Below are 115,343 nucleotides of genomic sequence, written 5' to 3'. Positions count from 1 at the left end.
TGATGATCCGTATGTTTACAGAGGATTTTAAGTGAAGACGAAACCAGTACAAGTACTGGTTTCTTTTTTATTTCTTTTTCATCAGCATCAAATCGAGATAGAGCTGGCACCGCGTTCTGAAATCGCTTAAATCGATCGACGTCATCTCAGTAATCTGTTTGATGCGGTAATTCAATGTATTTTGGTGAATAAACAGCTGTTCTGCCGCTGGTTTTGTTTTGCAGTTGTTGAGGAGATAGATTTCCAAGGTTTTGAGCAGCTCAGTGCTGCTTTCTTCGTCTTTCGCTTTTAATAAAGCTAAATCTTTATTCTCGTATTCTAAAAATTCATTTTTCTGTTCGATGCTTTCTAAATAGCGGTAAATGCCGAGTTTGGCATATTCATATGGAATGTTTTCCTGATTGCCGGTGATTTCTGCGGCTTTGATGACTTCAAGTGCTTCTGTGTAGCTCTTGCCAAGTTTTAATAGGTGATTATATTCGTTTCCGATACCGATATAAATAGGGGTAGGTATTTTCTGAAAGTGAAAATGTGTTAACAGCTTGTTAATAAACTCAGAAGCTGCTGAGGAGACGGAGCTTTTTTGGGAAAAACTCGCTACGACGATGACAATATTTGATTCGATCGTTAAGACATGACTGACCTTATCCCGTAAATTCAGGTACGACCTGATATTTTCCTTTAAATCCTCTACCGCTTCCCCATCCCCATTTGCGGCGTGCAGGATAACAACTGAAAACATGGAAGGCAGCACGGTGTTGATCCTTTCAGCTTCCCGTCTGAGTTCCTTCTCAGAGGTAAATTGCTGATAGATCGCCCGTTTGATGAGATCCTCTGCTTTTTCTTCCTTTTCCTGTTTCAATTTATTCGTTTTATAAATGATTTTCCCGACATGGAAGGAGGTCTCGTACAAAAAGTCGAGCTCTTCATCCGTCAGATTTTGGTCCAGCTCCTGAATCCAGATGTAGCCCATGACTTCCCCTTTGTGCTTTGCACTCACGACCACCCTCTGGTTTAACCCAATGCTTTCAATTTTATTGACGCGAAAAGGCTCAGGCTCTGTTTTCAATTTTTCAATAATTCCGTCCTTCAGAAACCTCTCAAAAATCTGGACCGGACACTTTTTCGAAAAAATAGTCTGCTGGTTGGCAGAATCAAAATGGTTAATATAGTAAGAATTATAGGCTAACAAAAAGAAATCCGCGCTTTCCAGTATCACTGGCTTTTGCAGCTCATAGCTAATAAAATCAATCAGTTTATCAACATCTGAAAATGAAAAAACTCTCTCTAAAAGCTCTTCCATACCTTTTTCTCCTATACTTTTTTTACTTTAATCATATCCATACGGGGTCTTTTTGTATAGAAAAAAATACGTTTGTTTCCAAAAGAAAAAAATGGCCGCTTAAAAGGAGAAAAGAGGAAAAAGGGACAGCCCCTTCCTCCTCCTTTCGATCTTTATTGTGACATTGTATCTTGGTAGTCGTTGAACTGGTCTGTGACAGCTTGTGACGGAGCCTGCGACAATATGCTGACAAAAAACACAGATAATAGACTCGCAGCAAAACCAGGTATCATTTCATACAGAAAGTCCGAAAGACCGGCATTCGCCCAAATGATTACAGTCGCTGCTCCCACAATCATGCCGGCGAGTGCCCCCCATTTGGTCATTCGTTTCCAAAACAGACTGAGCAGTACAACCGGCCCGAATGATGCACCGAAGCCCGCCCACGCGTAGCTGACCAATCCAAGGATAGTGTTATTTTTCTCCCAAGCCAGAACCAACGCGACAATTGAAACAGCCAGAACAGCCAGACGGCCTAAAAACACCAGCTCTTTATCTGAAGCTGAGCGTCTGAACATCGACTTATACAAATCTTCTACCAGAGAGCTTGATGTCACAAGCAGCTGAGAAGAAATGGTACTCATAATCGCAGCCAAAATCGCTGAAATCAGAAAACCCGTGATAATCGGATGAAACAAGATATTCCCTAATTGAATAAAAATCGTCTCTGGGTCCTTCAGTGTCATGCCGCGCTGATGGTAATAAGCGATTCCGCCCAAACCGGTCAGCACTGCGCCTACTGCAGACAAAATCATCCAGCCCATCCCGATTCTGCGCGCTCTTTTGATCTCTTTGACAGACGTGATCGCCATAAAACGCACAATAATATGCGGCTGGCCAAAGTATCCCAGCCCCCAGGCAAACAAAGAAATAATGCCAAGGACGCTCGTTCCTTTGAAAATATTAAACATATCAGGATCTACAGAGCGGATTTCAGCAACTGTATCACCTGCTCCTCCCGTGTGGAAAAACGTAACGATCGGCACAAGAATGAGTGCGGCAAACATAATGATCCCCTGAACAAAATCTGTCCAGCTGACTGCCAAAAAGCCGCCAAACAGGGTATATGCCACAACAACACCCGTCACAATCCACAGGCCGGTGTGATAATCCATCCCCAAGATGCTGTTGAATAAGACGCCGCCGGACACCATTCCGGACGATACATAAAACGTGAAAAAGACTAAAATGACAATTCCTGAAAACAGTCTGAGAAGCTTTGTTTGATCTCCGAAGCGATTTTCCAGGAATCCGGGAATTGTAATGGAATTCCCCGCTTTTTCAGTATAGGTTCTCAGCCGCGGTGCGACGTAAAGCCAGTTCGCCCACGCTCCAAGGCAAAGTCCGATGACGATCCAAGCGCCGCTCAGACCAGTAGAAAACATGGCGCCCGGAAGCCCCATTAGCAGCCAGCCGCTCATATCGGCAGCGCCGGCACTGAGAGCAGTTACTGCCGGACCCAAAGAGCGTCCTCCCAGCATGTAATCCGTCAGATTCGACGTACGCTTGTAAGCAAAGTAGCCGATTAGCAGCATTCCCGCCATATAAATACAAATCGAAATAATCAGCTGTGTGTTTTCTATGGCACTTCCTCCTCTTTTTTATAGTATATGGATGAAATGGACACCCCCGCAGGGAGGATGCCCATTTAGTCCCGCTTAGAACATTTCACTGATTGTTTTTGCTTGCATATGCAGAGCCAAGTAATCCGGCCCGCCTGCTTTTGAATCCGTTCCCGACATTTTGAAGCCGCCAAACGGATGGTAGCCGACGATAGCACCTGTACAGTTGCGGTTGAAGTATAGGTTTCCGACATGGAATTCCTGTTTCGCACGCTCGATGTGCTTGCGGTTGTTTGTGATAACCGCGCCTGTCAAACCATATTCAGTATTGTTTGCCACTTCTAAAGCTTCATCAAAGTCTGACACTTTACAAAATGCAACGACAGGTCCGAAAATTTCTTCCTGCATGAGTCTTGCTTTCGGATCAAGGTCAGCGAAGATCGTCGGTTTGATGAAGTATCCTTTCGAATCATCACCAGTACCGCCGCTTACTAAACGCCCTTCCTGTTTTCCGATCTCAATATAGCTCATAATTTTATCATAAGAACCTTGGTCAATGACAGGTCCCATATAAACATCTGCACTGTCAGGTTTAGCTGTTACTTTTGATTCCGTAATTTCAATGACACGCTCTAATACTTGATCATACACTTTTTCATGAACTACTGCACGTGAACCTGCAGAGCATTTTTGTCCCGCAAAGCCGAATGCTGAAGTAAAGATTGATTGAGCCGCTAATTCAATGTCCGCATCCTCATCAACAACAACCGTATCTTTCCCGCCCATTTCAGCGATGACACGCTTTAAATGCTGCTGGCCCGGCTGAACCTTCGCCGCGCGTTCGAAAATTCTCGTACCAACTTCTCTTGATCCCGTAAATGTGATAAGGCTTGTTTTCGGATGGTCAACAAGATAGTCGCCTACTTCCGCTCCGCTTCCCGGAACAAAGTTGACTACGCCTTTTGGCAATCCGGACTCTTCAAGCACCTCAACAAATTTTGCTGCAATAACAGGTGTAGCACTCGCAGGTTTCAGAACCACTGTGTTTCCAGTAACGATCGGCGCCACTGTTGTGCCTGCCATGATCGCAAACAAGAAGTTCCAAGGCGGGATAACGACTGTCACTCCAGTCGGCGTATATACATATTGGTTTTTCTCGCCTTCACGGCTGTTGACCGGTTTTCCTTTTGCCAGTTCGATCATTTGTCGTGCATAATACTCCATGAAGTCAATCGCTTCAGCCGTATCGGCATCCGCCTCGTTCCAAGGCTTTCCTGCTTCTTTCACAAGCAAAGCTGAGAATTCATGTTTTCTTCTGCGGACTTTGGCAGCAGCGCGGAACAGGACAGCCGCTCTCTCTTCTGGAGACGTGTATCTCCACTCTTCAAATGCTTTTGCAGCCGCTTGAATCGCTTGCTCAGCGTGCTCTTGAGAAGCTTTTGACACTCGGCCGACGACTTCTTCTTTATCAGCCGGGTTGATTGAAACGATTTTCGCTTCCGTTTCCACTCTCTCGCCGTTAATGACAAGCGGATAGTCTTTTCCTAAATATTCGCTTACTGTCGCAAGCGCTTTTTTAAACGCTTCCACGTTGTTTTGATCTTGGAAATTTGTGAATGGCTCGTGTTTGTAAGGTGTTGTCATGATAATCTCTCCTTTTTTACTTCTTTGTCATTCCTTTGAAAGCAAATGCAATGTTTGACGGACGTTCTGCAAGGCGTCTCATAAAGTAGCCGTACCAATCCTCGCCGTATGGCAGGTAGACTCTCATGTTATAACCTTCTTTTACGAGGCTGAGCTGGGTTTGCGACCGCATGCCGTACAGCATCTGAAATTCAAACTTGTCATTGGCAATGCCATGTTCCTTGGCAAGCTGCTTTGTAAAGTCGATCATTTTGTCGTCATGTGTGGCAATCGCTGTATAGTGACCGTTTAAGAGCTGCTTTCGGATGATTTTTTTGTAATTTTCATCGACATCGCTTTTCTCCGGGAAAGCTACTTTTTCTGATTCTTTATAAGCTCCTTTTACAAGGCGAAGGAACGGGTTTAAAGAATCCAAATCGTCAATGTCTTTTTCCGTCCGGTACAGATAGGCTTGCAGCACTGTGCTCACATGCTCGTATTTCTTTCTGAAATCTTTGAAAATATCAAGCGTTTTCTGGCATCTGACTTCGTCCTCCATGTCAATGGTGACCATGATTTTATGTTTCTCGGCCGTCTGAAGGATTTTTGTCATATTTTCATACACCAAATCCATATCTATATCCAAACCTAAAGACGTCATTTTTAAAGAAACGTGTGAGTTCAGCTCCTGATCCGCGATGGTCGCAATGGTTTGAATGCACTCTTCCGTACGCTCCCGTGCGACCTCGGCGCTGTTCACAAACTCGCCTAAATGATCGACAGTAACTGACAAACCTTGGCTGTTAAGCTGTCGAATGGTCGGGATTGAACTGTTAAAGTCATTCCCGCCGATAATTTTACCCGCTGCTACCCGGCTTCCCCAGTTCCTCGCCATTTTATTGAGAAAGCCGCTTTTGGATAAAAATAAGAAAAAATCTCTTGTGATCACTTCCAACCTCAACACCCCGCAATCTAAGAAGTATTTGTATGAGTTTATTGTAAATGGACAAAACCGACGTTCACAATATTCTCAAAATACAAAGATTCTGATTATTTTTGTGGGTTTGCCACAATCAGATAGTTAGAAAGTCGGGGGGGATTCTGTCGAATAAAGGAGAAAAGGAAGCGACAAAAAACATCAGCTTCCTCCATCCTTCCACACTTCTTCAACCGTATTCAAAAGCAAACGGTTCAACTCAGGTGTCATATCTTTTTTCTCTGCCTTCAGTTCTTTTGCCGCTTCCATGATTCTTTCGATTTCCGTTTCAATGAATTGGTGAATAACATCGATTCTTGCTTCGAGGTCAAGCTCTTCCCCTCTTCTTTTCCGTTCAAGCAAGGTTTCCATTTCAGCCTTCAGCTCGGGTTCAGCAACAAGTTCATTCATCAAAACAGTAAAGTCCATTGGCGGTATGGTTCCGTGCTTTTCAATCCATTGGCAGGCCAAAATAGGCCGAAGAACGTAGAAGTACTTTTTAATTTTGACCTCTTGTCCTTGTAGATAATCCTTGACGTTCCTTCTCGCCATATTGATATAGTGATACACGCTTGCTTCAGGCTTAAATGCCTCCGTGCGCAGTTTTCTTAACTGCTCTGCGGTCGTAAATGCTTCATAATACACAATGTCTGAGGACAGCCATTCGAGGAGCGGAGGGTTTGACTTTTTGAAAAGCCGAAGCGTTTTTCTCAGCTCCCAGCCGCTGATATCCAGCAAATCGTGAATCGGTTCCTCAATGACATCACGCTCCTGCTCAATTGAAAAATACCACTCCTTTTTCGGCACATAAATAAAGCGGACGTCGTAATCACTATCCTGCGAGGGAAATCCCCATGCGCGGCTTCCTGACTCGACGGCATACACGATTTTGACTCCGTATGACTGCTCGATCCGTTTTAATTCATCAATGATTCTTTGTTTCATATCTATTCGTCTCCAGTCTGTTCTCATTCCGGCAGTTTGCAGAAAAAAACCGCCTGATGATATGCGGCGGCTTTTCACATTTATCAGCCTTTAAGATGCTGCTTAAAAAAAGCAAGTTTTTCCGTTTGAAAAGCAGGGATATACTCATGTCCGAAGTAGCGGTACACCTTCAGCTCTTTCTCTGTTTCCAAATGATTGTAGGCGGCAAACACGGTGGACGGCGGCGTGACCTTGTCAATCAGGCCGATTGACATCAGGACAGGCACCTTCACTCGGTCAGCGAGATTCATAATATCGAAATATGAAAGTGTCTTCATCGCCTGCACTTCTGTTTCCGGACTGCCATTTCTTCTGAAGAAGGAATTGATTTCAAGATACGGCTGTTCAAGCGCCACATCAATGGCCCGTTCGAAGTTGCTTAAATAAGGATAATCGGCAACCGCGGCTTTTGGAATGTCTGACAGCGCCGCTGCGGCAATGGTTAAACCTCCGCCTTGGCTTCCTCCTGTCACACCGATCCTTGTTTCGTCAACCTCGTCGAAGCTGCTGATGACCTCAAGCGCGCGGACGGCGTCCAAATAAACACCGCGGTAATAGTATGTATCTTTATCAAGAATTCCTTTCGTCATCCAGCCCAAAGCGTGACCGTGCGGTGAAATACTCGTATCCTCGCTGCTCTGCTGGCCGCGGACAAGCATGCCGAATGTGGCGTAGCCATGGAGTGCCCAGTTTACCATTTCATGAATCTCACCATCATAGCTTGCATTGTAGCCATGATATTTCACGATCGCCGGATGCGGGCCTTGCTTGTCAGGCACCGCGTACCATCCGGTAATGCGGGCGTTTCCGAAGCTTTTATATGTGAGACGGTACACTTTTACTCCGTCAGCAGGATAGTCAACCGGCTGTAGATCAGGTTCTGCTTGGACTTTTGCAAGTTCCTCCAAAGACAATTTCCAAAACTCAGAAAAATCTTTCGGTGCTGTTTTTTCAGGCTTATATGTTTGCAATTGGTCGAGCGGCAGATCGAATAGTTGCATTTCCGATTATTCCCCTTTGTTTTATAAGATTTAGTTTGTATTCCTATACTACCACGTTTCGTCTTTGTTTTCTAAATATTTTCATCTTTGTTTCCCAGACAGCCTTCATCAAACGTTTGTTTAAGACTTTCCCGGCTTAGTTCCATAAAGGCCTGGGCGGTCAGACTGACATAGCGGTTCTTTAAAAAGACGAAGACGAGGGTTCGTGATGGCGCGGATTGAATCGATAAATAGATCACACCCGGATCTTTATCCCTTCTGATCATATTCGGTGCCATTGTCACACCTAATCCGTTAGCCACAAGAGATTGGGCGGTTTCAATATGGCTCGTCTTAAAGGCAGCATTCGGCTTAAAGCCGCTTTCCGCACAGAGATCGAGAACTGTCCTGCGAAAGCCGAAGCCTTCTTTTAACAGAATAAAGGGCACGTTCCTTACCATGTCAATCGGCACACACGGCTGGTGTCCCTCCTTACCTTCCAGCGCTTTCTCAATCAGCGCGACCATTTCCGGCGGCATCCACCTTTGTTTTTCCTTCGGCACCGCGAGAACAACCGGTTCCGTGAGCAAGGGTATAATGGAGAGCCGTTCATCCTCGATGGGCAAGGATAAAACAGAAAGGTCAACTTCTCCCTTTGCCGTCATCTCCTCTAATAAAACCGGATCTTTTTCAACAAGCTGAACCTCCACATGAGGATAGCGCGCCAAAAACTGCTTCAGCAGCGGAGGAAAGAGATATCTCCCTGTTACAGCAGGAATCCCGATGGATAATTTATGACCGATTCCCTGAGATCGCTCCTGCATTTCCCGAAGCAAATCATCTCTGGAACGAATGATGTCCTCGGCTTTTTCAATGAAACGCCTGCCGTGAGGTGTCAGTGTAACAGAGCCATGGGATCTGTGAAAAAGGATAAGCCCCAGCTCAGCCTCAAGCTTTTTGATTTGCTGGCTGAGAGACGGCTGTGCGATATGAAGATGTTCCGCCGCCTTTGTAAAGCTTTGGCGCCGGGCAATTTCCGCTGCATATTCCATCACTTTAATATCCATTTCAGCCTCCATAGGTTGAACCTATCATTTTCATCATTTTTATATCTTGGACGAATCATAACAAAAATTGCTAACATAATCCATATCATCATTTACGAAAAGAAGGAGCTGGTTCAAATGACAAATGAAACACCGTTTTCTAAAAACGCCGAGATGTATCGGGATGAAAAGGTATTTGCCGAGGGGGAAGATTTGGGGTTGATGATCAAAACAGCGGAATGCCGGGCAGAGCATCGAGTGCTGGATATAGGAGCGGGCGCCGGCCATACGGCGCTGGCATTTTCTCCTTATGTACAGGAGTGCATCGGTGTTGATGCAACGAAAGAGATGGTTGAGGTTGCGTACTCCTTCGCGCAAGAAAAAGGAGTTGAAAACGTACGCTTTCAGCAAGGAATGGCAGAGTCACTCCCCTTCCCCGACGATTCATTTGACATCATCACCTGCCGATACGCAGCCCACCATTTTTCTGATGTCCGCAAAGCTGTCAGCGAGATTGCACGCGTACTAAAACAGGACGGACGTTTTCTCTTAGTTGATCATTACGCGCCTGAAGATCCCGTTCTTGATGAGTTTGTCAATCATTTGAACCGGCTTCGAGACCCTTCCCATGTTCGAGAAAGCTCATTATCAGAATGGCAGTCGATGTTCAGCGCCAATCAACTGGCCTATCAAGACATCCAAAAGTGGAATTTGCCGATTCAATACGATAGCTGGATCAAACGAGGCGGAACTCCCGCTGACCGGGAAAAACAAATCATTACCCACTTGAATCACGCATCAGACGAAGCACGCGACACGTTCTGTATTACATTGAACCAAAACGGACAGCCCATCTCCTTTTGTTTAAAAGCGATTTTGATACAAGGGATAAAACGATAAAAAAGCCGTGCGCTGCGCACGGCTTTTTACATCGGCTGATAAAGATCCCAGCCAATTTTTAATGTCTCAACAATGTAATCGGCAACCTCTTCCGGGGAAAGGTTGTCTGTTGCCACTTTTGAATTGTGCTTGTCATAAATGACTTTTCTTTCGTTAAACAGCTGTTCCATTTCATCCATTGAACGGTTATGCAGTACGGGGCGGCTTTCGATCAATAAATCCGCGCGCTGCTTCCAGTTCTCCCATGACAGGTCCAGATGAAGCACGAGACAGTTTTCCAGACAGCAATTCCTGATTTCTTCTTGTTTAAAAGATCCCCCGCCCAGAGATACGATTTTGAATCGTTTATGATGGCAGATGTCTAAAATATATTCCTTCTCCGTTTTCCGGAAAAAGTCTTCTCCCTTTTTCTCAAACATCTCAGGAATTGACATATTGAAATCCTTTTCGATCTGTTGGTCAATATCAATAAAATCTCTATATAATTTTTTAGCGACCAATTGGCCGATTGTTGTTTTTCCTACACCCATGAATCCGATCAGGACGATATTTCTTTCTCTTACTGGGATGGCTCGTTTAGCGTTCATCTTCGGCGAAATCCTCCTAAGGAATGAAATTTTATCTTCATTATATGCTTATTTAACGAATATTTATATAGATACCGGCTTTACCGGTCAAGCTTATAGTGCGCTTTGTTGTTTAGCCATTTTTGCCTGAATGACATTCATTGTACAACATTTCTGCAGGTATTTTAATACTTCGACGCAAAAAAGCATTAAAACCTTCCGCCTTTATTGTTTTTCCAGCTGACTCTTCGATTGAAGGGTCTTTTTCTGTATGATGAATAGGAAGGGAGAAATGGCGATGATCATTTGGATAAACGGGGCATTCGGTTCCGGAAAAACACAAACAGCCTTCGAACTGCACAGAAGGCTAAACCCATCTTACGTGTATGATCCCGAGAAAATGGGTTTTGCGCTGCGCTCCATGGTGCCGCAGGAGATCGCAAAGGACGATTTTCAAAGCTATCCCTTATGGCGGGCGTTCAATTACAGTTTGCTAGCTTCTCTGACAGATACATACCGCGGCATCATTATTGTGCCTATGACGATTGTACATCCTGAATACTTCAATGAGATCATCGGCAGGCTCAGACAGGAAGGCAGGATCGTTCACCACTTTACACTAATGGCTTCAAAGGAAACCTTGTTAAAAAGGCTGCGCACCAGAGCAGAAGGAAAAAACTCATGGGCCGCCAAACAAATCGACCGCTGTGTTGAAGGATTATCATCACCCATTTTTGAGGACCACATTCAAACAGACAACCTGTCGATTCAGGATGTGGCAGAGAACATTGCCGCGAGAGCCGAACTCCCATTAGATCCTGATACGAGAGGCAGCCTCCGAAGGTTCACCGACAGATTAATGGTAAAGCTGAATCATATCCGCATCAAATAAAGCTCCTGTACACGACAAAAGCCCGCTCCGAGAGCGGGCTTTCTTCAACTTATTTCCACCAGTCATCAAACATAGACGCCGGAACCTGGCGTTTATGTTCAGTCATGCTGTAGCGTTTTTCCAGCGCTTCTGATACTTTCGCTGATACTTCTTTTCCTTCGAGATAATCGTCAATCTCGTCGTAGGAAATGCCAAGCTCTGTTTCATCCGACTGCTGCGGTTTTTCGTCGAGCAGATCGGCAGTCGGTTCTTTTAAGTATAAGCGTTCCGGTGCACCCAGCTCTTTCAGCAGGGTTCTTCCCTGGCGCTTCGTCAAGCCTGTCAGCGGCAGGAGGTCTGCTCCGCCGTCACCGTACTTCGTAAAGAAACCAGTCACTGCTTCAGCAGCATGGTCTGTTCCTAACACAAGCAGGCCTTCCTGGCCGCCGATCGCGTATTGCGCGATCATTCTTGTTCTTGCTTTTACGTTTCCTTTATTAAAGTCCGTCAGCTGATCGCCTGTTTCCTGCTGATACTGTTCAGAAAAAGCGCTGACTGTCGATTTAATATCAAACTTCCATGATTTATCCGGCTTAATAAACTTCAAAGCAAGCTGGGCATCGTCTTCATCCTGCTGTGTGCCATGCGGAAGACGGACAGCGATAAATTGAGCGTCTCCGCCCTCCTCGCGAATGCTCTCCACCGCAAGCTGAGCGAGTCTTCCCGCAAGTGTTGAATCCTGGCCGCCGCTGATTCCCAATACAAAGCCTTTAGCACCGGTTTTCTTTACATATTGTTTTAAAAAATTGACTCGGTCCTCAATTTCTTGCTTTGGATCAATTGAGGGCTTCACATGTAACTCACGCATAATCTTTTCCTGCATGCTCATCCCAATCATTCCTCCTGTACATTTTCCCTTGTTACTGATCATTTCCCCAAATCAATGAAAATGAATCATGACTGTTATGTATCCCTATTAAATATAGCACAGGTCTTCATTCACAGTGAACAAGAGAGATCAGCTGACTTCAACCCGTATGGATGTCACACTGTCGCCATTGCATTTCCCTTTTTCAATCGGGCAGGAAGAAAACGCGACAATTAAATCCATCTCCGCCCTGAGCCTTACATAATCTCCGGCATTCGAAAGCGGCGTTTCCACAGACAGATTCCCTTTCTCATCAAGGACAGTATTCATAAAAATCGCAAATGGGTAATGCATGTGGGGCTTCGGTACGCCAAACTGCTCAAGCGCACGGTTCATATTGTCATAGCACGTATCCTGAAACTCATCCTTTTGCTTCCCATATAAGAGCCTGTTCATATCAGGACGGCAGGCGGGCAACAGCAGATCATGCTTGCCGACCGTATCTTCAATCAGGGTTAACATCGGCTTATACAGGTTGGAGTAGAGATGGTCGTTGACCTTCACATGAATGGAGTGATTGGCGTCTATCGTCGCTCCCTGATCAAGGTGTTCATAAAAATCCTTGGCATGGTATGCGACAAAATCAGCCACCTGCTGCCCTTCTACATCAACCACCTTTAAAATCTGCCCCTTTTTCAGCTTCAGCCCAAGCCCTTTTTTCGGCTCCACAATATATTGCTGTGTCATTGGTTTGCTCCTTTTTTCATTAGTATGAGCGTCTGCTTCCTTCTCCATGTAAAAAGAGGCAAAAATCCGATGTATATAAGCTTTGGACAGATCACAATCTAACCTTAGATAAAAGGGGTTGAATAAATAATGAGCCAAACAAAAAAAGACCAGCCAAAAGGGAATCTGGCTTGGTGGCAGCTGTCACTGATCGGAGTCGGCTGCACGATTGGAACAGGCTTCTTTCTCGGTTCCAGCATCGCAATTGTAAAAAGCGGTTTTTCCGTTCTCCTTTCATTTCTGATCGCAGGGATCGGTACGTATTTTGTCTTTGAACAGCTCGCCAAGCTATCGGCGAAGCAGCCGGAAAAGGGCTCATTTTGTGCGTATGCCCGAAAAGCATTCGGCAAATGGGCAGGCTTCAGCAACGGTTGGGTGTACTGGACATCAGAAATGCTGATTACCGGAAGCCAGCTGACAGCCATTTCGCTCTTTACGAAGCATTGGTTTCCTCAAGTGCCGCTATGGGTGTTTGCCTCAATCTACGCAGTACTTGGGCTCCTTATTATTTTCACCGGCCTGTCCGTCTTTGAAAAAACAGAAAACGTGCTGGCAGTGATTAAAACAGCTGCTATTTTTATGTTTATTGTCATTGCCATCCTGGCTTTATGCGGTATCCTGTCCGGCGGAAATCATGGCATACATGTTCCAAATAAGACGAGTGAGTTTTTCCCATACGGCGCCATGGGGCTATGGACAGGTTTAATCTACGCGTTTTACGCTTTTGGCGGAATTGAGGTCATGGGGCTGATGGCGGTTCACTTAAAAAAACCTGAGGAAGCGTCTAAATCAGGGAAACTGATGCTGGCAACGCTGGCGATTATTTATATCATTTCAATCGGGCTTGCTCTGCTTTTGGTTCCGTTACACAAGTTTACAGAACAGGACAGCCCGTTCATTACGTCGTTAAAAGGATACAACCTTGAGATCATCCTTGATATATTTAACGGGATTTTCATTATCGCCGGGTTCTCGACCCTTGTCGCTTCGCTATTTGCCGTTACGACATTGCTTTGTACGATGGCTGATGACGGCGACGCGCCGAAATGCTTTACCTTAAAGGAAGGCAAAAAAATTTGCTGGCCGGCCTTGGGGCTGACGTTCGCGGGGCTCGTCTTATCCATCATTCTGTCTTTAGTGCTGCCTAAAAACATTTATGAGCACATGACGACAGCAGCCGGGCTTATGCTTTTATACACTTGGCTGTTTATCCTGTTCTCCAGCAAAAAGCTGACCGAACCCGAGGGCATGGGGAAAACGCAAATTTATTTAGCGATGATCCTGATTGCTGCGGCAGTGTCCGGTACATTGTTTGAAAAATCAAGCCGGCCCGGTTTTTTTGTGAGCATAGGCTTTCTCGCGATCATTGCCGTCGTGACCATGATCTACCAGAAAAAGCAGGGACATAAAGACCGCCCTGCCAGCTCTTGATTTATTTCATTTTGTTGAACATGCTCTTAAAATAAGAAAACGGGCATTTTGATACCTGTTTTTCATCGTCACGGAGGAAATACTGTTTCCATTCACGATTATCCATTCCTCCGTACCAGCCTAATTCCGGGTGAACCGGGGCTTGATCGTAGGCTTTTAACCGGGATCGGATCAGTCTGCTCATGTTACGGCCAAATGCAGTTGATCCATTTAGGTCATCAAACACCCACCTTGGCTGAAACGTGACCATAAAAAAAGGAAAGCTCCGGCTTCTTCTTGCCTCGTGCCCCGGTGTAGCGCACAGAATGAAATACGGCTCGCCGTCAAAACAAAACTCCCATTTATAATGCTCGGGATCGGCCGGAATGTCTTCCGGCCATTCTTTTTCGTCTTGATGACTCAGTCTATTTAAAAAGCGCCAAAACAGCTCTTCATACGCTTCAATCGAATAATGCTCCGCCAAATCTTCCGGTGTATCAAACAACACAACGAGGGATGCGTATTTTCCCGTGTCCCGCGATATCTTGCCGTACTCCGCAAGCAACGGAGCCAGTTCCTCCGCTGTACGGTTTTCCCGCGGATCTCCGGCAAAAGCAATCCGAAGCTGATCAGTCAGAAACGCCTGACGTCCGGGAATGCACGGAAACGTATCCGCGTCGTCCCCCAGAGTTTCTGCCAGCAGCTCAAAAGCGATTCTTTGCCATTCAGGAAGCTCTTCCTGAATACGTTCCAGAAAACTTTTGGTGTAAATCCCATTCACCATTGATCCACCTCCAGTATCATCTGGATACTATATTAAAACTGGAAGCGGCAGGTGACTGTCCTTCATGAATCAGCCCAATAACTGTTTGATGCCCTGATAACCAAAGTAAAAGCCAAACACAAGGAGGGATACACCGGCGATTCCGGTCAATCCTCTCAATAGCTTTTCATGAAGCAGGTTTCTGAACGTACTGGCTGTGATAGCCATGCAGAAATCCCAGATTAAAATGCCGATCATGATGCCGGAGCTATAGATTAGAAGCTGATTCATATTGTAGGCCTCTGCTGTTTTCGCAAGAATGCTTCCGTAAATTCCAAGCCAAAAAAGGATGCTCAATGGGTTTGACAATGAAATGAGAAAACCCGATGCGAATGTTTTCCTGTATGACGGTTTCCCCCGCGAGCTTCGCACATCCATCGGTTCTCTGACGTTTTTAAGCGTTTCAATTCCGGTATAGGTCAGGACAAAAAAGCCGAAGAGCCACAAAAACGTTTTCACAAATGGAGCGGTCAAAAACTGTGACAGCCCGAAATAGATAAAAAGCATGTACAGCCCATCCGCTGTCATGGCGCCTAAACCGAAAATCCATGCATGCCAAAAACCGTTTTTAATTCCTTTGTCTATTTGCGCCGCATTCACTGGCCCCACAGGCGCAGACAAGGACAGTCCCAGCACAATATAGCTCAAAAAAATGTTCACCGGCCCGTACTCCCTTCTCTTATGTAACTTGTACAATTTATTCGGGAACGGGCCAAGCTATGCACAAATTCACTTACTGTTTCAGACGTTCAAGCTCTTCCTCCATAATATCGGCGGCTTTGCCTACAAAACTGAAAATGAGTTCCAGCTCCTCTTCCGTATATTCGCGGCACAAATCCATCGTTGACTCAGACAGAGGACGGAACAAATCCTTTATATGTTTTTTCGAAGCAGTCAAAGGGACGATTACGACTCTCCTGCGATCGTTCGGGTCCTTTTCACGAGCCACATACCCCGCTTTTTCCAGCCGGTCAACAAGCGCCGTGACGGAACCCGTGCTGAGGCCGGTTTTTTTCCCCAGTTCTCCGGCCGTCATCGGCCCTGCTTCATTTAAAATGTCAGCTGATTTCAAATCGGTGGGAAACAGACCGAGAGCTTGAGCGGCTGCCTGATGAAACAGAACCGTTCTTGTGCCCAGTTTTCGAAAAAGCTGAACAGCAGTCTTTTCCAACTCACTTCTGGAATTTCTTGTTGACAACTGACAGTCCTCCCTATAAAATCGAGTTTATCTTGATAATCGAGATATTCAACAATCAAACTATTATCATGATATCAGAACTTACATAGAAAAGTAAGAGGAGGTAGAACAAATGGACACAACAACAGCAAAACAGGCTTCCACCAAATTTGTGGTCCTCGGTCTCCTGCTGGGCATCTTGATGTCTGCAATGGACAATACGATTGTTGCCACCGCGATGGGCAATATCGTAGCCGATCTTGGAAGCTTCGATAAATTTGCCTGGGTGACGGCATCCTATATGGTGGCGGTTATGGCTGGCATGCCGATTTACGGCAAGCTTTCCGATATGTACGGCCGAAAACGTTTTTTCCTGTTTGGACTTATTTTTTTCTTAATCGGTTCTGCTTTATGCGGGATTGCCCAGACGATGAATCAGCTGATCATCTTCCGGGCCATTCAAGGGATCGGAGGCGGCGCGCTCCTGCCGATTGCCTTTACCATTATCTTCGATTTGTTTCCGCCGGAAAAACGTGGAAAAATGTCCGGCATGTTCGGTGCTGTATTTGGATTATCCAGTGTTCTTGGTCCGCTCTTAGGCGCGATCATTACAGATTCGATCAGCTGGCACTGGGTGTTTTACATCAATGTGCCGATCGGCGCATTGTCATTGTTTTTCATTATTCGCTACTACAAAGAATCTCTGGAGCACAGAAAGCAGAAAATAGACTGGGGCGGCGCGATTACCTTAGTCGTATCCATTGTATGCCTGATGTTCGCCCTTGAGCTTGGCGGCAAAACATACGATTGGAATTCCATTCAGATCATCGGGCTGTTTATTGTATTCGCCGTTTTCTTCATTGCCTTTTTTATTGTGGAGAGAAAAGCAGAAGAGCCGATTATTTCTTTCTGGATGTTTAAGAACCGCTTGTTTGCCACAGCACAGATTCTCGCTTTCCTGTATGGCGGAACATTTATTATTTTAGCGGTATTTATTCCGATTTTCGTTCAGGCGGTCTACGGCAGCTCGGCGACAAGCGCGGGCTTCATTCTGACGCCGATGATGATTGGATCAGTCATCGGAAGCATGATCGGCGGGATCTTCCAAACGAAGGCAAGCTTCCGCAATTTGATGCTGATATCTGTTATAGCTTTCTTTATCGGCATGCTGCTTCTTTCCAATATGACGCCTGACACAGCACGGGTATGGCTGACAGTCTTTATGATGATTTCAGGCTTTGGTGTAGGCTTTAACTTCTCCCTGCTGCCGGCGGCATCGATGAATGATCTTGAACCTCGCTTTCGGGGAACGGCAAACTCTACAAATTCATTTTTGCGATCATTTGGCATGACCTTAGGCGTCACCATTTTCGGAACGGTGCAAACAAACGTATTCACGAACAAGCTGAGCGACGCCTTCAGCGGTATGAAAGGCTCAGCGGGATCAGATGCTGCGCAAAATATTGGCGACCCGCAGGAGATATTCCAAGCGGGAACACGTTCCCAGATTCCTGATGCGATCCTGAATCGCATTATTGACGCGATGTCATCAAGTATTACGTATGTGTTTTTGCTCGCTTTGATTCCAATTGTCCTCGCGGCGGTTACCATTTTATTTATGGGGAAAGCCAGAGTGAAAACAACAGCCGAAATGACAAAGAAAGCAAATTAACATAAAAAAGCAGTACATGCTGGGCATGTACTGCTTTTTTATATTACACTCCTAATCTTGCAAGAATAAACGTCCATATACAAATGATCAATAACAGAATCAGGCTGTACGCCACTGTCCTTTTAAACAGTTTAGATTCCTTGCCTGTTTGGCCGACCGCTGCGGCAGCGATGGCGATAGATTGAGGAGAAACAAGTTTCGCCATGACACCGCCCGCCGTATTTGCGGCTAACAGCAAATCTGAACCCGCACCGATCTGCGCTCCCGTGACAACCTGCAAATGGCCGAACAAAGCATTATTGCTGACAACAGAACCGGTGATGAACACGCCAATCCAGCCGAGAACAGGACTGACAAACGGGAACAGGTCTCCTGTTTTCGCCAATGCTAACCCAATTGAAGAGCTGAGCCCTGCGAAGTTGGCCAGATTGGCAAACCCCATCACGAAGCAGATCGTGATAATCGGCACCCACAGCTCTTTTCCCGTCTCCTTCAAGGAAGCAAAGGCATCCCGATAAGAGAAATTTTTGCTGAACAGCCCTGTCACGATGACCGCCGCTAAAATCGCTGTTCCAGTCGCTGACAGCAGATCAACTTTAAAGACTGCATCTAACGGCATGGCAGATGGCGCAATCGGCGGCATTTTCATAATTTGCTGATGCAGAAAAGGCATTTTGAACAGGAGCGTTGATTGATATAATAGCCCGCCTTCTTGGAAAAGCGCTTTGAAGGCAGGAAGGCTCCAAATGGTGATCGCCGCAGTTAAAATGTAGAAAGGAGACCACGCTTTCGCAATGTCAGCGGCACGGTATGCCTTTTTCTCACCAGCATCGCCGGCCCCTGCCTCGCGGTAAATCTCTTTCGGCTGCCATTTGCGGAGGAAGAGGGCAAGCCCGCCCATGCTGAATAAGGCCGCCAAAATGTTTGCTAATTCCGGCCCGAGCACCGCCATTGTCAGTGTCTGAACCGCTGTATACCCACCGCTCACAACCAGAAGAGCGGGCCATGTCTGTTTGATTCCTTTCATTCGGTCTAATAGGAATACAAGCAGGAATGGTATGAAAAATGAGATCATCGGCAGTGTCCACATTAATGTCCGAGACAGCTCAAGAGCAGACAAATCACCAATCTGCGCCCCTGTGATGACAGGAATCCCAATCGCCCCAAAGGCTCCGGAGGCGGCGTTTGCAATCAAGCAGAGCGCCGCCGCTTTTAACGGTTTAAAACCAAGTTCGACGAGCAGCGCCGCACTAATCGCAATCGGAACACCAAAACCGGCCGCGCCTTCTAAAAACGCGTTAAAACAAAAACCAATTAATAATAGCTGTAATCGTTGGTCAGGCGAAATGCCGGCAATGCTGGACCGAATAATGGTAAATTTCCCGGTTTTCACTGCGATTTTATACAGCCACACCGCCATCAGGACGATGTAGCCAATAGGCCACAGCCCGCTCCCGATTCCTAACAAAACAGAAGAAATCGCTTTTTCAACCGGCATATGAAATGCCAAAACGGAGACGAAGAAACTGACGGCTAGGGTAAGAAATGCCGCAAGAATGCCTTTCATTTTCAAAACAGTTAAAGCCAAAAGAAAAAAGAGAATCGGTGTGAGCGCCACAAGTGCGCTCACATACTCGTTTCCAAACGGATCATACAACTGCTCCCACATTGACAATCAGCCCTTTACTCTAAAGTTGCGGTTAGTTGACTTTTTGTTCTGCAAAATGAGGTTTTAAAATGTTTTTAAGGACGCCGGCGCTGTGAAGGAACTGTTCTTTTTCTTTCTCATTTAAGTTCAGCTCAGTGATACCTGCGATCCCTCCGCGGTTCACGACAGCCGGCACACCGATGTACACGTCCTCTGCACCGTATTGCCCGTCCAAATATGTGCTGACAGTTAATATGCTGTTTTCATTATGAAGAATGGCTTTTGTAATGCGAGCAAGACTCATCGCAACCCCATAATAAGTCGCGCCTTTTTTCTCAATGATATGGTAAGCTGCGTTTTTCACATCATCTACAATTTGGTCCAGCTCTTCTTGTTTGTACGCATCGTTTTTCTCAACGAGTTCACTGACCGGCACACCGCCGACATTCGCATGGCTCCAAACAGGAAGCTCTGTGTCGCCGTGCTCTCCGATAATATGTGCGTGCACGTTTTGAGGCGCTGCGCCAAAGTATTCGCTCAGCATGAAACGGAATCTCGCAGAATCTAGTGTTGTGCCGCTTCCGATCACCCGCTCTTTTGGCAGGCCGCTGAATTTCCATGTTGCGTAAGTCAGGATATCAACCGGATTTGTCGCGATTAAGAAAATGCCGTCAAATCCGCTCGCCATGACTTCACTAACGATGCCTTTGAAAATCTTCAAGTTCTTTTCTACTAATTCAAGGCGTGTCTCACCAGGTTTTTGGTTTGCTCCGGCGCAAATGCAGACAATATCAGCATCCTTGCAGTCTTCATATGTTCCGTAAGATGTTTTGACCGGTTGTGGCGCAAACGCCTTTCCGTGGTTTAAATCCATCACATCGCCCATTGCTTTTTCTTTATTTACATCAATGACCACAAGCTCATCTGTGATCCCTTGGTTAATTAACGCAAATGCATAACTGCTTCCAACAAAACCCGCTCCGATTAAAGCTACTTTATTTACATGTTTGTTCATCATTAATCATCCTTCCAGGGTATGTTTCTCTTTGATGTCTTTTTATTTGTGAAGTATTTCACATTTATATTGTGCAATACTTCACAAACTTTTGCAAGAGAAAAGTTTTGTCTGATTTATGAACAAAAAAGAAACCATCATAGATGGTTTCTTTCGGTAAGTCCCGTCTAGCATTGCCCTCAATGAGGAAGAGAACCGCTTAAGCCCGAGTCATTATATAAACCATTTTGCACGTAATCAAAGCCAGGCTGATTCTGGCCGGGCACTTGGGCGCTGCCATTATTAAAAATCACTTTGGCGTTGGTTGTATCCGTGTCCGCAGGCAGCGTCAGCGTGTAAATTCCATCTGCATTTTTAGTCATTGGTTTTCCAGGCCAAGATCCGGTCAATTCAATTGCCCGGCTCCCATCATGTTTATAGATATAAGCATTTACCTGGCTCCAATGATTCGGATTTTGATAGCCGATGGTTTTGGCCGAAGCTGGATCTCTTTTAACAAAACTGTATTCCTCGGTCCTCGTTACACCATCACTGTTCGTTCCTTTTAACATGATGGTGTATGTTTTGCCAAATGGATCTCCTTTTCCGATTGTGAATTGATCTCCATCCTTAAACGCCGTCTCTGGTCCATTATTGATTTGATAAACGGCTTTTGTTGTATTCGCATCTGCACGCAAGGTAATCGTCAGTTGATCATTGAAAGAATGTGTTACACCTGTTTTGTAATTCTCAAGGAAAACATGAGGCGCTTTTGCAATATCATCAGGATAAAGCACAGCCACAGACCTGGCATTGATCGTGCCTGTCAGTTTACCATCATTCACTTGAAATGAACCTGCCCCAGCTTTATTGTCATACCTGCCATCAGGCAATTTTGTTGGCGTATTGATAGAAACAGAGGATGAACCTGCATTTGCCAGCACAACGCCATGTGAGCCGCGCTGATTCATAAATATCTGGTTGTTTCCATTTGGGTTCGAGAGCTCCTCAGGCTGTCCAGCCATCACATTGTGAAATCTATTGACCGCAGTGATGGCCTGATCTTCAAATAAAGCACTCCCGCGATCGCCTATTTGGCTTTTCCCCGGGAATCTCACACCATTTCCGCCTCCCTCAGGTCTGGAAAAGAAAAGAGGCGTACTGCCTGAACGAGAAGCTATCACCGCCCAGCCTAAACGGATATCATCATCGCTCATCCATGTCGACTCTTCATCATCATTGGCATACGTATCATGCGACTCTACCCATGTCACTAGCTTGTCCGCAGACACATCAGATGCATAGTGGGAGATATTCGACACGCCCAGATTACGATTCTTTAAAGCGGACCTTATGGAATGCCCATAGTTAGACGCTGTCACATCCATATAATTCGCATATGCAGCATCTCTGGAGGCACTATCCTGCAGGATTTCTCCGTATTGGAACTCTGCAGATGTATTTGTGATAGTCGGCCAAAATTGACTGCCGTAACTCCCATCATCTGGAAGTTCTATATGTTTGGCGGCATCAAAGCGAAAACCGTCTGCCCCGTCATTCAATGCTCTTTCTAAGAACCGTTTCAGATAGGACTGTACTTGTGTATTTTGTGTATTCCAGTCATACAGCCCGAGCAATGAATTCTGCGTGACATCCCATCGATCCGACCAGTTTTTAATTTGTGTGTTTCCATGTGTCCAGTTTGGAATACTCTTAATCTCATTGGAAATCGCGGCATAGTCACTGGTGGTATGATTGATGACCGCGTCAACAATGACCTTTATGCCATATTCTTCAGCGGCTGCACACATTTCTTTAAATTCTTGTTCAGTACCTAAGTAACGGTTGCCAATTTGGTACGATGTCGGCTGATACAGCCAGTACCAGTTCGACATGCTTTTATCTCCTTGGTTCCCTTCCTTTACTTGGTTAATCGGAGATGTCTGAATGGCTGTATATCCTGCATCATGAATATCCTTCATATTATGTTTTAACGTATTGAACGACCAATTCCATGCATGAAGAATGGTTCCGCTTTTGATCGACGGTGCTGTAAGCTCATTCGATTTGTTCGCCGTTTCAGCACTCGCAGCCGCCGGTCCTGCCAGAACCAAATGAAACAGCAATAAAAATCCAGCGAATAACGGCAGTAAAGAGGTTTTGAATCGTTTTGCAAACATTCTTGACACTCCTTATTTGATTTTTTGAAGACTTACTTCGGAGTCAAAAATCCCTCTTACTTCATTCTTCCGCTTCCTCCTTTCAAACCGATGTGAAGACTAGAGAATTTTGTTAACGCTTACATTTAAAATTATCACAATCACTCTATCAAAACAACTTGGCAGAGTGAATACAAATCAATGTTCCTATAAAAAAAGCTGCCCGAAACTGTGAACGCTTCCCTCGCTTTCCAAACAAAAAAAGAAACCATCTATTTTTCAAGATGATTTCTTTTTTATTTCTTCTTTTACCGCTCTTCTGTAAGCCAGCTTCACAATCACATACCGAAGCAGAAACAGAACGCCGCCGCAGACGATAAAAAGAAGAATCATTTTCAGCCAAGCGAAGAATGTATGGGGAATCCCCCTGTCGTACATCGTAAGCACCACTACCGCAAAGGCGACCGCAATTGATTCTATTCGCTGCTGCTTCACCCGTTTTTGCAGTTCTTCTTTGGTGTCTATTCTCGGCATGAGCATTCCGGATGCCGCAGCCCTGATGCAGTAATATAAGATAATGATGAACAAAAACACAAGGCTTGCAGCCCATTCTTTAAACGGAAATTCAAACATAATGCCGCGGATGATCACATCAAGCAGCGCAAATGCTCCCGCTATCATCCCAATCTCCGACCAGATTTTTTGTTCTTTTTCTTTTACTCTCTTATTTTTCCCATTCACGCCTGAAAGTCTATTACGCAGATTATTCATGACCTTCCTCCCGCACTTTTACGAATGGCTTATGGCTTACATGTTACAATAACAGCCTGCGCTTCTGCAATGAATAACTCAAAAGCCCGCCGTACAAGCCGGCGGGCAGCAATCGTTAAAACGGCCCCCAATTGATCATGACGCCGATCACGATAAAGACAAGCCCGATCAAGAACCAAATCAGAGCAAGCGGCACCATAAACCGCAGCCACTTGACATACGGAATACCGCTGGCGGCAAGCACCGCCATGAGAACGCCGGATGTCGGGTTCACACAGTTGACGACCCCTTCTCCAAGCATAACTGCCTCCACCGCAACCTGTCTCGTGATTCCCATCAAATCAGCGAGCGGCGCCAGGATTGGAATAAATACAACGGCTTCGCCAGACCCTGAAGAGATGAGAAAATGAAGCAGCGCACTGGCGATATACATGCCGATTGCACCAGCAATCGGGCTGAATCCATCCAAAAGTGAAGCCAAAGCATTGACGACAGTATCGAGAAGCTTTCCATTTTCAAGGATAACCGAAATGCTTCGTGCCATCCCGACAATCAGCGCCCCGTATACAAGACTTTGGCAGCCCGTAATGAAGGTTTTGGCAATATCGTTCGCCGCAAGCCCGCCTATTAAACCGGCAAGGACAGAAATAAAAATAAATGTCGCAGCCATTTGGGAATCTGACCAGCCAAGCTTCAAAGCGCCGTATAAAAATCCGACAAGTGAGAGTCCCGCCACAGCCAAAATCAGCTTATGGCGAACGGTAAACGGCACTGACTGATCTTCTTCTTTACCGGCTTCGGCCATTCCTGCCGCAGGGAACCAATCTGTTCCTAACACACTGGCATCTTTTGATTTTTTTAATTTTCTCGTATACAAATAGATATAAATAATAGAAGACAGCAAAAAGCATATGTATATCACAACTCGCAGGCCGATTCCTGAGAAAAGAGGGAGCTCCGCGATTGATTGTGATAAACCGAGCGGTGACGGTGATAATATGGTGGAGTTAAATCCAGCGTAGCAGCCGATGTATATAACAGCGGCTCCCGCGACTGCGTCCCATTTTAAGGATCGTGCCACAATGAGGCCGATGGGGATAAAACCGATAACTGAATTCACGACAATCCCGGTTGTTCCGAGAATGGAGAACAATGCGCCGACAATACAAATAAATAATAATTGCTTTGTGCGGAATTTGCTGATGACATTGTAAATCAGGCCATTGATGGCACCCGTTTTTTCTAGAATAGCAATGGTGCCGCCTGTGAATAAAATCAGAAAGATGATGGGTGCTGATCCAACCATTCCATCCTGTAGAGAAGTAAAAAAGCTGATCAAGCTGACCGGAGACTGTTCAATTGAATGATAGCTTCCCGGAACAGCGGTCGTGACATCCCCCTTTGTCACGCGGTCAAATTCACCTGCCGGCACAATATATGAAGCGATTGCGCAAATGAAAGCAATCATAAATAAGAGGACATAGGCGTCAGGCATTTTAAATGTCATTCGTTTTTTCTTAGGCTGTGTTTCGGCTGCTGGCATACTCATATTTCGATCCATCCCCTCTGTTTGAAAATATTAATTATTCTGAATAGTAGCAATATGTGCTATATTATATACAGCCTATCTTCCTGTTTCAATATAAATAAAGTAAAGAAGGTAAAAATTCATTCTGATAGAAGGAGGTATTTCTTACCATGCAAAAGCTTTCAGAAGACATGAAACAAACCATTATGGACATCTTCGAGCATCTGCACGCGAACCCTGAAGTCAGCTGGAAGGAATATGAGACAACTTCATTTTTGAAACAAAAGCTTGAGGATTTAGGGTGCCGGACGCGCACGTTTTCAGACTGCACCGGGGTTGTCGGCGAAATCGGCTCAGGCTCACCTGTTGTAGCGGTACGCGCTGATATTGACGCGCTGTGGCAGGAGGTTAACGGCACATTTCGCGCCAACCATTCCTGCGGACACGATTCACATATGACAATGGCATTGGGCACATTAATGCTGCTCAAAAAACAACCTGAGCTTCCGAAGGGCACAATCCGTTTTATCTTTCAGCCGGCAGAAGAAAAAGGCGGCGGCGCCTTGAAAATGATAGAAGAAGGCGTGCTTGATGATATCGACTATTTGTATGGCGTTCACGTCCGTCCGATCCAGGAAACACAGAACGGCCGCTGCGCTCCGTCTATTCTGCACGGATCAAGCCAGCACATTGAGGGAACGATCATCGGGGAAGAGGCTCATGGCGCCCGTCCGCACCTCGGGAAAAACAGCATTGAAATTGCGGCATTTCTTGTACATAAGCTCGGACTCATTCATATTGACCCGCAAATCCCGCATACCGTCAAAATGACAAAACTTCAAGCCGGCGGTGAAAGCTCTAACATCATTCCAGGAAAAGCATCGTTCAGCCTTGATTTGCGCGCACAGACCAATGAAGCCATGGAGGCGTTAATCGCCGAAACAGAAAGAGCCTGTGAAGCGGCCGCCGCTGCATTCGGCGCAAAAATCGAGCTGCAAAAAGAACACAGCCTTCCTGCGGCAACACAAAACAAAGAAGCTGAAGCGATCATGGCAGAAGCCATTACAGATATCATCGGGGCTGAGCGGCTTGATGACCCGCTTGTCACTACCGGCGGAGAGGATTTCCATTTTTACGCCGTGAAGGTGCCGAATCTGAAAACAACGATGCTCGGACTAGGCTGCGGGCTCCAGCCGGGGCTCCATCATCCGCACATGACCTTTGACAGAAATGCGATGTTCAACGGCATTCACATTTTAGCGAATGCCGTGCTCAAAACATTTCAGAAGGCGGAATCACTTGCTGCCGCTAACGCTTCTTAACGCAAAAAAAGCAGCCTGGCTACAGGCTGCTTTCTTCATTACTTCTTCAAATCTTCAATTGAGTTGACATTTTTCATATATTGAGGAACAACAAGCCCCATCTTCACACCAGTCATACTGGTGCCAATATCATCATATTTGCCTTTATATTTAGCGGCGTATGCTTTATGGGTATTCGGCAGCCATGCGGAAAGGGATGCATCCGCACTTCCCGTTGCAATTGCAGTCCACATCGGCCCAGCCTCTACCTGAGTAAGTGTTACCTCATAGCCCAAGTCTTCTAAGACTTTGCCTATGACGTTTGTACTTGCAATCTCACTGTCCCACGCCACATAGGCAAGGTTGATTTTGTCTCCCTTCACCTTTTGAACGCCTTTTGTCCATTCGGCTATCTGATCCTTGTGTTTATTGACGTACTCAGCAGCAACTTTGGCAGGTTTCTCGCCTTCTTCCACCTTGATCATGATTTCGCCCATTTCGTCTTGCGTCCATTTAAACTGGCTCAGAAGCTTTGCGGCATTCGGCTGCTCTTTGCTGAAGCCTTTGCGTGTGATCGTATGGATTTCCTCTGCGCTGCCATAAGATTGTTTCGGATCATCGAGATATTTCAGCTTATATCTGGAGAACATCCAGTGCGGTGTCCATCCTGTAATGATAATCGGTTTCTTACGGTCGTATGACTTTTTAAGCGTAGCGGTCATCGCAGCACTTGACGCTGAAATCAATGTCCAGTCATTCAGGTCATAATCCTTCATCGCTTTGTCAGTCAGGGACATAATCCCTGAACCGGGGTCAATCCCGATGATGGTCTTATTCACTTGTTCTGCTGCGGATGCATTTTCATCGTTTTCTGAACCGCAAGCCGCAAGTGAGAGCGCCAGCATGGCGGAAACGCCGATGCCGATGATTTTTTTAAGCATCAGGCATTCCCCCTGCTTTTCTTCACTTTAATATTTTGAGTAATACGGTCCAGGGTAATGGCAACGATAACGATGGCGATACCGGCCTCTACTCCGACCCCAGTTTTCAGCTGTGTAACGGCACTGTATACTTCAGAACCAAGTCCCGGTGCACCGACCATTGCGGCAATAACAACCATTGATAATGCAAGCATGATGCTCTGGTTGATCCCGGCCAAAATCGTTTTTGTCGCAAGCGGAAGCTGAACTTTAAACAAACGCTGAGCTGTTGTAGAACCGAATGCCTCAGTCGCTTCAATCAAATCCGCCGGCACTTGTTTAATACCGAGAACAGTCATGCGGATTGTCGGCGGCATCGCGAAGATAACAGATGCAACAACACCCGGCACAACACCGATGTTAAAGAAGAAAATCGCCGGCAATAGATATACGAAAGCAGGCATTGTCTGCATTAAATCAAGAATTGGCGTTACAATACGGCGAACCGTTTCTTTCTGAGACGCCCAAATTCCGATCGGAACCCCGACCACAATCGAAATAATCACAGATGTCAAAACAAGCGCCAATGTTTGCAGCATTGGGTCCCAATATCCTAAATAATCGATCAGGAGGAATCCAATCAACGTAAATAACGCAATTCCCCTTGTACTGATCCACCACGCAAGTGCGGCGAAAATAATCGTTAACAAAATAGATGGAATATATCCAAGACCGGTGACAATTCCATTTACAAAAGCGGCCAATCCGTTAGCGATTCCGTCGAAGAATCCGCCAAACGTCATCGTAATCCAGTCAACAAAACGGTCAATAATATCTGCTAAAGGTATTCTAGGCAGTCTATCCATCTTATTTCACCTCCTGTGCAGAAGGATCTTGTGTTTGTTCGTTAGTGCCTTCAGCATTGATATACTCGTTATTGCCGGCAAGTGCGCCAATCAGCGCGCCTCTTACGACAATTCCTTTCATTCTTTGCTTCTCATCCACAACCGCAATTGGAATATTCGCATCGGACACAACGTCAAAAATCTCAGTCAGATACGTATTCTCTGGTACAGTCGTAAATTCTGTATTCAAGATGTCTTGAAGTGACAAATCAGACTCAGCCGCTTTTTTCGCATCAGACGCATAGATAACACCTAATAATTTCTTTTGTTTATCCACTGCATAAATTGAAGAAATTCCAAGGTTTTTCATCAGTGTCAATGCTACGCGAGGCCCTTTATCAATCCGCACTGTTTCAGCGCGTTTCATAATGTGGCCTGCTGTGAGGACTTTAGACAAATCAACATCTTCGACGAATTTCTCAACATATTCGTTAGATGGATTCATCAGGATTTCTTCAGGCGTGCCGATTTGAACGATGTTGCCGTCTTTCATTAGGACAATTCTGTCGCCGATCCGCAACGCTTCGTCCAAGTCATGCGTAATAAAGATAATTGTTTTTCCGACATTATCGTGAAGATCAAGAAGCTCATCCTGCATATCTTTACGAATCAGTGGATCAAGCGCACTGAACGCTTCGTCCATCAGAAGGATGTCCGGATCATTTGTCAACGCGCGGGCAAGGCCGACACGCTGCTGCATCCCGCCGGAAAGCTGGTCGGGATATTGGTGTTCAAATCCTTCCAGTCCAACGAGCTTAAGAGACTCAAGCGCTTTTTGCTGCCGCTCTTGTTTGTCTACACCTTGAAGCTCCAGTCCGTATTCTGTGTTTTCAAGTATCGTTCTGTGCGGAAACAGAGCGAACTTTTGGAAGACCATGCTGATTTTTTTCCGGCGGACTTCCCGGAGCTGGTCTTTTGACATATTTGTTATCATGTCACCATCAATGTAAATATTTCCGGCAGTCGGTTCAATAAGCCGGTTTAACATCCGTACTAAAGTTGATTTACCGCTCCCTGATAGACCCATGATGACAAATATCTCACCATCATATACTTCAAAATCTGCCTGATTAACCCCAACGGTTGATCCGGTTGCTTTCAGGATCTCTTTTTTTGTCTTTCCGTTGGCAAGCATTTGAACTGCCTTCTTTGTTTGTTTCCCAAAAATCTTAGAGACTTTCTCGACTTTTATCTTAATTGGTTTCTCATCTACACTCATATTTTCCCTCCATATTAAGCAATCTTTATTACCGTAACATTTATGTAACTTCCCACACAAACAGCATATTCTCTTTTATTCTGTACCATTTCTTTATAAACATCCATGTGACCACATGATCTTATTTATGCTTCTAAATGCTCTGTAATCCTCCTATATGATTGTATTTTACGGGTGATTTTTCTCCTACCTTTAGTTGAAAACGCTTTTATTGGAATTGAATTCCTCCTTCCTCTTATGACTTCCTGCTCCTTTACTGGAAAAATAAGTTGCTTTTTCAACACCCATTATGTATTATAGTTTCATGACTATGAAACAATCAGATGATCAAATCAGAGCTCAAATTTTTAAAGCACTGTCTGATGAATCAAGGCTTGCCATTATTCGTACGCTTTATGTCAGCGGAAAAGAACTCAGCTGCGGTGAAGTAGGTGAAAAGTGCAATATTGTCAAAACCACGGCATCTTATCATTTTAAAACGCTGCGTGAAGCGGGATTGACGGCAACCCGGAAAGATTCGCGGACAAAATACGTCAGTCTGCGTGAAGACACATTTCAAACATACCTGCCTGGCTTTTTGGAAACCCTCTAACAAAGGGTTTTCTCTATACATATCTGTTTCATAGTTTTAAAGTTATAAAACAATAGGAGTGATAAAATTTGAATCGCATTTGGCTTTTCTTCAGTGTCATGTTTGTCATTGGCACGGATACCTTTTTGCTTTCGCCGCTTCTCCCCCTTTTACAGGATCAGTTTCATGTCTCTACTGATTTGTCAGGCTGGATGGTCAGTGCTTATGCACTCGGTTATGCACTCTTCGCTTTCATTGCAGGCCCAATCTCAGACCGGCTGAACAGGAAAACAGTCATGCTGTGGGGACTTGCAGGCTTTATCGTATCCACATTTTTATGCGGCATCGCTCCCTCTTTTGCCGCCATGTGCCTGTTCCGTTTTGCCGCAGGCGTTAGCGCTGCGTTTGTGACGCCTCAAATTTGGGCGTCCATCCCAGTCATTGTCCAGCCTTCTCAGATCATAAAAGGCATGGGGATTGCGACAGCAGGTTTGGCCGCTTCACAAATGCTCGGACTTCCTATTGGAGGGTTTCTCGCTTCCTTTACATGGCATACGCCATTTTTCGTTTTGTCAGCGTGCTCGCTTATTCTTCTATTGATCCTGGCGGCGGTCATGCCTGGCATCCGGCCTTCTGAACCATTGGCGCGCCCATCAATTGTCAACCCCTATCGGGAGCTTTTTTCATTGCCGAAAACATCGGTCATTCTGCTTGCCTATTTTCTGTTTCAAACCGGAAACTTCGCATCGTTCAGCTTTCTGGGTACTTGGCTTTCCGCGGATTATCATTTAACCGTGTCACAAATTGGCGCAGCTATGCTTGTACTCGGACTGGGAAATATGCTCGGGAGCCTTATCGGCAGCCGGGTTTCAGAAAAGCTGGGCATGTTTAAAACACTGATCAGCGGGATGCTGCTAATGGGCGCTCTCTATTTCGCTCTTCCGTTCTTTCCAAACTTGTTTTTAGTAGAAGCCGGCTTTTTTCTCACGTTCTTTACAGCTGGCATCATCTTTCCGTTAATGATGGGTGTCTTTCAATCCATTGCACCAAATGCGCGAGGAACCATCGCTTCCCTTTCCAATGCCGCTATGTATGCCGGAACCACTGTCGGTACAAGTATTGCAGGTTTTTTATATCAAAGCACACAGCATTTCGGAGCTGTCACAGGATTTACTGCCATTCTGTTCATACTTTCTATGACGCTCTACCAGACAATCAGTAAAACCGGGAAACGCCAATCCACAGCCCGGGCGCAATTGTAAAAAAGCACCTCATTCAAGAGGTGCCTCAGATTGTTGACAAAATCTTTTCAGCGTGATTGAAAACCCTTGAAGTCTAGGAAGGACGAGCATAGGAGCGGACATTCACAGGATGTGATGACGACGGCGTTTAGGCAGGACGCCTGAGAATTTAGCCGTTGATCCACTTCGCATTGAGCACCGAAGCGCAGTCCTGACAACGAATGCGAGGGTTTGTCGACACGCTGAAAGCACCTCTTTTAAGAGGTGCTTTTCCTATTCTAGCTCAGTTTGTTTCGTTTCTTTCCCCATAATCAAAATACAAGCAACCGCGAGTAAGATTGCAATGCAAAAGATTGAAAAGATGACCGAAAACGAAATATGACGGGCTGCCAGAGTTCCGACGAGCAAAGGCCCGAAGATGCCGCCGATTCTTCCAAACGCTGCTGTCGTTCCTGAACCTGTTGCCCGAATCGCAGTCGGGTATTGCTCCGGGGTATAAGCATACAGCACGCCCCACGCACCGAGATTGAAAAACGATAACAGCATGCCAGCCGTAAGCAGAAGACTTAAGGAATCCGCTGTTCCGAAGAAATAGGCGCTTCCTGCTGTGCCAATCAAGTAAATGACAAGTATCCACTTCCGGCCCGCTTTTTCAATCAGCCATGCGGCAGAGAAATAGCCAGGTAGCTGAGCAAGCGTCATCAGCAGGACATATTCAAAGCTTTGAATCATGCTGAAGCCTTTCAGCAGCATGACACTCGGGAGCCATAGGAACATGCCGTAATAAGAAAACACCACACAGAACCAAACGAGCGACAGCATCACGGTCGGCCGTATATACTGTCTTGCCCAGACGCTTTTTACATTCTCCCACACCGACCTCTTTTTGGCAGAAAGCGATTCATATTTCGGCGAATCAGGCAGACTCGTCCGCAGGTACAGCGCATAAAAAGCAGTCAGCGCAGTTAACAGAAGTGCAGCCTGCCAGCCGAAGCTTGGTATCACAAAGTAAGAAATCAAGGCCGCTGCGAGCCAGCCCACGGCCCAAAAGCTTTCCAAAAGCACAATCACTCTGCCCCGCTTTTCAGGCACAACCGCTTCCGAAACGAGTGTTGAAGCGACTGGAAGCTCGCCGCCAAGTCCCATACCAATCACGAAACGAAGGATTAGAAATGCCGATAAACTTGTCACAAAAGCGGAAATGCCGCTTCCGATGGAAAAGCATAAAAGGGTGATGATAAACACTTTTTTGCGGCCGATTCGATCAGCAAGCAAACCAAACAAAAACGCACCCGCAGCCATGCCGATGGAATTGACGCTTCCGATCCATTTCATTTCTTCGGGCGACAGATTCCACTCTACATGGAGCGCGGCGATAATAAACGATAATATTCCGACATCCATTGCATCAAACAGCCACCCCAAACCGGCGACGCCCAGCAGTTTACGCTGGGATATAGGCTGTTGTTTTCCCATTGCCAACACCTCTGATATGCAAAATGATTACCGTTTAAGTTTACACCTGTCTTTACACATTGTCATTAACTAAATGATGTAATTGAAATACCCCGCTTATGTTCCACAAGCGGGGTTTTTATTATTGCTGCAATGCTGCTTTTTTAATATTATCCTGAAGCTGTGCAATTCGTCTCGCGCCGTCTTCGCGGAGGCGTTTGTTTTCTTCTTCGATTTGTTTTGTTTCCTGCATGCCGCTGACAATCGTGTTCCAAGACGATTCGATCGTTTCAATATCTATGCTCGGCCTGCCGGCCATTCTGGCAATTTCAACACTTTGGCTCGAGATGTTTTCAGCATTTCGTTTCAGCATCTCGTTTGTCCGGCGGTCAAGCTCGCTCATGGAATCAGCCACAAGCTTTTGCCGCTTTACCGTAACAGCCTGAATAATGCCGTTTTTGAAAATCGGAATGGTAATGATAAACGCGGAGTTGATTTTCCCGATCAGCTTTGCATTTCCTCGCTGCAGGAGACGGATTTGAGGTGCAGTTTGAAGCGCCACCATCCGTGCCATGTCCAGATCATACACCCGTTCCTCAAGCGCCTGAATGCCGTTGCGCAACGTATCGAGCTGCATTTGCGCCAGCTGGTTCCCGCTTGCCGCTTTTTCCTCATATGAAGGAAGGATCGACTGCATCTCTTCCAGTTTCATCTGCCCGGCAACGACATATTTTTCAAGCTCCATATAGTATTTGATATTGTTTTCATACATTTCATCGAGCGTGTAGTTCGTCTTCGTCATCTCATCTTTGTATTTAGAAATCTCAACGTGGATTTTTTCAATCTCTCCGCCAAGTGTCTGATACTTTTTAAAGATTTTTTCAATCATGCTGCCGCCGCGTTTGAAAATCTTCGCCATTAATCCCTTTGGCTCATCAAAATCATTTTTGTCGAAGCGGTCCATGATTTTCCCAAGCTGAGTCAGCATTGTGCCGGAGTCTGTCACGCTTGTTGTTTTCATCATCCCTAAGATGCGGTCAGAGAACTTGGATATTTCAACGGCCGGCTCCTTGCCGTACTCAAGCAGCTCCATTTGGTTTTTGACGTCAATTTGTTGAGCAAGCCGCTTCACTTCTGGTTCCTGACGGAGCTGAAGACGGATATCGTCAGCTTTTTGCTGGGAAATCTCTTCATTTTTATCGAGAACAAGCGGATTTTGATTTTCTGTTGTCATGCTTTTCTTCTCTCCTTATTTTTGGGTAATGGTTCTGAAGAGCCTTTTCACAAGCGAAGGCTCTTTGTAGTCCTGCTGAAACACCATGTCATCCAGCCAGTGGATATCATACTGATCCTCTTCAATAAACTGCTCAATATCTTGGTGTCCGGGCGGATTATAAATGATGATATCGATTCCGATTTCATTCAGGAACAGCAGGGCGGCAGCATCCGAACGCGTGAGTCCGCCGCTCATTTCCGTATGATATAAAACAAGTTTCGGAACGGTTTGCGCATAGTCGAACATTTGAATCAATTTCAGCAGATTAGCAGGCAGGTTTGTTGTTTGTTTAAACAAATAGATTTGAACATCCTTGACTTGTTCCTGATGCAAAGCCTTAAGCCGCGGGTGCCTGCACATTCTCGAAATCGTTTTGGCAATGGCAGTCTGAACGCCTGCCGGCAGCTGTTTGTACTGCCACACATTGCTTGCCATCAGCTTGTCCGGATCAATGTTCCCTTCTTGATCAAGTGCGTGGCTGTAGTGAAATTGATAGTTCGACTTTATTTCTTCTGTAAATGGAAAGCTTCTTACCATTTCTGTTTCCTGATAATCCGCTAGAGTATGAAGCCTGTTCCAATATTCCTTATTGTCTTTCGACACGCCCATAATTTTGGCGAATACATTCGGAATCTCAATGGAATTTTTATCTGCTTTGAAATTCGGCCGAATAAAGGCGCGTTCTTTCGTGATTAAAAACAATTCATCATAGGTCGTTTTCAGCGTAACGGACACCGGTGTGTGATCTCTGAACTGCCACGGCTTATACAGCATGGATTCCTCGTGATTCAGCACATGTTCAATTTCCTTTGTTGAGCGGTAAGCCACTGTTGATTTCCGGTCTGGTTTTTCTTTCGGAAACGGCTGAAGCTCCGAAACATCCGGGAGCTTTTCCGTAAAACTGAGATCCTGCTTCGGGTCGACAAGCGCCAGCTGATCGGTTCCCGCCGGATGGAACAGTAGTACATCACAGCCGACTAGCATCAGATAATATAAGAAATAGAGCTGGCTTTTCGTCGCATCTCCATACCAAACAACCTTCGGCATCTCCCGCTCTATATCGGTTTTTTCCAGCCAAGGGTTCAGATGGTTTAAGGAAAACTTCGAGACATCAAGCAGCACTCTGCGAAAATCAGGATGATTCAGCCCCTTTTCATGACTGTCCGCAAAGGTATGTAAAAGCGTCATCAACGCTTTTCTTAAATGGCGGTGCATCAAGGGATTTGAGTGCTTCGCAATCAGCTTTTCCCCGTCCAGAAAGGCAACAAAGCGGCTGACTGACAGCCCTTTTTCTTTCTGATTGATGGAATGAATATGCTGAAGCTTTTGAAATGTTTCCGGTTCGATTGTTTTATCAAGCGTTTCACTCAAAATCGTTATGCGGTCGTTTACAGACAGCTCATACAGCTCGTTATAGTAGTCCGTCTCATCAATAGGCGTGCCCAATATCTGACCGGCAAGACGAGAAAAAGAAAGGCCTTGTGCAGTTTCATAGTGATCCCGCTCCGGCAATGGCTGAAACAGCAGGCTTTTCCAATCGCCATCAGCCGGAAGTGCTTTATGAATGGTTAGTTCTTCTTGTCTCATCATATCCTCCTTTCCGGTTTGTCATTGAAACGATATTTCGGTAACAAAAAAGGAAGGACATTGAACCTCCCTCCTTGTTTTGTTTTATTCTTCTTTTGAAGCGGCTGTTTGTTCGCGCACCTGCTTTTGTTTATTGATGTAGTGAATGATCAATGTTACCGCAAATGCAGCGATAATGATAATGAAGAATACAGAGTGCGGCATTTCGTAATGGAAAGCGCTCCCCGCCATTTTCAGCGCGATAATGCCGATTAAGACGAATGCTGTGTTTTCCAGCTCAGGAATTTTATCAATCAGCACAAGGAACACTTTTGCCACTGTACGCATCATTAAAATACCAAGCATACCGCCAATCAGAAGCACCCATACTTTTTCAGATACTGCAAACGCGGCCAGGATGCTGTCCACAGAGAAGGCAAGATCCATTAATTCTACTGAAATGACAGTCGCCCAGAAGATCCCGAACGTGCGGACCATCCAAGAGTTTTTCTTCATGCCGTCCGCTTCCTCTTCTTTTTCGCCTATCCAGAAGTGCTTAATGACGAGCCAAGCCAGGTAAAGCGCGCCAAGCACCTTGATCCACCAGAATTTAATGAGAAGCATACCGAGCCCGATGAAAATAAACCTGAAAATATAAGCTCCAAACAAACCATACGTTAACGCTTTTTTCCGCTGTTTTTCCGGCAGGTGTTTAACCATGACCGCAAGAACAAGCGCGTTATCGGCCGATAAAAGGCCTTCCAGAACAACAAGGGAACCGATCAAACCCCAGGAAACAGGATCAGTCAGAACTTCCCCCCACATTTTCCAATCGAAAAATGAAGCATACGTAGACAAAATATGATGTAAAAAGTCCAAGTTTTTTCCTCCTATAATTTGAAACGGTGACTTCTCTATTTGTCACTCGCTTACACTTGCAAACCGTAATTCCGGCACAATGCAGCCAGCCCGCCGGAAAATCCGCTGCCGATTGCATTGAATTTCCACTCGCCGCCGTGTCTGTAAAGCTCACAAACGACAACAGCTGTTTCAATGGAGAAGTCTTCTCCCAAATCGAAGCGAAGAAGCTCATTCTGCGTTTCTTCATCCACAACGCGGACAAATGCATTGGAAACTTGTCCAAAGTTTTGGCTGCGTGCTTCAGCGTCGTGAATGGTCACTGTGATGCCGATTTTCTCAATGTGAGAAGGGATTTTTGAGAAATCAACGATAATCTGCTCATCATCTCCGTCGCCCTCACCCGTGCGGTTGTCACCCGTATGGATGACACCGCCGCTCGGATGTTCAAGGTTATTATAGAAGACGAAATCGAGATCATTTACGCAGTTATCATGCGCATCAACTAAAAAGGCCGAAGCATCCAGGTCAAAATCGTGTCCGCCGGAGTACTTGTTTGTATCCCAGCCTAAGCCGATCACCGCTTTAGTCAGTCCCGGATTTGTTTTTGTTAAATCAATGCGCTGTCCTTTTGATAATTGAATGGCCATACTGCCTCTCTCCTTTCTGCTCTTCGTATTTGTCTTAACCGACTTGCAAACCGTAGTCTGTTGCAATGCGGGCAAGGCCGCCTTGGTAGCCTGAGCCGATTGCTGAGAATTTCCACTCGCCGTTATGTCTGTAAAGCTCCCCTGCAATGATTGCCGTTTCAATAGAGAAATCTTCTGCAAGATCGTAACGGATGAGCTCTTCATTTGTTTCTTCATTTACGATGCGGACAAACGCGTTTGATACTTGTCCAAAGTTTTGGCTGCGCGCTTCTGCATCGTGAATGGTAATAACAAATGAGATTTTATCAATGTTTGCCGGTACAGCGCTGAGATTTACTTTTACATTCTCATCGTCGCCTTCGCCAGCACCAGTCAGGTTGTCGCCTGAATGAACGACTGAACCGTTGCCGCCTTCAAGCTGGTTGTAGAAAATAAAGTCGTTTGGTGACGCGCATTTGCCCGCGGCGTCTAACAGAAACACACTTGAGTCAAGATCAAAGTCGTGCCCGCCGTCATACTTGTTCGTATCCCAGCCTAAACCGACAACAACCTTTGAAAGACCCGGATTTGTTTTTGTTAAATCTACTTTTTGTCCTTTTGCCAATGAAATTGTCATGTTTCATCCACTCCTTTTCTTTTATACGTATCGACTGATAATATCTTCTAATCTCGTATCGTTTGTGCCTTCACCGACCGCCGCAAACTTCCACTCACTGCCGCTGCGGTAGATTTCTGCTGTAATCAGGCTTGTTCTGCCGGCGTAATTGTCTCTCAAATTGTACTTGAGCATTTCCTCGTGATTAGATTGATCAACTACGCGGATAAACGCATTTTGAATCATGCCGAAATCTTGTTTTCTTCTGACACAATCGTAAATGTTTACTACAAATACAAGCTTATCAATGTTTGCAGGCACTTTATCTAAATCTATCATAATTTGCTCGTCATCGCCCGCACCGTCACCCGTCAGGTTGTCGCCTGTATGCTGTACACCGCCGCAGCGGCTTTTCAGGTTGCCGAAATAAATCAGGTTTTTCTTATCGGTGAATTTTCCGTTTTCCAGCATCAGCACTGAAGCGTCACAGTCGATATTCGGACCGCCTCCGCCAAGCAGTTTGCTGAAGAATCCTCCGCCTGAGGACACTGGGTCCCAGCCGAGACCGACCATCAATTTTGACAGACCGGCTTTTCCTTTTGTTAAATCAATTCGTTGACCTTTTTCTAAAGAAATTGCCACACGATTCACTCCTACTCATCGAAATGTGAAGATAGTCACATTTATTTTTACGCTCACAAGGAAAATAAGCCGTAAATTACTAATATATACGTTTGTTATTATATCAAAGTTTCGTAAAAGTTAAGAATAATTGACGAAAAACCTCGAAAAAAAACTTCCATATTTGATATATGATTTGCAAATGCTATAAAGTGCGCTTCTTAAACAAACCATTTGACGCGGGCAAGTCATTTTGCCTATTCTTGTGTCACCATCTAAAAACAGACAGAAAGGAAGCGGCCTTTTGATTCATTTAAGCATACTTGATCAGGCACCTGTTTCTAAAGGAGAAAGCCCTGTGACAACTCTCCAGCATTCGGTTGAGCTTGCCCAATTAAGCGAACAGTGGGGCTATAAGCGTTATTGGTTTGCCGAGCATCACAGCACGAAAGGACTGGCAAGCACAGCGCCTGAAATCATGATCGCCCGCATCGCAGCACAGACAAACACCATTCGTGTCGGATCAGGCGGCGTGCTTCTGCCCCAATACAGCCCATTTAAAGTGGCTGAAACCTTTCGCCAGCTTGAGGCCCTGTATCCAAACCGGATTGACCTCGGCGTCGGCCGTTCACCCGGCGGCACGACAAAAACCAGGCTTGCATTAACGGACGGGGTGAAAAAAAGCTTAACCGAATTTAACAGACAGCTGCAGGATGTCTCTTATTTTCTAACAGATTCCCTTCCTCCCGACCATCCGTATGCCGGAATCAAAGCGGCGCCCCTTATTGACACGGCACCCGAGCTATGGGTGCTCGGTCTTGGTGAAAACAGCGCAAGACGCGCGGCGCACCAGGGGATTGGATATGTATTTGGGCATTTCATTAATCCCGAGCGAGGAGAAAATGCATTCCGCATCTACCGGGAAAGCTTTCGGCCCTCAGCCCATTTTTCGAATCCATCCGCACTGTTTACGATTTTTGTCATTTGCGCAAAAACAGATGAAGAGGCAGAAGAACTCGCATTAAGCCAGGATTTGTGGCTTCTTCGCGTCGGAAAAGGCTTGGACAGCCGCGTGCCAAGCATCGGGGAAGCGAAAGCCCATCCCTACACAGCGTCCGATAAAAAACTCATAGAAGAAAACAGAAAGCGGATGGTGATCGGTTCTCCAAGCACTGTCAAACAACAGCTGTTAGACCTCACAGGCCGCTATGAAACAAATGAAATCATGATTCTGTGCAATGTGTTTGATTTTGAGGCGAAAAAAGAATCTTATGAGCGCCTTGCCGGATTGTTTCTATAAAAAAAGCAGTTTTCCCTAGGGAAAACTGCTTTTCATGTTATCGGCTTCTTTTTTTGCGCTGAGCTTCTTTTTTGATAAACGTCCAAACTCCCTGAACTGCAAATCCGATTAATAGCAAAACGATCAATAGCAGGGTAATAGACGGACCTGGCGGCGTCCCGAGCTGATAGGATGATGTCAGTCCCGTAAATACGCTGAATAATGAAATGAGTATGGCTGTAATGAAAACCATGTTAAAGCCTTTTGCAATTCTGATGGCGAAGGCTGCCGGCAATACGAGCAGGGCCGATACAAGAAGGACCCCGATGATCGGAATAATGACTGAAATCGCAAGGCCTGTGACAATACTGAATGACAACGAGAGAACGTTTGTATTGATTCCCGATGTTTTGGCTGTTGCTTCATCAAACGTCAGCAGGTAGAGCGGCCTTCTCAGTACAATAAAATAAAGCAGGATCAGCAGTGTGATAATACTGATAATATAGACCTGCTGCTGGTTTACTGTCACAAGCGATCCAAATAGGTATTGATCGATGCTCATATTGGCTGTGCCTTTGGAAAGGCTGATTAAAAACATCGCGAAGGACAAACCAGCTGCCATTAAGATGGCAATGGACACTTCTGAATAAGTCCGATACGCCCGCCGCATGTATTCAATTCCGATCGCGCCGATGGTCACGACGACTATGCTTGCTGCGGTTATATTGGTGCTGAGAAAAAAGCCGATGGCAACACCTGACAATGAGATATGTGAAAGTGTGTCAGCCATTAAGGCCTGTCTTCTGAGAACGAGATACACTCCTAGTATCGGAGCCATGACGGCGATCATGCCGCCTGCTAGAAAAGCTCGTCGCATGAATTCCAAGTCAAACATTTCCATCCGCCTTTTTCTCCTCTCTCTAATCGAATCACTTTATCTAAAAATTGCTGTACTTCGTTTTGTTCGTGAGTAACCATCACAACTGTGCGGTTGTGATTTTTCACGAGATGATGCATAAATTCGTAAAATCCTTTTCTGCTGTCGTAATCAACAGCTGTCGTCGGTTCGTCCAGCATCAGCAGATCCGGGTTGCTGGCGAGCATTCTGGCGATACAGATTTTCTGTTTCTGTCCGCCTGATAAATCACCGATTTTACGATGGCGGAGGTCCCACATTTCCACCATTTTCAATGCTTTTTCTACTTCAAGATGATCTTCTTCATTTAAACGTTTAAACCATTTCCCTTTTGTATAGCGGCCTGACTGAACAAGCTCCAGCACCGTGCTCGGAAATCCGGCATTAAATGAAGAAATTTGCTGCGGGACGTACCCTATGGTCAGGCGTTTCCCTTCTGTATTCCTTTTACTGATCGTCACTGTGCCTTCCCACGGTTTCAGCATGCCGAGCATTACCTTTATGAGCGTCGATTTAGAGGCGCCGTTTGGTCCAGTGATGCCGACGAACTCACCGCTTTCAATATCAAGTGATACTTTATCTAAAACAGGCGTATGGGAATAGCCGAAAACGATATCTTTCAATGAGACGAGATTCATGTTAATCTTCCTTTCTCACAAAGAAATAGTGTGCACCCCTCCGGCGCACACTATCTTATGATTTAACCAATAGTGAATCTTTCAGGGCATCGAGGTTTTGTTTCATAATGTCGATATACCCTAAACCTTTATCCTGTTCTTCTTTGCTCAAGCCTTCCAGTGTATTCAGCACTTCTGTCTTCGCGCCGATTTCACTGGCGAGCGTATCTGCGACCTTTGAGGATGCAATTTCTTCAAAGTAAATAACTTTTACATTATGTTCTTTGGCATATGTTTTCAGCTTTGCCAAGCTGGCTGCGCTCGGTTCTTGGTCAGGTGAAAGCCCTGCAATCGGAACCTGCTTCAAGCCGTATTCTTTTGCCAGATAGCCAAAAGCTGTATGCTGCGTGATAAATTCTTTTTTCTCCGCTTTTTTTGCGGTTGTACGATATAGTTTATCAAGATCCTGCAGTTTTGCAATATATTCTTTACTATTTTTCTCATAGTATTCTTTGTTATCCGGGTCCTGCTTCACGATTTGCGCCGTAATATTTTTAACTTCCTTCTGTGCCAGAACAGGGCTAAGCCATACGTGAGGGTCCATTGCATGACTGTGCTCATGCTCCCCATGATCATGCTCTTCGTGTTCTTCTTCAGAGCCTTCCATTAAATCAATGCCTTTGCTTGCATTAACGAAAACGGCATGGCCTTGGCCCATGCTTTTTTCAGCTGACGGAACCCATGTCTCCATGTATTCACTATTATAAACGAACAAATCAGCATCCTGAATGTTGGCAATGTCTTTCGGCGTCGGTTCCCAATCATGCGGTTCAACGGAAGATGGGATTAACAGATCCACATCGCCTTTGTCTTTTACAATTTGTTTTGTGAATTCATACATCGGGTAGAACGTTGTGACAACGTGCAGTTTATCACCCTTTGAATCCGCCGACCCTTTTGTTGATGAGTTGCCGCATGCTGCAACTAATAAAAAGCACGCTGCAATCACAAACAAACCGCTCCATTTTTTAGACATATCGTATATCCCCTCTTTTTCAGTAACTTTAAATCAAAATGGTAACGATTTTGTAATCCTATATCATAATAAACCGAAGTCATTACGTTTTGCAAGAATAAATTTCATTTTCATTTATTCTTCCCGCCTGCAGAGCGGATATATGTACTAAAAAAACCCGGCTAAGAATGCCGGGCTACTTCAATCATTAGTTTGTTTTGTCCAGAAGATAGACCCTGCTCTCATAAGGCCGGAACACCATTTCGTCAGCAAGATCATTGTTGTTATAATTGCTGAGAAGCAGAGAGGCCTGAGCTTTGCCGCAGTTCTTAGGCCACTGAAAAACAGCTTGCTCTTTTGAAAAATTATTGACCGACAAAAGCTGCTGTTTACTGTTTTCTCTCATGTATACAAACAGCTGCGGATCGTCCGGAAGCAAAAGATCAAAGCTTCCTTTCATGAGGTCAGCGTACTGCTTTCTCAGGCTGATCAGCTTTTTGTAATAGATTAAGACCGAATCAGGGTCTCTCTGCGCTTCCTCCACATTGATTGCGGTGAAGTTCGGATTGACCTTCAGCCAAGGCGTGCCGTCAGTAAATCCGGCATTTTTGCCGCTGTTCCACTGCATCGGGGTCCGAGCGTGATCCCGGCTTTTGGCTAAGATCGATTTCATCACATCATTTGGATCATAGCCTTTTTCAAACACCCGTTTATGATACATATTGATCGTTTGGATATCTTTGTAGTCTTCAATCCGGGTGAACGGCGCGTTTGTCATCCCGATTTCTTCTCCCTGATAAATATACGGCGTGCCCTTCATAAAATAAAGTACGGCTGCCAGCATTTTCGCTGATGCTTTGCGGTATTCCCCATCGTCTCCGAATCTGGACACAATCCGGGGCTGGTCGTGGTTGCACCAAAACAATGTATTCCAGCCTTGATGTTCAAGCTTCTTTTGCCATTTTGTCAAAACCGATTTTAAATCAGAAAGCTCAAGGGGCTTCAAATCCCAATGTTCTTTTCCGGGCTGCTGATCAAGCTCCATATGCTGAAAGTGAAAAATCATATTCAGCTCATGCTTATCTGTTCCCGTATATTTCAGGCCTTCTTCCGGTGTGACACTGCCGACCTCTCCGACAGACATGACATCATATTGGGAAAACACTTCATCTGTCATTTCTTTTAAATAGTCATGGATTCGTTCGCCATTTGGCTGAAAGGGCTTCGGCTCTGCCTGCTGATTGATATAGTCCTCATACGAAGGAAGATATTCTTTCTTAGAAATGAGATGGAGCTGATCAATTCGCAAACCGTCGACCCCTTTATCGAGCCAAAATTTCATCATGTCATACACCGCCCGGCGAACTTCGGGATTTTCCCAGTTTAAATCAGCTTGTTTGACGGCATTCATATGGAGATAGTATTCTCCGGTGTGCTCTTCGTATTGCCAGACCGGGCATCCATAGTTTGAGAGCCAGTCCGTCGGCGGGCCGTTCTTTGTGCCGGGACGCCAATAATAATAGCTACGGTATTTGCTGTTTTTGTCCAGCTCCGCTTCTTTAAACCACGGATGCTCGACCGAGGTGTGATTTAACACAAAGTCCATCACCAGCTTTAATCCCCGCTGATGCACCTGGTCCAGCAGCTCGTGAAAATCGTCCATTGTTCCGTAAGAATCCATAATCGCCTTATGGTTTGTCACATCATACCCGTAATCAACATTCGGAGAAGGATAGATCGGGCAAATCCAAATCACATCTGCCCCCAGTTCCTTTATGTAGTCAAGACGGGAAATAATCCCCCGCAAATCCCCAATTCCGTCTCCATTGCTGTCCTGAAAGCTTCGCGGGTAAATTTGGTACACCACTGCATCCTTCCACCAGTCCGTTTTCATCCCGCAATCCCCCTGTTTTGTATTCTATTCAAGCTGAGATGGATAAAGTGTCATTCCGCCGTCGACGAAAAGTGTTGTGCCGGTCACATAGCTTGCTTCCTCAGATACGAGCCAAGCTGCTGCTGCCGCCACTTCTTCAGGCTTTCCGAAGGCTTTCATCGGGATTTTTTTCAATTGTTTTTGCCTGCTCTCTTCCTGTTTCGTATCAACATTTGATTCTGTGGCAATGGTGCCGGGCGCTATCGCATTGACGCGGATTCCCTTATCCGCATAATTGAGCGCCAGCGTTTCCGTCATCATCTTGATGCCGCCTTTGGATGTGGAATACTGAACGTTGACAGGGCGCGGAATCTGCTGATGAACACTTGAGATATTCAGCACATTGCCCTTGATATTGTTTTTCATCATGTGGTTAAGTGCTGCTTTCGCTCCCAGAAAGGTTCCGGTAACATTGACATCAATCACTCTCTGCCAATCTTCAAGACTCATCTCATGCGGCATCGCCTCAACGCCGTTAAAACCGGAGTTGTTTACCATCACATCGAGCGTGCCGAAATGCTCTAAAGCTGTGTCCAAGAGCGCCTGAATCCCCTCTTCTTTTGACACGTCCGCCTCAACTGCGACGGCTTTCCCTCCGTTCTGCTTAATGATTTCCAGGGTTTCATCGGCTCCAGACGGGTCGCTGTGGTAGTTTACAACAACATTCATTTTCTCCTGTCCGAACCGTTCCGCAATGGCTTTCCCGATTCCTTTTGAAGACCCTGTCACAATCGCTGTTTTTCCGGTTAAATCTTTGTACATACTTGATATCCTCCTCTGTTTCTCACTATGCAGTGGAAAATACCCTGTTTTTCCGAGTTGAAAACAGCACAAAAAAAGCAGAGAACCTGTAGTTCTCTGCCATTTCCTATTGAAAACGCTGCTCGGCAAGCTTCTTTTTAATATTCATCAGCCTGCGGTAAAAGAAAGCGGCTGACTCGTAATGTTCCAGCTGATTGAAACGTTCCGCTGTATCATGCAGCAGATCTTCGGCGTCAGCAAGAAGCTGCCTGGATTCCAGCAGGTCAAAGCATTCTGTAAGCACGTTCAGGTCGCCGCTTCCAAGATACAGCTCATGAATGAGGCGGAATTTCGTCAAGTACATGTCATCCTCCCATTCAGCCGCGCTCTTTATCCCGCGGTCATACGCCTCTACTGCCTTGTCGTATTTTCCCTCTTTACAGTAGATATGGGTCAGTGAAAATACAGCTTGAACAGCTTGCTGAAAGTTGTGCTCCTCAAAAATGGCGGCGGCTGTTTTGAAATAGCCCTCCGCTTCTTTGTAATCACCCAGACTGTACTTACAGTGTCCGACATTATAATAGGCAGCGGCGATCATGTACGCTTCTTCAAGCTGCCTGGCATGTTCTAAAGCGCTGCACAAGTGGGTCAGTGCTTTTTCATGATGATACACATCGGTCAAATTTCCGGCGATGATAAATTCACACTGAACCCGGCGGCGACCGTACAGTTCATATTTCGTATAAATATCAAGCGCCTGGCTCGCATAATTCATGGAAAAATATGTTTGTTTGATGTGATAATACACTTCTGCGACTTTAAAAAGAAACTCAGCTTTTTCGATCTCATCCTCGACATACTCGAGCTTTTCCTCGGCATGTTTATAATGGTCGATCGCTAATATGAAATTTTTCTGCTTGAATTCGTACATTCCTCTGAAATAATAAAAGTAGTATTCCAGTAAGCCCGTGAGTTTTTGCTGATTGCTTTCAATTTCGTTCAGCATATCAGAGAACGGAGGCTTGGTGTCGCTGTCTTTCACCGGCATCAGCTTATCAAGCATGATTCGATGCCGGAATTCCATCAAAGAAAAATATAAAAGCAAGTCCTGGTTCTCTTCCATATCTTCTAAATCGTATTCAATCTCCTGCTTTAACGCTTCTGCTTGATCTGCTTCAAATGCGCGAATGAGCTTGTACCATTCATTCAGCTTTACTGCTACTTCTTCTGATGGAATCTTTGCTCTCATCGGTCTGCCTCCTTCCTCCTGCTACTATTTATGTTATATTTTATCATAGCTGTTCGCTTTTAGAGAGAGTCAATCACTTAAAAGCGTTAACATTCAGCACATCTTGAGAAAGTGAGACCGATATGAAGTTACCCGCAAAAACATTTGTTATCTTATGTATTCTATTTCTTCTAGATCTTTGTTTTAGTTATATTCGGCATGAATGGCATTCTCAAAACGCCTTGCAGGACATGCCTGTCCCCTCGGATCTTCATCCGATTGTGAAGCAGAATGCCGATGCACTCAAAGCCGCTGCAGCGAATAAGGGCATTGACGTCGTCATTACTGAAGGATTCAGGTCCTTTAAGGAACAAGATGAATTATATAAACAGGGACGTACAAAAAAAGGGAATATTGTCACCTATGCAAGAGGAGGGGAATCGTATCATAACTATGGTTTAGCGATTGATTTCGCCCTTCAAAAAAAGGATGGCAGCATCATATGGGATATGGAATATGACGGCAATCAAAACGGAAAATCAGATTGGCTGGAGGTTGTCGAGATCGCTAAGACACTCGGTTTCGAATGGGGCGGGGATTGGAAACGATTCAAGGACTACCCCCACTTGGAGATGATTCCTAACTAGACACCCCTCACAGCCTTTTCTTTTTCCTTATGTGCGCATCAATATAGGAAGGGTAAACCGGCTTATAGACAAGTTTGCAGTGCTGGTCACTGCCTGCTGTAAAATCAGGCTGCCATTCCAGTTTCACATCAAAAGCGGCTAAAAATGCTTCTTTCGCTTCTTCAGCGGAAACATCCGGCCTGTGATTTATCGCTTCCAATTGTTCAGGTTCAATATCAGGCGCCATAAAAGCGTCAATCAACCCAGTTTCCGGATTGACAATGATGCGGGCAGCGCCGAACCGCAGCGGCACTCCTTTATACCAGACAGAAAAATGGTTGCGGACTCTCCCTCTTTCATCAATTCGGACGGGATTCACCCTGAAAAACTCAGCCGCTCTCGGATAGAGGGCATACAAAAATTGAAGCGCTATCTCTTGGCATTCTTCCGTGGAGCATTGGAGGTTGTTCCGCCAGTCCATAAAAGAAAGCGCTGCTTTTAATTTTCCGGTTCTTTTATCCGTCTTCATTTTGATTGTATTTTTATTTCTCGTTTCAAAATAGCTTCCTATGCTTAAATCCTTACGCTCCGGCGCAGCGCCCCTGCGCCACGTGCTTCCAATTTGTTCTCCAAAGTCTCTTTCACTGACTTTCTGCATATCAGAGGTAAAACCCAGCAAGGCAAATATATCAACTTCTTCCTTGTTCTGAAGCGGCGGCAGTGGCGCCGTGTTTTCTATTCTTTCATCTGCGATATGCTGGTCGGGCACAATTTCGTCTACATCTGCGGGATAGCTGTATCCCGGTAGAATCGGTTCATATACAAGCCTTGGTTCCTGTTCGCCATCAATGACATCGTACATCAGCTCAAAAGACATTGTGTTTAAGTAATGGGATACAACCTTCTCTTTTGCTACAAATTCCGTCGGAACTTCGGCTTTATGCCCTTCCCCGTAATATAGAAAGTGGACAATCTGACCGCTTCGTGTCATATCAATTAAAAAGCCTGAATTGGGAATCGGAAGCCCCAGCTCCATTTTGGTATAGACAAACCGGATGTGCTGCCCCCTTTCTTCCTTGCCTTGAAAATGAAAATTCATAAATGTGCCGGGATGATTGGCAGCGGCAAACTGAAGAGCCGTCAGCTTCAGCTCGGCATCTGGAAGTTTTTTGTCTGTCTCGGAGTGGACAGTTGTTGAAAAGGTGAGCAAGGCGCCGTCATTTCTAAGTTCAACTGTAATGTGCTTTTCCGGATCTTTAGGGTCCTTCCAGATAAAATATGCCTGCCCGTACTTCTTTTGCTTTTGGTCGTAATCTTCTATCTCAAGCTCATAATGCGTCGGTACATTTCCGATCTCCTGCGCCTTCTTTTTCAGCTGTTTATTAACCAATGAAGTCATCCCTTTCAAAGAGTCTACGACAAAGAGAATCCTGTTTATTATATAAAAAGACCTTTCTTCTTTTAAAGTGAAGAAAGGTCCTTTTCTATTATTGTCATTGTTTTTCGAGATTCTTTCTGTTACTTTCATCACGTACTCTCTTCTATACCTGAGGCAATTGCGTGACTTTTGGCTGTTTTACCATGAGCTGAAGACAGACTCTCCTGTATGTGCATCGATAAAACGCGGATACACCGGCTTATAGACGAGCCGGTAGCTGTGTTCTTCATCATCTCCGTACTCTCTTTCCCAGCCAAGCTCAACTTTAAAATGCTGCCAAAAGATAGCCTTGGCTTGTTCAACTGAAATGGCCGGCACAGGATCAATGGTTGCCAGCTCATTTGGGTCAATATCTGGTCCCATATAAACGGTGATATACCCTGTCTGGCGGCTGACACAAATTCTGATCTGCCCAAATCGGATCGGAACCCCGTGACAATGCGCCTCAAATGTAAAACCAGCGACTGCGTTTTCTTCTTCATCATTTTCATCGTATCTGATCCTAAAATATTGATCGGCATTCGGAAATAAAGCAAATAGAAAGCGAAGCGCGATTTTTTCACACTCTGCCAAGGTTACTGTCAGCGGCCCTTTTTTCTCCATAAATGACATGACGCCTTCGAGTTTTCCGGTTTCTTTGTTATAGATGGTTTTCAGCACTTGATGAGTCCGTCCCTTAAACCAGCTGTCCATGCTTTTATCCGCCGGCTGATACACAGGGTCATCCGGATTCCGCCAAACGATTCCGATTCTCCCATCTCCCAAATCCGCTTCCCGCTCTTTGACAAACCCATTTTCAATACCAATCATGCTGTCAGGATCGGCCTTTTCGCGGATGCCCTCGAATAAAGGGAGAGGAAAGCTCTCCGGCTCCCTGTAATCATCGTCATCATCAACTCCTCCTTGTTCTTCTTGAACCAAATCCGCAGGTACGGTAATCGCCCTACATTCAGGCTCATACACCAAATGCGGCTGATCATCTCCGTTTTTGTAAACAGAACGATGGAGAACCTCAAACAAAAGGTCGAACTCCACGTCCTTCTTGATAAAGGCAAGTGCCTCTTCAACATCCGCGACCCTCTTTGGCTTGATGATGCTGCCCGCTTCGCCGTAATAGCGGAAGTAAACGATCTCACCTGATAAGGAAACATCAGCCATAAATCCGCTCATGGGGAGAGGAAGCCCAGCCTCCATTTGAACATATGAAAATCTCACTTTATCGCCGTATGCACGGTCATTTTCTTCACGAACAAAGGCAGAGAGTGCCCCCGGATGATGAGTCTCGACAAATTGGCGCATGATATCCTCTAGTTTCTCCTCAGACAGCCTTTCTCCGCTTTCAGGCTCAATATCACGGGAAAGGGATTCCAGCTCTCCGTCCGGTCCAAGCTCCACGATAATGCCGGTATTCTCATCCTGAGGATCTGCCCAACAAAAATGAGCTCTTTTATCATCACCGCCATAATCTTCAATTTCCAGTTTTAAGTGTGTCGGCACCCGGCCGATTTCCAGTGCTTTTTGTTTCAGTTCCTCTTTCTTCACAAAGGCAGCCCCTTTCATCCTTCTTAAGTTACCTCGACTAATCAAAAAGTAATAGTCTAAAATACACAGTTTTCTGAGTTTACCAGTTTTACCAGAACATTTTTCACCAAAAATAGGATGATGAACCTATTCAATATAAAAGCTAATAATCTTAAAATTAATTCCGTTGTAACTTTTTATAGGTCCATTCATGACAAAGGAGGGCGGAGTTTCCAGAAAATCCGGTGAAAACCGTGAGAAAAGAACTGATTTTTTTGGTTATATGATGCTAATCCATTCAAAAAGATCCATTTCTCAAAGACAAAAGACTCCCCTTTCCTAAACCATTTGAGGAGGAAAAATGAATGTTTCAGAAAAAAACGTACGCTGTTTTCCTAATTCTTCTGCTGATGATGTTTACAGCTGCTTGTTCCGGCAGCAAAACAAGCGCGGAGAAGAAAGAATCAGAAACAGAAAAAAGCTCAGATATAGCTCAAGTCAAAATCAAGGATGTCTCTTATACGCTTCCGTCTAAATATGATAAGTCCACTTCAGATGACCAGCTTGTGTTAAAAGTCAATGTCGCGGTGAAAAACACAGGAAAAGACCCGCTGAATGTAGACAGTATGGATTTCACATTGTATCAAGGTGATACCAAAATGTCTGACACAGACCCTGAAGACTATAGCGAAAAGCTTCAAGGCAGCACGATTAACGCTGACAAATCCGTTGAAGGAAATCTTTTCTTCGTTGTAGATAAAGGCAAGCAATACGAGCTCAACTATACGCCGGAATCTTACGGTGATAAAAAGCCAAAATCAGTTACTTTTAAAATTGACGGAAAAGACAAAAAAATTCTGGCGACGGCAGATAAGCTCCAAGATTCTGCAAAAGCGTTATCAGCTTATGTTGATGTCCTTCTTTTCGGCAAAGATAACGCCGATTTTGAAAAAATCACCGGCGCTAACAAAAATGAAATTGTAAATGATTTTAATGAATCAGCTAAAGACGGTTATCTCTCAGCTTCTGGCCTTTCCAGCACATATGCGGACAGCAAAGCGCTTGATAATATCGTGAACGGCATTAAAGAGGGATTAAGCAAAAACTCTTCCATTCAGGCAAAAACGACTTCAATCTCTAAAGACGAAGCAATTGTTGAAGCCACAGTTAAACCTGTAGATGCGTCTTCTCTTTCAGACCGTATCGAAGACAAAGTGAAAGACTACTACAGTAAAAACTCTAGTGCCAGCTATGAAGAGGCAGTGAAATACGCGCTTCAAGTCTACCCTGAGGAATTTAAAAAGCTTGGACCTGCTTCATCTGAAAAAACAGTTGAAGTGAAAATGAAGAAAAATGACATCGACCAATGGCAGCTTGATATGGATGATTACAGAGCAGCAGAATTAGTCGAAGCATTCATCAAAGAATAAAACACCAAAAGGAAATAGCCTTGACGGCTATTTCCTTTTTATTTAAAAATGTCGCTGATGAAATTCACTTCGTCTTCGGTAAGTTCAATGTTCAAGGTTTTCAGGTTATCCTGTAATTGCTCAGGTCGTTTAGCTCCTGGAATAATGGCATCAATCGCCGGTCTCGTTAACAGCCACGCCAAGGCGACATGTGCCGTATCCGCTTGTTTTTCCTCCGCTACTGCTTTCAGCTTATCTACTTTTTTGAGATTGTGGATAAACGTTTCACCCTGAAATTGAGGTTTATCCTTTCTGAAATCATCAAAGACTGTGTCTCGCGTGAATTTTCCTGTCAGCAGTCCGGACGCAAGCGGAAAGTAAGGAATAAAGGAGATGCCTTGTTTTTCACAGTATGGAAGAAGCTCTTTCTCGGCATCACGCTGTATGAGAGAATATTCGGCCTGGAAGACCTCCAAATAGCCATCAGCATTAAAATCCTGCAATTGCTGATAATCGAGGTTCGAAGCGCCGATTGCTTTGATTTTCCCCTCATCCTTCAGCTCTTTCAAAGTGCCCGCCACTTCAGCGAGAGGTGTTTTTCCATCCGGAAAGTGAACATAATACAAATCAATATAATCTGTTTTCAGCCGCTTCAGGCTCTTCTCGACCTCGCTGCGAAGAAACTCCCGGCTATTGTCTAATTCAATGCTGCCGTCCACTTCTTTATGAGCTCCTTTGGTGGAGATGATGAGCTCATTCCGCACGCCGCGTTCCTGTACGACTTCGCCGATTAATTCTTCAGATCTCCCCAATCCATATATAAAGGCGGTATCGATAAAATTGACGCCGCCATCCAATGCCGTGCGCACTAAATCCTTCCCTGTTTCATCATTTAGATTTGGAAATAGATTATGCCCGCCGACCGCATTCGCGCCGAATCCGATCCGCTTCACCTTCAGCTTCGTTTTGCCGAGTGTACGTGTTTGATCCATTGTTCCTTCTCCTTTGAAACCAATTTTGATGAAAAATAGTGCAGGGTCACTTTTTGTATTAGATATCCTTTTTCTATTTTCCTTCTTTTTTCAGGATATACAAAAAGGAGAAAGTGTATTTCTCCTTTCGCAAGTTTATTTTGGGAGAACCCATTTGTCTTTCAGGAAGCAGGCTCTGGCTAGTAAAAAGAAGATGGCGATCAGCACGGCGATGGTTCCTGACGTAGACAAAATGGCAGCCGGATCAACCATCCCGAATAAGAGCTGTTTAAATAACGCATGCAGGTTCAGAAACGGGATGAGAAAGTATGATAAGTCAAATTGGTTCGGTGCCTTGCTGAAGATGAAAAACATCGGGAATACAGGCAAAAAGACGACGAGAGACATATAACTTTGTGCTTCTTTTACCGAGCTGGACATGATGCTGATGAAAAGCTCCATCGCAGATATCAGCAATGCAGAGAGCACAATGATTAGCGCTGAAGCGCCGATTACACTCCACATATGATCTCCCAGCTGGAAGGCCGTTTTTAAATTTTCGGTAAATAACACGGTGGACAAAATCAAAAACACCAAAGCCAATACACCTGAAGCCACGCCAAAAGTGGAAACCGCAAGCCACTTGCCGACCAGCATTTTGTTTCTGCTGACTGGCGTTAATAGCAGCGCCTCGATTGACTTCCGATCCTTTTCACCGGCCATGATATCAAGAGCGATCGGCATTGCGCCGGAAACAATGGAAGTCAGAATCAGCATGGGCAGAATGGCGGAAAGCATAATAGCGGAAGTCCCTTTCTCCTCATCCGCTTCCTTTTGCTGAATCGTAAATGGCTGGATGACCGATTGATCAATGCGCTTATTTGTTAAACGTTGCTGCACAATTTCATTTTTGTACTGATCTAAGGCAGACTGCACAAGCTGCATGGCATTTGAAGACCCTTGATCGATTGAATTGCCGTAAACATCAACCTTAAAAGGTGTCATGCTGTTGACATATGAGTCGAACTCTTTCGGGACGTTCAGATAGGCATCTGCTTTTCCTTCATCAACTGCCTCTTCAGGCTTTGCAAATGTTTTTAAGCTGATTTCGTCAATCTCATTAAGCTTGCTTTCCAGTGCGGGCGGAAGCGAATGGCCGACAGCCAGCGTGTACTGCTCCCCTTTGTCGGACAGCATGCTTTCATAAAAAAAGACAAGTCCAAGCATCATAATCATCGGCACTAAGATTGTAAGTAAAATCGTTTTTCTGTCGCGCAAAGCGTCGATCATTTCTTTTTTATAAATATGGCTCAGCATTTAAGAAATCCCCCTGACAAGCTTAGACATAAAGATGTAATTCAAATCCTCACTGCGCTCGCTCTCGTATAGTGATTCAAGCGCCCCTCGGTAAATCACCTCTCCGCTGTGAATCATGATGACACTGTCACAGAGCGCCTGCACTTCCTCCATAATGTGGCTGGAGAAAAGAATCGTTTTTTGTTCTCTTTTCAGCTGCTGTATAAATTCGCGGAAGATGTTGCTTGACGTAATATCAAGCCCAGTTGTCGGCTCATCAAATAAAATGATGTCCGGATCGTGAATCAGCGCTCTGGCAATGGCGACTTTCTGCCTCATGCCTTTAGAAAACCCGCCCACTCTCCGGTTCATATAATCGCGCATGCCGAACCGTTTCGATAAATCTTCTATTCTTGCTTTGATCTCGTGGCGGTTCAGCCCATACAGCCTGCCGAAGTATTGGAGATTTTCTTTAGCGGTCATCCTGTCGTAAAGCCCGGTTTCTCCTCCGAATAAGACACCGATTCTTTGTTTGACCTCAGCCGGCTGCTTGACCGTGTCAAAGCCGTCTACTGTGATTACACCCTGTGATGGTTCAAGCAAGGAAGCAATCATTCTCAGCATCGTCGTTTTGCCGGCACCGTTTTCTCCGAGAATGCCGACGACTTCTCCTTTTTCAATTGTTAAGCTTACATCTCGCACCGCTTTGACTACTTTTTTCTTATCCTGAAACCTGCGGCTGCAATCGGTCAGTGTAATCATGTCACAATCTCCCTTATCTTTATTTCTAGTAATGACTATATACGAAAAGCTGGATTAGTTGGATAAAGTTGTCGCGAAGAGTTCTTTTTATGTCGCGAAATGGGATAGAATAAAGATGATTCTATGTAACTAGGGGAATGATAATGGTAAAAGTCGGACTTGTAGATGATTATCGAGTAGATTTAGAGAAGTTAGAAGCGATCGTGTCCAGAATGCAGGACGTCGAAATTGTCTTTTCCACCGATTCAGCGAAGGAAGCCTACAGGCGGGTAAAGAACGGAGACATTGATCTGCTGCTTGCCGATATCGAGATGCCCCATATGTCTGGCTACGAGCTTGCTGATTTGATCAAATCCCATTCACTTGATGTGGATGTGATTTTTGTTACCGGTCACGGCGGTTATGCGGTTCACGCCTTTGACCTGAACGTCCATGATTATATTATGAAGCCGTACTATGCCGACCGTCTGGCCGCTTCCTTCGACCGCTACTTGAAAAAGAAAACGGAAACGAGTTTGAATGGGCGTATATTGATAAAGCAAAAGTCTGAAATGCACGTCCTGCAAAAGAAGGATATTATTTTCGCAGAACGGACGGGACGTTCGACGACGATTGTGACAACCGCCGAAGAGGTGCAAACGTATCAAACATTAAATGATATTAAAGGCGACCTGCCCGAAAAAGATTTTCTTCGTTCGCATCGTTCCTTTATTATCAACATTCATTACATAAAGCATTTTTCCGCTTATACCAAGCATTCATTCACAGTTTCCTTTGAGGGAACGTCTAAAAAAGCGATGATCACTAAGCAGCAGCTTGATTATTTTCAAAACTACTATTTTTGAGGAGTTTAGTACGTGATTACCCTTTTTCAATGTCTTTATCTGATTTTATTTAGTTTCATATGTTATCAGGGAGCTGCTGCTTTTTCACACAGCACAGCCGCCTCTTGGCTCGCCGCTGCTTTAGGCGCAGCTGCTGCAGGATTGTACATTTGGAATACGAAGCGGGTGTGGAAACACTGTTCCTCAGGGCTTTGTGCGTGGATTGCTGTGATTCAAGTGATGTCGGCGGGAGTAGTGTTGATTGGCACAGACATCATGCCGGTATTATGTGTAATCGCGATATTTGCAGGGTGTGAAGGGCTCCGTATCGGACAGTCTGCTTTGCAGGCAAGGCTTTCTGATCAAATTGATAAGCTGACTCAAGCTGAACAGCACGCCAATCAAATGCTGATTGATGTCAGAAGCCGGAATCATGACACAATGAAACATATCACTGCAATCAAATCAGCTCAGCCCAAGGCAGATACACAAGCATATATTCAAAACTGGGCGGATCAATACAGCCAATATGACCGTTTTTTGAAAGGAGAGAACGCGTACGTTGCAGGGGTGCTTTATGATTTTTTAGAAAAAGCCCGCGCCTCGAATGTGAGTGTTTCGCTGCATATGCATACACCGCTTTCTTCCCTTCCGTTTTCGCCTGCTGATCAGGTCAGCTTGGTCGGCAACATATTAGAAAATGCGCTCGACAGCGCAGCGGAGGCCCGAGAAAAAGCAGAGATTAAACTGGAAACTTCACTGCGCAGCGGACTTTATGTACTGACTTGTGAAAACAGCACTCCCGGGATGGACCCAAAAGTGCTCGATACAATTTATCAATCGTTTGGCCGCTCAACGAAAAACGGCGCTCATGAAGGCATGGGCACATATATCATTCAAAAACTGGTGAAGAGCGCTTTTGGCAGGCTGGATTTTACCTACCGCCACCCCGTCTTCCGGTTAGAAATCAAAATTCCGTTTCAGAAATAAAAAAACCTTGAAAAGCCCGGCTTTTCAAGGTTTTTTTCATTATGAGGATAACGCTTGGGCAAAACGATCTGCTTCATCTTGCAGCGTGCTTTCAATTTCTTTGTAACGGCTGGAAATCGTTGATGCACTAACGCCGTATTTTTTCGCCAGTTTAGCTTGAGAAACGGACGCGCCGTTAAGAGAAATTGCGTTTACATAATATTCAACTGCCGCCGCAAAAGCTTCCGGCTTTCTGATGACAGGTGATTTTTTCTCGCAGAATGTTTTCCAGATGTCAATAACAGCTGGGATCAATTCAGTCGGATACTCTTCCCCGCTCATGCCTTCTTCAATAGCCGCAGCGGTTTCTTTCTCCAAGTCATTTGCCCACTCAACAGTGCTTACTTCCGCTTTCTCTGCTTGTGGCTCTTCATCTTTCTCAGCTAACAACGCGAACAGAACGTTGTTGAATTCCTGCTTCATGAAGTCCTCCGGCGTTTTGCCGTCCTTCACAGCGGCATCCGCATATTTCTTCACCTTGCTGATCAGCGCTTCTGTTCTCTTCACCGGGAAGATCGTGAACTGCATGAAGAATTCTGCTTTTTCCGCTTCGTGGATTGGGTATCCAAGAATCAGGCTTCCCACTGGAGGAAGGTCTTGATTGCTGGCGTCCATTTCCACTTCGAATTGTTTTGCCGTAATGACATCTTCAAAGTGAATGATGCCTTCCTTCAGGTCCTTCAGCAGCAATAAAGCAGGCGTCATGCTCTGCCATGATTCTACGATCTCACGCGTTTTCGGACGAGTGATCGAATCGCCTTTTTTCTGAAGGTACTCTTCGAAGATTGTCTTCTCACCAGCAAGCGGGTGGAAGAAGATTCCCCAGATTCCTAAGTTAAATACGCTGATGTCTTTCGTCTGTCTGTCCATAGCAGAAAGAAAATCATGCTGGTTGATAAAGCCTGAAATGCTTTCTCTATGTACTGTGAAGGCATACTCCACTAAGTCTTCCTGAATTTGTTTCGCTTCTTTTGCCGCTAGTTCCGCCGGGAAGTCGACAACTTTACTTCCGCAGCATTTTTTATATTTCTTGCCGCTGCCGCATGGGCAAGGGGCATTTCGTTTCACTTTTCCCACAATAAACCCTCCGAATTCTGTTGTAACTTTTCTATTTTAACAAAAATAACTTCTGAGGGCTTGGTTTCGGGCTAAAAAAGAATTTGGTAATGTGATAAGCTGGCTGATTATGCCAATTTACCTATGACATTTTCATCAACTTTTGTGATTTAAGGCTTATCACCTATTCCCACTTTAGGCCCTTCTTTTTTACAATCATTAGGTGTTTATTTAACATTTTAAGGAGTGTTTCTATTGGAACTAGCTGGTTTCATGCTGCGCGCCTGCGCTCTTTTACTTGATGTAATCATTGCCGCAGCAGTGATTTTGGCAGCCGGATTTACGTTTGGCGATGGGTCCGCCGGTGTCATTATTGTCGCCATATTGATGCTGATTGTGTACCCTTTGCTGATGCCGCTGACAAATTGGAAGGGCACACTGGGCAAAAAAATCATCGGGCTGCAAATCGTGAGGGACGAAACATATAAAAAAATATCCTTCCCGCAAGCCATTGTCCGTTACCTGATAGCGTGGGTGCATGTGTTCTCCCGCCTGATCTATTTGACTGCCGCATTTACGAAGAAAAAACAAACCGTTCATGATATGGCTGCGAAAACCATTGTGCTGAAAGCAGAATAACCTTGAAGAATAGCATTCTTCAAGGTTTTGTTTTTCATTAATTCGTATTCTGGCCCCCGCCGTTCAGCCCTTCTTTAATCAGGCTGTTGACTTGGCTGCTGTACAGAAGGCCGATGTGTCCAACGCCATGGATTTGAACGTTTCTAGCACCATCTAATCTTGATAAGTAATTCATGACAATCATATCGGCACTGCTGTAAATGGATGTGTATAAAATCTTTTGATTTGGATCTGTTCCCGGAAGCGCCTTGCCTGTCGTCAAACGGTTCGCGCCGCCAAGCGTCACGACGTTTGCAACTTTATTTCCGCCGTCCAGATTTTTTATGTAGTAAAGTGTGTTCGCGCCCCCCATACTGTGAGCGACAATATCCACTTTTTTCGCACCCGTTTCATCTAAAACCTTTTGCACAAATCGTGATAATACCGGTCCATTGTTATAATTTGTGCCTGTCTTGTCCCAAAAATCAACTGCATACAGCTTGTCCCGCGACCAGCCCTGAGATACGAGATAGCTCTTAATTCCCGCAAAATTGAATGATGCCCCTCCAATGCCGTGAACCATAACGACTGGATTGTGTTCAGCGGCTTTTACTGACGGCTGCAACGCAAACAGCGATGTAACAGACAGCATCAAAATTGTTACAAGTGCAATGATCCTTCTTTTTACAAATTTCATAATATCCTCCTTTTTTTGTAACAAATTCTTCAATTATATTACGTTACCAAATTAATTAAGTAAAGGGTAATTTTGGCTTATTTTTAAAGAAATTTTAAGATTCAGAGGTCATTATTGGTCCTAAAAAGCCAAAAAAAAGAAGGCTTATTCGCCTTCTTTTCTTCAATACTCATTGAAATAAGCTTGGATTTTTTGAGGATCATTTGTTTTGGTAAGCGCAAGCATCAGCAACATCCGTGCTTTTTGGGGGTTTAAAGAGTTCGATGCCAGCAAGTCCTTTTCCGCATAGTCTTGGTTTGGTGTGACGACACCATTTCCCGTGCGGGTAGAGCGCACCACTGTGACGCCTTTTTTGACTGCGCTGTCCGCCCCTTTTTCGGCTGCGTCAGATAAAGACCCGTTCCCAGAACCGGCAAATACAATCCCCTTTGCTCCGGCTTTTACAGCAGCGTCAAACAGGTAGCTTCCGTCATTTTGGTATCCATAGATAATGTCAACCTGCGGCAGCTCATCAAGATTAGAAACCGAGAAATCCGTGTCCTTCGTATGCTTTCGGGTAATCTCATTATTAAAATAGATATCATCGGCAATTGTTCCGACAAAGCCCATTTCATCTGATTTAAATGTATCTGTTGTGGTTGTGTTTGTTTTGGTGACATATCGGGCTGAGGCAATCCGGTCGTTAAGAACAACAAGCGTCCCTTTCCCTTTTGCCTCAGGGGCACCTGCCACTTTCACTGCATTGTACAGGTTAGAAGGCCCATCAGCGCTGATGGCTGTGGAAGGTCTCATCGAACCGACAATAACAACCGGTTTATCACTTTTCACGGTGAGATTCAAAAAATAAGCGGTTTCCTCCAATGTATCTGTTCCATGAGTCACGACGATTCCGTCTACATCATCTGAAGCGAGCAAGTGGTTGATGCGTTTCGCCAGCTTCAGCAATATTTTATTATCAATATTTGTGCTGCCGACGTTAACAATCTGCTCGCCGCCGACGTTTGCAATGTCCTTCATTTCTGGAACTGCCTCGATCAGTGATTCAACGCCGACAACACCTGCTTTATATTCAGTTGTTGAGGTTTTCGATTGATCGGCACCAGCTATCGTGCCTCCTGTCGCTAAAATTCTAATATTCGGCAGATCCTTTTTTTCAGAGGCAGAAGCCGAAGAGACTTTTTGTGTCTGCGTTTTTTCTTTCGGGGATTCTTTTGTTTCAGGAGAATGTGAACATCCGGTAAAAACAAACAATAGTGCGGTAAAAAGTATGAGCATTCGTTGTTTTTTCATCTATTTCTCTCCTTACATCCATATGATGATTAATCATTGAACATTTTATCTATTCAGTCAAAAGATCAGTCAGCTTTTCTCTCAGTATTTTTTGTTGTCATATCCTTCTTTTTTTGTCTGTTCATACAATGAATTTTTCTTGACAATTGATGATTGAATCAAGATAATAGACCAGTCACTATATTTTTGATTGCAATTCAGTAAGGTGGGAATGTTATGAGTTATGGAGATTCCCGTGAGAAAATCCTTTCGGCAGCTACCCGGCTTTTTCAGCTGCAAGGGTATTACGGCACGGGGCTGAACCAGATTATAAAGGAAAGCGGCGCGCCTAAAGGCTCTCTTTACTACCACTTTCCCGGGGGTAAAGAACAGCTTGCGATCGAAGCCGTGAATGAGATGAAGGAGTATATCCGTCAGAAAATCGCGGACTGCATGGAAGCCTGCACCGATCCAGCGGAAGGCATTCAAGCCTTTTTGAAGGAGCTCTCCTGCCAGTTTTCATGTACGGAAGACATTGAAGGCTTGCCTGTGGGCTTGCTAGCGGCTGAGACGTCATTGAAAAGCGAACCGTTGCGCGAAGCCTGTCATGAAGCCTACAAAGAATGGGCCTCTGTGTATGAGGAAAAACTGCGGCAGACTGGCTGCAGCGAGAGCCGTGCAAAAGAAGCCAGCACTGTGGTTAACGCGATGATTGAAGGCGGCATCCTTTTATCTTTGACGGCAAAAAACAGTACGCCGCTCCTTCATATCTCCAGCTGCATTCCTGACCTGCTGAAGAGATAAAAAAACGACATACTACATGCAGTTGATAGAGAGGGGAAATGATTTTGGAAACAACAGCTAAAGCATCTCAGCAATACAAAGTGATGCCGATTATGATTTCCTTGCTGTTGGCCGGTTTTATCGGCATGTTCAGTGAAACAGCACTGAATATTGCGTTAACCGACCTTATGAAGGAGTTGAACATTACAGCGGCAACCGTCCAATGGTTAACGACGGGCTACCTGCTTGTACTCGGTATCCTTGTTCCTGTTTCAGGACTGCTGTTGCAGTGGTTCACAACAAGACAGCTTTTTACCGTGTCACTAATCTTTTCAATTATAGGAACCTTGATCGCGGCACTCGCGCCAAGCTTCCCGTTTTTATTGGCGGCAAGGATCGTTCAGGCACTTGGAACCGGTCTTTTACTGCCGCTGATGTTTAACACAATCTTGGTGATTTTCCCGCCTCATAAACGGGGCGCCGCAATGGGAACGATCGGGCTTGTCATTATGTTCGCGCCCGCCATCGGCCCGACTTTCTCAGGATTGGTTCTGGAGCATCTCAACTGGCACTGGATTTTCTGGATCTCTCTTCCATTCCTTGTGCTGGCGCTTGTTTTCGGTATCGCATATATGCAGAATGTATCTGAAACGACAAAGCCGAAAATCGATGTATTGTCTATCATCCTGTCGACGATTGGCTTCGGCGGCATTGTGTTCGGATTCAGCAACGCGGGTGAAGGCTCCGGGGGATGGTCCAGCCCGACTGTTATCGTGTCGCTGATTGTCGGCGTTGTCGGCCTTATCCTATTTTCAATCCGCCAGCTGACAATGAAGCAGCCGATGATGAACCTCCGTGCGTTCAAATACCCGATGTTTATTTTGGGTGTGATCATGGTGTTCATTTGTATGATGGTCATTCTGTCATCTATGCTGCTTCTGCCGATGTATCTGCAAGGCGGCTTAGTCCTGACTGCATTTGCATCTGGTCTTGTTCTCTTGCCGGGCGGTATTTTAAATGGATTTATGTCCCCTGTTACAGGCCGCTTGTTCGATAAATACGGGCCGAAATGGCTTGTCATTCCGGGATTTGTGATTGTCACAGTTGTACTATGGTTCTTCTCAAATGTCACGACCACTTCAACAGCTGTGCTGATTATCATCCTGCACACCTGCTTGATGATCGGGATTTCTATGATCATGATGCCTGCACAGACAAACGGTTTAAACCAACTGCCGCGTGAATTTTATCCAGACGGCACCGCCATTATGAACACGCTGCAGCAAATGGCTGGCGCTATCGGAACAGCGGTTGCGGTCAGCATTATGGCTGCAGGCCAGCATGATTATATGAGTACAGTTAAAAACCCTGCCGATCCGGCAGTCATCCCGCAAGCTTTGACAGCGGGTGTACAGCACGCATTTGTGTTTGCAATGATTGTTGCCATTATCGGTTTAATTGGCGCTTTCTTTATGAAGCGCGTGAAGGTAGATCATTAATATGAAAAGCCCCTGACTAATGTTCAGGGGCTTTTTTTATGTTTACTTGTGGATCGTTTTCGCCGCGATTTCATCAATCGCGCGCCGCATTTCCTCCTTCGTATTATAAAAATGGGGAGCGAGACGGATCACATTTTCCCGCGGCGCGCAAATCACTTTTTTCTTCTTCAGCAACGCCACCGTTTCCGATGCCCGCTCATCCCGGATCGCAACCATGCCCGGCTGACCCCCACCTTGTGCCGCCAGCTGCAGGCCTTTTTCAGCGGCATATTGAACTGCATCGGCACAGATCGTTTTCACATGATCCCTGATATGAGAAACCCCAATATGATTCAGCAGCGATAAAGCTGCTGCAGCTGCGTATACGCTGATAAAAGCTGGGGTGCCCGTTTGAAAACGACGCGCGCCTTTCGCATAAGCCCCATCAAATCCGTTCTCTCTGCCGAACCAAGCTGATGCTTTCGGTTTCAGTGCGTCAGCCAGCTCCTTTCTCACATAAAGAAACGCCACACCCGGTATGCCGAGCAAATACTTCCGGGTGCCTGCTGCCAGCATATCTACGCCCCATTCCTTCACATCAATGGGAATATGCCCGGCTGATTGATAAGCATCTACAAACAATAAAGAGCCCTTTCTCTGAGAAATCTCGGCAATCGCTTTTATATCCTGAACATAGCCGTCACGATAATGAACGTGAGGAACACACGTCAGTACTGTTTCATCCGAAATATGCGTTTCATATTGTTCAAGCGGCAGCACGCCGTCTATTGATGGAATGACGGATACGGTATAATCGGAGTGTGCCTGCCAAACATGAGGCACCGCCGGAAAATCCATATCTGTATATACAACGTGCTTCTTTCCAAATGCAGTTAAGGACGATGCTACAGAAACCAGTGCATCAGAAACTGACGGCACAATCGCCACTTCATCCGGTTCAGCCCCGATCAGCTTTGCAAACTCGTTTCTCGCAAACTCTGTTTTTTCAATCGCTTCTTTCCAGTTCGTCCCTTTATACAGCAGGCTATCATGATAATCCTGGATCGCCCTTGATACAGGCTCTGCCAATGCGCTCTGAGAACAGCTGGCAAGCATCGTATGCGTCTGCAAGGTTGGGAATAAATGACGATACTGCTGCGGTAAATGCTCCATTATGATTCACTCCTTTACATTATTTTGATGAAAAACCCATAAATAAACAATAGAATAAAAGAAAAAGGAGATGAGAAGATGAGAAAAAAAGTGCTGATCACTGGCTTTGACCCTTTTGACAAAGAAACCGTCAATCCATCATGGGAAGCGGCGAAACGGCTTAATGGCTTCGAGACGGAAGAAGCCATTATTACAGCGGAACAAATTCCAACCGTCTTTAGATCCGCTCTGGGCACTCTGCGCCAAGCCATTCAAACACATCAGCCAGATATCGTGATTTGTGTCGGCCAAGCAGGAGGACGGATGCAGATTACACCGGAACGGGTGGCGATCAACCTTGCAGATGCGCGAATCCCCGATAACGAAGGACATCAGCCGATTGATGAAGAGATTTCTCCAGATGGGCCCGCCGCTTACTGGACAAGGCTTCCCGTGAAACGAATGACTGCTAAGATGAAGGAACACGGCATTCCAGCTGCGGTTTCCTACACAGCGGGGACCTTTGTATGCAACTATTTGTTCTACGGGTTAATGGATCACATTAGCCGGACATCCCCGCACATTCGCGGCGGTTTTATTCATATTCCTTACATTCCGCAGCAAACAATCGACAAAACAGCGCCGAGCCTCAGCCTGGACACGATTGTCCGGGCATTGAGAATCGCCGCTGTTACGGCCGCACAATATGATGAGGATGTGAAGTCACCGGGCGGTACGCTGCACTAAGCGGCCGCCGCTGTTTCTTCCCTCAGCCTCTTTTTGTAGACAAACGCCGATAGGGTGACACTCACTTCAAACAGGACAAGAAGCGGGATCATCACGAGAAAATCAGAAATAAAATCAGGCGGTGTAATCAATATAGATACGACAATCAGCAGAAAATAGGACAGCTTTCTCGCTTTGGCCAGTCTGTAAGGATTTAAGATGCCCAGCCTTGTTAAAAACATCACCACCAAGGGCATCTCAAACAAGAAGCCGAACGGCAGGCTCAAATTCACCATAAACCGAAAGTAGCGGTCAGCCGTAAACATCGTTTCAAAGTGGCCGGAGGATAAATGAGTCAAAAAGCTGAGCACGATCGGAAACAAGACAAAGTATCCGAAGGAGATGCCCGCCAAAAACAACGCAAATAAACCTGGTATGTACATGAGCGTCACCTTGCGCTCCGTTTTCGTCAGCGCCGGTGCAACGAAACGCCACAGCTGGTACGCGGCAACAGGGATAGAAGCCGCAATGGCACAAATGCCGGAAAGCATCATATACACCCAGAGGATTTCACTCGGCCCAAGCACAGCCAGCTTTCCATCCAAATCCCTGATCAGCCAGTCATAAATGTCCTGTACGAACAAAAAAGCCGTGATGAGAAATAGAAAAAATGCCGCAAGGGTGACGATAATCCGGCGGCGAAGCTCTTCTAAATGCCCGATCAGATGGGTTTCTTTTTTATCCATTCAAAAAAGCCCTCCCTTTCATAAAAAAAGAGGCAGACCCGGTGTCTGCCTCATCAGCATTCAGCCCGCGTTTTTGTCCTGCTTTACCGCTGTCAGCTCAGCTGATTTCTCTTCTTTTTCATCACCAGACACAAGTGATTTTGTGGCGCTTTTAAATTCCAGCAGTGTCCGTCCGGCGGCACGCCCGATTTCCGGCAGCTTGGAAGGGCCAAAAATAATGAGGGCGATGACGAAGATGAGAATCAAGCCCGGTATTCCAATGTTTGAAAACATAATTTCCACTCCTTAATTCGTGATTTTTGCACGCTTCTTAATCATTTGTTTTTCGTGGGCTTTGTTGTGCGAAAAGAAACGATCCTCTTCGACCTCATCGGATTGCTTCACCCCGCCTTGGATTGTTGTGGATGATACCTTTCTCAACCCGGTTTGGTCTTTCTGGTAAACGAATGAAGCCCGCGTGGAAATGGCTGCGCCCGGCTCGGTCACAAATGGCATCACCCGATAATCGGCTTTCCACTGGTGAGGCGTCACTGTACAGCGGACATATCCGCGATAGTCGTTAAAGAACTTGATGTGCGGATTTTCTTTTAAAATTTGGTCCGTATCCGCTCGCTTATCCGCTCCGTTCCCTCCGGAAGTGATCGAGGTTCCAACAAATTCGGCTCCGAATATTTTTGAACTTGTCTTCTCGAAATCGACATGCAAATTCGATGCCCAGCTTGCGTGTACATCACCTGTCAGTACGACAACATTATTCAGATTTTTGCTTTTAATGAAATTGATAACCCGTTCGCGCTGAGCCGGGTAGCCGTCCCACGAATCCATGCTGTAGATCGGGCTTGCGCTTGTCCCGAAATTCCACTTGGCAAAGAAAATCTGCTGCGCCAGCACATTCCAGTGGGCTGTCGAGCTGCCCAAATTGTTGAAGAGCCACTGCTCCTGTTCTTTTCCAAGCAGAGTCCGATTCGGATTGCGCGATTCATCAGAAGGCGGCTTATTGCCGTCGTTATTGGCTTGGTCGTCCCTGTACTGGCGGGTATCAAGCACATTGAAGGACGCCAGGTTTCCGTACGTAAAGTGCCGGTACAGCTGCATATCTGGGCCATTCGGCAAAGAGGAAATGCGGAGCGGCATATGTTCATAGTATGCCTGGTATGCTGCCGCGCGGCGGAGCACGAATGCTTCAACCGACTGTCCTTTTTCAGGTATTTTATTGGCATAGTTGTTTTCAACTTCATGGTCATCCCAAGTTACAACCCAAGGGAATGCCGCATGTGCAGCTTTAAGATTGGCGTCAGAACGGTATTGAGCGTGACGGTTCCGATAGTCTTGCAGCGTAATGATTTCCGCGCTGTTGTGCGTGCGGACATTGCCTGTTTTTGATACATATTCATTTGGGCCGTATTCATATATGTAATCACCGAGATGGAAGACAAGATCAAGCTTTTCCTTTGCCATATGCTTGTAGGCCGTATAATATCCGTGCTCATATTGCTGGCAGGAAGCAAATGCAAAGGTCATTTGCGGCACATTGGCGCCAGGGGCAGGCAGTGTTTTTGTTTTTCCGACAGGGCTTAGTTCATGGCCGGTTTTGAAACGGTAATAGTACACTTTGTTTGGCTCAAGCCCGTCCGCTTCCACATGAACGGAATGGGCAAGACTTGGTTTAGCCATTTCAGTGCCTTTTCTTACGATTTTGCGGAAATGCTCATCCTTTGCGACCTCCCATTTGACAGGCACTGCTTGCTTCGGCATTCCCCCGCCATTCAGCGGATCTGGTGCCAGACGTGTCCAAAGCACGACACTGTCAGAAAGCGGATCACCTGACGCTACCCCTAATGTAAACGGATAGCTTGAGAATTTAGGCGCAGCATTTACTTCAAAGGCCCCAACCGACTGGGCAATCGTTAATCCAAGAGAAAGTCCTGCAATCTTCCCCGCTCCTTGAATAAATTTGCGGCGGTCAAACGTATTGTTTTGAAAGCTTTCCTCTTTCAGTTTCTGTACCCATTCATCAAAACGACTGTCGTATGCCATTCAAGATCCCCTCTCTCCTCATTGATCGTCTCCATTATAGGAAATCATTGTTAAACGACTGTGAAGAAGTGTGAACTGATTGTAAGCGCTGAACATTAAAAACAGGTCTTCCCTCACAAGCCTGCTGCTGAAACATGCCGAAAGCTGGCTGAATGACGCGTTTTCTGCATATCCTGTCGTTTGCAAGCCGCCCATTCGGCCTATTTTTCTTCACATGATCTTAAAAAAACAAAAACACCGAGCCATTTCGCAGAATGACTCAGTGCTCTTTATCAGTTATTTCGAAAACAATCTGCTGAAAAAGCCCTTCTTTTTCGGCTTTTCAGCAGGAGGCTCTTGTTCTCTTACAATCCCTTTTTCCTTCGCTTCTTTCAGCCAAAATGGAAATTCAGCAAGCAGAGCATCATAAAGCTCATCATCAGAAATGCGGTCAATCTCTTCGATATGCAGGAAGTTCGTGTTATCAATGACACGAACTTCTAACGTATCCAGTTTATTGAGAAAATCAAAGTTTCCGTTTCCGATGCCGACAAACTGCCAGAACACCGGTTTATCAGAAGAAGCTTCAATTATCGGTTTGATTGACTTTTTACAGCCCCCGTCATTGATAAAAACAATGAAAGCAGGATACGAGCTCGGTTCCTCCGTAACATATTTGCGCAGCACGTCCTTCATGACTGGCGGCTCATCATTTCTGCCGAATTTATGCAAGCGGTCATTATTTAAAATTTCACGATCGACATAGCCCGAAAAATCCTTTTCTGAAACTGGCTTTAATCGGGAAAATTCATTATCATACACCCATACATCCAGCAAACCGTTATCATCAAACTGATCAGCCACTGCCAAAATCCGCTCCACCACATTTTGAACCGTCCCGTTTTTGTAGAGCGGTCTCATCGATCCCGTAATATCAAGAACCAGTCCAACACGAGCCGTCACCTTCGTTAACTGCTTTTTCTCCAGTACGATCTTTACACTTTTCTTTTGCAGGTCAATTGTTGCCATTCTGTCATCTCCGTCAGCTCTTTTTTCTTTGATTATCTCACAGGAATATTTTGCATTGCATCTTTTCAAAGAAAAACACCGTTCAATTTGAACGGTGTCCTGTCTCTAAAATGTGTTATATACATTTTCACACGTCTCCGCCGTCGGCTGATAAAAGCAGTGTGACTTAAATCTGGCCACAAACGGCTGGTTATACCACTGGGCTGGACAGTCCCCCTGCGGCCTGAAGTACCATAAACTAAATTTTGCAGGCCAGCGCCTTTCACCATTAATCGACCGGCGTGCAAGGGCACGCTCGCTATCTCGCGCCCTTTGATAAAAATATCCATGAGTCACAGCCTCAAACGCGTGTGGCTGATAAATCATCTGCCTGATGGTGCGGAGGCCTTTAAAATCTGAGCAATTCGCCCGCAGCCGATTAATTCCAACGTTGCCGACAAGCAGCATCCCCTGCTTGCCTTCGCCTTCCGCTTCCGCTCTGAGCAGCCTTGCCATCAAATCGACATCCGCACTCGTTGCTCTCACGACCGCCATCACGTCACCTCCCCTTGATCTCTTTTCATCATATTTCATTACTTCAGAAGTGATGACGGAGGGACAGGAGAAGTTTTTAAATTTATTCATCTAAAAACAGCAAACATAATGGGCTGTTGGGCATCAAAGCAGCGTCCGGTGCAGTACAAGCTTCACATTTCCGCTGTCGAAGCGCCGCAGCCTCAATTCCTGATTCACATCATTGACCCCTCCCCAGCAGATTTGCACCCGTCTCCGAAAAGAAATAAGGTTTAACTTTTTACATTTGAGGAATTATACATAACAAATCAAATGACAAAAGGAGGAATTGTAATGACACATGTGAAAGCGCTCGCTATTAAAGGTATTATGACGATTATTGTGTTGTATCTGGTGCTTGGTCTGGGCTTTGGGTTCACGTTTGGTGATACGCTGCTAATGACGATTGTGTTAGGGGTTATTTCTTATTTACTGGGCGATCTTTATGTATTGCCGAAATGGAATAATATGATTGCAACTTTGGCTGATTTTGGTTTGGCCTTTCTCGTGATCTGGCTGATGGGCATGCCGCTTTCTATGGGGATGACTGGCGGTGAAGTTGCATTGGCGGCTTTATTCGGCGCGATTGTCATGGCAATCGGTGAATATTGCTTCCATTTCTATATGATGAGCAAAGAGATTGGCAAGAAGCATTATCTTGAAACAAGAACAGACTCATAATGGAAAGGCCGGTGCTGACAGCATCGGCCTTTTATACATATTGGGCGCCTTTGTTTACGCATCCTGCTTGTCCGCATTCCTGATCGCCATGTAGGAAAAGAACAATCCGAATGCCGCTAACGATAACGGGATATACACAACAGATGAAATCGAGAAGCCCGGACTTGTTGAGCTGATGAGCATCACAATTACTACAGATGAAATGATGGTCGCTGGAACCGAGTGTCTACGCATCCCAAAAAAGATGGGAACTAAACTGGTTCCAGCGGCGCCAAAAGCGAAAACCGCCATTTTGACCGCCTGTTGAGAAATGATCTCGGAAGTAAGCTCTCCCGGTATGAAATGGTAGATCGAGTTCAGCCAAAAGAAACCGGCGGCTATGAGTATATTTGAAAGTAAAATCGTGATAAACGTCAGTCCGCCCGCGATCATGAGCTTAGCGGTGAGCAGCTTTTTACGGCTGATCGGGTACGTGAACATCACAAGAATGGTTTTGTTTTTATATTCCGAAATCACCAATTTTACGATCAGCACAGCGCCAAATACGATAAATACCGCTCTGACGAAGGTACCGATGATGAGGAATGCTTCATCCGTACTTTGGAACGAAACCCCGCCATCGGCTTTTTCGGAATAACTGATCAGCCACATAAAACCCATAATGATCACGTTGGCAATAAGGGCACCTCTGATATACCAGCCCATTTTCATTTTTCTTAATTCGATTCTGATCAAATTCATCAACGTGTCTCTCCTCCTTTACGCACTGATGCTATTGCCGTTGATCAATTTGATAAAATAATCCTCCAGCGACGTATACTTTTTGTTCATTGATTCAATGTCTACATCATTTAAAATCAATGCTTTGGATATGGCAGCCTGAGAGGCTTCAGCCTCGTAAATTCGAATCGTTTTCTCATTTAATATTTTAAAGTTGGTTAATTGCAGCTCTTTCTCCAGCACAAAGCAGGCCCTTGTCTGATTCGATGTAACAAGCTCGATGTATTCAGTGTTCTGGCCCCTGACATCCTCCATTGATACCTCTTCAAGCAGCCTGCCGTCCCGAATGACGCCGATCGTGTCCGCAATTTGTTCGATTTCACTCAGCAAGTGGCTTGAGATCAGCAGCGTCATCCCGTACTCTTTGCTCAGCACTTGAAACAATTGCCTGATCTTTTTAATGCCGAGAGGGTCAAGACCATTCACCGGCTCATCCAGAATAAGCAGGTCCGGCTTCGTGAGGATGGCACGCGCAATTCCAAGGCGCTGCTTCATCCCGAGGGAAAAGGTTTTGACGGGTTTTTTGTCGATTTGTTTTAAATTCACCATATCCAGCACTTCTTGTATGGCTTTTTTATTGTGGTATCCCATATATTCACAATGCAGATCTAAATTTTCTTCAGCTGTCAGGTTTTCATAAAAAATCGGATATTCAATCATGCTGCCGATGTTCCCCAGCACCTCATATGACGTGTGGGTGAACTTGTTCCCAAGGATGATGATTTCACCGCTTGTCGGTTTGACAAGGCTCGTCAGCATTTTCATGATGGTTGTTTTCCCCGCGCCGTTCGGGCCGAGAAAGCCATAGATTTCACCTTTTTTAATATGCATGCTGACATTGGATACGACCTCTATGCCCTGATACGTTTTGGTCAGCCCGTTTGTTTGTACGATATAAGTCAACTTTGTTTCTCCTTCCCTCTCTTTTCCTGTTTTCTATTGTAGCGGCGAGCCCTGTCATTTTTATTTCTCAAACCTTAAGAAATTCTTACGATTAATATGTCATGCGTTTCAATGTGATCGTAAATGCAGTCCGTTCGTACGGCTTGCTTTGGACGGATATGGTGCCTCCCATTTTTTCTGTAAGCCGTTTTGTGATGGTTAAACCCAGTCCGCTTCCTTGAAATGCTTTATTTCTGGATTCTTCAAGTGTGTACAGCCTCTCAAACACCCGCTGCTGATCGGTTTCACTAATCCCTTTTCCGCGATCCCATACGGTGATGGCGATGTTCCTCTCATCATAAGACAGCGTCATGCCGATTAACTTGCCGGCCGCGCCATATTGAATCGCATTGGACAATAGGTTTTGCAGGATTCTGTCCAGAGCCTCTTCATTCGCCTGCGCATACACCGGCGTATCCGGGATATCGATGGCTGCTTGAAAGCCTTTTGACTGAACAGCGTCATAATAGTGCAGGATATTTCGTTTGCATATGTCGTTCATATGTACTTTGGTGATCGGGATCTCTTTATCTTCAGATTCTAATTTCGCTAAATCAAAAAAGGAGTTGATCATCTGAATAAGTTCATTTGTTTTCTGGCGGAGCTTCCCCAGCAATCTTTCCCGCTCTTCGTCCGGCATGTTCGGGTCACTTTGAATGGCTTCGATATAACCGAGAATGACCGTTAACGGCGTTTTCAGGTCGTGCGACATATTGGTCAGCATCCGCTTCATGGATTGCTCTGTTTTCGCAAACCGGGCACTGATTTGCTGACGATTCTCAAGGAAAAGATTGATGTTAACAAGCAAGTCTTTGAGCGCATGATCGTCTGTAGGAAGCAAAATTTGTCCTGCCGAATCCCGGCTGAGCATGTAGCTAAGCTGGTCAGCCGTGTAAGCCAGATTCCCGTCCCGCTTCTTTTTCATTATGAATTGAATCACATTCAGACACGCCAGAGCGATGACAGCGGCCACCCATAGCACTGTCATTCTAAAACTCTCCTAATTTATAACCGATGCCCCATAGCGTTTTAATATATTGAGGGGAGGAGGGGTCATCCTCAATCTTTTCTCTGAGCCGCCGCATATGTACGTTAATGATGTTCTGATCATCAAAGTACTCTTCATTCCAAACGGAACGGTAGATTTGTTCTTTCGTAAACACTTTTTTAGGATTTGATGCAAATAAGCACAGCAGCTGCCATTCTGTTGACGTCAGCTGAAGCGGCTCTCCGTTTTTCAAAACGGAAACATTGTCTATATCTATCGCAAGCTGGTGAATCCGGATCACCTTATTCACAGCCGGCTCCTCTGCCGAATATTGCGTCGCCCGCCGTATCGCGGCTTTTACTCTGGCTGTCAGCTCAATCATAGAAAACGGTTTGGCGATATAATCATCCGCCCCAAAACCCAGTCCCAATGCCTTGTCTACATCTCCGTCTTTTGCCGAAATCATTAAGACCGGTATATTGCTTTTTTCCCGGATGATTTTCAGAAAATCCATTCCGTTCAGCTTCGGGAGCATGATATCAAGGAGGACCAAATCGTATGAACCCTGCTGAAACAGCCGGATACCCTCTTCTCCGTCGAAAGCATGCACAATTCCAAAGCCTTCTTTTGTTAAATAATGATCCACCATTTCACTGATTGAGTGGTCGTCTTCTACAAGCAATATGCGCTGCATCTTCTCACCTAACCTTTACAAAATCAAAAAACACACACGTAATTACACTTATTGTAATTGAAAAACGTGTGTGTTTTATATAAATTATTCTTTTTTTCCTGTTTTCAGCTTCCTGTATTCCATGCCCGTAATGACAAAGAATACAGCAGTGGATCCAATGACTTGAATAAGCCGAAGCCGTTCACCGAGAAATAAAGCTCCATAGAAAATCGTCAGGAAAGGCCCTGCCATTGAAATGGCGGCGGCTCGCTGTGCCCCGACCCTCAAGCATTAGCACAAATGGAATCACAGTGGTTACGACTGCCATTACCGCGAACAAACCATACATAGAAAGCGGATATGCTGCCATTGGCGTATTCATGCCAGCCGCCGATTTTATCCCTGTGTAAAGCATCATGGCAGCTCCAGCAGCTGTCATCCCGTATGCATTGAGACGGATCCCCCCGATTTGATGGACGAGATGCCCGGAAAGGACAAGATAACCAGCATAGACTGCCGAAGATAACAAAATGAATACAGCTCCAATCATATTCGCCTGAAAAAGCTCAGCATTCCAGCCGCCCAGCGCCAAGAAAAGCCCAAACATGACCGCCAGAACTGCGAAAAGGTCCTGAATTGAAGACATTTTCCGGTCACGACACGCGGCGAATCCAAACACAAACAACGGATAGCTCATCAGCAATATACGTTCAACCATTGCGGATACATGGTTCAGCCCGATAAAATCAAGCAAGGGAGACAGAAAAAAACAAAACACTCCCGCGCCACAAGCCTTCCATAGGTCTCCTTTTTTCTTACCGTCTGGCATTGGAGGTCGGTATATTAAAAAAATCAGCCAAAACAGCGGAACAGCCAGCAGCTGCCTGTATAGCAGCACGGCATCTGGCTCAGCACCCATTTGGTATGCCCATTTTATCCAAATCGATTTAGACGCAAAACAAACTGTTCCGATCAGCAAAAAAATCGTACCTGCTACGGCCTCACGAATCTTACTCTGCTCTTCTGCTCTCATCTCAGCTCAGCTTTTCTCCTTTACTTATTCAAATGCTTTTGGATAAAATCCAGAAGCGTATATCCTTGAGCAGTCAGAATAACACCTTTTCCGCTGCAGGCCGGGCAAGGTGTTCCTTCGATTTCTCCCGCTCTTTCACATTTAGGACATGCGACCTCAAGATCATCAGTTGCAATGACCATTTGATATCCTCCTTTCTAACTCATCTGCTATGCCACCACCAGCCATCGTCCATTGGCCGTCACCTCCTTTAAGAAACACAAAAAACCCCCGTCCTATGCAAAGGACGAGGGTCTCGCGGTACCACCTTTATTAACAGCTATACAGCCGTTCACTCTAAGTACAGAAAACCTATGTTTCGATACTCCTCTCTTGGTAACGGGGAGAGAAACCCGGCATCGCCTACTATCCGTTCAGCAAAGCAATTCAGAAGCCCATTCGGCATCAGGGAAGGATCGGTTCACACCTGCCACCGACTCTCTGAACCTCCATTCTGATGCGTACTTGCTCTTCCTCACGATTGTTAATCCGTTCTATTATTTGTAAAGTTTATAATACTTGGTTCTTGAAATGAAGTCAATTCTTAATCCGACGTTACACCAAGTGCTTCCAGCGCCATATTGATGTGTTCCTCCTGCTGTGTTTGCAGAGCTAGCTTGGCGATTTCCACCGGATACGCCGCCTGCATCTCTGAAATGTGTTCCTGCATTTTTGCCCATATTCGGCCGCCTGCTTGATCATAGTATTCAAGCAAACGGGCAGTTTCTTTTTCTCCGAAAATGGTTTGATAAAGAACAAAATCCTTGGCTGGGTCAGCAACCTTCGCTTCTGTCCAATCCAGAAGTCCTGTGACACGTCCATTTTGATCGATAAGGATATGCGGCGGGTGGAGATCGCCGTGTATCAAAGAAGAGAAACCCGGCCAGTATGCATCATCATCTACCCACTTTTGCCATCTTTCCCAAAGCGTCGTAGATACGCCAAGCTTATTCTTCACATCAACCATAGAGTCTGCTGTCATTTGCCTGAAATCTTCTGGCCTTATCACTTCTATTCCGGATTGCCCAGCAGATATTTGATCCGTGCCATGTAATTCAGCCAGTATGCCAGCAAGTGTACGGACAAAATCGTCTGATGGCGGCTGATGATTCATATTCCAAACATATTGCTTTTGTTCCAAATCAATTCCAGCAGCCGGCGTTCCTTTTAACATTGGGTAAGCGATCAATTCCGGTGTATGAATTCTCCAATCCGGCACATCAGCAGTCAGATTCGCGCGGAGAAAGGCAAGCGTTATGCCTTCTGCAGATGCTCTTTCCACAACATCACTTCGCCGCGGTTTTCGCAGCACCCATGGCATACCTGTGTCGTCCTTGGCAAATACAACTTGAAAGTCCATTCCGGTTTCATTCAATTGCGCGTTCTCAGAATGAACCGTCAAACCTTGGCTGCGTGCAAGCCCGACAATCTCAGTGATAAGCTGTATTTCGTTAAGGTTTGTCATCCCATTTCCCCTTTCTCATGCTCAGGCCTGCAGTAGAGAGAAGGGATGCTTGAAGGCACAAAAAAGGGCAGGCACGCCACCCTCTTTTTTGATAACCATATAAGGGCTTATACATAGGCGGATTCATCCCGATTCTCCCGCATTCAGGCGAGAGTTGTTCACTATTGAATTCGTGTCACTCGGAATCTAATGAATGCCATGCTGGAACCCCTCCGTTCTTTGTTTGTCGATTATCATTTTACAGCATATTCCATCTTTCCGCTATAAAAACATGAATCAAGTCACTGGAGCAGGATTAAACAAGCACAAATCATTATGAAGACCCCAACGGTCTGCCCACGTTTGTTTGCGGCCGCTTGCCACATCCAAAATCGTCCTGAAGATTTCCCAGCCTACGTCTTCGATACTGGCCTCTCCTGTCGCGATTCGGCCGGCATTGATATCGATTAAATCAGCCCAATGCTCTGATAAGGAATGCCGCGTCGATACTTTCAGAACCGGCGCAGCAGCCAGGCCATATGGTGTTCCTCTCCCTGTCGTAAACACCTGCAAATTCATGCCCGCAGCCAGCTGCAGGGTGCCGCACACAAAATCGCTTGCCGGTGTCGCCGCGAACAGCAGGCCTTTTTGCTTTGCTCTTTCACCAGGGCCGAGCACGCCGGAGATGGGGCTTGTGCCTGATTTCGCTACCGAACCTAACGCTTTTTCCACCACATTGGATAATCCGCCTTTTTTATTGCCTGGTGACGGGTTTGCGCTACGGTCTGCGTCTCCCCGCCGAAGATAGCTGTCATACCACTTCATCTCTTTGATCAGCGATTGTCCGACCTCTTCACTGACAGCCCGCGGCGTTAATAAATGAATGGCATCCCGCACCTCTGTCACTTCAGAAAACAAAACCGTTGCACCTGCGCGAACCAATAAATCAGCCGCATACCCCACGGCAGGGTTCGCCGTCACGCCGGAAAACGCATCACTGCCGCCGCATTGCAGGCCGATAACCAGATCCGAAACAGGGCATGACACCCGGGTTCTGCTGTTCAGCCTGATTAACCGTTCCTCCGCCATTTCCAAAATGGATTGGATCATCGCCGCAAAACCTCGGTGATCCTGGAGCGATAGAATGTCATCATCATTTTCGGGGGCAATTCTTTCCGGGAGGAGCTTTTCACATCCTAATCCGATGACCATTACTTCACCGCCGAAGTTCGGATGCTTCGCAAGATTTTGAATCGTGCGGATCGGAATGACAGCGTCGGGCGCATTGATCGCCACGCCGCATCCGTATTGATGATGCAGCGGCACAACGTCATCGACATTTGGGTATTTCGGCAGCAGCTCTTCTTTTATTCGTTTGACTGCATAATCCAAAACGCCAACAACACATTGAACACTTGTCGTGATGCCGAGGATATTTTTTGTCCCCGCACTGCCATCCGCATTACGGTATCCTTCAAAAGTGTAGCCTTCAAGAGGCGGCCGCGGCTGCGGCACCCTGTTTGCGAGAGGAAGATCGTCTAACGCCGGAGGAGCGGGCATTCTCACGAGGGCTTCCCGTATCCAGCTCCCGCGTTTGATCGTCTCATCAGCAAATCCGATCACCTCTCCGTAACGCACGATCTCATCCCCTTGATTGAGATCGGTGAGGGCCACCTTATGGCCTTGAGGAACATCCTCTTCAAGTACGAGCCCGCATGAGAAAACAGTGCCCTTTGGCAGTCCTCCATCATTTACAATAATCGCGGTGTTATCTATTTCATGCACTTTGATGTAAAGGGGGGCTTGGTTCTTCCTGAGGTTCATCGCCATATGAAAATCACTCCTCATATATTAGTAAGCGTTTTCTAAATTGGTTTAAAAAAAACCGCAGCTCTTACGTTTCAACTGCAGTTGCTCACCATTATTTTTCATCCATTCCTTTTAGAATTTTGTCACGGACAAATTTCAGATGCTCATACATGTGGTAATGTGCTTTGTACGGATCTCTTTTGGCAAGGGCGTCGTAGATTTTTTTGTGATATTCAACCGTTACATCTCTCTCCCTGTACGGAATTTGGCTGTCAATTTTAGCATGGGTGATCAGCAGGGACTGAATCATCCCTTCAACGACGGGGTTATTGGCGCTTAACGCAATAATTCGATGGAACTCTTTATCCGCTTCACCATAAAGATTGTCAGTGCTGTTGGCAATATCGTCGATCGTCTTCTGCAAACGCTGAAGCTCTTCCTCATTGATTTTTTCCGCGGCAATTGTCACGAGCCCGAGCTCTAGCGCCATCCGCGCTTCAATGATAGCCGGAAGATTATCAGTGGCCAAAGCAAGCATGACTGAAAATGGCTGCATGCCAATTTTATCGTTGAAATATGTGCCCCCTCGTGTTTTTCTCGTAATGACGCCCAGCGTTTCAAGTGAACTGAGCGCCTCCCTAAGCACCGGCCTGCTGACATGCAAAATGTCCATCAGTTCCATTTCTGTCGGCAATTTGTCTCCGGCCCTCAACTGTCCGCTCGATAATAAATGGACAATCCGTTCGATGACCTGCTTGGCTAATGTTTTCCGATTGACTGTATCGACTTTCAAATCCTCTAAACCTTCGTACACGAACAACTCTCCCTTCAGTTGTTCAATTGTAAGACAAAATAGCGGATATGACAATATTTACAATCAAACTTATCGCACAAGACACGGGCGCTTCCGGTCAAATTCCCAGTTGCGGATCAGGAACTGCATTGGGATCGCGTCATTCCGTGCGCCTAAATTCATTTTCCGATAGATCTCATGCGCTTTTTCCACTTGTTCCATATCAATATCGACGCCTAGTCCAGGCTTATCCGGCACCTTGACACAGCCAGAAGAAATCTCAAAAGGCTGTTTCGTTAATCGCTGCCCGTCCTGCCAGATCCAATGGGTATCAATCGCCGTGATGCGCCCCGGAGCCGCTGCTGCCACATGGGTAAACATCGCTAGGGAAATATCAAAGTGGTTGTTGGAGTGCGAGCCCCATGTCAAACCCCAATCATGGCACATTTGCGCAACCCGCACCGACCCTTGCATCGTCCAAAAATGCGGATCAGCCAGCGGTATATCGACCGCGTGGAGCTGAATCGCGTGACCCATTTCCCGCCAGTCAGTCGCAATCATATTTGTCGCAGTCGGAAGCCCTGTCGCGCGGCGGAATTCAGCCATTACTTCACGAGCGGAGTAGCCATTCTCATCCCCGCACGGATCTTCCGCATATGCGAGCACATCTTGCTTTCCTTTGCATAATGCAATAGCTTCCTCTAATGACCATGCCCCGTTCGGATCAAGAGTGATCCTTGCCTCTGGAAAACGTTTCGATAATGCGGTAACAGCTTCGATTTCCTCTTCTCCCCGCAGCACCCCGCCTTTCAGCTTGAAATCCTGAAAGCCATAGCGCTCCTGTGCGGATTCGGCAAGACGCACAATGGCCTCCGGCGTCAGCGCTTCCTCATGGCGCAGACGGAACCACGCACAATCTGACTGCTCATCGCTTTGATACGGCAAGGTCGTCCGCTTTCGGTCGCCGATGTAAAAGAGGTAACCGAGCATTTTTACTTCATCACGCTGCTTCCCTTCGCCCAGCAAAGCCGCGACCGGTTCCTGAAGAAACTTTCCAAGCAAATCTAACAAAGCCGCTTCCAGTGCGGTGACGGCGTGCACAGTGGTGCGCAAATCAAACGTCTGGTTTCCTCGCCCTCCCCTGTCCTGATCGCCAAACTGCTTTCTGACCGTTTGCAATATCGCTTGGTACGCACCGATAGATTTTCCGACAACAAGCGGCTCTGAAAGCTCCAGTGTGCGGCGAATATGCTCTCCGCCAGGCACCTCGCCGACTCCCTGATTTCCGCTGCTGTCCGTTAAGATTACGATATTCCGGGTAAAAAACGGGCTGTGTGCTCCGCTTAGATTCAGCAGCATGCTGTCATGTCCCGCAACAGGAATCACCTTCATTTCAGTAATTGAGGGAATATTCGATCTTTTCTCTTTTTGAACCTGCTCTTGTATCGGTGAACTCATGCATTTTCCTCCCTTTATAAAGCGCTTTCATAAATATTAGACAGGCAACGATTGATCGGGGTCTTGTTCTTGTTTCTTTAACACGACCCGTTTGATCGGCCCGACCAGCAGCAAATAGCTGAGGATCGCCGCAATCGCGTTAGCGCCGACAAACACAAGCGCGCCATTAAAAGATCCAGTGGCATTAACAATGTATCCGATAATAATCGGTGTTGTAATCGAGGCAATATTGCCGAAAGTGTTGAACAAACCGCCGCTTAATCCTGCACATTCTTTCGGAGACGTGTCCGACACGACAGCCCAACCCAATGCGCCGAAGCCTTTTCCGAAAAACGCGAGCGACATAATAACAACGACAAGCCACGCTGAATCTGTATAGTTGCAGACAATCATACTGCAAGACAGCAGCATGCCGGCAATGATTGGCACTTTTCTTGCAAAGGTCAGTGAACGGCCTTTTTTGAGCAAGATGTCTGACACAATGCCCCCAAGGACGCCGCCGGCAAATCCGCACAGCGCCGGCAGGGAAGCGACCAACCCAGCTTCAAGAATAGACATGCCGCGGGCCTGAACCAAATATACCGGAAACCATGTGAGAAAGAAATAGGTGAGAGTCGTAATACAGTATTGCGCGATGTACACGCCAATCAGCATGCGGTTCGTTAACAGCTGTTTGATATACGGCCATTTCGATTCTGTTTCTTGTTTGCTTTTACTGTCATCCATGGAAATCAGCCCGCCGCCCTGTTCGATGTACGCAAGCTCAGCTTCATTAACCTTCGGATGTTTTTTCGGTTCATACACCGTTTTTAGCCAGATGACAGCCAGAAGAATGCCTGCAATACCCATGACAACGAAAACGGAATGCCAGCCGAAAGAGTGGGTAAGCCAGCCCATTAAAGGAGAAAAAATGACGATTGCGAAGTATTGTGCTGAATTAAAAAAGGCTGAAGCTGTCCCGCGCTCGGAGCTTGGAAACCATGAGGCAACAACTCTGCCGTTTCCGGGAAATGAAGGCGCTTCTGATAAACCAACCAGAAAACGCAGTGCAAACAGCAGGATAATCGCTGTGCCGGCGGAGAAAAAGCCAATCGCCCCTTGCAGCAGCGTAAAAAACGACCAGAAAAAGATGCTTAACGCAATGATAGTCTTTGAACCAAAACGGTCCAGCAGCCAGCCGCCCGGAAGCTGTCCGATGACATAGGCCCAGCCAAAGGCAGAAAAGACATATCCCATGGCGACCGAGTCCAATCCCAAATCATGCTGGACGGAATCTCCGGTGATGGAAAGCGTCGCTCGATCCGCGTAGTTAATAGAGGTCACAAGAAACAGCATAAACACGATGAACCAGCGCACGGACGTTTTTTTGCCCGCCGGTGTAACACTCGCAAAGTCTTTTTTCATAGTATCTTCTCCTTTTCAAAGTAGAGAATCATATGCTGGCTGTGATAAAGCTGGGAAAGAGACGCATGCCTCTTTCCAGCACCATTACGGCTTCACAAAAACGGTTTTGATCGCTGTGAAAAAGTCCTTCGCTGCCTCACCCTGTTCTCGGGAGTGGGAGCTCGACAGCTTCATGCCGCCAAAAGGCGCCTGCAGCTCAACACCTGCGCTTTCTGCATTGATCCGAACCAGTCCGGCATCGATTTCATCAATGAAAGAAAGCATTCGGCCGATGTTTTCCGTGAAGATGGATGCACTTAAACCGAACTTCACATCATTGGCAATGTTCAGCGCCTCCTCCATCGAGTCCACCTTGATCAAGGCGATCACCGGACCGAAAATTTCCTCCTGGGCAATTGTCATCTCAGATGTCACATTGTCAAAGATGGCAGGCTGAACATAATAGCCGTTTTGATACTTTCCGTTCTCCAGCTTTTCTCCTCCTATTAAAAGGGAAGCCCCCTCCTGTTTGCCTTTCTCAATGTATGACAGGCAGTTATCAAGCTGATTCTTGCTGGCAATCGGTCCCATCCAGACATCCTCTTTTAAGCTGTCTCCGATTGTAATATCTTTTGTGCGCTGGAGCAGTTTTTCTTTAAAGCGCTCATAAATTCCGCTTTGTACAATGACACGGCTTGTCGCGGTGCATTTCTGGCCGGTTGAACGGAAGGCCCCCGTTATGACAGCTTCAGCCGCAGCTTCAAGGTCAGCGTCATCAGCTACGATAACAGGGTTTTTGCCGCCCATCTCAAGCTGGTACTTAGCTCCCCTCGCTAAAGCGGCTTGCCCGATGATTTTTCCGACTTGATTTGAACCGGTAAACGTAACGGCGTTTACACCGTCATGCTCAGCAAGCCCCTGCCCGACAACAGAACCCGGGCCTGTCACCAAATTGATGACCCCTGCCGGGAGCCCCGCTTCCTCAAAGCAGGCAATGATCTTCGCGCATGTCACAGCTGTTTCTGTCGCCGGTTTGATGACAACGGTATTGCCGTATACCAATGCCGGCGCCATTTTCCAAATCGGAATCGCCACTGGGAAGTTCCACGGAGAAATCACGCCGACCACACCGAGCGGAACACGGGTGGTAAACATGAGCGCGTCTTTGTCAGTAGACGGAATGACGTCACCCGTTTTTCGCATGCCCTCTCCGGCGTAATAGCGCAGAATGGCAATCCCCCGGGCTGTTTCTCCCTTCGCTTCCGGCAATGTTTTACCCATTTCACGCGTTGCACAGGCGGCGATTTCCTCCAAGCGCTGCTCCATGATATCCGCTGTTTTGTATAAGTATTGGCCGCGCTCGGCACCCGTCAGCTTTCTCCAAGCCGTTTTGGCTTCATTGGCGGCGGCGACGGCACGTTCCACATCTTCAGCCGTTGAATTCTGTACATATCCGACAATATCATTCACATCGGCAGGGTTTTCGACCTTGACCATATCGCCTGATTGAGACTTAACCCACTCTCCGTTAATAAAGTTGAGGTACGTGTTTTGTTCCGTGATCACAGACATGCCCATTGCCCCTTTCGTGTTTTTTCTGGTCAAACCGTCGCGGCTTTTTTCGGAAAACGGTCAGCCGCCTGCTTCAAAATTGCTTCCAATTGCTGATAATGATCTTTTTCAACCGGGCCGACAGGCGGTCTGGCTGTATTCCTTACATTCAAACCCATGATTTCCATACCGGCTTTAATCAAGGATACGGCGTAGCCTTTTCGTTGTTTGCGAATGTCGTTGATCGGCAGAATCACATGCCGATAGAGTTCCTTCACAAGCTCGTCATTTCCGTTTTTCAATGCATCATAGAACATTCGCGAAATATGCGGGATATAATTTGAAATCGCTGAAGAGTAAGAGTGGAACCCGATCGGCAGATAAGCCGGCATCGTCACTTCAGCCATCGGCATTCCGTTGAGCCATCCTAAGCGGTCGCCGATCGTATAGACGAGGTTGATATTCAAATCCATGTTTCCTACCCCGTCTTTGACACCGACAAGCTGTTCACATTCGGTCAGACGTTTGATCTGTTCAACAGAGAGAACGGCGTTATCGCGCTGATAAAGAATCGCGTTCAAGTCAGTGCTTTCAATAATCGTTTTCGCATACTGGTACAGCCCCTCCTGTTCGCCATGCACCAAATACGGAGGCAGAATCAAGTAGCCGTCGGCGCCTTTTTTCTCCGACAGCTGCGCCCATTCAAGCGCTGTGCTGAGGTTGCCGCCCACCCCCGTGTAGACCGGCACCTTTCCTCCGGCTGCCGAGACTGCGACTTCCACCATTTGCTCATATTCCTTCTGGCTGAGAGATTGGAATTCACCAGACCCGCAAGCGATAAAAATCGCTTCCAAGCCCTCATTCAGCAAAAACTCAATGTTTTGAAAAAGAGCTTCTTCCTCCAGTTTTCCTTGTGTGTTAAAAGGAGCAACCGGAAAACCTAAAATTCCAGCGGGTGCTTTTCTGATACGGCTCATCAACATAACCTCCTGTTATTTGTGTATACAGCCTCTATCTGTAAGCGCTTTTATTAATTTTTCTTTCACATCCGCTCCTTCCCCATATATCCTTTTGTTTAATTGTAAGACAAATAAACAATAAGTCAATATCTTTATTTTCTGATATTTTATAAAAAAGCGGTAAATCACTGTCCGGCCGGGATTCTGCGCAGCAAAAAAACAGCCTGGTCAGCCGGCTGTTTGGTTTATATCCTTCTTTGTTTCATCGTCTCATGCAAAAGCTTTGCTTCCAAAAAAAACACGTGGATGAATTTTTTCATATTTATTCTAGCAGGTGCAAGGGGTTTTGCATCCTTGGATTGGAGTTCTTTCATTTTCTGGCTGACAACCGGAAAATCAAAGAATTTCGATGCATAGGTTTCAAATTTTGGATTCGAAAAATCAGTTGTGCCCAGTGAAGCAAAATGGTGCAGCGAATGAATAATCGCTCTGCGGATACGCTGCTCCGAGGCTTTCATTTCGCGATTGACTTCCGTCTGTGAGGCCCCTGCTCCCAGCTTCCGTACCGCTACTTGGGTGAATATTTGTTTTAGCGAAGGGCTTTGTTTTTCGTGCGGCTCGGATTGCTCGTGTTCTGCTAAATACTGCAGGACCGCCATGAGATCATGTGCGCCGCCTTCTCCCATCATGCCCAGCTCGGACAACAGGAATGTTCCTGCCTCTTTTAAACCGCTGTCACTCTTCTGCTGGGGACGCGCTTTCCGTTCAGTCCGATTGACAAGCCGGCTTAGAGAATGCTGGATGGCTCCAATCGAGTGTTCAAGCTCGATCCGCTCCTTCACCTTTTGGAGAACCGTGACAATTTCAATGCGGTTAATCGGCTTATGGATAAAATATTCGATGCCGAGCGAGTACGCTTCCCCGACCATTTCCTTCGCCTCCACTTGAGAGATCATTACGATTTTGCCGGAGTACGTATTCTGGATCTGACGAATCGTCTCAATGCCGTCTCTTCCGGGCATTAACAGATCGATTAATAAAATATCAATCTGCTTAAATTGCAGCATATGCCCTTCCACTTGGCTTCCGTCGTCAGCTTCACCAGCAGCTTCCCCGAGATCTTCGTCCTCAATGATCTGCCTTAAAATTGACCGCACCGCACGGTCATCATCTGCAATAAAAAAACGCATAGCTTTCGGTTCACCCTTTCTGAATCAAATGCCGGACAGGCAGCCTGATGGCAAACACCACTCCCCGCTGCTGATTATCAAACGTGATATCCCCTTCTAGCTCTGTCACGATTTCCTTTACGTAGGAAAGTCCGATACCTGTAGAAGGCGTGCCAAATTCGTCATATTTTGAAGTAAAGCCCGGGTCAAACACAATGTCTCCGATTTTCTCGGAAATCCCTGGGCCATTGTCTTCCACCTGGAATTCTACCATACTCTCATTTGGCTTACGGAGCCTCAGGCTGACCATTCCCTCTTCATCCATAGCCTCTACCGCATTTGCTGTTAGATTATTAATGATCGAAAGCACGATAAATACGTGATATTCGTCATGCTCTCCCTCGATCGAGCAGTAAAAATCAATCTGCTTCCCTAGTGCTTCAGCGTACTTTTCATTCATTCGAATCACGAGCTGCAGCAAATCAGAAGCCCTCATATAATCTCTCAAACTCTCATTCGAAATCAGTTTTGATAGCCCAGCGAATATCCGCTGGTTGTCCTTTTTCACTTCATGAATTTCTCCGGCCAGTCTCAGGATTCTGCCGCTCAGCTGAACATCCTTTCCCTTGATTTCCCGATAGAGCTGATACGAATCGTTTGTCACTTTCTCTGTCGTTTTCAATGTCTTTTTTAGGTGCACCGTTTCTTCATATAAATTGGAAACGATCATCAGCATGTGCTCGTGCTGCTGCCTTGTCTGTTTTTCTCTCGATTGTGTTTCATATAGCTTCAGCACACTATAAAAGCTCATCACAATAAATGTGTGAGAAATCGCAATCACCGCAATGTCAGTGATTTTCTCAGGCGTGACAACCGTATGAAAAATGAGAAATTGCACAGCCAGCTCGACACAATCTGACACAACTTCAATCATAAACCCAATGAAACCGAGCATAATCGGCCGTTCACGGAAACGATTGGCCTTTAATATGGAAAACAGACAGGCGTAAGTCATATAAAAGAAAAAGCCAGACGCTTGATCATACAGAATCGGAGTCAGTCCATTGTGTCCTCCGCCCCATAATTCCAGAAAGACGCGAAAGATGAAAACAGCCGCTCCAGTCAGAAAACCCGGCAGCACAGCGGGCACATGCCGCAACAATGATAAAAAGAAGAAAAAAACCGGTGCCCCAAAGCTGACCCGGAATTCTTCATTGAGGGGATAAAATTTCAGTTCACCGGCCAGCGGCACCGTAATCAGCATGAGGGCCAGTATATATCCGTCTTTTTCAATAAACCGTTCCAGTTTTATGTTGATCACATCCTCGCTTTTTATTTTGGGGAATCGGGAGAAAACCTGCAAATTGCTTTTGACCCAGAACATGAGGTTTTTATAAATCTTACTGCTTATTTTCAAAATGTTTTTGTCGTATTTTGTATGATTCTGTAGTCTCCATTATACAGTAATTATACCTTCCGCTATTATGAAAGCGTTTAACGCCCCCTTAGCCTTCGTTTTGATACACCTCAGTCCTTTAAGAAAAAAATCAGTGAGGAGGAATTCGATGAAAGAATTGATAAAAGAGCACCAGAAAGACATAAACCCGGCGTTACAGCTTCATGATTGGGTTGAATACTATCGCCCTTTTGCCGCCAATGGACAAAGCGCAAACTATATCCCCGCTTTAGGAAAAGTCAATGATTCACAGCTCGGCATCTGTGTATTGGAGCCTGATGGAACGATGATACACGCCGGCGACTGGAACGTCTCTTTTACCCTGCAAAGCATTTCAAAAGTGATTAGCTTTATTGCCGCCTGCATGAGCCGCGGCATTCCCTATGTGCTTGACCGCGTAGATGTCGAGCCGACAGGTGACGCCTTTAATTCAATCATTCGGCTCGAAATCAACAAGCCGGGAAAGCCCTTCAATCCCATGATCAACGCGGGTGCCCTCACCATCGCTTCGATTCTTCCCGGAGAATCGGCATACGAAAAGCTCGAGTTTCTTTACTCGGTGATGGAAACTTTGATAGGAAAACGGCCGAGAATTCATGAGGAAGTATTCCGTTCTGAATGGGAAACCGCCCACCGCAACAGAGCGCTGGCCTACTATTTAAAAGAAACAAACTTTTTAGAAGCTGAAGTAGAAGAAACACTTGAGGTGTACTTGAAGCAATGCGCTATGGAGAGCACCACAGAAGATATTGCGTTGATCGGCCTGATCCTTGCTCATGACGGGTATCATCCGATTCGACGCGAGCAGGTGATTCCAAAAGATGTGGCAAAATTGGCCAAGGCATTAATGCTGACGTGCGGCATGTACAACGCTTCAGGCAAATATGCGGCGTTTGTCGGCGTGCCGGCCAAAAGCGGCGTCTCCGGCGGCATCATGGCGCTGGTGCCTCCAAGCGCCAGAAGAGAACAGCCTTTTCAATCCGGATGCGGCATCGGCATTTACGGGCCTGCCATTGATGAATACGGCAACAGCCTCACTGGCGGTATGCTGCTGAAGCATATGGCGCAGGAATGGGAGCTCAGCATTTTTTAAATATGAAAAAAGAGGTGATTGTATGCAGCAAATCCTGGAACATATCGTCGGTATTGCAAATGATCTTTTGTGGTCAAAGCTATTAATTGTTTTGCTCCTTTCTCTGGGAATCTATTTTACGTTCAGGCTTAAGTTTTTACAGGTTCGCATGCTGAAAGAAATGGTCAGGGTATTAAGAGAAGGTGCTGCTTCCCGGTCAAAAAACAGCATTTCTCCGTTTCAAGCCTTTTGCATCAGCATGGCGGCCCGTGTCGGAACGGGAAATATTACGGGCATTGCCATCGCCATTGCACTCGGCGGGCCCGGTGCAATCTTCTGGATGTGGATTATCGCCATTATCGGATCAGCATCCAGCTTTGTGGAAAGCACACTGGCTCAGATTTATAAAGTAAAAGATGTAAACGGCTTCCGCGGCGGGCCGGCGTATTACATGGAAAAAGGGCTGAACAAAAGGTGGATGGGCGCGCTGTTCGCTGTGTTAATCACCTTATCGTTCGGTATCGTCTTCAACTCGGTTCAATCCAATACAGTCAGCCTTGCCTTTGAAAACGCGTTTGGCACAAACCGCCTGACATTGGGACTCATTTTAATTGCTGTATTCGGCACGATTATTTTTGGCGGAGTCAAGCGCATTGCAAAGCTGGCTGAATCCATTGTCGTCGTATTGGCTGTCCTGTATATCGGAGTTGCGTTTTTCGTCATTTTCACCAACATTACGCAGCTGCCAAGTGTGCTTGCGCTAATCGTGAAAAATGCGTTTGGCTTTGACCAGGCCGCCGGCGGGGCTTTGGGCGCGGCACTCATGCAAGGCGTCAGACGGGGAATCTTTTCAAACGAAGCGGGAATGGGAAGCGCACCGAATGCCGCTGCCACCGCCACAACAAGCCATCCCGTCAAACAGGGGCTGATCCAAGCTTTTGGTGTACTGACAGATACACTGGTCATTTGTACAAGCACCGCCTTTATCATCCTGTTTTCGGATGCCTATCATACTCCGGGTCTGAGCGGAATCGCCTTGACACAAGCCTCCCTCAGCTCCCATGTCGGATCATGGGCATCAGGCTTTCTCGCCATTCTGATTTTGTTATTCGGATTCTGTGCTTTAATCGGAAACTATTATTATGGCGAAACCAATATCGGCTTTTTGAACAAAAGCAAAAAACTGATTTTTGTCTACCGTATCGGCGTGCTGGCAATGATCGTGTTTGGCTGTGTTGCCAAAGTCCAGCTCGTCTGGGATCTTGCTGATTTGTTCATGGGTTTGATGGTCGTCGTGAATTTAATCGCTATTTTCTTACTATCAAAGGTTGTTTTTACGGCGCTGAAAGACTATACACGCCAGAAAAAAGCAGGCAAGGATCCGGTCTTTTATAAAGATGTGCTCAAAAACCACAATGGCATTGAGTGCTGGCCGGTTTCAGACACAAAGACTGACACGCACAACAAACAAATATCATAAGAAAAGGGTGTTCAGACATATGGGCTGAACACCTTTCTCTTTTTGCGTTTATTGACAAACACGTAAGCCTCCATTACGATTTTCATATCTTTTTCAAAAAAATCTGAAAGAAAGGTACATTCTATGAATCCTATCCAACACATACTAGATACATACCCGCTTATTGTTCTAGACGGCGCCATGGCGACCGAGCTTGAACGCAAGGGCTGTGATTTGAACGACAGTCTGTGGTCAGCAAAAATCCTGATGGAAGAGCCGGAGCTGATTAAACAAGTTCATACTGATTATTTTGCGGCAGGTGCCGATTGTGCAATCACCGCCAGCTATCAGTCTACATTTGAAGGCTTTGCCGCACGCGGGCTGAGCGAAGCGGAAGCACGCCGGCTCATCGAGTTGTCCGTCAGCATCGCAGCTGAAGCACGTGATGAATTTTGGTCGCTTAAAGAGAACCGTTTGAATCGGCCAAAACCCATCATTGCGGCTTCTATAGGCCCTTATGGCGCTTATCTTGCAGACGGGTCTGAGTATCGCGGCAACTACGCAATATCAGAAGATGAACTGATTGAATTTCATCGCCCCCGGATGAAGGCGCTGATTGAAGCCGGAGCTGATGTATTGGCATGCGAAACGATTCCGTGTCTGACTGAAGCCAAAGCGATTGTTCGGCTGTTGAAGGAATTTCCTGAAACGTATGCATGGATCAGCTTCAGTGCTAAAGACGGCCTGCATATCAGTGACGGAACACCTGCATCTGATTGCGCATCATGGCTTGATGAACACCGCCAAATTGCAGCACTCGGCATCAACTGCACGCCGCTTCAGCATATCCCTTCCTTGATAGAGGAGTTAAAAAAGAACACGTCAAAACCGATCATTGTCTACCCGAATTCAGGTGAGCAATATGATCCGGAAACAAAAACGTGGAACGGCGCAGCATGCGCAGAATCTTACGGGGCGAGCGCCCGCACCTGGCATGAAAAAGGAGCGAGGCTGATTGGCGGCTGCTGCCGGACAAAACCCGAAAATATTCAAGAAATTGCGGCTTGGGCCCGCTCTTTAAAAACAACTTGACTTATCGGAATAGTTTGTATATTCTAACTTAAAGCCGGTTCGCCGGAGTCTCGTGTCACTTTCTGACATGAGATTTTTTATTAGGAGGAAATAAATCGCTGATAGAAAGTTGGAAAAAGATGAACTCTGCCCACAACAAGAATGAGACAACCTTTCAGAGAAGTATGAAAAGCCGGCACCTCTTTATGCTTTCCTTGGGAGGTGTCATCGGAACCGGGCTGTTTTTAAGCTCTGGTTATACCATTCAGCAAGCAGGCCCGGCCGGAACGATACTCGCCTACTTAGTCGGGGCCGGCATCGTCTATCTGGTCATGCTATGCCTCGGTGAGCTGTCAGTCGCCATGCCTGTGACCGGCGCCTTTCACACCTATGCAGCCAAATACATAGGGCCGGGCACCGGATTTACGGTTGCTTGGCTGTACTGGCTGACATGGACCGTGGCATTGGGATCAGAATTCACAGCAGCCGGCCTGTTAATGCAGCGCTGGTTTCCCCATACATCGGTTTGGATGTGGAGTGCCGTCTTTGCGCTGTTCATTTTCTTGCTTAACGCATTTTCGGTCAAGTTTTTCGCTGAATCAGAATTTTGGTTTTCCAGCATCAAAGTATTAGCCATTGTATTATTTATTCTTTTAGGCGGCTCTGCCATGTTCGGCATCATCCCGATCAAAGGCGGAGAAGCCGCACCGATGCTGTCCAACTTCACCGCGGAAGGCGGGCTTTTTCCAAATGGATTTGTCCCGATTTTGATGACGATGCTGTCCGTTAATTTTGCCTTTTCGGGAACGGAACTAATCGGAATCGCAGCCGGTGAAAGCGTTGATCCTGACAAGACAATACCAAAAGCGATTAAAACAACGGTCTGGCGTCTCTCACTCTTCTTTGTCGGAACAATTTTTGTGCTGTCAGGGCTGATTCCGATTCAAGATGCAGGTGTCATCAAAAGCCCGTTTGTCGCTGTCTTTGACAGATTCGGTGTACCATACGCAGCCGATATCATGAACTTTGTTATCCTGACAGCGATCCTGTCAGCGGCTAATTCCGGACTCTACGCTTCTTCCCGGATGCTGTGGTCTTTATCAAAAGAAAAAACGCTTCATCCGACATTTGCAAAGCTGACGTCAAAAGGAACCCCTTTTAACGCGCTGGTGTTCAGCATGATCGGCGGCATTCTGTCGTTGCTGTCCAGCGTATTTGCGCCAGACACTGTATACGTTGTGCTCGTGTCGATTTCCGGTTTTGCCGTCGTTGTCGTGTGGATGGGAATCGCTGCTTCTCAATTCATGTTCAGAAAACGTTATATCGAAGCGGGAAACAAGGTTACTGATTTGAAATACAGAACCCCTTTGTATCCGTTCGTGCCGATTGCTGCGTTCCTGTTATGCCTGGCTTCCGTTGTTGGCATTGCCTTTGATCCGAATCAAAGAATCGCACTGTATTGCGGCGTTCCATTTATGGCCATTTGCTATGCAATATATTATGTAAAAAACCGCAAAAGCGAGCCGGCTGCTGATATGACTTATTCAAAATAAAAAGAACCTGCCTTCGGGCAGGTTCTTTTTCGATTTTCACACTTCCACTGTCCAGTTAAACGGGCCTTTCACCTTGCCAAGCTGAATATCTGTTATCGTTTCATACAGCTTTTTTGATAGCTCCCCGATTTGCCCGTCTCCTACAATCACCGTTTTTCCATGAATGTTGAGTTCACCGACAGGCGTAACGACGGCTGCCGTGCCTGTGCCGAAGACCTCTGTCAATTCTCCGCGTGCAGAGGCCGCATACACCTCATCAATCGATATTCTCTCTTCACGAACCGGAATGCCCCAGCTTCGAATCAATTCAATCGCAGACGCACGTGTAACCCCGCTTAAAATGCTTCCGCTTAAAGCAGGTGTGACAGCTTCCCCGTTTATGACGAAAAAGATGTTCATGCTCCCTACTTCTTCCACATATTTCTTTTCGATGGCGTCCAGCCACAGTACCTGGTCATAGCCCAGTTCATTCGCTTTCCGCTGTGCCTGAAGACTGGCGGCATAGTTTCCAGCCGTTTTTGCAAACCCGACTCCTCCGTTGACCGCCCGCACATACTCATCTTCGACATAGATTCTAACCGGCTTCAGCTGATCGTCGCCATAATAGGAGCCGACAGGCGAAAGCACGATCATAAATGTATAGCTCCTGGATGCCTTCACACCGAGACTCGGTTCTGTGGCAATGACAAAAGGACGAATATACAGTGACGTTCCTTTTTTCTTTGGAACCCAATCTTTCTCCAGCTCAACTAATTGTGTCAATGCCTCAAGGACCAGCTCTTCGTCTAAAGGGGGCATGCTCATGCGCTCACACGATCTGTTCAGCCGTTTGATATTTTGATCCGGACGGAACAGGAGCACCCTGCCATCCTCTGTTCTGTATGCTTTTAATCCTTCAAAAACAGCCTGGCCGTAATGAAAAACAGATGAAGACGGATCGAGCGTAAGCGGTGCGTACGGTGCAATTCTTGGATGATGCCATCCAATTCCCTCTTCGTAGTCCATCACAAACATATAATCTGTAAAATATTGTCCAAACCCCAAGGAAGACGGGTCGGGCTTTTCCTTATAATATACAGTTTTTTCTCGTTCAATAAGCTTATTCAATCTGATCAGCACACCTTTCATATAATTGTTTAAATATTCAGTCTTTTTAAAGCTGCAAAAAACATACAGCCCTTCCTTTCATGATACGCCGCACCACACCGATAAATTTCAGAATATTCTTTAGGATCATCAGCTATTATACACCACATTCATTGTCAGATGAAGCTGAAATTAAAGAAAACAGCCAGTTTTATTCTGGCTGTTTGATTTAGAGCGCTAAACAAAGGACGACAATGTGGCAAATCAGCAAAATATACACTGCGAATACAAATTGCCAATTGATCTTCCGCGCCCATGCAAACACCACCATCAAAACAGGCAGCATCACAGTCCCCGCCAGCTTGTTAACCGTCAGATCCGGACTGTTCGCAACATCATAATGAATCGGCATCTGCGTCGGCAGAAAAGGGTAAAATACAATTGAAAGGATGAATGCAGCAATCACTGCTCCCCACAGCACTTTTCCATTCGTAAATAAAAACATAGAACCACCATTCCCTTCTTAAAACACATTGCTTTATGAATGATATGACTGTTCTACGGTGAATTTCGTTCGGTCTCCCCGTGTAATAATTTGCGCATATTCCACCACTTCTTCATTTTTATCATAGGTAAGGGATTCTGATAAAAACGCAGGCGCTCCGACATTGGTTAATAAGTGTCCGCTGATCGTTTCATCCGTTAAAATCGGTTCGATCGATTCCGTGCCCCTGCTGATTTCAATATTGTATTTTGTCCTTAACAATTCAAACAGCGAGCCGGTGCATTCCTCCTGCGCCAGCCCCGGTGCCGCCTTCCAGGGAATATATGAGGTATGATACTGCAAAGGTTCCCCCTCGGCGTATCTGACTCTGACAAGCTTGTTGACAGGTTCATTCTCTTTCATTTTCAAAAGCTCGGCGATGGAATGATCGGCAGGAATCACCACAAGCTCAAGCACTTTTGATTCAGAACGAAGTCCTCTCATTTGTTCTGCAAAGCTCGTAATCTTATGCGGAATCGGCGTTTGTATTTTGGCCGCCGATACAAATGTCCCTTTTCCTTGAATTCTTTTAATATATCCCTCAAGCTCTAGCTGCTGCAGAGCCAGTCTCACAGTTGTTCTGCTGACATCATATTGTTCGCAAAACTCACTCTCCGTCGGCAGCTGATCATTCGCCTGATATTTGCCCGATTTAATTAACTCAATGATTTTAAACTTGATAACAGAATATAAAGCTGTCATTTCATTCTCCCCATTCTGTATGCAATCCGTTCTTTTTCATTGAGACCATAATACCATTTGCCCTCCCAATATGAAAGATTTGTATCCTTCTTTTATAACAAATTTTCAGAAATTAATATTGACAGTTTGATAAGGGCGGTGCTAAATTCGTAATGACAAGTATCATAAATTGGTCATAACAAATATGGTGCTTGTCTATCTCTTTGAGGGGGTGTCACATGAAGATTCTGATCGCCGAGCACTACGAAGAACTCTGTAAGTTAAGCGCTGCCATTATTAAAGAACAAATACAAGCTAAGAAAGATGCCGTTCTCGGCCTGGCAACAGGAAGCACACCGGTCGGCTTGTATAAGCAGTTGATTTCAGACTATCAGGCAGGCGAAATTGATTTTTCAAAGGTTACTACATTTAATTTGGATGAATACGCTGGTCTCTCTCCATCTCATCCGCAAAGTTATAACCATTTTATGCATGAGCATCTATTTCAGCATATCAATATGCAGCCTGATCATATTCATATCCCGCAAGGAGACAACCCGCAGCTTGAGGCGGAATGCAAAGTATACGAGGATCTCATCCGCCAGGCGGGAGGCATTGATGTCCAAATTCTCGGCATCGGCGCCAATGGCCATATCGGTTTCAATGAACCGGGATCTGATTTTGAAGACCGGACACGTGTTGTGAAGCTCTCGGAAAGCACGATACAGGCAAATGCCAGATTCTTCGGCGGTGATCGGGTGCTGGTGCCGAGACTCGCGATTTCAATGGGCATTAAAACCATCATGGAATTCAGCAAACATATTGTGCTTTTAGCAAGCGGCGAGGAAAAAGCAGACGCCATTCAAAAGATGGCTGAAGGTCCTGTCACGACAGAAGTACCAGCCTCCATTCTTCAAAAACACAATCATGTAACCGTTATCGCCGATTATAAAGCAGCTCAAAAATTAAAGAGTGCACCATGCTCATAAAACAATAAAAGGAGACTGTCATGTTTAAAAAGGCATTTCAAATTCTGCAGCAGCTTGGCCGCGCGTTGATGACCCCGGTTGCCGTCCTGCCGGCAGCAGGTCTTTTGCTCCGTTTCGGAGACAAGGATTTACTGAACATCCCTATTATAAAGGATGCAGGCGGCGTTGTATTCGATAATCTCCCGCTGATTTTCGCCGTGGGGGTCGCGATCGGATTAGCCGGCGGAGAAGGTGTAGCCGGACTTGCCGCTGTCATCGGATACTTAATTTTAACCGTCACCCTCGACAATATGGGAAAATTACTCGGCCTTCAGCCTCCGTATGAAGGAGCCGAGCACCTGATTGATATGGGGGTTTTCGGAGGAATCATTATCGGGCTTCTCGCCGCCTATTTATATAAGCGATTTTCATCAATCGAGCTGCATCCGGTCCTTGGATTTTTCTCTGGAAAACGCTTTGTCCCGATTATTACTTCCGTCAGTTCATTGGTGATCGGCGTCATTTTCTCATTCGTTTGGCCGCTGATCCAAAACGGAATTAACGCAGCCAGCAGTTTAATTGCCGATTCAACAGTCGGACTGTTCTTTTATGCAACGATCTATCGTTTGCTGATTCCTTTTGGACTGCATCATATTTTTTATACGCCTTTCTATTTTATGATGGGAGAATACACAGACCCATCAACAGGCAACACCGTAACCGGCGACCTGACAAGGTTTTTCGCGGGAGACCCGACAGCCGGGCGCTTTATGATGGGGGATTTTCCTTACATGATTTTCTGTCTGCCGGCAGTTGCTCTTGCCATTATCCATACCGCGCGTCCGGAAAAGAAAAAAATGATCTCCGGCGTGATGATTTCTGCGGCGCTCACATCTATGCTGACCGGAATTACAGAACCGGTTGAGTTTTCTTTCTTGTTCGTTGCGCCCGTGCTCTATTTGATTAACTCTATTCTTGCCGGCGTCATCTTTGTCGTTTGTGATTTATTCCATGTCCGCCACGGCTATACGTTCTCAGGCGGCGGAATTGACTACGTCTTGAACTACGGACTGTCTACAAACGGCTGGGTTGTCATTCCTGTCGGGATCGTGTTTGCTTTCATTTATTATTATTTGTTCCGATTTGCGATTCTGAAATGGAATTTGAAAACGCCCGGCCGTGAGACAGATGAAGACGGTCAGAATGAGGAGAAAACTCCAGTTGCAAAAGACCAGCTTGCCTTTCACGTGCTGCAGGCCTTGGGCGGACAGCAAAATATCGCTAACCTGGATGCGTGTATCACTAGGCTTCGTGTGACCGTTCATCAGCCAAGCCAAGTCAGCAAGGATGAATTAAAACGGCTTGGTGCAGTAGGTGTGCTGGAGGTCAACAACAACTTCCAGGCAATATTCGGAACCAAGTCCGATGCCTTAAAAGACGACATCAAAACAATCATGGCCGGAGGCGTCCCTGCCACCGCCGCCACGCTGGACACGGTAACTGACAAACCGCAGAAGCCCGATTCCGGTGAGACCTTTATTTATCCGATTAAAGGAGAAACAGTCTCTTTAGGGGATGTGCCTGATCAAGTCTTTTCAGAAAAAATGATGGGCGAGGGATTTGCGATTATACCATCAGAAGGAAAAGTCGTTGCACCTGCGGACGGCGAGATCGTCTCGATTTTTCCGACAAAACACGCCATCGGCTTTATGAGCGCCGGCGGCACTGAAATCCTGATTCATGTCGGCATCGATACCGTCAAACTGAATGGGGAAGGCTTTGAAGCACATGTCACAAGCGGACAAGCCGTCAAACAAGGCGAACTGCTTCTCACCTTTGATCTCAATTACATCAAGCAGCATGCCGCTTCAGCCATAACACCGGTTATTTTCACAAATACCTCTGAAGAAGATCTAAAGCACATTCAAATGAAGTAAAAAAGTCCCCCCTGCTGCGGGGGACTTTTTCGCCAACATAATGAAAGCGCTGTCAAAATAAAATAACTTGAAAAAAGGTGTTTGCATTTGAATCACGAATGATATGAATATGCCTACATTCTATCGTTCTAAAGGGGGATTCATTTGAAAAAATTAATCGCGTTTCAAATTTTAATCGCTTTGGCTGTCGGCGCAGTGATCGGCCACTTTTTTCCTGATTTCGGGATGGCACTGAGGCCTGTCGGAGATGGATTTATCCGCCTGATTAAAATGATTGTTGTGCCGATTGTGTTTTCTACCATTGTCATTGGAGCCGCAGGAAGCGGAAGCATGAAAAAAATGGGCAGCCTTGGTATCAAGACGATCATTTGGTTCGAAGTGATTACAACGTTGGTATTAGGGCTTGGACTTTTATTAGCGAATGTCTTAAAACCAGGTGTCGGGCTTGACCTCTCCCATTTGGCAAAAAAAGATATCCATGAACTTTCCGGCTACACAGACAAAGTTGTTGATTTCAAGCAAATGATCCTGGATATTATCCCTACAAACATTATTGATGTCATGGCCAGAAATGATTTGCTTGCCGTTATTTTCTTCGCCATTTTATTTGGTGTCGCCGCAGCTGGTATCGGCAAAGCTTCTGAACCAGTAATGAAGTTCTTTGAATCTACCGCTCAGATTATGTTCAAGCTCACACAAATCGTCATGGTCACTGCTCCTATCGGCGTGTTAGCCCTGATGGCAGCTTCTGTAGGCCAATACGGCATTGAACTCCTCCTCCCTATGTTTAAGCTGGTTGGCACCGTATTCCTTGGCCTGTTCCTGATCCTCTTTGTCCTCTTTCCGCTTGTCGGTCTCATCTTTCAGATTAAGTATTTCGAAGTATTGAAAATGATATGGGATCTGTTTTTAATTGCATTTTCCACCACCAGCACTGAAACCATTCTCCCTCAGCTGATGGATAGAATGGAGAAATACGGCTGTCCCAAACGAGTGGTATCATTTGTCGTTCCCTCCGGCTTGTCATTGAACTGTGACGGCTCCAGCTTATATTTATCAGTTTCTTGTATCTTTCTCGCACAGGCCTTTCAAGTAGACATGACATTGTCCCAGCAGCTGCTCATGATGCTTGTGCTTGTGATGACCAGTAAAGGCATTGCAGCTGTACCCTCAGGATCGCTTGTAGTTCTTCTGGCGACTGCCAATGCTGTAGGACTGCCGGCTGAAGGCGTTGCCATTATCGCGGGTGTTGACCGCGTCATGGACATGGCGAGAACGGGCGTGAACGTACCGGGACATGCGATCGCCTGTATCGTGGTATCAAAATGGGAAAAGGCCTTCCGCCAAAAAGAATGGGTTTCCGCAAACAGCCAAACTGAAAGCATATAGAAAAAAAGAACACCTCAATACGAGGTGTTCTTTTTTTATTCAGCAGCAGCGTGATCTTCTGTTTCAATCGCTGCCAGTCTTGCGTTTACTTCTTCTTCTGTCATATTATGCTCTTTCACATACAGGTTTCTTGGGTTCGTGCGGCATTCGTGGCTGCAGCTGCGCATATATTTATACTCATTTTCCGGTGTGCATATCATTTTTTTATTGCAAGATGGATTTGCGCAGTTCACATAACGCTCACACGGTTCTCCTGTAAAGTAGTCCTTGCCGACAATCACATGCTCGACACGGTTGACAGGCACGCTGATTCTTTCATCAAATACGTAGCACTGGCCGTCCCAAAGCTTGCCTTGCACCTCTGGATCTTTTCCGTATGTCACGATTCCGCCGTCAAGCTGTGCTACATCTTCAAAGCCTTGCTTCACCAGCCATCCTGAGAACTTTTCACAGCGTACGCCGCCTGTACAGTACGTTAAAATCTTTTTGCCTTCAAGCATATCTTTGTGTTCTTCGATCCATTCAGGTAATTCGCGGAAGGCTTCGATGTCAGGACGGACCGCACCTCTGAAATGGCCAAGGTCATACTCGTAATCGTTACGCGCGTCGATGACAATTGTGTTTGGATCCTGCATCTTCTCATAAAATTCTGCAGGCTTCAAATGCTGGCCTGTTGTTTCGTTCGGATCGACATCATCTTCAAGACGAAGCGTTACAAGCTCTTTTTTATGGCGGACGAAGATTTTTTTGAAGGCATGGCCTTCTGCTTCATCAATTTTAAATACCATGTCCGCAAAACGAGGATCAGCTTTCATTGTTTCCATATATTTTTCAGTCTGTTCAACCGTACCTGATACCGTACCGTTAATTCCTTCAGAAGAAACAAGGATACGGCCTAACAAACCAAGCTCCTTACAAAAAGCCAGATGCTGCTCTCTAAACGCCTCTGGATCTTCAATCGGAACATATTTATAGTAAAGTAATACTCTGTATTGTTTTTCCATGTTTAAACACCCTGTTCAATTATAGTTAGTTGCTATGCACACTCTTACTATATCATACAGGAAAATGCCGCAAAGATGAACAGATCCGCCCAGACTGATAAAAATATCCAAGCTCTTACAAACCTAAGCAGCACAAGGGTTTCTCATGGCAAACAAGTATTTTCCATTCATTTACTAATCAATATAGTTATCTGAAAACTATCAAACAAAAGGTGAACTCTACCTGTTATAGCACAGGAAGACACCGCTCACTTGATAATGACAGAGGGCGTGATATGCTCCAGCCAAATGACACCGTCATATTGTTCCTTCAGGATCATCTGCTCTTCCATGTACCCCCAATAGAGCGCAGTCCGCGGGGTATACATCCACGAAGTGCCTTTCTTGTTTTTTGTATGGAGAAAATCAACAAAAACAGCCGGTCGGTCCGCCGCTTTCAGCAAAGCTTCAAGGCTCCCAGACGGCGGCGGGCTTGTAACCGGCTTAACAGTCTTATTATCGGAGCTATCAAGACTCGCACCTGAGTAAGCATAAATGCCAATCGTATATGTTTGTTTTTTCAGCTGCTCCGGCAAATAATCACCCATGTTAGGGCCGTTTAGCTGTACCCAGTCCTTTATCATCTTCGTATTCTGTTTGCGTAGATGGTAATTGTGGCCCCAGACAATGATTTTCTTTTTCGGATAAAGGGTGTCGGCTACCCACTGAAATTGTTCAGCCATCATGCGGTCTCTCATAAAGAATGAAAAATTCTCAATATTCTCCGGATACTCCTCTAGTTTTTCTTTCATTTCTTCCAGCATATATGTTTCCATTACGTCAATTCTCAGCTGAAGAGAATGCATAAACATCTCATAAGCTTTCGGCTCTTTTGGAAGGTTTTCTTTTAGCTCTGAAGCATGTGTTTTAGTGAACTTGATCAGCTTCTGATAGTTTTTCACAAGCTTTTCCTTCTTTTGCGAAAATTCATCAAACGTATTGCTGTCTGTCACTAATGTTGAAAAATCATTTTCTGATTGGGAGAGCAACTCTGCTTTCTCAGGGTCCACCGCTTTTACCCATTGAGTCGCAGCATCATTGAATGAATTCTTCATGCTTTGAATATCAAAACCGGTAAGGATCAGCGGATCGCCTTTCTCTTTTTGCTTTTTCATGTAATCAAACAATTCAACGACATCTTCTGTGTGCCATACAGCGTAAATGGAGTTTTTCATCGTGCTTTTAGGGGTTAATTGGTCCATATTAAGGTAGGATGCATTTGTATCAGGAAAGCCAGACTCAAATGCCAATACATCGTATCCCAGCTCTTCGTGGAGATATTTGATCATTCTGACCTTTGTGGCATTCATTTCGCCAGCGCCATGTGTCGTTTCCCCTAACTGAACGATTCGTTTCCCTTTCAGCACCTTCTTTAGAAATCGAAGGTCTTTGTTTGAAGCATTGGAAGCATCCAGTGGCTGTGCATGTCGTTCAATCCATGAATCCCAATATTTTTCTTCAGAAGCAGCACGTGCAGAGACTGAAAAAGAAGAAAACGCCAGACAGACAATCAGCAGCGGCAGGGTCATTCTCACTATCATTCGTTTCAATTCTATCTCTCCTTTTCTGCTAGGTTCTCTAGTCATTACGAGATAGATATAGAAAAAGTTTCCTTTTCCTGCCAACAAAAAAGCTTCTCTGTTGAAAGAAGCTTTAGCTGGATTCTCTCATCACCTGATGAAAGTAAAACCGATACGTATTTCGTAAAAATGTCTCAACCGGAAGCTGCACATCCGCTTGGTATTTGCTGATGATGAATGGAAACCGCTCGATTCCTTTTTCGCGTAAATTGTTCGCTTGTTCATCATCTATTGCCTTCTCTTGCAAAACCGCTTCAACGATCGGCCAGCACACTTCTCGCACTTGCCGCAGGACGGCTTCATCTCCGGTGTTCTGATAATCTGTAATCCAGCTGATGATTTGTTTCTCCATAAGTCTCACCTTTCTTCAAAAAAAGAGGCGCTGCGTTTATGCAAGCTCCTCTTTTTACTCTTCATAACCTATCAGTTCTCCGACTTGAACTTCTTGGCCTTCTGCTAAATGGGCGGACGGCTGGAACGCGTCTTTTTCAAAAACCAAAATGACGGTTGAGCCAAATGAAAAGTATCCCAGCTCCTCGCCGATCTCCAATTCAGCACGGGTGCTCGTCTGCACGATAGAATTAATATTCATCGCGCCGACAGGAATCATCAGGACATTTCGGCTGCCGCTATTCAGCTCGTACACAAACCGATAATTTTTCGACAGCACATCTTTCCCGTATTTTAAGCCTAGTTGATTTACCGGGTATGAGCGATTTCCGAGCTCGGCCAGCTTTTGATACCTGCAGCTGATCGGAGAATGGAAACGGTGATAATGCCTCGGGCTTAGATACAGCACGACGAAGTAACCGCCGTTGTATTGATGGTCTGCGCTTTTACAGCCGGTCAGCTCAGCGAATGAGTAATCTTTTCCCTTCACCGTAAAGGTTTGATTCGGGTTGATGATTCCTACCGTCTGAACCACACCGTCAACAGGGCTGACCACCGCATGCGCCTCTTTTGACACAGGGCGCCGCTCCAGATTTATTTGTCGAATGAACAATTCGGACAGCGATCCGTAATCAGCAGCCGTACCGTCCACATCATCCCAATTCAGCCGAAAATGTTTTGAGAAAAGCGGAATGACCGGTTTGCTGATTTTCGACTCGCAAAATCCTTTAATCAGATAGGATGACAGACGATGATTCGTCAGCTCTATCAATGATCGATACAGAATCTTTACAGCCGTATTAAACATGAATAATCCCTATAACCCTTCCGATTGTAATAAAAACAAAGCACCATAAAAAGGCGCCGATTGCAGCAAACGCAACATACGTTTTCAGATCCATTTTGCCGATCCCCGAAAAGTAGCACGTCACATGTCTGACGCCGGGAATAAAATAACCTAAAATAAGAGAATATGGACCGTATTTCTTCATCCATTTTTCCACTTTCATCATTCTTTTTTCTTTTAAGCCAACCCACTTGCCGTACTTGTCGATAAACGGGCGTCCGGCTTTTCTGCCAATCATGTAGCTGATCAGCATACCTAACAAAGCCCCGACAAAACTAATCAATATCGAAAGCTCATAATTCAATACATCGGTATGCGTGAAATAGCCAACAACGGTCATCATCACTTCATCTGGAATCGGCAATCCTACAATTCCTAATACCAGCATCAAAAAAATAGCGAGATAACCGTAATCCGCTATGAGCTGCTGAACTAATTCCATCTCCCAGACTCCAGGTTTTCTGCCGCATGTTTTTTAAAATGAGGGAATTTTATTTTACTCACCATCAAATATGAGAGTCCGCAAGTGCCGATTGCCAGAAGGATCGGGTTATAGGTGAAGCTTAAAATAACGAGACACATGCCCGCAAACGGAATCGGCATACCGATAAACGTCGGGAGCTTGCTTTGTTCAATGTTAAATTTAGAGAGGCGAAGCATTCCGCAAATGCTGTACGTCAATGCGCATAAGATCCCGATAAATGGCAGGGTATACAACGCGACACTGTAAGCAAGCATAGAAGGAGCCACCCCAAAGGTAACCAGATCGGCAAACGAATCCAGTTCTCTCCCCATATCAGAAACGGCATTCAGCTTACGAGCAGCCATCCCGTCAAAGAAATCAAGGAACATGCCTGTAAAAATAAAAAGCACTGCTGAATGAATGTTGTGATATAGCAAGGAATGAATCGCCAGCAATCCGCAAATGAAGTTTCCTATCGTAATCATACAGGGGATGTAATTCACAGTGTAACCAAACCTCCAATTGTAAAACCATCTATATTATTTGACGATAGTGATCGAATAGCGTTACAGGAAAAATTTTTCTCCAATAAGCATGATAACATAGAATGCTCCCAAAAAAGCAGCATTCAAATTCTATTATTATACAACATTTGTTACCTTTTGAAAAACGAATGCCAATCTTTTCATGTTCCTTACTATTTTATCCCCCCGCATAAAAAGGACAAGACGCGTTGATTGACGTACTCTGGCTGCTCCAGAGATAACAGATGTCCGGCGTTCTTTACGATTTCAGCCTGAATTCCCGGCACCAATACCGAAGCCCGCTCAAAGGCCATTTGCTGATGGTACATGGCCTCGTGCTCACCGAACATCAGCAGTACCGGGACTTGTATCGATTTCAATTCCTGGTCTGTGAACACGTACGGAAAGCCGTTTTCTGTCGGCTTCAGGCTCCTTTGCTCATCCTGCCATTCCACGCCCGCCACAATTTGTCTTTGCAGTAAAGGATGCAGATCATAACTGTTGCCTGTGATCCACTTGATATATGATTCAGCTCCTCTTGCCCCTGTAAGCTCTGCAGCGTATTTATAGACATCCGGATGAAATGAAATAAACGCTTCAGCGGGACTCATAACAACCGCCCGCTCTACTCTTTCAGGCGCGCGGAGTAAGAAATTCACGATATGGGACCCGCCAAGCGAAAGGCCGGCCAGGTGTGCCGTCTCAAGTCCAAGAGAATCAAAGACATCTTTCATCCATTCTGCAAAATCAGCTCTCGTTTCCATGGCTGCTGATGGTATACTTTTATTTTTGTCTCCTATTATATCGACCGCATATGTACGAAATTGACTGCTCCACGCTGCGATATTCGGATACCACATCGCAGAGCTGAAAAGGCCTCCGTGAAGCAAAATGAGCGAAGGTGCGTCCTTTGGCCCACTTGCAATGATATGTGTTTTTCCAAAACGAGTAGAAACATAGAATGCTTCCGACTCAATCGGCCACAAAGAAAGGCTTTGATCATATGCCTGGTAAAAGCACAGACCACTTTCAACCGCGGCAAACTGCATTGAATCTTGTATCATCTTCTTCTTTTTCCTCCGGGTTTGATTGATATAAAGGATAACGCCCCTTTTGTCTCGTAAGAAAAAATACCTATTTCTTATTATCTCACATAATAAATTTCCAGTATATAGTTTGGTTTCCTGCAATAAATAAAAAAGGCAGTTCCCTTAAAATCAAGGAAACTGCTATTCTTTGAAGACTAATGGAATGGCATGATCTTTTTTATCCTCTGTTAACGAGATGTGATGGGTTACTGATGTTTCACCCTTCGTCAACGCGACTGAGTAATCGCCTTTTCTGCCGGTATCCCATTTGATATCTCCGTTTTTGTCTGTTTTACCAAGTATCTCGCCAATCTCTGTACTCGGCTCCTCATCTGAAGAGGGCGCTTTGACAATCGTCACTTGAACCCCTTCGACCGGCAGCCCCTTAGCATCCTCCACATGAAGAGTGACAGGAATAGTCGTTTCTTTTTGAGAGGAATGCGTCTGCGAACTGCATCCGCATAAAAACAAAATAGACATGAATATGGCTAGTTTGCTGTATTTATTGATTTGCCCAATATTGAATATTGTTGAATACATCGTTCGTCACCCTTGTTCCCAAGTTATATGACGATCCTCCGTTCGTGTGAATGGCAATCGCTGTCTGCCCTGTATCACTGTAGTTTCGATAAACAGGCGAGCCGCTTTGGCAGCCGTACGTATCGGTTGTATAGGTCAGCTTATACGTTTCAGCGGAGCGAATCGGCTTTGTATCAGACCACATCGTGCCAAAGGTTTTGTCACACGGGAATCCTGTCACTGACGAGGAAAGACCCACGGGACTGCTGCTGTTTGTAGTCCGGTAGCCGTACCAGCCAACCGTGTTTCCAGGAGAACCGTTTAATTTAATAGCTCCGTAATCATAGTTGGTGTCTTTGCTTTCCGTCCATCCTTTGACGGAGTAAAACATCGTGCCTGAATAAGTACCGTACGGATATGACGAACCATTGCGGCCCGGCGCGGCGGTTATCGTCGAAGCCCATCCATGATCCTGGCTGTACACACAATGTCCAGCCGTGACGACTGTATTTGGATTGACTAAAAATCCGGTACATCCATAAGTGCTTGAAGTGTTGGGATACTTGATTGACAGTTGAACGGTTGCTCTATATGGAAAAGATGTAGTGCTGGAGATTCTGGTGCGTTCATCAGTTCCGATAATGCTCGAAGGCTGTAAGGTTTGAATGTTTTTTTCCAGTTCCGTTTGGCCGCCGTATAACGATTTACTTGTTTTTCCGGTTCCCTCATAAGGGGCGGAAACCTGATCTGCTTTTGACGTTTGGTTTTTCGTAGCATCAGCTTCTTTACCGGTATTCGATACAGAAGTTTGCGGGTTCTCTACCGCTTTTGCCGGTACGCCAAAAGAAACCACTGCTGCCAAAGCCAAACACAAAACCGTTAAGTAAGCGAACCATTGTTTTCTGAATCTTGGAACTAATTTCATTTTGTCATCTCCCTCCTTTAGTGTCAACCACCCGTATTGATGGAAGACTTTTACATTATAATCAGGTTTCTGATTCTTATGATAAAACTTTTATGGAGGAAGAAAAAAATAGGCCTTGTACCATGACAAGGCCTGCTCAAACTCTATTTTATTGTTAGCTGGTCCAACGCTTTCTTAGCATTCTCTCTTGCCGTTTCAACTGTATCAGCAGCAGAAAGCGCAACTGCCATACGACGTCCGGCTTTCGTTATCGGCTTTCCAAAGACGCGCATTTGAGTCTTTGGGACTGCCAGTGCGTTTTCCAATCCTTCAACAGTGTAATCCGCTAATTCTTCCGGCGCTTTGAGGGGCCTGCTGGCGCCAGGAGAAAGCTGTGTGATTTCTGTAATCGGAAAGCCGAGAATCGCCCGGACATGCAGCGCAAATTCTGACAAATTTTGCGTCACCAGCGTGACAAGACCCGTATCATGCGGACGGGGAGATACCTCACTGAAATATACCCTATCTTTCGCAAGGAACAGCTCAACACCAAACAGACCGTATCCGCCAAGCTTATCCGTGATCGTTTTCGCAATATGCTTCGCTTCTTCTATTTGCTGCTCTGTCATATCATGCGGCTGCCATGATTCGATATAATCCCCGTCCTTTTGCACATGACCGATCGGCTCGCAAAATGCCGTACCGTTAACCGCACGTACGGTTAAGAGTGTGATTTCTGATTCGAATGGGATAAACTCCTCAACGATCACGCGGCCGTTTTTCACCCGTCCGCCTTCCATCGCCGTCTCCCAGCAGCTCTCTAAATCCGCTTCAGAGCGGCAGATGCTTTGGCCTTTTCCAGAAGAACTCATCAATGGTTTAACGACACAAGGAAAACCGATCTGTGCTGCCGCTTGTATAAATTCATCATATGTATTCGCAAATTCATAGCCAGCCGTCGCAAGTCCAAGCGTTTCCGCCGCAAGCCGTCTGATGCCTTCCCGATCCATCGTCAGCTTGGCCGCACGGGCATTCGGGATGACGTGAAATCCTTCCTCTTCAAGCTTCAGCAATTCATCCGTCGCGATCGCCTCCACCTCAGGCACAATCAAATCCGGCTTTTCTTTCTCAATAATGGTTCTGATCTGCTCTGGGTCCAGCATATCAACGACATAACTGTTATGCGCGACCTGCATCGCCGGAGCATGCTCGTAACTGTCAACTGCCACCGTCTGTACCCCAAGACGCTGGGCTTCAATCACTACCTCTTTACCTAATTCACCTGAACCTAACAATAAAACCTTCTTTGATTGATACATCTTTGCCCCTCCTATCTGTTCCAAACCATTATAACTGAAATATTTGAAAAATAAATTTTTATTAAAAAAGATAAAATAAGAATTCATCACGAGTTGCATGATTAGAAGGCTTTCCACAAAAAAATGGCTGGCGAACTCCGCACATACCGTACAGTACCACCTGAAATCTTCAATATAAAAACTGAGATCTTGAAGCCACCAAGAATGGGTACGACAGCTGATTCCAGTAGATTTTATATCTGCGAGTAAAATGAATAATTAGAATCAGTAAAAAAGTACTGTTTTTCCTTGATTTCTCAGTTTACGCTCCTTTCCTAAATTCACCATGGTACCATATTTACAGGAAAATTCAGGCGAAAGGACATGTATTAAATGAAGATTCTTGAAGTAAGTACGATTTTAGAAACTGCCGAAACGCGCCTTAAAGCCTACCAAACATTGAGAGAGCACATGGCTACATTGAAAAAACAGTTCAAAAAGATGGCAAACTTGGATGATGCCATGACAGGCAAAGGAGCTAACGCAATTAAAGCCTTCTATAAGGAACAAGCGACAGGGGCGGATCTGTGGCTGGACCTCATTGACATGAGAATCGCTTTTTTCAAAAATATTCCATCCGCTATTGAAGCAGCAACATTTGATGACGATGCATATATCGAGGAATCTTATCTCGATAACGAACTGTATAATGGTCTAGTCAAAGCAGACGGTATTATAGAGGCACAGCAAAAAGAAATTAAATCAATTCTGAATTCTATTGATGACATTTTACCGCTGTCCCTCTTTGACAATTCCACAGTCACCGATAAACTGGATAAAGCAGATAAAAAACGAAAAAAAACGATTACACATCTGCATAACCTTGATGAGAAACTGAACAGTGATTACGAGGCCTCCGAAGTTGTAGAACATGAGGTTCGGGCATTTTTCGAAGCGCTGACCGGTGCCACCAGCAAAGGCGGAAGTACCAACCCAATAAGTTTTAATGCAAAAGCCTTTCACGAAACAGATGTTTATCAAAACAAAGCGGATATACACAAACAAGCTCAGCAGTTCATCAAAGCAAAAAAACAGGAAGAAATCGAGTATCTCAAGAAAAAACTCGACAAAACTACTGATCCTGATGAATACCTGAAAGTTGCAGAAAAGATTGGCACTGACAACCTGAGCGCTGAGCAATTACAATATTATTCAAGCATCGTTCAAATGAAAGCACAGCAGCAAACAGGAAAAATGCTTGTCGAAGGAGGAAAAGGTGTAATTGTCGGGCTTTGGGATGCCGGAAAGGATATCGTTACCGGTGCATGCGACCTCGCAGTCGGTGCTTACGATCTTGCTATATGGTCGTATAGAGCACAGGGCAAGATGGGCATCGAAGAACAAGTCAAAGCCGGACAGGAACTCCAAAATATCATTTATAGCGCTCCCGAAACTTTTGAATACATGGTCGATTCATTTAAAAAATCTTGGAACGACAATATGGTTCATGGTGATGTCTATAGCCGCTCCCACTACATCACCTACGCAGTTGCTTCCCTTTTTGGCGCCAAGGGACTCGGAAAAGTGGCATCTGCAACAAAAGCAGGGAAATTCGTGACAAAGGAAACAAAGGCTTTTGTGAACGATCATAAATCTATAGCAAAGAACATTACTGAAAAAGCAAAACCTTATTTCAAATTGCCAAGTAACAATCAACTAGAATCTGCAATACAAGGAGTTGGGAACATTGAAAGCCCTATTCCGAAACTAGAGAAGGGTTTTGATAAGAAACTTGAAAACTTTGTCAAGATTAATAGCAGCGACCATAGCAAATCAGGTGGCGTAGGACCAAATGAAAATTCTAAAATTACACGTGATATTAAAACCGTAGAGGAAGCACACCAATGGGGGAGCAAGTATTATGACGATTGGATTAAATCATTAACCCCAAGTGAACAAGAAGCAATTAAGCAATATACTGGTGATGATTATAAAAAAATAAATGATTATCTAAGAGGAATTAGTGATTCTTTAGATGGCATTGATTTAGATACAATCTATAATATAAAGAATGGGTTGGATAAAGCGCGAGTTCCACACAATTTACAAGTTTATAGAGGAACAGACCTAAGACCTTTAGAGTCATTAATTGAAATTAACAAATATGGAGACATTAATGCTGAATCATTAATTGGAAAGATTTTCAGAGACAATGGTTTTGTTAGTACAGCAATTGTTAAGGAATCATCCTTTGATCACATGGAAGTCTCATGGGAAATAAATGTTCCAGCAGGAACCAATGCAGCCTATCTCGGAAAGATAAGCCACTTTCCTAATGAAGCTGAGTTACTTTTAAATTTTGGGCAAGAGATGGTTATTAAAAGCGCACATGTTGATAGCAACAATAAGTTACATATTATTTTAGACTTAATTTAAGTGGGTGAAAAAATGAGAGGCAGAAGAATGATAGATAGATGGGAAGATGACAATAAGAGCTTTCTTAAACTTAATATAAAAAACAAAGTTCTTCCAACAATATACGGTGGCATTATAGGAGATATGTTAGGAGTCCCTGTTGAATTCAAAAAAAGAGGAGATTTTCATGTGCAGGATATGGTAGGATACGGCACCTATAATCAACCTCCTGGAACCTGGTCTGACGATACATCTCTGACCTTGTGCCTGATGGAGAATATGATTGAAAAAGGGAACATAAATGATTTAATGCAGAAATTTAAACTGTATCAAGATGAAGGTTACTGGACGCCGTATGGTGAAATGTTTGACATTGGCAGGACGACCGTTGAAGCAATTACCCGATTTAGGAAAGGTGTTCTGCCAGAAAAATGCGGCGGTCAGTCAGAATTTGATAACGGAAATGGAGCATTAATGAGAATTTCACCATTAGTGTTTATTTTGCATAAGGAATTCGATTTTGTGAAAAAAGCGGAGATGATCAAGAAATACACTGAAATAACCCATGCCCATCCGCGTGCTATAGTTGGTTCCATTATTTATGTTGAACTATTACTAAGGCTATATTATAACAATTCAATTGATACATCTTTAAGAGAAGTGAAAGAGCTTTTCGACGAGAATTTCAAAAAAGAACATATATACCATAAAGAGTTAACACATTATAAAAGAATTTTTGAAAAAAGCTTTTTGAATACACCAAGAGAAGAAATTCGATCAGACGGGTATGTCGTTCATACTTTAGAAGCGGCAATTTGGTGTTTCGGCACTACATCTTCATTTACCGAGGCTGTACTAACAGCAGTGAACTTAGGAGAAGATACTGATACTGTAGCATCAATAACAGGATCGATAGCAGGAATGTATTATAAGCTAGATGGGATCCCAGGAGATTGGTTAGAAAAAATAGCTCGTAAGCAAGATGTTGATAAATTAATAGAAGTATTTTATCAGTATTGTGCAGATAAAGCGATTATCGAGCAATATGGGGATATTTAGATTTACGTTAAAATACTTAATCATACAAGGTAACGAAAGCAGATCAATAACGGTCTGCTTTCTCTATTCCTAAACAGCAACATCATACAAGAAATCCCCCAAAATCATGCTACACTTAATCCAAGACCACCACACCGACAGGAGGCATCCCATGCAAAACGAAACCCGCACACTGCAGCTTGACCCACACCTTCATATAGAAGCCTACCGCTTCAAGGGAATTATGCAGAAGTTCCCGAACCACTTTCACGATTATTATGTGATTGGATTTATTGAAAAAGGGCAACGGTATCTGGCCTGTCAGGATCAAGAATATATCATCAATCCAGGTGATCTTCTCCTCTTTAACCCCCGTGACACGCATAGCTGTGAACAGATTGACGGCCGGACGCTTGATTATCGGTGTATCAATGTCATGCCGGATATCATGGAGAAGGCGGTGAAAGAGATTACTGGCTCCGGGCATCTCCCTTATTTCTCCCAGCATGTGTTATTCCGCCATGAGCTGACAGCCAGCCTGCAGGAATTGCATATTTTGATATCCGAGGAAAAACAAGCTTTGCGTAAGGAGGAGCTGTTTCTTCATCTATTAGAGGAGCTGATCCGCCATTATTCAGATGTCACGTTCCTTAGCAGCGTTCCAGAACCATCAGACGAAGTCAAAATGGTTTGTGAATTTTTAGAAGAGCATTATGCCGAAAATGTCACACTCAATGATTTGAGTGAATTAACAGGCTGGAGCAAGTATCATTTATTGCGTTCATTTACAAAACAAAAAGGCATTACCCCTAATAGCTACATGGAAACAATCCGGATTAATCAAGCCAAAAAACTCCTTGAACAAGGGGTAAGGCCGATTGATGCGGCATTTCAGACAGGATTCAGCGATCAGAGCCATATGACGAAGTTTTTTAAACGGCAGGTGGGGCTGACGCCGAAGCAATACATGAAGATTTTTGAAAAGGAGCTTCACAGATGAACATACAAAGAGAAACTTCGGGGCATATCGCAGCCATTGTGACCATTCTGATTTGGGGGACGACCTTTATTTCGACAAAAGTTCTGCTGGCTGACTTCTCTCCAATGGAAATATTATTTTATCGGTTTTTGATGGGCTTTATCGCTCTTATCCTCGTCCGTCCCAACATGATTCCGTTCAGAAATTGGCGGCAGGAGCTGTTGTTTGCCGGAGCTGGTTTATTTGGCGTAACCTTATACTTTCTATTAGAAAATATAGCTCTCACCTATACATACGCCTCCAATGTCGGCATGATCGTGTCCATTATACCGATGATCACTGCGGTTTTGGCCCATTTTCTGCTCGAAGGCGAAAAACTGCGTCTGACTTTTTTGATTGGATTTGTCTCGGCACTGATCGGGCTTTTATTGATTACGTTTAACGGCAATGTGGTACTGCGTCTAAATCCGCTCGGAGACATCATGGCAGCCGGGGCTGCTCTCGTGTTTGGCGGATACTCGATATTCATGAAAAAATTAAGCGCTTACGAATACCACATCATCGAGCTGACACAGAGAGTATTTTTGTATGGCCTATTATTTATGGTTCCCGCTTTATTTTTGTTCGACTTCCATTTTGACCTAAGCCGATTTTCATCTGGTTCAAATATACTCAACATGCTTTTCTTAGGGATTGGCGCTTCGGCCCTGTGCTTCGCCACTTGGAATTATTCAGTCGGCGTGCTCGGAGCCGTCAAATCCAGTGCTTATATATACATGGTCCCGGTTATCACAATCGCCGCCTCCGTCCTGGTCCTGCATGAAAACATGACATGGATCGCTCTTCTAGGAGGCGCCCTTACGCTTTTAGGCCTCTACATCTCGGAGATGAAACCGAAAGCGAAGCTGTTGGAGAACGGATGTAAAATGGATGCTTAACGGCATCCATTTTTTTATTTTGTCCTACGTTTGCCACCTATAAATGAACGCAATCTAACAAAGGAGGAATCGAAATGGTTGATGAAATGGTCTTAATCACACAGCAATGGCTGAACGATACGTACAGCGGCAAACATGGGTATAACCCAGTTGAAGAAAGCGGGAAAACTGGGTGGGATACGATCTACGGTCTGACTCGGGCGCTTCAAATTGAATTGGGTATCTCAGAGCCAGCCGATAACTTCGGGCCGACAACACAGCGCTTATTTAAGCCTCTTAAACGCCAAGCTCCAGATTCAAAACCAAGCAACATGAATTTTATTTTACAAGGGGCTTTATGGTGTAAAGGCTTTAATCCCGGCGGTTTTACAGGCGTCTTTTACGAAAAAACAGAAAATGCGGTAAAAGAATTTCAAAAAGCTGCCGGACTGACAACACAGGATGGGATTGTCACCACGTTAATTATGAAAGCCTTATTAGACATGAGCGCTTTTAAGCTGGTGTCTGGGGGTGATTCAAGAATTCGCCAGATTCAACAAAACTTAAATCGGGACTACAATGACTATATCGGGTTAATGCCTTGTGACGGACTGTATGGCCGCGATACAAATAAAGCTCTTATTTATGCCCTACAAAAAGAAGAAGGCATGAGCACAAGTGTTGCCAATGGATTTTTCGGAAACGGCACCACAAGTTTGTGTCCTACTTTAACTCCCGGCGATTCAAGAACAGGATTTGTCTTAATTGTTCAGTACGCCCTCTATTGTAACGGAAAATCGTTCGATCCTGGTGAGTTTGACGGCAAATATGGTGTGGGTGTTGTTTCAGCTGTTAAAGCATTTCAAGAGTTCATGTGCCTGCCGCAAACAGGTTATGCAGATATGCCAACCATTAAAGCTTTATTATCAAGCTCAGGAGACACAACTCGCGCCGCTTCTGCTTGTGACACTGCTACAATTATAACCGCAGAAAAAGCTCAAACACTGCGGAATAACGGTTATAAAACGGTTGGCAGATATTTGACCGGAAATGTGCGGACAAGCAGCGGCCTCACATCAAAAGCCCTGACATCTAAAGAGCTTGCAGTTATTCTCGATGCCGGATTGAAGGTTTTCCCAATTTATCAAGACGGCGGCTATGAATCTTCTTATTTTGTCAAAGACCAAGGCACAAGAGATGCATATAGTGCCGCTTCTGCTGCTAGAAGATTAGGTTTTCCGTCAGGCACGACCATTTATTTCGCTGTCGATTTTGATGCATACGATTATGAAGTGACCGATAAAATCATTCCTTATTTCCAAGAGATTAAGTCAGCATTTACAAAAATGCAGACATTTTCAACCGCACCTAAGTATGAAATAGGGGTTTACGGACCAAGAAACATTTGTATCCGTACATCAGAAGCAGGACTGACAAAGTATAGTTTTGTGGCAAATATGTCAACAGGATTTAGCGGCAATCTCGGCTATCCGATGCCAAACAACTGGGCCTTTGATCAATTTTATGAAGGAACCATCGGAAGCGGTTCTGGAAGCATCGGGATTGATAAAGACGGATTTTCAGGAAGAGACTCAGGTGCAAGCAATGTAAATCCGCCGTCTGATCCGGTATATGATGCAAGGCTGCGTACACTGACAGACATTTTATCTACCATTCCGGCTTTAGAAAATCTAACAAGTTTGGCAAACGCGATGTTTGAATTTGATACGACAGAAACCATTTTCACATCACCTGAGTTGGATATTATTCTATCAACTTCACTTCTGGCAACCATTCCAAGTGAAGGTTCACCAAACACAATTACCATTACAAATGGTAAACCAGGTGCCTATATCACGGGTTTATTGGGCGACACTCAAACGTCTCTCACTGCGTCACAAATCGACTCTTATCAAAACCTTTTAAATAGTCTGAGCTTATCAGTACGCAACGGTTATTTGGAGGTTTATGTAAATTCAACAGCTGAATCTTTAAATATTCAAATTAAAATCTATACACCTGATATTCCAGTCGGTGACAATATCACAACTGGACTAACGACTACGATTACGTTTAAAATAAAGACGTACAAGGGAGTACCAGTTACGTCTCCCGAGAGTGAATTAGCGTTAGATTGGCCGTCTTATGATCAATATTTATTCCCTGTTGTAGGTGTTGCTGCACTTTTACTAATTGGGAATATGGGCAGTGATTTAACGAACAATAAAGGAGTCAAAGTAGCTACCGCATTATCTGCTATGTTACTGGCCATTTTTGCTTATTATACTAGCTAACTTTAATACAAAACTGCATGAACATAAGTTAAAATATGCTCATGCAGTTTTTTTAGTTTATCTATCGTCTTTTGGAGGTTTATCAAAAATGAAAAATGATCAAATAGTTTTTGAAAAAACAAAAAACATCGCTCATGATATCAATCAGATGCAAAATCAGCAGGAGATAATAGATTATCTTTTTCGCCTAGATTCTCTGACACTCAACCAGTTGAAGCACTATTATTCGGAACCTTCTCTTCCGCTTCAGTTTCTTGTGAAAGTAGCAGTTTTATGCATGTTTATATCTATGACTTTAGCTTCTTTCCTTTTCATCCAAGCAAAAGAAGTCTTCACCAATACTATTCTTTCAGATATTTCACCTGCAGTGTTTTCTATTTTTACAGTCATTTGTATTTTTATGACTTATACTAAAATCTTAAAAAAAGGAAATAAAAACAAAGGAAAAGCATCCCTTAATCAACGATCTGAATTCTATGAGAAAAACAAGTTAATTAATGCAATACTTTATAAAAAATATAAAATGGATCAACAAAACATACAGGCTAATAAACATACTGCCTCTGATAATGAAGATTCAATGAATTTTAGTGCTGTATTGAATCATGTTCTTACAATTAGTAAAAATGATAAAGAGCTTTTGGGCTACTTAGATACAAGAGATAATGCTATGCTAAGCCAATTAAAAGCATATTTTTCAACTCGTCCATTTTCCCTTCCACATTATATGAGTTTGATGTTTTGCGGAAGTATTATTGTTGTCTATGCAACTTCTTTATTTTCAGGACAAATCAATTACATTGACATACCACACATTTTTATCTTTCTATTATTAATTATTTTCTTGAAAATCCTTATTGATTTGATAAAGCTTTTAAATATATCTAGAAAAGGACAATTACATACTGTTCTGCACTTTGCACAGAGAGCCGAATATTTGCGAATGAGAGGAGTTATAGATTTTATTCTAACTGAAAGATATAACAAAAAAATCATGTAATTTTGTTTCATCCTTACTAAGAAATACTCAATTTTTATACTTTAAGAGATTTATATATTGAATGTAGACCACCATACATATAAAGAAACAGAAACAGCAACTTTATTTTAGAACATAAAAAAGATGATAAAGAACTTCTTATTTTCCTAAACAAATATGATTCAATCATGCTGAATCAATTAAAGGTATTCTTTAGTGAACCACTGCTTACATTCAAACACACTTGCCAAAATCGTATGTACTGTGACATTAATAACGTTATACTTCTATTTTTTCAGCACTCGTTTTAATGAATTAATAGAATTAGCTGTACAAATGTTTTTTGCCTTGATCGGCCTTTTTTGGGTTTTTATTGTTTCCCCATTTTCAAGAAAAGTTCAAATTTCTGAACGCTTCAAACAAAAATCCGAAAACGCCCGCATAGTCGGTATGATCGACTTCGTATTAGAACAAAAATACAAAAAAAGCATCTCTGAATAATCCCAAATCAGAGATGCTTTCCCTTTGTCCTCATCACTTGTCTACCACAGACGCACTGTCACGCGTGACCGCCGCAGGCTCCCTCAGCATCACATTCATTACGCTCGCAAGCACGAGCATTCCAATCGACAAATAAAAAGCCAGTGTATACTCACCCGTTACCGTATAGATGACGCCGGGCACATACGCACCTAGTGCCGATCCGATCTGATGGGCGAGTGACAGCCAGCCAATCATGAGGCCGATCGAGTAGTTTTGAAAGTACTGGGTGGCGAGCATTTGAGTCGGTGCTACCGTTGCAAAATCCACTAATCCAAACAGAATCGCAAAGGTTAAAAGCAAGTAGGGCTCGTGGCTGTAAATAAGAATCACGATCGACAGCGCCCGCACCGCATATAAAAAGCACAGGATTTTCCGGCTGCTCCACCGGTCCGCTACAATTCCGGACAGCAAGATGCCAGCAATATTAAAGCCTGCCAGCAGACTGACAGCAGCACTCGTGACTGTCGTTGAAAAGCCATGATCATGAGAAAACGGAATCAAATGGGTATCCATCAGCCCCACGGTCGTAAATCCACAGATCAAAAACGGAAAAATCAAGAACCAGAATTGCCTCATACGAAACATCCCGGCCACTGAAAGAGCTGTTGTTTTGGGTGCTGTTTCTTTTTCTGATGCAGCCAGTCCGCCTATCGGCTCTGTATTCTTTTCTGAAGGATTGTTCCGAAGCATCAGCAGCGCAGCCGGAAAGACAATCACGATTAACAGCAGTCCCAACACCACAACCGTCAGCTTCCAGCTAAACCAATGGATCAACATGAGTGAGCCGGGAACGAGAAGCATTTGCCCCGCGCCAAAGCCTGCTTCCATGATCCCAAAGGCTAGTCCCCGCTTTTTGCTGAACCAATTGACGACCAATACACTTGCCGCCACATTCGACGCTCCTCCCACTCCAAGCGAGACACCCAGCCCATAAAGCAAAAACAGCTGCCAAGGCGAAGTCACAAGGTATGTTAAGAAAATGCTGACTCCTGTCAGTAACGCACTCCATGCCA

Annotated in this window: 109 protein-coding genes, 2 pseudogenes and 1 other annotated feature (2 of these 112 cut by a window edge); of the genes and pseudogenes, 33 read left to right on the top strand and 78 right to left on the bottom strand. The window is 45.2% G+C overall.

The genetic code is table 11. The annotated features are described in order from the left end of the window. Positions 1–31: the 3' end of a TIGR03943 family protein gene (locus tag MKX71_RS01845; protein ID WP_003234649.1), read on the top strand. Its footprint begins 827 nt before the window's first position; the window shows 31 of its 858 coding nt (coding positions 828–858); the start codon falls outside the window, past its left edge; it ends in the stop codon at positions 29–31. Positions 32–67: 36 nt separating this feature from the next. Here MKX71_RS01845 and putR read toward each other — a convergent pair whose 3' ends face one another. The 7 genes from putR to MKX71_RS01810 all read right to left on the bottom strand — a co-directional run bounded on the left by putR (position 68) and on the right by MKX71_RS01810 (position 8,534). Continuing rightward, the gene (gene putR, locus MKX71_RS01840) at positions 68–1,303 is read right to left on the bottom strand and encodes a proline utilization transcriptional regulator PutR (protein WP_003234651.1); all 1,236 of its coding nucleotides are present in this window, start codon (positions 1,301–1,303) and stop codon (positions 68–70) included. A 152-nt stretch (positions 1,304–1,455) separates the two neighbouring features. Beyond that, on the bottom strand, positions 1,456–2,877 hold the full coding sequence (putP, locus tag MKX71_RS01835) for a sodium/proline symporter PutP (protein ID WP_339231673.1): 1,422 nt from the start codon (positions 2,875–2,877) through the stop codon (positions 1,456–1,458). A 123-nt stretch (positions 2,878–3,000) separates the two neighbouring features. Next, positions 3,001–4,548, bottom strand: a complete 1,548-nt coding sequence (gene pruA / locus MKX71_RS01830) for an L-glutamate gamma-semialdehyde dehydrogenase (protein ID WP_003234655.1) — start codon at positions 4,546–4,548, stop codon at positions 3,001–3,003. Between the two features lie 16 nt (positions 4,549–4,564). Then, positions 4,565–5,476, bottom strand: a complete 912-nt coding sequence (gene putB, locus MKX71_RS01825) for a proline dehydrogenase PutB (RefSeq protein ID WP_003246421.1) — start codon at positions 5,474–5,476, stop codon at positions 4,565–4,567. Positions 5,477–5,665: 189 nt separating this feature from the next. Further along, positions 5,666–6,448 carry a nucleotidyltransferase domain-containing protein gene (locus MKX71_RS01820; RefSeq protein WP_031315677.1) on the bottom strand — a complete coding sequence of 261 codons (783 nt, stop codon included), beginning with the start codon at positions 6,446–6,448 and terminating at the stop codon, positions 5,666–5,668. Positions 6,449–6,531: 83 nt separating this feature from the next. Beyond that, on the bottom strand, positions 6,532–7,488 hold the full coding sequence (cah, locus tag MKX71_RS01815) for a cephalosporin C deacetylase (RefSeq protein ID WP_049140234.1): 957 nt from the start codon (positions 7,486–7,488) through the stop codon (positions 6,532–6,534). Positions 7,489–7,559: 71 nt separating this feature from the next. Further along, positions 7,560–8,534, bottom strand: coding sequence for a LysR family transcriptional regulator (locus MKX71_RS01810; RefSeq protein WP_144483803.1), 975 nt, complete (start codon positions 8,532–8,534; stop codon positions 7,560–7,562). Here MKX71_RS01810 and MKX71_RS01805 point away from each other — a divergent pair. Further along, a complete protein-coding gene (locus tag MKX71_RS01805) occupies positions 8,457–9,413 on the top strand; it encodes a class I SAM-dependent methyltransferase (RefSeq protein ID WP_339231672.1) in 957 nt (318 codons plus the stop codon). The genes MKX71_RS01810 and MKX71_RS01805 overlap by 78 nt on opposite strands. Positions 9,414–9,439: 26 nt before the next feature. Here MKX71_RS01805 and MKX71_RS01800 read toward each other — a convergent pair whose 3' ends face one another. Further along, positions 9,440–10,000, bottom strand: a complete 561-nt coding sequence (locus MKX71_RS01800) for a shikimate kinase (protein WP_144483797.1) — start codon at positions 9,998–10,000, stop codon at positions 9,440–9,442. 277 nt (positions 10,001–10,277) lie between these two features. Here MKX71_RS01800 and tmrB point away from each other — a divergent pair, with 277 nt between their 5' ends. After that, positions 10,278–10,871, top strand: coding sequence for a tunicamycin resistance ATP-binding TmrB (gene tmrB / locus MKX71_RS01795; protein ID WP_076458520.1), 594 nt, complete (start codon positions 10,278–10,280; stop codon positions 10,869–10,871). Between the two features lie 49 nt (positions 10,872–10,920). Here the strand turns inward: tmrB and nadE are convergent, their stop codons facing one another. Together nadE and MKX71_RS01785 are read right to left on the bottom strand one after the other, a co-directional pair. Next, complete coding sequence (nadE, locus tag MKX71_RS01790; RefSeq protein ID WP_019712417.1) at positions 10,921–11,739, bottom strand: ammonia-dependent NAD(+) synthetase; 819 nt, start codon at positions 11,737–11,739, stop codon at positions 10,921–10,923. 129 nt (positions 11,740–11,868) lie between these two features. Further along, positions 11,869–12,465 (bottom strand): DUF1989 domain-containing protein, encoded by a 597-nt coding sequence (locus tag MKX71_RS01785; protein WP_003246345.1) that lies wholly within the window; start codon positions 12,463–12,465, stop codon positions 11,869–11,871. 129 nt (positions 12,466–12,594) lie between these two features. Between MKX71_RS01785 and MKX71_RS01780 the strand changes: the two genes are divergently transcribed. Continuing rightward, complete coding sequence (locus tag MKX71_RS01780) at positions 12,595–13,935, top strand: amino acid permease (protein WP_339231671.1); 1,341 nt, start codon at positions 12,595–12,597, stop codon at positions 13,933–13,935. A gap of 1 nt (position 13,936) precedes the next feature. Here the strand turns inward: MKX71_RS01780 and MKX71_RS01775 are convergent, their stop codons facing one another. The 3 genes from MKX71_RS01775 to MKX71_RS01765 form a co-directional block, all read right to left on the bottom strand. Continuing rightward, complete coding sequence (locus MKX71_RS01775) at positions 13,937–14,698, bottom strand: YqcI/YcgG family protein (RefSeq protein WP_339231670.1); 762 nt, start codon at positions 14,696–14,698, stop codon at positions 13,937–13,939. A gap of 69 nt (positions 14,699–14,767) precedes the next feature. Beyond that, entirely contained in the window at positions 14,768–15,397 is a 630-nt protein-coding gene (locus tag MKX71_RS01770) for a LysE family translocator (protein ID WP_003246469.1), read from the bottom strand. A 73-nt stretch (positions 15,398–15,470) separates the two neighbouring features. Beyond that, positions 15,471–15,935 carry a MarR family transcriptional regulator gene (locus tag MKX71_RS01765; RefSeq protein WP_003246360.1) on the bottom strand — a complete coding sequence of 155 codons (465 nt, stop codon included), beginning with the start codon at positions 15,933–15,935 and terminating at the stop codon, positions 15,471–15,473. 112 nt (positions 15,936–16,047) lie between these two features. Between MKX71_RS01765 and bmr3 the strand changes: the two genes are divergently transcribed. Beyond that, entirely contained in the window at positions 16,048–17,586 is a 1,539-nt protein-coding gene (bmr3, locus tag MKX71_RS01760) for a multidrug efflux MFS transporter Bmr3 (RefSeq protein WP_069322350.1), read from the top strand. Positions 17,587–17,629: 43 nt separating this feature from the next. Here the strand turns inward: bmr3 and MKX71_RS01755 are convergent, their stop codons facing one another. From MKX71_RS01755 to MKX71_RS01735, 5 genes and pseudogenes are all read right to left on the bottom strand, one after another. Then, a complete protein-coding gene (locus MKX71_RS01755) occupies positions 17,630–19,255 on the bottom strand; it encodes an L-lactate permease (protein WP_069322349.1) in 1,626 nt (541 codons plus the stop codon). 31 nt (positions 19,256–19,286) lie between these two features. Next, on the bottom strand, positions 19,287–20,252 hold the full coding sequence (locus tag MKX71_RS01750) for an L-lactate dehydrogenase (protein ID WP_144483791.1): 966 nt from the start codon (positions 20,250–20,252) through the stop codon (positions 19,287–19,289). 176 nt (positions 20,253–20,428) lie between these two features. Beyond that, the gene (gene amyE, locus MKX71_RS01745) at positions 20,429–22,408 is read right to left on the bottom strand and encodes an alpha-amylase (protein ID WP_339231669.1); all 1,980 of its coding nucleotides are present in this window, start codon (positions 22,406–22,408) and stop codon (positions 20,429–20,431) included. 148 nt (positions 22,409–22,556) lie between these two features. Then, a pseudogene (locus tag MKX71_RS01740) lies at positions 22,557–23,158 on the bottom strand (DUF6773 family protein). Between the two features lie 115 nt (positions 23,159–23,273). Next, complete coding sequence (locus MKX71_RS01735) at positions 23,274–24,707, bottom strand: YfcC family protein (RefSeq protein ID WP_029727054.1); 1,434 nt, start codon at positions 24,705–24,707, stop codon at positions 23,274–23,276. Positions 24,708–24,856: 149 nt separating this feature from the next. Between MKX71_RS01735 and MKX71_RS01730 the strand changes: the two genes are divergently transcribed. Then, a complete protein-coding gene (locus MKX71_RS01730; RefSeq protein ID WP_029317212.1) occupies positions 24,857–26,008 on the top strand; it encodes a M20 peptidase aminoacylase family protein in 1,152 nt (383 codons plus the stop codon). A gap of 38 nt (positions 26,009–26,046) precedes the next feature. Here the strand turns inward: MKX71_RS01730 and opuAC are convergent, their stop codons facing one another. Genes opuAC through opuAA form a run of 3 tightly spaced genes read right to left on the bottom strand, consistent with a single transcriptional unit; the run spans position 26,047 to position 29,031 of the window. Next, entirely contained in the window at positions 26,047–26,928 is an 882-nt protein-coding gene (gene opuAC / locus MKX71_RS01725; protein WP_003246462.1) for a glycine/proline betaine ABC transporter substrate-binding protein OpuAC, read from the bottom strand. Continuing rightward, the gene (opuAB, locus tag MKX71_RS01720) at positions 26,928–27,773 is read right to left on the bottom strand and encodes a glycine/proline betaine ABC transporter permease subunit OpuAB (protein ID WP_339231668.1); all 846 of its coding nucleotides are present in this window, start codon (positions 27,771–27,773) and stop codon (positions 26,928–26,930) included. The genes opuAC and opuAB overlap by 1 nt, the downstream gene beginning before the upstream one ends. A gap of 1 nt (position 27,774) precedes the next feature. Next, positions 27,775–29,031, bottom strand: coding sequence for a glycine/proline betaine ABC transporter ATP-binding protein OpuAA (gene opuAA, locus MKX71_RS01715; protein WP_003246301.1), 1,257 nt, complete (start codon positions 29,029–29,031; stop codon positions 27,775–27,777). A gap of 289 nt (positions 29,032–29,320) precedes the next feature. On the opposite strand from opuAA, the gene MKX71_RS01710 reads away from it, so the two are divergent. Further along, complete coding sequence (locus MKX71_RS01710) at positions 29,321–29,623, top strand: metalloregulator ArsR/SmtB family transcription factor (protein ID WP_010886398.1); 303 nt, start codon at positions 29,321–29,323, stop codon at positions 29,621–29,623. 68 nt (positions 29,624–29,691) lie between these two features. Next, positions 29,692–30,864: an MFS transporter gene (locus MKX71_RS01705; RefSeq protein WP_003246304.1), complete on the top strand. Its 1,173-nt coding sequence runs from the start codon at positions 29,692–29,694 to the stop codon at positions 30,862–30,864. A gap of 252 nt (positions 30,865–31,116) precedes the next feature. On the opposite strand, the gene niaP is transcribed toward MKX71_RS01705, so the two are convergent. The 7 genes from niaP to MKX71_RS01670 form a co-directional block, all read right to left on the bottom strand. Then, positions 31,117–32,319, bottom strand: coding sequence for a niacin permease NiaP (gene niaP, locus MKX71_RS01700; protein ID WP_029317214.1), 1,203 nt, complete (start codon positions 32,317–32,319; stop codon positions 31,117–31,119). 121 nt (positions 32,320–32,440) lie between these two features. Next, a complete protein-coding gene (locus tag MKX71_RS01695; protein ID WP_003234715.1) occupies positions 32,441–33,532 on the bottom strand; it encodes a toxic anion resistance protein in 1,092 nt (363 codons plus the stop codon). Positions 33,533–33,547: 15 nt separating this feature from the next. Continuing rightward, positions 33,548–35,161: a YceG family protein gene (locus MKX71_RS01690; RefSeq protein WP_213380069.1), complete on the bottom strand. Its 1,614-nt coding sequence runs from the start codon at positions 35,159–35,161 to the stop codon at positions 33,548–33,550. A gap of 84 nt (positions 35,162–35,245) precedes the next feature. After that, positions 35,246–36,019, bottom strand: a complete 774-nt coding sequence (locus tag MKX71_RS01685; RefSeq protein ID WP_003246458.1) for a TerC family protein — start codon at positions 36,017–36,019, stop codon at positions 35,246–35,248. Between the two features lie 50 nt (positions 36,020–36,069). Next, complete coding sequence (locus MKX71_RS01680; RefSeq protein ID WP_339231667.1) at positions 36,070–36,648, bottom strand: TerD family protein; 579 nt, start codon at positions 36,646–36,648, stop codon at positions 36,070–36,072. 34 nt (positions 36,649–36,682) lie between these two features. Further along, positions 36,683–37,264 (bottom strand): TerD family protein, encoded by a 582-nt coding sequence (locus tag MKX71_RS01675; RefSeq protein ID WP_003234723.1) that lies wholly within the window; start codon positions 37,262–37,264, stop codon positions 36,683–36,685. Between the two features lie 21 nt (positions 37,265–37,285). Continuing rightward, on the bottom strand, positions 37,286–37,885 hold the full coding sequence (locus MKX71_RS01670; protein ID WP_029317217.1) for a TerD family protein: 600 nt from the start codon (positions 37,883–37,885) through the stop codon (positions 37,286–37,288). 283 nt (positions 37,886–38,168) lie between these two features. Between MKX71_RS01670 and MKX71_RS01665 the strand changes: the two genes are divergently transcribed. After that, positions 38,169–39,164, top strand: a complete 996-nt coding sequence (locus MKX71_RS01665) for an LLM class flavin-dependent oxidoreductase (RefSeq protein ID WP_339231665.1) — start codon at positions 38,169–38,171, stop codon at positions 39,162–39,164. A 37-nt stretch (positions 39,165–39,201) separates the two neighbouring features. On the opposite strand, the gene znuB is transcribed toward MKX71_RS01665, so the two are convergent. The 6 genes from znuB to rapJ all read right to left on the bottom strand — a co-directional run bounded on the left by znuB (position 39,202) and on the right by rapJ (position 45,614). Further along, complete coding sequence (gene znuB / locus MKX71_RS01660) at positions 39,202–40,044, bottom strand: zinc ABC transporter permease ZnuB (protein WP_003246340.1); 843 nt, start codon at positions 40,042–40,044, stop codon at positions 39,202–39,204. Beyond that, the gene (gene znuC / locus MKX71_RS01655; RefSeq protein WP_003234730.1) at positions 40,002–40,697 is read right to left on the bottom strand and encodes a zinc ABC transporter ATP-binding protein ZnuC; all 696 of its coding nucleotides are present in this window, start codon (positions 40,695–40,697) and stop codon (positions 40,002–40,004) included. Before znuC ends, znuB begins: the two co-directional genes overlap by 43 nt. A 55-nt stretch (positions 40,698–40,752) precedes the next feature. Continuing rightward, entirely contained in the window at positions 40,753–41,712 is a 960-nt protein-coding gene (locus tag MKX71_RS01650) for a metal ABC transporter substrate-binding protein (protein WP_086343416.1), read from the bottom strand. Between the two features lie 187 nt (positions 41,713–41,899). Continuing rightward, complete coding sequence (locus tag MKX71_RS01645) at positions 41,900–43,585, bottom strand: alpha-glucosidase (RefSeq protein WP_339231664.1); 1,686 nt, start codon at positions 43,583–43,585, stop codon at positions 41,900–41,902. Between the two features lie 24 nt (positions 43,586–43,609). Further along, positions 43,610–44,386: an SDR family oxidoreductase gene (locus MKX71_RS01640; RefSeq protein ID WP_213385877.1), complete on the bottom strand. Its 777-nt coding sequence runs from the start codon at positions 44,384–44,386 to the stop codon at positions 43,610–43,612. Between the two features lie 106 nt (positions 44,387–44,492). Beyond that, the gene (gene rapJ, locus MKX71_RS01635; RefSeq protein WP_003246478.1) at positions 44,493–45,614 is read right to left on the bottom strand and encodes a response regulator aspartate phosphatase RapJ; all 1,122 of its coding nucleotides are present in this window, start codon (positions 45,612–45,614) and stop codon (positions 44,493–44,495) included. A gap of 122 nt (positions 45,615–45,736) precedes the next feature. Between rapJ and cwlK the strand changes: the two genes are divergently transcribed. After that, positions 45,737–46,240 carry a peptidoglycan L-alanyl-D-glutamate endopeptidase CwlK gene (gene cwlK, locus MKX71_RS01630; RefSeq protein WP_069322342.1) on the top strand — a complete coding sequence of 168 codons (504 nt, stop codon included), beginning with the start codon at positions 45,737–45,739 and terminating at the stop codon, positions 46,238–46,240. A 7-nt stretch (positions 46,241–46,247) separates the two neighbouring features. On the opposite strand, the gene MKX71_RS01625 is transcribed toward cwlK, so the two are convergent. Together MKX71_RS01625 and MKX71_RS01620 are read right to left on the bottom strand one after the other, a co-directional pair. Further along, complete coding sequence (locus MKX71_RS01625) at positions 46,248–47,609, bottom strand: YcdB/YcdC domain-containing protein (protein WP_010886397.1); 1,362 nt, start codon at positions 47,607–47,609, stop codon at positions 46,248–46,250. A gap of 186 nt (positions 47,610–47,795) precedes the next feature. Then, on the bottom strand, positions 47,796–49,217 hold the full coding sequence (locus MKX71_RS01620; protein WP_339231663.1) for a YcdB/YcdC domain-containing protein: 1,422 nt from the start codon (positions 49,215–49,217) through the stop codon (positions 47,796–47,798). Positions 49,218–49,389: 172 nt separating this feature from the next. Here MKX71_RS01620 and MKX71_RS01615 point away from each other — a divergent pair, with 172 nt between their 5' ends. Both MKX71_RS01615 and MKX71_RS01610 read left to right on the top strand, forming a co-directional pair. Beyond that, complete coding sequence (locus tag MKX71_RS01615; protein ID WP_003246334.1) at positions 49,390–49,521, top strand: hypothetical protein; 132 nt, start codon at positions 49,390–49,392, stop codon at positions 49,519–49,521. A 22-nt stretch (positions 49,522–49,543) separates the two neighbouring features. Continuing rightward, entirely contained in the window at positions 49,544–50,608 is a 1,065-nt protein-coding gene (locus tag MKX71_RS01610; RefSeq protein ID WP_003234750.1) for a DUF4352 domain-containing protein, read from the top strand. A gap of 38 nt (positions 50,609–50,646) precedes the next feature. Here the strand turns inward: MKX71_RS01610 and MKX71_RS01605 are convergent, their stop codons facing one another. From MKX71_RS01605 to natA, 3 genes are all read right to left on the bottom strand, one after another. Further along, positions 50,647–51,579, bottom strand: a complete 933-nt coding sequence (locus tag MKX71_RS01605) for an aldo/keto reductase (protein ID WP_015715197.1) — start codon at positions 51,577–51,579, stop codon at positions 50,647–50,649. A gap of 135 nt (positions 51,580–51,714) precedes the next feature. Beyond that, on the bottom strand, positions 51,715–52,875 hold the full coding sequence (natB, locus tag MKX71_RS01600; protein ID WP_069963962.1) for a sodium ABC transporter permease NatB: 1,161 nt from the start codon (positions 52,873–52,875) through the stop codon (positions 51,715–51,717). Then, positions 52,876–53,616, bottom strand: coding sequence for a sodium ABC transporter ATP-binding protein NatA (natA, locus tag MKX71_RS01595; RefSeq protein ID WP_003234757.1), 741 nt, complete (start codon positions 53,614–53,616; stop codon positions 52,876–52,878). Positions 53,617–53,759: 143 nt separating this feature from the next. On the opposite strand from natA, the gene natR reads away from it, so the two are divergent. Both natR and natK read left to right on the top strand, forming a co-directional pair. Next, the gene (gene natR / locus MKX71_RS01590; RefSeq protein WP_003234759.1) at positions 53,760–54,461 is read left to right on the top strand and encodes a two-component system response regulator NatR; all 702 of its coding nucleotides are present in this window, start codon (positions 53,760–53,762) and stop codon (positions 54,459–54,461) included. 12 nt (positions 54,462–54,473) lie between these two features. After that, complete coding sequence (gene natK, locus MKX71_RS01585) at positions 54,474–55,430, top strand: two-component system sensor histidine kinase NatK (RefSeq protein ID WP_069322339.1); 957 nt, start codon at positions 54,474–54,476, stop codon at positions 55,428–55,430. Between the two features lie 39 nt (positions 55,431–55,469). On the opposite strand, the gene MKX71_RS01580 is transcribed toward natK, so the two are convergent. Then, positions 55,470–56,546: a helix-turn-helix domain-containing protein gene (locus MKX71_RS01580; RefSeq protein WP_003246276.1), complete on the bottom strand. Its 1,077-nt coding sequence runs from the start codon at positions 56,544–56,546 to the stop codon at positions 55,470–55,472. Between the two features lie 234 nt (positions 56,547–56,780). Here MKX71_RS01580 and MKX71_RS01575 point away from each other — a divergent pair, with 234 nt between their 5' ends. Next, positions 56,781–57,164 (top strand): RDD family protein, encoded by a 384-nt coding sequence (locus MKX71_RS01575; RefSeq protein WP_009966469.1) that lies wholly within the window; start codon positions 56,781–56,783, stop codon positions 57,162–57,164. Positions 57,165–57,201: 37 nt separating this feature from the next. Here the strand turns inward: MKX71_RS01575 and lipA are convergent, their stop codons facing one another. Both lipA and ansZ read right to left on the bottom strand, forming a co-directional pair. Continuing rightward, positions 57,202–57,840: a lipase LipA gene (gene lipA / locus MKX71_RS01570; RefSeq protein ID WP_038428323.1), complete on the bottom strand. Its 639-nt coding sequence runs from the start codon at positions 57,838–57,840 to the stop codon at positions 57,202–57,204. Positions 57,841–58,002: 162 nt separating this feature from the next. Further along, positions 58,003–59,130: an asparaginase AnsZ gene (ansZ, locus tag MKX71_RS01565; RefSeq protein ID WP_129092913.1), complete on the bottom strand. Its 1,128-nt coding sequence runs from the start codon at positions 59,128–59,130 to the stop codon at positions 58,003–58,005. A 216-nt stretch (positions 59,131–59,346) separates the two neighbouring features. Here ansZ and lmrA point away from each other — a divergent pair, with 216 nt between their 5' ends. Beyond that, positions 59,347–59,913 carry a transcriptional regulator LmrA gene (lmrA, locus tag MKX71_RS01560; RefSeq protein WP_003246449.1) on the top strand — a complete coding sequence of 189 codons (567 nt, stop codon included), beginning with the start codon at positions 59,347–59,349 and terminating at the stop codon, positions 59,911–59,913. A gap of 38 nt (positions 59,914–59,951) precedes the next feature. Continuing rightward, positions 59,952–61,391, top strand: coding sequence for a lincomycin efflux MFS transporter Lmr(B) (gene lmr(B), locus MKX71_RS01555; RefSeq protein ID WP_032728901.1), 1,440 nt, complete (start codon positions 59,952–59,954; stop codon positions 61,389–61,391). Between the two features lie 42 nt (positions 61,392–61,433). On the opposite strand, the gene MKX71_RS01550 is transcribed toward lmr(B), so the two are convergent. After that, positions 61,434–62,543 carry an aminotransferase class V-fold PLP-dependent enzyme gene (locus MKX71_RS01550; RefSeq protein WP_339231662.1) on the bottom strand — a complete coding sequence of 370 codons (1,110 nt, stop codon included), beginning with the start codon at positions 62,541–62,543 and terminating at the stop codon, positions 61,434–61,436. Positions 62,544–62,621: 78 nt separating this feature from the next. Between MKX71_RS01550 and pcp the strand changes: the two genes are divergently transcribed. Beyond that, a complete protein-coding gene (gene pcp, locus MKX71_RS01545) occupies positions 62,622–63,269 on the top strand; it encodes a pyroglutamyl-peptidase I (RefSeq protein ID WP_015252900.1) in 648 nt (215 codons plus the stop codon). Here the strand turns inward: pcp and tatC are convergent. The 6 genes from tatC to cwlJ all read right to left on the bottom strand — a co-directional run bounded on the left by tatC (position 63,266) and on the right by cwlJ (position 67,573). Then, entirely contained in the window at positions 63,266–63,994 is a 729-nt protein-coding gene (gene tatC / locus MKX71_RS01540; RefSeq protein ID WP_014475692.1) for a twin-arginine translocase subunit TatC, read from the bottom strand. The two genes, pcp and tatC, sit on opposite strands and share 4 nt — an antisense overlap. Positions 63,995–64,054: 60 nt before the next feature. Beyond that, on the bottom strand, positions 64,055–64,267 hold the full coding sequence (tatAD, locus tag MKX71_RS01535; protein WP_003223835.1) for a sec-independent protein translocase protein TatAD: 213 nt from the start codon (positions 64,265–64,267) through the stop codon (positions 64,055–64,057). Between the two features lie 12 nt (positions 64,268–64,279). Further along, positions 64,280–66,031, bottom strand: coding sequence for an alkaline phosphatase PhoD (gene phoD, locus MKX71_RS01530; RefSeq protein WP_032722881.1), 1,752 nt, complete (start codon positions 66,029–66,031; stop codon positions 64,280–64,282). Between the two features lie 18 nt (positions 66,032–66,049). After that, on the bottom strand, positions 66,050–66,226 hold the full coding sequence (locus MKX71_RS01525; RefSeq protein ID WP_003246278.1) for a hypothetical protein: 177 nt from the start codon (positions 66,224–66,226) through the stop codon (positions 66,050–66,052). Between the two features lie 81 nt (positions 66,227–66,307). Continuing rightward, the gene (locus MKX71_RS01520) at positions 66,308–67,039 is read right to left on the bottom strand and encodes a VWA domain-containing protein (protein ID WP_029726969.1); all 732 of its coding nucleotides are present in this window, start codon (positions 67,037–67,039) and stop codon (positions 66,308–66,310) included. 105 nt (positions 67,040–67,144) lie between these two features. Further along, a complete protein-coding gene (gene cwlJ / locus MKX71_RS01515) occupies positions 67,145–67,573 on the bottom strand; it encodes a cell wall hydrolase CwlJ (RefSeq protein WP_003246500.1) in 429 nt (142 codons plus the stop codon). Positions 67,574–67,885: 312 nt separating this feature from the next. Between cwlJ and MKX71_RS01510 the strand changes: the two genes are divergently transcribed. Next, a complete protein-coding gene (locus MKX71_RS01510; RefSeq protein ID WP_003246313.1) occupies positions 67,886–68,272 on the top strand; it encodes a YndM family protein in 387 nt (128 codons plus the stop codon). After that, complete coding sequence (locus tag MKX71_RS01505) at positions 68,232–68,366, top strand: hypothetical protein (protein ID WP_119122840.1); 135 nt, start codon at positions 68,232–68,234, stop codon at positions 68,364–68,366. Before MKX71_RS01510 ends, MKX71_RS01505 begins: the two co-directional genes overlap by 41 nt. On the opposite strand, the gene MKX71_RS01500 is transcribed toward MKX71_RS01505, so the two are convergent. The 15 genes and pseudogenes from MKX71_RS01500 to glnK form a co-directional block, all read right to left on the bottom strand. Beyond that, complete coding sequence (locus tag MKX71_RS01500; RefSeq protein WP_080121049.1) at positions 68,327–69,013, bottom strand: ABC transporter permease; 687 nt, start codon at positions 69,011–69,013, stop codon at positions 68,327–68,329. The genes MKX71_RS01505 and MKX71_RS01500 overlap by 40 nt on opposite strands. Positions 69,014–69,031: 18 nt before the next feature. Then, positions 69,032–69,955, bottom strand: a complete 924-nt coding sequence (locus MKX71_RS01495; protein ID WP_038827618.1) for an ABC transporter ATP-binding protein — start codon at positions 69,953–69,955, stop codon at positions 69,032–69,034. 91 nt (positions 69,956–70,046) lie between these two features. Then, the gene (gene ycbM, locus MKX71_RS01490; protein WP_129092910.1) at positions 70,047–70,982 is read right to left on the bottom strand and encodes a two-component system sensor histidine kinase YcbM; all 936 of its coding nucleotides are present in this window, start codon (positions 70,980–70,982) and stop codon (positions 70,047–70,049) included. 1 nt (position 70,983) lies between these two features. Then, entirely contained in the window at positions 70,984–71,664 is a 681-nt protein-coding gene (gene ycbL / locus MKX71_RS01485; protein ID WP_009966453.1) for a two-component system response regulator YcbL, read from the bottom strand. Between the two features lie 96 nt (positions 71,665–71,760). Next, positions 71,761–72,688 (bottom strand): annotated as a pseudogene (locus MKX71_RS01480) (DMT family transporter). A 20-nt stretch (positions 72,689–72,708) separates the two neighbouring features. Then, positions 72,709–72,870: an anti-TRAP regulator gene (rtpA, locus tag MKX71_RS01475; protein ID WP_003234807.1), complete on the bottom strand. Its 162-nt coding sequence runs from the start codon at positions 72,868–72,870 to the stop codon at positions 72,709–72,711. Positions 72,871–72,967: 97 nt separating this feature from the next. Beyond that, positions 72,968–73,215 (bottom strand) — a binding site (T-box leader). 56 nt (positions 73,216–73,271) lie between these two features. Next, positions 73,272–74,192: a macrolide 2'-phosphotransferase gene (gene mphK / locus MKX71_RS01470; protein ID WP_212060590.1), complete on the bottom strand. Its 921-nt coding sequence runs from the start codon at positions 74,190–74,192 to the stop codon at positions 73,272–73,274. Positions 74,193–74,468: 276 nt separating this feature from the next. Further along, positions 74,469–76,001 carry a galactarate dehydratase gene (garD, locus tag MKX71_RS01465; protein WP_339231660.1) on the bottom strand — a complete coding sequence of 511 codons (1,533 nt, stop codon included), beginning with the start codon at positions 75,999–76,001 and terminating at the stop codon, positions 74,469–74,471. A 91-nt stretch (positions 76,002–76,092) separates the two neighbouring features. Then, positions 76,093–76,794, bottom strand: coding sequence for a FadR/GntR family transcriptional regulator (locus MKX71_RS01460; RefSeq protein WP_003234813.1), 702 nt, complete (start codon positions 76,792–76,794; stop codon positions 76,093–76,095). Positions 76,795–76,863: 69 nt separating this feature from the next. Then, a complete protein-coding gene (gudD, locus tag MKX71_RS01455; RefSeq protein ID WP_339231659.1) occupies positions 76,864–78,231 on the bottom strand; it encodes a glucarate dehydratase in 1,368 nt (455 codons plus the stop codon). A 36-nt stretch (positions 78,232–78,267) separates the two neighbouring features. Further along, positions 78,268–79,635: a glucarate transporter GudP gene (gene gudP, locus MKX71_RS01450; protein ID WP_064672054.1), complete on the bottom strand. Its 1,368-nt coding sequence runs from the start codon at positions 79,633–79,635 to the stop codon at positions 78,268–78,270. An 84-nt stretch (positions 79,636–79,719) separates the two neighbouring features. After that, complete coding sequence (gene gucD, locus MKX71_RS01445) at positions 79,720–81,186, bottom strand: alpha-ketoglutaric semialdehyde dehydrogenase GucD (protein ID WP_064672055.1); 1,467 nt, start codon at positions 81,184–81,186, stop codon at positions 79,720–79,722. A gap of 29 nt (positions 81,187–81,215) precedes the next feature. After that, entirely contained in the window at positions 81,216–82,142 is a 927-nt protein-coding gene (gene kdgD / locus MKX71_RS01440) for a 5-dehydro-4-deoxyglucarate dehydratase (RefSeq protein ID WP_014475678.1), read from the bottom strand. A 227-nt stretch (positions 82,143–82,369) separates the two neighbouring features. Further along, positions 82,370–83,314 carry a glutamine utilization two-component system response regulator GlnL gene (gene glnL, locus MKX71_RS01435; protein WP_085186686.1) on the bottom strand — a complete coding sequence of 315 codons (945 nt, stop codon included), beginning with the start codon at positions 83,312–83,314 and terminating at the stop codon, positions 82,370–82,372. Positions 83,315–83,324: 10 nt separating this feature from the next. Then, a complete protein-coding gene (gene glnK, locus MKX71_RS01430) occupies positions 83,325–84,557 on the bottom strand; it encodes a two-component system sensor histidine kinase GlnK (RefSeq protein ID WP_080474535.1) in 1,233 nt (410 codons plus the stop codon). A gap of 301 nt (positions 84,558–84,858) precedes the next feature. Here glnK and MKX71_RS01425 point away from each other — a divergent pair, with 301 nt between their 5' ends. The 4 genes from MKX71_RS01425 to mmuP all read left to right on the top strand — a co-directional run bounded on the left by MKX71_RS01425 (position 84,859) and on the right by mmuP (position 89,904). Further along, on the top strand, positions 84,859–85,842 hold the full coding sequence (locus MKX71_RS01425) for a glutaminase (protein ID WP_014475676.1): 984 nt from the start codon (positions 84,859–84,861) through the stop codon (positions 85,840–85,842). 22 nt (positions 85,843–85,864) lie between these two features. Then, positions 85,865–87,301, top strand: coding sequence for an alanine/glycine:cation symporter family protein (locus MKX71_RS01420; protein ID WP_003234831.1), 1,437 nt, complete (start codon positions 85,865–85,867; stop codon positions 87,299–87,301). 123 nt (positions 87,302–87,424) lie between these two features. Next, positions 87,425–88,372, top strand: a complete 948-nt coding sequence (gene mmuM / locus MKX71_RS01415; protein ID WP_015252920.1) for a homocysteine S-methyltransferase — start codon at positions 87,425–87,427, stop codon at positions 88,370–88,372. 119 nt (positions 88,373–88,491) lie between these two features. Then, positions 88,492–89,904 (top strand): S-methylmethionine permease, encoded by a 1,413-nt coding sequence (gene mmuP, locus MKX71_RS01410; RefSeq protein WP_339231658.1) that lies wholly within the window; start codon positions 88,492–88,494, stop codon positions 89,902–89,904. 36 nt (positions 89,905–89,940) lie between these two features. On the opposite strand, the gene MKX71_RS01405 is transcribed toward mmuP, so the two are convergent. From MKX71_RS01405 to gamR, 3 genes are all read right to left on the bottom strand, one after another. Continuing rightward, positions 89,941–91,011: a branched-chain amino acid aminotransferase gene (locus MKX71_RS01405; protein WP_339231657.1), complete on the bottom strand. Its 1,071-nt coding sequence runs from the start codon at positions 91,009–91,011 to the stop codon at positions 89,941–89,943. Between the two features lie 208 nt (positions 91,012–91,219). After that, entirely contained in the window at positions 91,220–91,495 is a 276-nt protein-coding gene (locus MKX71_RS01400) for a DUF1648 domain-containing protein (protein ID WP_003234840.1), read from the bottom strand. A 33-nt stretch (positions 91,496–91,528) separates the two neighbouring features. Then, the gene (gamR, locus tag MKX71_RS01395; RefSeq protein WP_003234841.1) at positions 91,529–92,236 is read right to left on the bottom strand and encodes a transcriptional regulator GamR; all 708 of its coding nucleotides are present in this window, start codon (positions 92,234–92,236) and stop codon (positions 91,529–91,531) included. A 218-nt stretch (positions 92,237–92,454) separates the two neighbouring features. Between gamR and nagB the strand changes: the two genes are divergently transcribed. The 3 genes from nagB to gltP all read left to right on the top strand — a co-directional run bounded on the left by nagB (position 92,455) and on the right by gltP (position 96,509). Further along, entirely contained in the window at positions 92,455–93,204 is a 750-nt protein-coding gene (gene nagB / locus MKX71_RS01390; protein ID WP_264099435.1) for a glucosamine-6-phosphate deaminase, read from the top strand. A gap of 20 nt (positions 93,205–93,224) precedes the next feature. Continuing rightward, positions 93,225–95,120: a glucose-specific PTS transporter subunit IIBC gene (gene ptsG, locus MKX71_RS01385; protein ID WP_181216751.1), complete on the top strand. Its 1,896-nt coding sequence runs from the start codon at positions 93,225–93,227 to the stop codon at positions 95,118–95,120. 144 nt (positions 95,121–95,264) lie between these two features. Then, positions 95,265–96,509 carry a glutamate-aspartate/proton symporter GltP gene (gltP, locus tag MKX71_RS01380; protein WP_003234847.1) on the top strand — a complete coding sequence of 415 codons (1,245 nt, stop codon included), beginning with the start codon at positions 95,265–95,267 and terminating at the stop codon, positions 96,507–96,509. A gap of 35 nt (positions 96,510–96,544) precedes the next feature. On the opposite strand, the gene MKX71_RS01375 is transcribed toward gltP, so the two are convergent. From MKX71_RS01375 to purT, 10 genes are all read right to left on the bottom strand, one after another. After that, on the bottom strand, positions 96,545–97,513 hold the full coding sequence (locus MKX71_RS01375; RefSeq protein WP_003246287.1) for a rhodanese-related sulfurtransferase: 969 nt from the start codon (positions 97,511–97,513) through the stop codon (positions 96,545–96,547). Between the two features lie 248 nt (positions 97,514–97,761). After that, positions 97,762–99,102 (bottom strand): erythromycin esterase family protein, encoded by a 1,341-nt coding sequence (locus tag MKX71_RS01370; RefSeq protein WP_131227068.1) that lies wholly within the window; start codon positions 99,100–99,102, stop codon positions 97,762–97,764. A gap of 103 nt (positions 99,103–99,205) precedes the next feature. Then, positions 99,206–99,484, bottom strand: coding sequence for a hypothetical protein (locus tag MKX71_RS01365; protein WP_021481898.1), 279 nt, complete (start codon positions 99,482–99,484; stop codon positions 99,206–99,208). Positions 99,485–99,538: 54 nt separating this feature from the next. Beyond that, entirely contained in the window at positions 99,539–100,330 is a 792-nt protein-coding gene (locus MKX71_RS01360) for a phosphatidylserine decarboxylase (RefSeq protein WP_029726953.1), read from the bottom strand. Then, positions 100,323–100,811, bottom strand: coding sequence for a DedA family protein (locus MKX71_RS01355; RefSeq protein WP_003234861.1), 489 nt, complete (start codon positions 100,809–100,811; stop codon positions 100,323–100,325). Before MKX71_RS01355 ends, MKX71_RS01360 begins: the two co-directional genes overlap by 8 nt. Continuing rightward, positions 100,802–101,335 (bottom strand): CDP-diacylglycerol--serine O-phosphatidyltransferase, encoded by a 534-nt coding sequence (gene pssA / locus MKX71_RS01350; protein WP_009966430.1) that lies wholly within the window; start codon positions 101,333–101,335, stop codon positions 100,802–100,804. The genes MKX71_RS01355 and pssA overlap by 10 nt, the downstream gene beginning before the upstream one ends. Positions 101,336–101,529: 194 nt before the next feature. Further along, entirely contained in the window at positions 101,530–102,420 is an 891-nt protein-coding gene (gene cesB, locus MKX71_RS01345) for an enantioselective carboxylesterase CesB (protein ID WP_339231655.1), read from the bottom strand. 165 nt (positions 102,421–102,585) lie between these two features. Continuing rightward, positions 102,586–102,984 (bottom strand): YbfJ family protein, encoded by a 399-nt coding sequence (locus MKX71_RS01340; RefSeq protein WP_003246434.1) that lies wholly within the window; start codon positions 102,982–102,984, stop codon positions 102,586–102,588. After that, positions 102,947–103,888 carry an extracellular metalloprotease Mpr gene (gene mpr, locus MKX71_RS01335; RefSeq protein ID WP_339231653.1) on the bottom strand — a complete coding sequence of 314 codons (942 nt, stop codon included), beginning with the start codon at positions 103,886–103,888 and terminating at the stop codon, positions 102,947–102,949. The genes MKX71_RS01340 and mpr overlap by 38 nt, the downstream gene beginning before the upstream one ends. 143 nt (positions 103,889–104,031) lie before the next feature. Next, positions 104,032–105,210 (bottom strand): phosphoribosylglycinamide formyltransferase 2, encoded by a 1,179-nt coding sequence (purT, locus tag MKX71_RS01330; protein ID WP_339231651.1) that lies wholly within the window; start codon positions 105,208–105,210, stop codon positions 104,032–104,034. A 348-nt stretch (positions 105,211–105,558) separates the two neighbouring features. On the opposite strand from purT, the gene MKX71_RS01325 reads away from it, so the two are divergent. From MKX71_RS01325 to MKX71_RS01300, 6 genes are all read left to right on the top strand, one after another. Beyond that, positions 105,559–107,601: a T7SS effector LXG polymorphic toxin gene (locus MKX71_RS01325; protein WP_327847386.1), complete on the top strand. Its 2,043-nt coding sequence runs from the start codon at positions 105,559–105,561 to the stop codon at positions 107,599–107,601. Between the two features lie 12 nt (positions 107,602–107,613). Continuing rightward, positions 107,614–108,639, top strand: coding sequence for an ADP-ribosylglycohydrolase family protein (locus MKX71_RS01320; RefSeq protein ID WP_339231650.1), 1,026 nt, complete (start codon positions 107,614–107,616; stop codon positions 108,637–108,639). Positions 108,640–108,790: 151 nt separating this feature from the next. Then, positions 108,791–109,618 carry an AraC family transcriptional regulator gene (locus MKX71_RS01315; protein WP_003246321.1) on the top strand — a complete coding sequence of 276 codons (828 nt, stop codon included), beginning with the start codon at positions 108,791–108,793 and terminating at the stop codon, positions 109,616–109,618. After that, positions 109,615–110,535: a DMT family transporter gene (locus tag MKX71_RS01310; RefSeq protein WP_339231648.1), complete on the top strand. Its 921-nt coding sequence runs from the start codon at positions 109,615–109,617 to the stop codon at positions 110,533–110,535. The genes MKX71_RS01315 and MKX71_RS01310 overlap by 4 nt, the downstream gene beginning before the upstream one ends. Before the next feature lie 74 nt (positions 110,536–110,609). Next, positions 110,610–112,808, top strand: a complete 2,199-nt coding sequence (locus MKX71_RS01305; RefSeq protein ID WP_339231646.1) for a glycoside hydrolase domain-containing protein — start codon at positions 110,610–110,612, stop codon at positions 112,806–112,808. Between the two features lie 88 nt (positions 112,809–112,896). After that, positions 112,897–113,808, top strand: a complete 912-nt coding sequence (locus tag MKX71_RS01300; protein WP_167559191.1) for a hypothetical protein — start codon at positions 112,897–112,899, stop codon at positions 113,806–113,808. A gap of 513 nt (positions 113,809–114,321) precedes the next feature. Here the strand turns inward: MKX71_RS01300 and MKX71_RS01295 are convergent. Beyond that, on the bottom strand, positions 114,322–115,343 hold the 3' portion of the coding sequence (locus MKX71_RS01295) for an MFS transporter (protein ID WP_029726948.1). 229 nt of this gene lie beyond the right edge of the window; 1,022 of the gene's 1,251 nt are visible here — the last part of the coding sequence; its start codon lies off the right edge, out of view — the gene reads right to left on this strand; the stop codon is at positions 114,322–114,324.

Origin of the sequence: Bacillus sp. FSL M8-0071 (assembly GCF_037975455.1) — a bacterium.
Taxonomy (GTDB): Bacteria; Bacillota; Bacilli; order Bacillales; family Bacillaceae; genus Bacillus; species Bacillus subtilis.
The sequence above is the reverse complement of the archived record's forward strand: the minus strand, read 5'-3'. Positions and strand labels throughout refer to the sequence as shown.

Bases quoted from the DNA above. Each gene is read 5' to 3' on its own strand.
- mpr (WP_339231653.1), bottom strand. From the start codon at position 103,888: ATGAAATTAGTTCCAAGATTCAGAAAACAATGGTTCGCTTACTTAACG.
- MKX71_RS01320 (WP_339231650.1), top strand. From the start codon at position 107,614: ATGAGAGGCAGAAGAATGATAGATAGATGGGAAGATGACAATAAGAGC.
- MKX71_RS01695 (WP_003234715.1), bottom strand. From the start codon at position 33,532: ATGACAACAGAAAATCAAAATCCGCTTGTTCTCGATAAAAATGAAGAG.
- mmuM (WP_015252920.1), top strand. From the start codon at position 87,425: ATGAATCCTATCCAACACATACTAGATACATACCCGCTTATTGTTCTA.
- pcp (WP_015252900.1), top strand. From the start codon at position 62,622: ATGAGAAAAAAAGTGCTGATCACTGGCTTTGACCCTTTTGACAAAGAA.
- ycbM (WP_129092910.1), bottom strand. From the start codon at position 70,982: ATGACAGTGCTATGGGTGGCCGCTGTCATCGCTCTGGCGTGTCTGAAT.
- natR (WP_003234759.1), top strand. From the start codon at position 53,760: ATGGTAAAAGTCGGACTTGTAGATGATTATCGAGTAGATTTAGAGAAG.
- opuAC (WP_003246462.1), bottom strand. From the start codon at position 26,928: ATGCTTAAAAAAATCATCGGCATCGGCGTTTCCGCCATGCTGGCGCTC.
- MKX71_RS01615 (WP_003246334.1), top strand. From the start codon at position 49,390: ATGACAAAGGAGGGCGGAGTTTCCAGAAAATCCGGTGAAAACCGTGAG.
- MKX71_RS01305 (WP_339231646.1), top strand. From the start codon at position 110,610: ATGGTTGATGAAATGGTCTTAATCACACAGCAATGGCTGAACGATACG.
- natA (WP_003234757.1), bottom strand. From the start codon at position 53,616: ATGATTACACTGACCGATTGCAGCCGCAGGTTTCAGGATAAGAAAAAA.
- MKX71_RS01730 (WP_029317212.1), top strand. From the start codon at position 24,857: ATGCAAAAGCTTTCAGAAGACATGAAACAAACCATTATGGACATCTTC.
- mmuP (WP_339231658.1), top strand. From the start codon at position 88,492: ATGAACTCTGCCCACAACAAGAATGAGACAACCTTTCAGAGAAGTATG.
- pruA (WP_003234655.1), bottom strand. From the start codon at position 4,548: ATGACAACACCTTACAAACACGAGCCATTCACAAATTTCCAAGATCAA.
- MKX71_RS01775 (WP_339231670.1), bottom strand. From the start codon at position 14,698: ATGGTGAATGGGATTTACACCAAAAGTTTTCTGGAACGTATTCAGGAA.
- MKX71_RS01610 (WP_003234750.1), top strand. From the start codon at position 49,544: ATGTTTCAGAAAAAAACGTACGCTGTTTTCCTAATTCTTCTGCTGATG.
- rapJ (WP_003246478.1), bottom strand. From the start codon at position 45,614: ATGAGAGCAAAGATTCCATCAGAAGAAGTAGCAGTAAAGCTGAATGAA.
- MKX71_RS01325 (WP_327847386.1), top strand. From the start codon at position 105,559: ATGAAGATTCTTGAAGTAAGTACGATTTTAGAAACTGCCGAAACGCGC.
- MKX71_RS01690 (WP_213380069.1), bottom strand. From the start codon at position 35,161: ATGAGACAAGAAGAACTAACCATTCATAAAGCACTTCCGGCTGATGGC.
- gudP (WP_064672054.1), bottom strand. From the start codon at position 79,635: ATGAAAAAAGACTTTGCGAGTGTTACACCGGCGGGCAAAAAAACGTCC.
- mphK (WP_212060590.1), bottom strand. From the start codon at position 74,192: ATGACAAACCTTAACGAAATACAGCTTATCACTGAGATTGTCGGGCTT.
- tatC (WP_014475692.1), bottom strand. From the start codon at position 63,994: ATGGATAAAAAAGAAACCCATCTGATCGGGCATTTAGAAGAGCTTCGC.
- MKX71_RS01605 (WP_015715197.1), bottom strand. From the start codon at position 51,579: ATGGATCAAACACGTACACTCGGCAAAACGAAGCTGAAGGTGAAGCGG.
- MKX71_RS01710 (WP_010886398.1), top strand. From the start codon at position 29,321: ATGTATTATAGTTTCATGACTATGAAACAATCAGATGATCAAATCAGA.
- MKX71_RS01645 (WP_339231664.1), bottom strand. From the start codon at position 43,585: ATGAAAACGGACTGGTGGAAGGATGCAGTGGTGTACCAAATTTACCCG.
- MKX71_RS01300 (WP_167559191.1), top strand. From the start codon at position 112,897: ATGAAAAATGATCAAATAGTTTTTGAAAAAACAAAAAACATCGCTCAT.
- cesB (WP_339231655.1), bottom strand. From the start codon at position 102,420: ATGATACAAGATTCAATGCAGTTTGCCGCGGTTGAAAGTGGTCTGTGC.
- cwlK (WP_069322342.1), top strand. From the start codon at position 45,737: ATGAAGTTACCCGCAAAAACATTTGTTATCTTATGTATTCTATTTCTT.
- garD (WP_339231660.1), bottom strand. From the start codon at position 76,001: ATGGCGATGAACCTCAGGAAGAACCAAGCCCCCCTTTACATCAAAGTG.
- putR (WP_003234651.1), bottom strand. From the start codon at position 1,303: ATGGAAGAGCTTTTAGAGAGAGTTTTTTCATTTTCAGATGTTGATAAA.
- natB (WP_069963962.1), bottom strand. From the start codon at position 52,875: ATGCTGAGCCATATTTATAAAAAAGAAATGATCGACGCTTTGCGCGAC.
- MKX71_RS01750 (WP_144483791.1), bottom strand. From the start codon at position 20,252: ATGATGAACAAACATGTAAATAAAGTAGCTTTAATCGGAGCGGGTTTT.
- cwlJ (WP_003246500.1), bottom strand. From the start codon at position 67,573: ATGGCGGTCGTGAGAGCAACGAGTGCGGATGTCGATTTGATGGCAAGG.
- gamR (WP_003234841.1), bottom strand. From the start codon at position 92,236: ATGACAGCTTTATATTCTGTTATCAAGTTTAAAATCATTGAGTTAATT.
- opuAA (WP_003246301.1), bottom strand. From the start codon at position 29,031: ATGAGTGTAGATGAGAAACCAATTAAGATAAAAGTCGAGAAAGTCTCT.
- MKX71_RS01735 (WP_029727054.1), bottom strand. From the start codon at position 24,707: ATGAGTATGCCAGCAGCCGAAACACAGCCTAAGAAAAAACGAATGACA.
- tmrB (WP_076458520.1), top strand. From the start codon at position 10,278: ATGATCATTTGGATAAACGGGGCATTCGGTTCCGGAAAAACACAAACA.
- MKX71_RS01780 (WP_339231671.1), top strand. From the start codon at position 12,595: ATGAGCCAAACAAAAAAAGACCAGCCAAAAGGGAATCTGGCTTGGTGG.
- MKX71_RS01355 (WP_003234861.1), bottom strand. From the start codon at position 100,811: ATGGAATTAGTTCAGCAGCTCATAGCGGATTACGGTTATCTCGCTATT.
- bmr3 (WP_069322350.1), top strand. From the start codon at position 16,048: ATGGACACAACAACAGCAAAACAGGCTTCCACCAAATTTGTGGTCCTC.
- MKX71_RS01400 (WP_003234840.1), bottom strand. From the start codon at position 91,495: ATGTTTTTATTTACGAATGGAAAAGTGCTGTGGGGAGCAGTGATTGCT.
- MKX71_RS01620 (WP_339231663.1), bottom strand. From the start codon at position 49,217: ATGAAAGGGGCTGCCTTTGTGAAGAAAGAGGAACTGAAACAAAAAGCA.
- MKX71_RS01510 (WP_003246313.1), top strand. From the start codon at position 67,886: ATGACACATGTGAAAGCGCTCGCTATTAAAGGTATTATGACGATTATT.
- ptsG (WP_181216751.1), top strand. From the start codon at position 93,225: ATGTTTAAAAAGGCATTTCAAATTCTGCAGCAGCTTGGCCGCGCGTTG.
- MKX71_RS01755 (WP_069322349.1), bottom strand. From the start codon at position 19,255: ATGTGGGAGCAGTTGTATGATCCGTTTGGAAACGAGTATGTGAGCGCA.
- ansZ (WP_129092913.1), bottom strand. From the start codon at position 59,130: ATGAAAAAACAACGAATGCTCATACTTTTTACCGCACTATTGTTTGTT.
- MKX71_RS01360 (WP_029726953.1), bottom strand. From the start codon at position 100,330: ATGTTTAATACGGCTGTAAAGATTCTGTATCGATCATTGATAGAGCTG.
- MKX71_RS01675 (WP_003234723.1), bottom strand. From the start codon at position 37,264: ATGACAATTTCATTGGCAAAAGGACAAAAAGTAGATTTAACAAAAACA.
- phoD (WP_032722881.1), bottom strand. From the start codon at position 66,031: ATGGCATACGACAGTCGTTTTGATGAATGGGTACAGAAACTGAAAGAG.
- gucD (WP_064672055.1), bottom strand. From the start codon at position 81,186: ATGTCTGTGATCACGGAACAAAACACGTACCTCAACTTTATTAACGGA.
- MKX71_RS01340 (WP_003246434.1), bottom strand. From the start codon at position 102,984: ATGTATTCAACAATATTCAATATTGGGCAAATCAATAAATACAGCAAA.
- niaP (WP_029317214.1), bottom strand. From the start codon at position 32,319: ATGGGAAAACAACAGCCTATATCCCAGCGTAAACTGCTGGGCGTCGCC.
- lipA (WP_038428323.1), bottom strand. From the start codon at position 57,840: ATGAAATTTGTAAAAAGAAGGATCATTGCACTTGTAACAATTTTGATG.
- tatAD (WP_003223835.1), bottom strand. From the start codon at position 64,267: ATGTTTTCAAACATTGGAATACCGGGCTTGATTCTCATCTTCGTCATC.
- MKX71_RS01680 (WP_339231667.1), bottom strand. From the start codon at position 36,648: ATGGCCATTCAATTATCAAAAGGACAGCGCATTGATTTAACAAAAACA.
- MKX71_RS01420 (WP_003234831.1), top strand. From the start codon at position 85,865: ATGCAGCAAATCCTGGAACATATCGTCGGTATTGCAAATGATCTTTTG.
- amyE (WP_339231669.1), bottom strand. From the start codon at position 22,408: ATGTTTGCAAAACGATTCAAAACCTCTTTACTGCCGTTATTCGCTGGA.
- MKX71_RS01800 (WP_144483797.1), bottom strand. From the start codon at position 10,000: ATGAACGCTAAACGAGCCATCCCAGTAAGAGAAAGAAATATCGTCCTG.
- MKX71_RS01520 (WP_029726969.1), bottom strand. From the start codon at position 67,039: ATGGCAACAATTGACCTGCAAAAGAAAAGTGTAAAGATCGTACTGGAG.
- MKX71_RS01375 (WP_003246287.1), bottom strand. From the start codon at position 97,513: ATGGAAAAACAATACAGAGTATTACTTTACTATAAATATGTTCCGATT.
- MKX71_RS01365 (WP_021481898.1), bottom strand. From the start codon at position 99,484: ATGGAGAAACAAATCATCAGCTGGATTACAGATTATCAGAACACCGGA.
- glnK (WP_080474535.1), bottom strand. From the start codon at position 84,557: ATGCTGATTACGGTGCCGCTGGCCGGTGAACTGAAATTTTATCCCCTC.
- rtpA (WP_003234807.1), bottom strand. From the start codon at position 72,870: ATGGTCATTGCAACTGATGATCTTGAGGTCGCATGTCCTAAATGTGAA.
- MKX71_RS01500 (WP_080121049.1), bottom strand. From the start codon at position 69,013: ATGAATTTGATCAGAATCGAATTAAGAAAAATGAAAATGGGCTGGTAT.
- znuC (WP_003234730.1), bottom strand. From the start codon at position 40,697: ATGAATCTCGTCTCATTGAAAGATATCGTTTTCGGCTATTCCCATACG.
- gudD (WP_339231659.1), bottom strand. From the start codon at position 78,231: ATGAGTTCACCGATACAAGAGCAGGTTCAAAAAGAGAAAAGATCGAAT.
- kdgD (WP_014475678.1), bottom strand. From the start codon at position 82,142: ATGAGCCGTATCAGAAAAGCACCCGCTGGAATTTTAGGTTTTCCGGTT.
- opuAB (WP_339231668.1), bottom strand. From the start codon at position 27,773: ATGGATAGACTGCCTAGAATACCTTTAGCAGATATTATTGACCGTTTT.
- MKX71_RS01315 (WP_003246321.1), top strand. From the start codon at position 108,791: ATGCAAAACGAAACCCGCACACTGCAGCTTGACCCACACCTTCATATA.
- nadE (WP_019712417.1), bottom strand. From the start codon at position 11,739: ATGAGCATGCAGGAAAAGATTATGCGTGAGTTACATGTGAAGCCCTCA.
- lmrA (WP_003246449.1), top strand. From the start codon at position 59,347: ATGAGTTATGGAGATTCCCGTGAGAAAATCCTTTCGGCAGCTACCCGG.
- MKX71_RS01785 (WP_003246345.1), bottom strand. From the start codon at position 12,465: ATGACACAGCAATATATTGTGGAGCCGAAAAAAGGGCTTGGGCTGAAG.
- MKX71_RS01820 (WP_031315677.1), bottom strand. From the start codon at position 6,448: ATGAAACAAAGAATCATTGATGAATTAAAACGGATCGAGCAGTCATAC.
- MKX71_RS01550 (WP_339231662.1), bottom strand. From the start codon at position 62,543: ATGGAGCATTTACCGCAGCAGTATCGTCATTTATTCCCAACCTTGCAG.
- putP (WP_339231673.1), bottom strand. From the start codon at position 2,877: ATGCTGCTAATCGGCTACTTTGCTTACAAGCGTACGTCGAATCTGACG.
- znuB (WP_003246340.1), bottom strand. From the start codon at position 40,044: ATGGAAATGTTTGACTTGGAATTCATGCGACGAGCTTTTCTAGCAGGC.
- cah (WP_049140234.1), bottom strand. From the start codon at position 7,488: ATGCAACTATTCGATCTGCCGCTCGACCAATTGCAAACATATAAGCCT.
- MKX71_RS01310 (WP_339231648.1), top strand. From the start codon at position 109,615: ATGAACATACAAAGAGAAACTTCGGGGCATATCGCAGCCATTGTGACC.
- MKX71_RS01425 (WP_014475676.1), top strand. From the start codon at position 84,859: ATGAAAGAATTGATAAAAGAGCACCAGAAAGACATAAACCCGGCGTTA.
- MKX71_RS01810 (WP_144483803.1), bottom strand. From the start codon at position 8,534: ATGGATATTAAAGTGATGGAATATGCAGCGGAAATTGCCCGGCGCCAA.
- glnL (WP_085186686.1), bottom strand. From the start codon at position 83,314: ATGCGTTTTTTTATTGCAGATGATGACCGTGCGGTGCGGTCAATTTTA.
- nagB (WP_264099435.1), top strand. From the start codon at position 92,455: ATGAAGATTCTGATCGCCGAGCACTACGAAGAACTCTGTAAGTTAAGC.
- MKX71_RS01650 (WP_086343416.1), bottom strand. From the start codon at position 41,712: ATGTCTAAAAAATGGAGCGGTTTGTTTGTGATTGCAGCGTGCTTTTTA.
- MKX71_RS01640 (WP_213385877.1), bottom strand. From the start codon at position 44,386: ATGTACAAAGATTTAACCGGAAAAACAGCGATTGTGACAGGGTCTTCA.
- MKX71_RS01525 (WP_003246278.1), bottom strand. From the start codon at position 66,226: ATGGGCGGCTTGCAAACGACAGGATATGCAGAAAACGCGTCATTCAGC.
- MKX71_RS01805 (WP_339231672.1), top strand. From the start codon at position 8,457: ATGAAGATGTTCCGCCGCCTTTGTAAAGCTTTGGCGCCGGGCAATTTC.